Below are 113,915 nucleotides of genomic sequence, written 5' to 3' on the forward strand. Positions count from 1 at the left end.
CAGCGAACGCGGCGTGCCGCTCGAATTTCACGCGTGGGCGCCGGACACGCCAATGAAGATCGGTCATCACAAGATCGCCGAGCCCACTTCCGGACGCGTGGTGGTTCCCGATCTGCTGTTCGTGCCGTGCGTGGGCTTCGACGCCGACGGTTTCCGGCTCGGCTACGGTGGCGGCTACTACGATCGCACGCTGGGCGCATGGCCGGGGCCGAAGAAGCCGGTCACGGTCGGCATCGCCTATGAAGCGTGCCGCACGAACGCATTGCAACGCGAGGCCCACGATATCCCGCTCGATCTGATCGTGACGGAAGCCGGTCTCTATCCACAACCACAACCGGCGGATTAAGCATTTGAGGAGCGCGGTGCGAGGCGCCCCCTTCACCCACTGCCAAGGCCGAACCCCGTTATAAAGACGCTGCCGCCCGCGAGGCCGTGTCGTACAGCCCCGACGCATTGCGCATCAACTGTGCTGCCTCACCAATCTGCTCGTTGGTCAGGCCGCTTTCCTTCAGCGTCGAAATCAGGCAGCTCTCGCGCACTTCACGGTATTTCAGACAGAGCTCACGGCCTGCATCGGTCGCCGAGAAGAACACTTCCTTGCCGGTCTTTTCGCTTTTTACATACCCTCTAGCTACGAGCTTCTTCAACGCGTAAGTGGCGACGTGCGTGTCTTCAATGTTCAGCACGAAGCAGATGTCCGCCAGCTTCTTGCGGCGCTCGCGATGGCTGACGTGGTGCAGCAGCGAGACTTCGATCGCGGTCATGTCCTTTTCGCCGGCCGCCGACATGCAGCGCACCATCCATCGGTTGAATGCATTGCCCGCCATGATGAGTGCGTACTCCAACTCGGACAGCTCCGCGCTGGTGTCAGACACGAGATGTTCCGAGGAAACGATCTTGGTGGGGTGGCGCGACATGGTGAAGATTCTCGAGATACCGAATGGGAAGGTGTCGGGAGTGTACGACGAGCCGCCCATTCCAGGAGCCTGGCGAAAACGCTTATTGAGAAATTGTTGATATTTTATTGATAATGTACGCTCCAGACATCGCGGACCCTATGCCGATCAATATCCATAGGGTCCGATATGCTCGACATTTCCGACTCGACCTGGGCCATTAAGCGATGAGCCAACCAAGAATCTTTCCGCTCGGCGACGCCGCGCTCGTGTGCGAGGCGCCGCCGCCTGCCACGCTGGATTGCCAGCGGCGCGTGTGGGCCGCCGCCGAGGCCGCGCGAGACTGGCCGCACGTGCTGGAGGTCGTGCCGGGCATGAACAATCTGACGCTGGTATTCGATTCGCTCGAAGCCGACCGCGAAGCGCTGACGGGCCTTCTGCAGGCGGCCTGGAACGCGGTGAGCGATGCGCCGGCGGCCGGCCGTCAAGTCGACATTCCGGTGCAATACGGCGGCGAGTTCGGCCCCGACCTGCAAACGGTCGCCAATCACACGGGGCTGAGCGTGCGGGAGGTCGTGCAACGCCACGCGGAGGGCGAATACGTGGTGTTCTTCCTCGGTTTTCAGCCGGGTTTCGCCTATATGGGTGGGCTCGACAAGGCGCTGCACACACCGCGCCGTTCGTCGCCACGGCTGGAAGTGCCGGCCGGTTCGGTCGGAATCGGCGGCGAGCAGACCGGTATTTATCCGGCAACCTCGCCCGGCGGCTGGCAGTTGATCGGCCGCACCGAGCTGCCGCTGTTCGATCCGGGTCGCCGTCCGCCCACGCTGTTGCAGCCGGGCGACCGGGTGCGCTTTACCGTCGCGGGGATACAGGCATGATCGATGTGATTCGCGCGGGTCTTCTGACCACGATTCAGGATCTCGGCCGGCACGGCTACCGGCACCTCGGCGTCGCGATGGGTGGCGCGCTCGACCGTCTGTCGCTCGAAGTCGGCAACCGGCTGGTCGGCAACCGGCCCGATGCGGCCGGCCTGGAAATCACCTTCGGCCCGACCGTGCTGCGCTTTCTGCGCGCTACCCGCGTGGCCATCACCGGCACCGAATTCGGCGCGACGCTCGACGGCAAGCCGGTCTATTCGTGGTGGAGCCTGCCGGTGCAAGCCGGCCAGGAACTGGTGCTGAACGCGGCCAAACGCGGCATGCGAGGTTATGTGTGCGTCGCGGGCGGCATCGACGTGTTGCCGATGCTCGGCTCGCGCAGCACCGATCTCGCCGGCCATTTCGGCGGACTCGGCGGCCGGGCATTGCGCGACGGCGATCGTCTGCCGGTCGGCGCGCCGCCGCAACGCGGCCACCTCGGCTTTACCCCCGAAGCGCCGGAGTTCGGCGTAAAGGCGCCCGCCTGGTGCAAGTTCGTGCTGGTTCAGGAACCGCTGCGGCGCGGCCGGCATCCGTCCGGCGTGCCATGGGCTGTGCCCATCCGCGTGCTGCAAGGTCCCGAATACGACAGCTTCACTGAAGAGGCGCACGAATCGTTCTGGTCCGATGAATGGCTGGTCACACCGAACAGCAATCGCATGGGCTACCGTCTCGCCGGTGCGGAACTGAAGCGCACCCGGAAAAACGATCTGCTCTCGCATGCGGTTTTGCCCGGCACGATTCAGGTCCCGCCGAACGGCCAGCCGATCGTGCTGATGAGCGATGCGCAGACCACCGGCGGCTATCCGAAGATCGGCGTCGTGATCCAGGCCGATCTATGGAAGCTCGCGCAGGTTCGCCTGAACGCCGCCATCCGTTTCATCCCGACCACGCCCTATGAGGCGCGCCAGGCCTTACTGGAAGAACGCACGTATTTGCGGCAGATCGACGCCGCGATTGCCATGCACGAAGAACGTTGCGCGCGCCAGCCGGCGGTCGCAGCGCTGTAACGATGAGCGCCCCCAAACTGGGCGCTTCGCCCCGACCCCGAGGGGACAATTCCCCAAGGCGACTTCCTGCGGGGCGAAAAACCGGGCGCGGCCCGGCGTTTTCTTGAGAGTAGAGGAACACCATGGAAATCGATTTGAACGCCGATCTCGGCGAAGGCTGCGGCTCCGACGAGGCGCTGCTCGACCTCGTCAGTTCGGCCAACATTGCGTGCGGCTGGCACGCGGGCGGTGCCAACGCCATGCGCGACTGCGTGCGCTGGGCGGTGCAAAAAGGCGTCTCGATCGGCGCGCATCCGAGCTTTAACGATCCTGAGAACTTTGGCCGCAAGGAAATGGATCTGCCGGTCAACGACATCTACGCGGGCGTGCTGTATCAGCTCGGCGCACTGTCGGCGATCGCGCAGGCCGAGGGCGGCCGCATCGCGCACGTCAAGCCGCACGGCGCGCTGTACAACCAGGCCGCGCGCGACGCGAAGATCGCCGATGCGATCGTCTCGGCGGTTCACGATTTCGACCCGTCGTTGGCGGTGTTCGCGCTCGCCAATAGCGGACTCGTGACGGCCGCCCGGGCAGCCGGCCTGACTGCCGTCGAAGAAGTATTCGCCGACCGCGGCTATCGCGCCGACGGCTCGCTGGTGCCGCGCAAGGAGCCGGGCGCGCTGCTCGACGACGAAGAAGTGGTGCTGGCGCGCACGCTCGCCATGGTGCGCGAGCGCCGCGTGCAGGCCGTCGACGGACACTGGGTGCCGCTCAACGCGCAAACCATCTGCCTGCACGGCGACGGCCCGCACGCGCTGGCGTTCGCACGGCGCATCCGCAGCGCGCTGGAGGACGCCGGCATTGACGTTCACGCGGCCGGCGCCGCGAGCGTCTGAGCCGCGCGCCGATCGACGCGAACCAGACAGCGCGATTCAACCGTTGCCACACCCCGAACGCCCCGCTCCACGCGGGGCGTTTGCCAGGTGCAGAGCGCGTTGCAGGTTCCGCAGTGGAACAGCAAATGAGCGGCAGAGAAGCCGTGAGCAAGCAGCAGAGGTGCAGAGCAGGTGCAGGTGTAGTCGAAGCAACGCGGCCATCAAGAGCCGTGGCAGCAAGACGGCGCGCAGTCCCCTGGCGCCGGCCCACGTTGGCCGCCACAAGCGGCGAGGTTGAAACCCTGTTTGGAGATCCAGATGCAGACAACAGTCAGTCTATGGCCGCTCATTGGCGTGGCCGTCATCATCGCCGGCTTTTTACTACGGTTCAATCCGATGCTGATCGTGGCGGTTGCCGCGATCATCACCGGTCTGGCCGCGCACTTCCCGCCTGAAAAAATCCTCGCCGAAATCGGCACGGGCTTCATCAAGACCCGCAATATCCCGCTGATCATTCTGCTGCCGCTCGCCGTGATCGGCCTGCTGGAACGGCATGGCCTGCGCGAGCGCGCGCAGGCGTGGATCGGCGGCATCAAGGCCGCGACCGCGGGGCGCTTGCTGATCGTCTATCTGCTGGTGCGCGAGCTGACCGCCGCTGTCGGCCTGACCGGTCTCGGCGGCCATCCGCAGATGGTGCGTCCGCTGATCGCGCCGATGGCCGAGGGTGCGACCGAAACGCGCTTCGGCAAGATCAGCGACGCGGTCCGCTACAAGCTGCGCGCCTTCTCGGCTGCGACCGACAACGTCGGTCTGTTCTTCGGTGAAGACATCTTCGTCGCGTTCGGCGCAATCGTGCTGATGACGACCTTCCTGAAAGAAGCCGGCATCATCGTCGAACCGATTCACGTGGCCGTCTGGGGCATCCCGACCGCGATCTGCGCGTTCATCATTCACGGCTTCCGCCTCTATCTGCTCGACCGCAGGCTCGAGCGCGAACTGCGCGGCAATGCCGCAGCGAACACCGCCTCCGCTTCGCCGACGCAACCCGCCGCAGGAGACAAAGCATGACGTTCACGATTACCTATCTGTTCTGGCTGCTCGGCGTCGTGCTGCTCGTCATAGGCGGCATGATCGTCACGGACAAGGAACACCCGCGCCGTTTCACCGCCGGTGGTTTCTGGATTCTTTACGCGCTGATCTTTCTGATCGGCGACAAGCTGCCGCCCTCGGTGGTCGGCACGCTGGTGATCGTGATGGCGCTGATGGCGGGCTTTGGCGGCGTGACCGCGGCCAGGCCGAAAGTGTTGTCGCTCGAAACGCGCAAGGCCAGCGCCGCGCGTCTGGGCAACAAGCTGTTCGTACCCGCGCTGACGATTCCGGTCGTCACCGTGATCATTACCTTGTCGGCCAGCCATCTGATCTTTGGCGGCATGCCGCTGATCGAGAAGGCTAACGTGACGCTGATCGGCTTCGGCATCGGCTGCGTGATCGCACTTGCGATTGCCTGCGTGATGACGCGCGATACCGTCGGCCAGTCGATGAAAGAGGCGCGCCGCCTGGTCGACGCGTTGTCATGGGCCGCAGTGCTGCCGCAGATGCTCGGCATGCTCGGCCTCGTGTTCTCGGACGCCGGTGTCGGCAAGGCGGTCGCTCACGTGACCACGGCCTACATCAGCCTCGACTACCGCTTTATCGCGGTGGCCGTGTACTGCATCGGCATGGCGCTCTTCACGATGGTGATGGGCAACGGCTTCGCCGCGTTCCCGGTGATGACGGGCGGCGTCGGTGTGCCGATTCTGGTCGGCGTGTTTCACGGCAACCCGGCGGTGATGGTCGCGATCGGCATGTTCTCGGGCTACTGCGGCACGCTGATGACGCCGATGGCCGCAAACTTCAACATGGTGCCGGCCGCGCTGCTGGAACTCCCGGATAAGAACGCAGTGATCAAGGTGCAGGTGCCTACCGCGCTGACCTTGCTGGTCGTGAATATTTTCCTGCTGAATTTCCTGATGTTCTTGTAGGAATCTTGACTCACCGCTTCGGCAAACATGGACGAACAACGCGTTCGAATGTGTGCGCTGAAGCGGCGACGCTCGCCCGCGCAAAAACGATGGACAGCACTAAGACACGTGATTCGCCAGTACCGAGAGGCTGCGCGGATCGCTCCGCCCACCGTGTGACCCGAAAGTCTGCTGCAGGGCCGCGGCGACCCGTTCGAGCACGTCGTCCCAGTCACCTTGCTGCGGCTGGGTGAAAATTCGCACGCTCGAATACCAGGGACTGTCCTCACGATCGCGCAACCAGCGCCAGCAACCCGCAAAGCGATTGAGCAGCCAGACCGGCTTGCCCATTGCCGCGGCCAGATGCGCGACCGACGTATCGACCGAAATCACGAGGTCAAGGTTATCGATCAGCGCAGCCGTGTCCGAAAAGTCGTCGACCTCGTCCATCCAGTTTGTCAGACACGCCTCCATGACTGGGTCGGGACACTTCTCGGGGTCGTCAGTCTTTTGCAGACTGATCCAGCGTATATGTGGCATGGCCAGTAGCGACGCCATCTGCGCAGGCTTCATGCTGCGCACCCGATCCTCGGTAAAGCCTGAATGCCCTCCGGCCCACACCACGCCAACGCGCAGCAGATCAGGGTTCGGTAACGCGGCCAACCGGGCATGCCACCAGGCAGCACGCCCCGAGTCGGCATACAGATAGGTGAAGGCCGGAATGTTGTGCAGTCGCGTGCCGAACGCCATTGGCAACGACATCAGAGGGCAATACCAGTCCCACTCGTCGAAGGCGGGCTCGACGTTGTCGAGCACCACGACACCCGGCCAGCGCTGACCGAACGACTGCTCGTACAGACGCTTCAAGGGCTGCGGACAGATGTAGCCAACCTGCGAAAAATGTTCGAGTGCCAATGGCAAATAGCGCACGAACTGCAGGCTGTCGCCAAAGCCCTGCTCATGGAACACCAGCAGACGCGGGCCGCAAGCCGGCGTTCTGTTCGCGCGACTGACATCGCCTGGATGTTCGCCGCTCCATTGCGGCAGCGGCACGTACGGGCGTTCCGGCACGGGGCGCCCTTGCCCATCGACCATATTGGCCCAGCGGTCTTCGAAATAAGGCCAGGCTTCTTCGTATTTGCCCGCGGCCAGCAGCACGGTGCCAAGACTGGCGCGAGCGCCGAGAGAAGTCGGATTGAGTGCGATGGCGCGCCGGAGATGCTGCTCGGCATCGCCCAGTGCACCGAGATTCCTGACGACGACGCCCAGGCTCGCATGTGCCAACAGATGGTCCGGTTCGAGTTCGAGCACGCGGCGATAAGCGCGCGCCGCGTCTTCAAAGTGTCCTTGCATCTGCAGCACCAACGCCAGAAAGTAATTGAGCGATGGCAAGCCGGGTTGGAGCGCAAGGCCGCGTTCGGCTGTTTGTCTGGCACTGGCGAGGGCACCCAATCTGATCTGAATCAGGCACAACAGGTTGTACGAGGCCGGATCCGGTTGAACTTCGATTGCGCGCTCGATCCAGCTTTGGGCCGACTCCATCTGCTTCGACTCGAACGCCAACACGCCGTATGCCTGCAGGGCTCCGACATGCCGCGGATCTCGCGCAAGAATTCGGTCAAAGAGTCGCTGAGCTTCGTCAATATGACCTGCTCGACGGGCTTCGTCGGCCGCCTGGTACAAAGTTGCAGTGTCGGCCGGCGACAAGGGGAAGGGAGTTAGCATGATGGTGGCCCGGTGCACGTTGCGCGGTCATGCCGGAGATCACGGCAGTTGACGTCGAATCAGCGACTTCTCACCTGCATGAAAACTGCATGCCGCGCAGGACGCAAAGAGGGCTCAAGTCGTATCGGGGCGACAATTGTCGGTACCGCGTGGCGACCGGTCTCTAGGACCACTCCGAAACACGCGAGGTGAAAAGAGCAGAGTGGCATTGGCGTGAAGTTCGCGAATCATGCTGGCGGTTCAGCCCGGAGCGAAATGAAATAGCCGATTTAAGATGCGTCCGATCGTCAGCAAAAGTGCAGCAACATAAGCTGGTGGATGGTCCCCCATCCACACGCGCCGGCGCGCGTTGCCAGCGCTTTCCAGCAGGTCCCTCATGGAACATCAACCCCACTCTGACACCGCCCGCACGGGCACGCTGCCCCACGCTTATCTCACGTCGCTGATCGACGCCGCGCTCGAAGCACACCAGGCCGGCCGGCTCGATGCCGCCGAGCCTTTCTACCGCGAAGCCCTCGCGCTTGACCCCGCGCATGTCAAAGCGCTGCATTACTTCGGCGTGCTGCAATATCAGCGCGGCAACCATGGTTTCGCCGCCGAGTTGATGAGTGAAGCCCTCAAACTCGATCGCACGGATCCCGCCTGCTGGAGCAACCGCGGCCTCGTCGCAGCCGCCCTCGGCCATCTCGGCGAAGCCATGACCTGCTATGACCAGGCATTGCAGTTGCAGCCGGACTTCGCCGACGCGCGCAACAACTTCGGCGTCGCGCTGCAAGCGCAAGGTTCGCTCGACATAGCGATCGAGCAATACAGACTCGCCTTGACAGCGGATTCGTCGCTGGTCGACGCGCATCTGAACCTCGGCACGGCACTGAGCAAGCTCGGCCGCTATGGCGAAGCGCTGGTCTGCTATCAAAACGCGCTCTCGCTCGATCCGCAATCGGCGGAAGCACACTTCAACGCGGGCAATGCGCACAACGCGGGAGGCGATCACGCCGCGGCCATCGCGAGTTTCGAGCGCGCGGCGGCACTACGCGGCAACTACGCCGAGGCGCACATCAATCTCGGAAGCGTAATGGGCAAGCTCGGCGACTACGCCGCTGCAGAATCGCAATATCGGCGTGCGGTCGCTCTCAAGCCGAATCCCACGAATCTGGTTTGCCTCGGCGGGGCGCTCGGCGCGCAGGGCCACCTCGACGAAGAGGAAGGCATCTACCGCCGCGCGCTGGAACTCGATCCAAACTATGCGGATGCGCATCAGAACCTCGCGTGGCTGTTGCTTAAGCGCGGCGATTACAAGCAAGGTTGGGCGGAGTTTGCGAAACGCTGGCGCAAAAGCGACTATGAGGCGATCGCCGTACCGGGCGTCGCCGAGTGGCATGGCGAGCCGCTCGACGGATGCCGTCTGCTGCTGGTCGGCGAACAGGGCTTTGGCGATCACTTCCAGTTTTTGCGCTATGCGCGTGTGCTCGAGCAACTCGGCGCGACCGTCGATATTTGCGTGCGCGAGCCGCTGCTGCCGCTGGTTGAACGCATTCCGGGTGTACACCGCGCGTTCAGCAGCAAGCCTGGCGGCCAGTACGATTTCTGGCTGCCAATGATGAGCGTGCCATCGTGCGTCGGCACCGAACTGTCCACCATTCCCGCGAACGTGCCCTATCTATTCGCCGACAAAACGAAAATCGAGGCATGGCGCAGGAGGGTGGACGCAGCGGACAAATCGAAACGCAAGGTGGGGCTAGTGTGGGCCGGCAGCCCGACGTTCGGCAACGATCGCTATCGATCGATGGCGCTCTCCGATCTGAGCGCGCTAGGCGAACTTGAGGGCGTGGCGTGGTTTCCGCTGCAAAAAGGTCCCGCGCACGATCAGCTGGCCGATGCGTCCGAAACGTTCCGCAACCACGATTTCACCGCTGATCTGCACAACTTCGACGACACCGCGGCACTCGTCATGAATCTCGATCTGGTGATTGCCGTGGACACCGGCGTGGCGCACCTGGCCGCCGCGCTGGGCAAGCCGGTGTGGGTGCTGCTGCCCGCCAACTCGGACTGGCGCTGGCTCGAAGAGCGCGCCGACTCACCGTGGTATCCGGCGATGAAATTGTTCCGGCAGACGACGTTGGGCGACTGGACGCCGGTGGTCAAGCGCGTGTCGGAAGAATTGCGCGGCGGCAATCTATAAAACCTACGCTGCGCCGATTTCAGGCGTTTCTGCGCAGCGCCTTCTCAATCCGGTCGTGCGCGGACGGAACGCCGCAGCGCCGCGCCTTAAGGACGACGACGCTGCTGCGCCAGCATGTAGGCGCGCAACAACTTGTTGATGCGCGTCTGATATCCCGCTCCCTGTTCCTTGAACCAGTTCAGCACGTCCGCATCCAGGCGCATCGTCACAGCCTGTTTCGGCGGAACGTGCAGCTCAGCCCGGTCAAAAAAGTCGTCGCCCAGTTCAGGCACGTCGCTCGTGTCGATCTGCGCGTCGTCTGTCTTTGCAAGTCGCTTCCAGTCGGTTCCCGATGTTTTACCCATAATTTCGCCTCTGCTCGTTTCCAGCCATTGCCACGGTGTCTCAATTCCAGACGCTGTGCTTGTAGCGTTTGACTTCGTGTTTGGTCGCCTTGCGGGCCGAAATGATACGGATCACATCCGCACTCCGTTCGACATACACCACTACGCCTACGATGGCAGCAATCCAGCCCAGTGCGATCCAGCGATCCTCGCCATAATCTTCCCGCTGGTCTATCGCCGTCAGCACGGGATGATCAAACACGTCGATCGCATCTATGAAGTCGATGCCATGCTTATGGATGTTGATCTGATTCTTGATTTCGTCCCATTCAAACCGCACACAGCACCTGTATTGACGTCTGTACATACATCATAGCACGTGTAAGTTGCTATGGCCGCGTGCGCCGCGAGCAGTTTGCAGCGCACGTCAGTATCGGACTGGTTGTCGAAATACCGGTTCCTATTCTGGCCAGACGGCCTATCCCGGTTAGGGCTGTAATTGGCCGTTACGCATGTCTCGCGCAAGGCCGGGGCGAATTTCACCCCGCATCCACCACGAACCCGTGCTGGCGCAAAAGCTGCAACACGCCCTTGCGGCCACCCAGATGCAACGCGCCGATTGCGACGAACACCGGCTTGTTCGGCCCGGCGATCAGCAGCATTCGCGCGACGAAGCGCCGGTTGCGCTCGTACACGATACGGTTGTCGATCGAATCGGAAATCCGCTTGTCACGCGCCAGCTTTTCGGACTTCGCCGCCTGCCACGCTGCAATCGCGTCGGCATCCCCCACTCGCCAAAGCCGATGCAACGTCTTCACGTCGTCGACGTTTTCCGCGGGCGTCTGCACCAGGTCCTGCGCGAGCATTTCGCGCTGCTGCGCGAGCGTGAGTCCGGTGAACGCTCGCATTTGCTGCGGCAAGGTCTCGAGGCCGATGATCTTGCCGCGCGTCCGTATGTACACGTTCTGCAATTGCGCTTCCGTGCCGTACTCGGTTTGCAAGCCGGCACTCAACGAATCGTAGGTTTCGACCACGAGGGACGCGAGCCAGGGCCGCATCTTCTTGATTTCATCCTGCGCCGCGGGATTGCCGCGCAGGCGCAAGGCGAGCTTGCGCCACAACGGGTCGGGCAGCAGACCCGGTAGACAGTCGCCCCGGCATACGCCGTACTTCGACACGTCGTCTTGCGAAACCAGCAGTTCGTCAGGTGAGAGTTCGAGCGCCAGCGTCGGCGAGGCTGCCAGTGCGCCGAGAATCGGCGCGCGGAACGGTTGCCCGGGCGGATAGTCGGCGGAGTCGCCGACGTGCAACGTGCCGAGCACGTAGATAGTCGTGGTGCCGCGTGTCGCGACATAGAACGGCATGCGCGCCGGCTGCGCGCGCACCGGACCGCTTGCCGTGGTGCCAGGCGTAGCGGGCGGCGGATTGAAGCCCGGCAAGGTGGCGCGCGGCGGCGCCGGCAAGCTGGGCACCGGCATGGCCGGCCGCCCTGCCTGAGCGGGCGCATTGGCGGCGGCCCCGGCGGCATGCGCGACGCCAATCGGCCCCACGCTCAGGTAAAAAACGGAACACACGCCGAGGAGCGCGGCACCGGTCAGTGCAAACGCTCCCCAGCGCCGCGCGAAAGCAGCGTGGCGGCCACCATCACGCGAGCGGCGCGCAAGACGACGCGCCGCCACTGCATCAGGCATCCATCTCCCCCACCTCCTCGGCACGGTGACACGACACCTGACGGCCATCCACTTCACGCAACTTCGGCTCTTCGCTGCGGCAACGGTCGATCGCATACGGGCAGCGCTGATGGAACGTGCAGCCCGACGGCGGATTCAGCGGCGACGGCATTTCGCCTTGCAGCTTGATCTTGATGGTGCGATCCGCTTCGAAGATCGAAGGCGTGGCCGACATCAGCGCACGCGTGTAAGGATGACGCGGATTCGAAAAAATCCGCTTCTTGTCGCCAAGCTCCGCCACCCCGCCGAAGTACATCACCATCACATCGTCGGCGATGTGCTCCACCACCGACAGGTTGTGCGAGATGAACACGTAGCTGGTCTTGAACTGCGCCTGCAGATCCATGAACAGATTGAGAATCTGCGCCTGGATCGACACGTCGAGCGCGGACACCGGTTCATCGGCGACCACGATCTGCGGATCGAGGATCATCGCGCGCGCAATCGCCACGCGCTGGCGCTGACCGCCCGAGAACATATGCGGGTAGCGCTTCGCGTGCTCCGGACGCAGGCCGACCGTGCGCATCATCTGCGCGATCCGTTCGGCGCGTTCGGTCGTGCTCAGTTGCGTGTTGATCGCGAGCGGTTCGCTGAGCGTCTGCTCGACCGTCTTGCGCGGATTGAGCGAGGCAAACGGATTCTGGAACACCATCTGCACGCGCCGCCGCAGCGCGGCGATCTTCGCGTGATCGGCGCCGGCCACGTCCTCACCGTCGATCAGCAGGCGGCCCGCGCTGGGCGCTTCGATCATGGTCAGTTGACGCGCGAGGGTGGATTTTCCGCAACCGGATTCACCCACCACCGCGAGAGTCCTGCCGCGTTCGAGCGCAAACGACACGCCGTTCAACGCCTTGACCGTGCCCTGGCTGAACATGCCGCGCTTCACCGTGTAGTAGCGCGCAAGCCTGTCGGCAACCAGCACGTGATCGCCCGCATGGTCCGACTGGCGCCGCGGTTCGAATACTGCGTTCATCGTGCGCCTCCATGGGTGTGAACGTTGGCGTCGCCGCTCAGGTTCAGGGGTTTGATGCAGCGCACGCGCGCCACTTCGGCATGACCCTGCATCGGCGCCAGTGCGGGGCGCGCCTTCATGCAATCGTCGACCACATACTTGCAGCGCGGTGCGAACAGACATCCTTTGGGACGGTCGTCGCGCCCCGGCACCATGCCCGGCAACGCAGCGAGCCGCACCGCGCCGACATTGTGCTCGGGAATCGCCGCCAGCAAAGCTTCCGTGTACGGATGATGCGGCGCGGCGAAAATGTCCGGCACGCGATTCGTTTCGATCACTTCGCCAGCGTACATGACCGCGACACGCTGCGCGACCTCGGACACCACCGCCAGATCGTGCGAGATCAGCACGAGCGCCATGCCGCGTTCCTTCTGCAGCCTGATCAGCAGCTCCATGATCTGCGCCTGGATCGTCACGTCGAGCGCGGTGGTCGGTTCGTCGGCGATCAGCAGCTTCGGGTTGCAGGCAATCGCCATCGCGATCATCACGCGCTGGTTCATGCCGCCCGACATCTGGTGCGGGAACGACGTAATGCGGCTCTTCGCGTCAGGAATGCCGACCTGGTCGAGCAACTCCAGCGCGCGTTTGTCCAGCGCGCTACCGCGCAGGCCTTCGTGCAGCTTCAGCACTTCCTTGATCTGGTAGCCGACCGTGTAGCTCGGATTCAGACTGGTGAGCGCGTCCTGGAACACCATCGCGATGTCTTTGCCGATGATTTTGCGGCGTTCCTTCGCCGACGCCTTCAGCAGACTCTTGCCGTTGAAGGTGATTTCGTCGGCGGTGACCTTGCCCGGCGCGTCAATCAGGCCCATCAGCGCCATCATCGTCACGCTCTTGCCCGAACCCGATTCGCCGACCACGCCGACCACTTCGCCCGGCGCGACATCGAGGTTGATCCGGTCGACGGCGGGCAGCCCGTTGAAATTCACCGCCAGATTGCGGATGGTCAATAAGTTATCCATGTCAGGCCATCCGTTTCAGTTTGGGATCGAGTGCGTCGCGCAGCCCGTCGCCGAGCAGATTGATCGCGAGCACCGAGATCAGGATGGAAAGACCCGGCATCGTGACGATCCACCAGGCGCTGTCGATATAGTCGCGTGCCGAGGCCAGCATCGCGCCCCACTCCGCCGACGGCGGTTGCACGCCGAGACCGAGGAAGCCGAGCGCCGCGGCATCGAGAATCGCCGACGAAAAGCCCAGCGTCGCCTGCACGATCAACGGTGCGGTGCAGTTCGGCAGCACTTGCGAGAACATCAGGCGCAGCGTGCCGGCGCCCGCAACCCGCGAAGCCGTCACATACTCTTTCTGCAATTCGCCTTGCGCCGACGCACGCGTCAAACGCACATAACCCGGCAGCGCGACGATTGCGATGGCCAGCATGGTGTTGACGAGACCCGGACCGATGATCGCAACCACCGCAACGGCCAGCAGCAGCGACGGCAATGCGAGCAGCACGTCCATGATGCGCATGATCGGCGTATCGGCCCATTTCTCGAAGAACGCCGCGATCAGACCGAGCACGATGCCCGGAATCAGCGCGAGCACCACCGAGACGAAGCCGATCCAGAACGACAGCCGTGCGCCGTACATCAGACGCGAGAGGATGTCGCGGCCCGCTTCGTCGGTGCCGAGGATGAACTTCCAGTTGCCGCCGTCGAGCCAGGCGGGCGGGATCTTCACGGAGTCGCGATACTGCTCGATCGGGCTATGCGGCGCGATCAACGGCGCGAAGATCGCGATGAAGATCAGCACCAGCACGACGATGCCGGCGCCGACCGCGCCACGATTACGCGAGAAATTCGCCCAGAATTCGCGGGCGGCGATGGCGCGGCCACTAGGTGGCGTGACCGCTGTGGGGACTGTATTTTGAATGTCTGCCATTTTCGGTTCACCTCGTATGGCGAATGCGCGGATTCAGCACGCCGTACAACAGATCGACGACGAGGTTCACAACGATCACCAGCGTGGCGATCATCAGGATACCGCCCTGCACCACCGGATAGTCGCGCCGGCCGATCGCGTCGATCAGCCACTTGCCGATACCCGGCCACGAAAACAGCGTCTCCGTCAGCACCGCGCCCGCGAGCAGCGTGCCGACCTGCAAACCGATCACGGTCACCACCGGAATCAGCGCATTACGCAATGCATGCACGACGATCACGCGGCCAGGCGACAAGCCCTTGGCACGCGCAGTGCGGATGTAATCCTCGCGCAGCACTTCGAGCATCGATGAACGCGTCATCCGCGCGACCACCGCCAGCGGAATCGTGCCGAGCACGATGGCCGGCAGGATCAGATGGCTCAGCGCGGATTTGAACGCGCCTTCGTCGGTGGACATCATCGCGTCGATCAGCATGAATCCGGTCACGTGCGGAATATCGTATTCGACCGCGATGCGGCCCGACACCGGCGTCCAGCCGAGCTTCACGGAAAACACCATGATGAGGATCAAGCCCCACCAGAAAATCGGCATCGAGTAGCCCGTGAGAGCCGTGCCCATCACGCCGTGATCGACCACTGTGCCGCGCCTGAGCGCCGCGAACACACCCGCGGGCAGGCCGACGATCAACGCGAACAGCATCGCGCACATCGACAGTTCGACGGTAGCGGGAAAACGTGCGAGGAATTCGCCCATCACGCTGGTATTGGTGATGATCGAGGTGCCGAGGTCGCCGTGCATGGCGCGACCGATGTAGTGAACGTATTGCATCGGCAAGGACTCGTCGAGCCCGAGCCGGTGCATCGCGGCGGCGTGCATGGCGGGATCGACGCCGCGCTCGCCCATCATCACTTCGATGGGGTCGCCCGGTATCAGGTGAATCAGCGCAAACGCGAGGATCGTGATGCCGATGAAGGTCGGTATCACCATGCCGATGCGGCGCAAAACAAAGCGGAACATGGTTTGTCCCTATGGTCTTGATGAAGAAAAAACGCAACCGGCGACGAGGGCTTGTGACCCCGGCCGCCGGACCATTTCGACCAGTTTTCTAACCGTGCGAAAAGCTACTGCGTAAGCTTGACTGGTTGACTATTATTTGACGCTGACGCCGTCGAAGCGCGCATAACCGAGCGGCTCGATACGCATATCGACCACCTTCTTGCTGACAGGCTGGTACACGGTCGAGTGAGCGATCGGCGAGAACGGCAGTTGCTGCGCGAAGATCTGCTGCGCCTGCATGTAGGCCGTCGTGCGCGCGCCCTGATCGGCCGACTCGCGGCCCTTCTGGACCAGATCCTCGAACGGCTTGTAGCACCACTTCGAGAAGTTGTTGCCGTTCACCGCTTCGCAACCGAGCAGCGTGCCGAGCCAGTTGTCCGGATCGCCGTTGTCGCCGGTCCAGCCGATCAGCATCGTGTCGTCTTCACCTGCGTGCGCGCGCTTGATGTACTCGCCCCATTCATACGTGACGATCTTCGCCTTCACGCCGATCTTGGCCCAGTCGGCCTGGATCATTTCCGCCATCAGACGGGCGTTCGGGTTGTACGCGCGTTGCACCGGCATCGCCCACAGCGTGATGTCGAAGCCGTTCGGATAACCGGCCTTGGCCAGCAGCGCCTTCGCCTTGTCCGTATCGTACGCGGCGCTCTTCAGGTTCTTGTCGTACGACCATTGGGTCGGCGGCATCGGGTTCGTCGCGGCCTGGCCTGCACCTTGATACACCGACTCGATGATCGCCTTCTTGTTGATCGCCATGTCGAGCGCCTGACGCACTTCGAGCTTGTCGACCGGCTTGTGCGACACGTTGTACGCGAGATAGCCGAGGTTGAAGCCCGGCTGCGACGGCATCGCGATGTTCGCTTCAGCCTTCAGCGGCGCGATGTCGGCCGGACGCGGATAGCTCATCACCTGGCATTCGTCGCGCTTGATCTTCTGCACGCGCACGCCGGCGTCCGGCGTGATCGAGAAGATCAGCTTCGAGATCTTCACTTCGTTCGGCTTCCAGTAATCCGGATTGCCGTCGAAGCGGATCGTCGCGTCTTTCGTGTAGCTGCGGAAGATGAACGGGCCCGTGCCGACCGGGTACTGGTTGATGTCGGCAGCCTTGCCCGCCTTCAGCAGCTGGTCCGCGTATTCACCCGAGAGGATCGACGCGTATTCCATCGCCAGATTCTGGATGAACGGCGCGTTGACTTCCTTCAGCGTGAACTTGACCGTGTACGGGTCGACCTTTTCGACGCTGGTAATCAGCTTATCGAGGCCCATGTCCGTGAAATACGGGAACTGGACCGGGTACGCCTTACGGAACGGCTGGTTCGTGTCCAGCATGCGCTGGAACGTGAACACGACGTCGTCCGCGTTGAATTCGCGGGTCGGCTTGAAGAACGAGGTGGTCTGGAACTTCACGCCGTGGCGCAGATGGAACGTATAGGTCTTGCCGTCCGCCGAGACATCCCATTTTTCTGCCAGGCCCGGCTCGACTTTCGTGCCGCCGCGTTCGAATTCGACGAGGCGGTTATAAACGGTGAACGTGTTGGCTGTGAAATCGACGCCAGTGGTGTACTGGGCCGGATCGAAACCCGCAGGGCTGCCTTCTGAGCAGTATACGAGTGTTTTGTTCGGAATCTCGGCATGCGCGCTCGTAGCGCCCAGCATCGATGCCGCTGCAGCTGCGACGAGCGTCGTAACACGCGCGGCGCGCAACAGGTTGTTTTGCTTCATGTTTCCTCCAGGTTCGGGGCCGGCTTCCGCCGGCGTAGCGCGATCTTACTTGAGCTTGGCTCACACCAACAAGCGGAGGAAAATACCCCTGTTGACGATCGGAAACCAATCAGGCATAAGGACGGCCGCTCGCCGGCGCCGGCCGGAGCGTGCGGCTGTCGCAAGGCGGGCCCAGCGGGAGACGGCCCGCTTGCTCTTATTTCAGACCGACGTTCATGAATTGCGTCGGGCCGAACGGGTCGATCTTGAAGCCCGTGACGTTCTTGCTGATGGGCTGATACACCGTGGAATGGGCGATTGGCGTGAACGGCACCTGGTCCTTGAAGATTTCCTGGGCTTCCGTATAAGCCTTGGTGCGCTCGGCAAGATCGGTCGTGCCGCGACCCTTGCGGATCAGATCGTCGTAAGGCTTGTAGCACCATTTGGAAAAATTACTGCCGTTCACCGCGTCGCAGCCGAGCAATACGCCCAACCAGTTATCCGGGTCGCCATAGTCGCCGGTCCAGCCGATCAGCATTGCCTCATGCTCGCCCGAATGACCGCGGCGAATATATTCACCCCATTCGTAAGTCGCGATCTTCACCTTGACGCCGATCTTCGCCCAATCCGCCTGCAGCATTTCCGCCATCAGACGCGCGTTCGGGTTGTAAGGCCGCTGAACCGGCATGGCCCACAGCGTCAGATCGAAGCCGTCGGGGTAGCCCGCCTCCTTGAGGAGCGCTTTCGCTTTGTCGACGTCGTACGGGGCGTCCTTCAGATTCTTGTCGTAGCCCCATTGCGTCGGCGGCATCGGATTGGTCGCCGCCTGGCCGGCGCCCTGATACACCGATTCGATAATCGCTTTCTTGTTGATCGACATATCGAGCGCGCGGCGCACCATCAGATTGTCGAGCGGCTTCTTGGTGTTGTTGTACGCGATATAACCGAGATTGAAACCGACCTGACTCGGAACGGCGAGAGATGCATCGGCTTTAACCGCTGGAATATCGCCGGGCCGCGGATACGACATCACCTGACACTCGCCGCGCTTCAATTTTTGCAGCCGCACGGCCGGGTCGACGGTAATCGCGAATATCAGCTTGCTGACTCTGACGACGCCCGGTTTCCAGTAATCGGGATTGCCGTCAAACCGAATTGAATCGTCCTTCGTATAGCTGCGGAAAATGAATGGACCGGTACCGACCGGATATAGATTCATATCGGACGCTTTACCTGCTTTCAGTAACTGATCGGCGTATTCAGCCGACAAAATCGATGCGAACGGCATTGCGATCTGCTGCAAAAACGGCGCATCGACTTCCTTCAGCGTGAAACGCACCGTATACGGATCGAGCTTCTCGACCTTGGTGATGTTCTTCGCGAGGCCAAGGTCGGTGAAATACGGAAACGGCACGGCGTAGGCTTTGCGGAACGGCTGTTCCGGATCGAGCATCCGCTGATAAGTAAACACGACGTCGTCGGCGTTGAATTCACGAGTGGGCTTGAAAAACGAGGTGGTCTGAAACTTCACGCCGTGCCGCAGATGGAAAGTGTAGGTCAGGCCGTCCTGCGACACGTCCCATTTCTCGGCAAGGCCAGGCTCGATATCGGTACTGCCGTGCGCGAACTCGATCAGCCGGTTATAGACCGTGTACGAGCCGGCGGTGAATTCCACGCTGGTGGTGAACTGGGCGGTGTCGAAACCCGCCGGACTGCCCTCGGAGCAGAACACGAGGGTCTTGTCGGGCAGGCTCGCCGCGTCGGCTGCTGCGGGCGCGAGGCCGGCAGCCAGCACCGTACAGGCGCTCAGGACTGGCAGGCAGGTATGGCGAACTGCAAACAGCAATCGGGATACTGTCATCACGTTCTCCGCACAGCAGCCAAGTCAGCTGCGCTTCGATCATAGACAGCGCAAAAATCGGGTTCAATGAGGACTTACGCGCCGCAGTAAAGACTGGATGGTGAAAATTGCTGCACTGCAGCGTAGCCAGTCTGACACATTGAATTCCCGGGCTGCCCAAACACCCGATTCCCGGCGAAAAAAAACCGCGCGGCTGGATAAGCCGCGCGGTTTTGTGCAAAGGCTAGTCCGCGCTTAAGCGCCCAGCCGTTCACAGATCGCCTTGGTCGCCGCGGCGCCGTTGAGCGTGTAGAAGTGCAGGCCCGGCACCTTCGCGTCGATGAGACGCCCGCACAGGTCCGTCACCACATCCAGCCCGAACGCGCGAATCGACTCGCGATCGTCGCCGAAGCTTTCCAGACGGCGCGCGATCCAGCGCGGCACTTCTGCGCCGCACATCTCCGAAAAACGCATCAGCTGCGAGAAGTTCGTGATCGGCATGATGCCCGGCACGATCGGCACGTCCACGCCGAGCTTCCTCGCGTCGTCGACAAAACGGAAGTACGCGTCGGCGTTGAAGAAGTACTGCGTGATCGCCGAATTGGCGCCAGCCTTCACCTTGTTGGCGAAGTTTTCCAGATCGTGACGCGGCGAGCGCGACTGCGGGTGGTACTCCGGATAGCCGGCCACCTCGACCCAGAACCAGTCGCCGAATTCGGCGCGGATAAAGCTCACCAGTTCCGACGCGTAACGCAGTTCGCCGACTTCGCCCATGCCGGACGGCAGATCGCCGCGCAGCGCGACGATATGGCGGATGCCATGCGCGCGGTACTCGTTGAGGATCGCGCGCAGGCTCTCTTTCGACGAGCCGATGCACGATACGTGGGGCGCCGCTTCGAGTCCTTCCTTCGCCATCTCGACGACGGTGTTGAGCGTGCCCTGTTGCGTCGAGCCGCCGGCGCCGAACGTGACGGACACGAACTTGGGCTTGAGCGAGGCGAGTTGCGCGCGGGTGGCGCGCAGCTTGTCGACGCCTTCCTGCGTTTTCGGCGGGAAGAATTCGAATGAAAGTTCGATCGGGTTCATGGTTCAGTAGGTCAACCGATACTGCGGTTGCCGAAAATAAGCGCGGACAGCAGCCACGAGACGATGCTGTACAGAATCGAGCCGAAGAACGCCGACCAGAAACCCGACACTTCGAATCCCTTCAGCAGCGACGCGCACAGCCAGAAGCACAGCGCATTGACCACCAGAATGAAGAGTCCGAGCGTGACGATCGTGACGGGCAGCGTCAACAGGATCAGCACCGGGCGCAGGATCGTATTGATCAACCCGAGCACCACCGCGACGATCAGGGCGGTGCCGAAACTGCGGATATGAATCGACGGCACGAGGTAGGTGATGATCAGAAGCGCAAGCGCGTTGATCAGCCAGGTCAGCAGCACGGTCATGTAGAGCTCCTTTGGCAGGATGTCCGTTTGAACGGAAACGGGCGGGCATGGTGAACGAAGCGGCGCCTTGCGCGCCGCTTCGTCGTCAAACTGTCATGCTTTAAAACCACCCGCGCACTTGATGCTACTTGGAAGCGGTTGCTTAGTAGCGGTAGTGGTTCGGCTTGAACGGACCATTCTTGTCGACGCTGATATAGCTCGCCTGATAGTCCGACAACACCGTCAGTTCCGCGCCGATACGACCCAGATGCAGGCGCGCGACCTTTTCGTCAAGATGCTTCGGCAGCACGTAGACCTTGTTTTCGTACTTGTCGCCGTGAACGAACAACTCGATCTGCGCGATCGTCTGGTTCGTGAACGATGCCGACATCACGAACGACGGATGGCCCGTTGCGCAACCCAGATTCACCAGACGCCCTTCGGCCAGCAGGATGACGCGCTTGCCGTCCGGGAAAATGATGTGGTCGACTTGCGGCTTGATGTTTTCCCACTGGTACTTGCGCGTCGATGCAACGTCGATTTCCGAATCGAAGTGACCGATATTGCAGACAATCGCGTTGTTGCGCATGGCCGCCATATGATCGTGGCCGATCACGTGGAAGTTGCCCGTTGCCGTCACGAAGATATCGGCCTTGTCCGCGGCGTATTCCATCGTCACGACGCGATAACCTTCCATTGCTGCCTGCAACGCGCAGATCGGATCGATTTCCGTGACCCACACCGTTGCGCCCAGACCGCGCAGCGATTGCGCGCAGCCCTTGCCCACATCACCGTAACCCGCCACGACCGCGATCTTGCCCGCGATCATCACGTCGGTTGCGCGCTTGATACCGTCGACCAGCGATTCACGGCAGCCATACAGGTTGTCGAATTTCGACTTGGTGACCGAGTCGTTCACGTTGATGGCCGGGAACGGCAGACGCCCTTCCTTTTCCATCTGGTACAGGCGGTGCACGCCCGTGGTGGTTTCTTCGGTCACGCCCTTGATGTGCGCGAGACGCGTGGAGTACCACACCGGATCCGCATCCAGATGACGGGCGATCGACTTGTACAGCGCCACTTCTTCTTCGTTCTCCGGCTTCGAGATCACCGAACGGTCTTTCTCGGCCTTCGAGCCGAGGATCAGCAGCAACGTGGCGTCGCCGCCGTCGTCGAGGATCATGTTGGCGAATTCGCCATTCGGCCATTCGAAAATGCGGTGCGAGAATTCCCAGTATTCGTCGAGCGATTCGCCCTTGAACGCGAACACCGGCACGCCGCCTTCCGCAATCGCGGCGGCAGCATGATCCTGCGTCGAGAAGATATTGCACGATGCCCAGCGAACGTCCGCGCCGAGTGCCGTCAAGGTTTCGATCAGCACGCCGGTTTGAATCGTCATGTGCAGCGAACCCGCGACACGCGCGCCCTTCAGCGGCTGCGAGCTCTTGTATTCCTCACGCGTCTGCATGAGGCCGGGCATTTCGGTTTCCGCGATATTCAGTTCCTTGCGGCCCCAGGCTGCAAGCGACATATCGGCGACGAGAAAATCTTGCTTTGAATCGAGAACTGCGGCGTTCATCACGCCCTCCTTTCTAAAAAATTGACTAGAAATTTGACGTGAGCGCGGTTCGATGCGGGGGATGAGAAAGCGCTATGCGCATCCTGGCCCTCCGATTGAAGCCTCCGAGCCTGGCGGGCGGCCGGCGAATATGCTGATTCGCGGTACCCGTCGCAACGCTCCTCGAAGACGAATGGCGATTGTAGCAAATCGAGATGGCTTCCGGGCGTGGATCGGGTCAGCGGAGTTAGCGCTTTTTTCTGTTTGGTGTTTGACCCCGGGCGGTGGTGAGCCGGCGCGGCGCGCATTGGCGCTTTCCCGGCAGGTCGAGCAAGGGCGCCGTGCGCGTTAGCCCTGCTGTCGGCCAGCTTCGGCGTTCGGGATTTGCGCCCTGTGGTCCGGGAGGGCAATTGCGGCCGGCTCGGCAGCGACGCCTGCCGCGCGCAACTGCGCGATACCCGTGCGCGCGGTGTCGAGGAACTGCCGCGAAAACCGGAATGCGTCGGCGGTATCGGCGGGATCCGGCGTCTGCATCCCAAGCGCGATGCGAAAATAGCGTTCGGCGTGAATGCCGGCGTGGTAATGCATACGCACGCGCTTCGCATCGCCGAGGCGCCGGTTGCCGAAAATCTCGCGCAGGGCCCAAGAAAACGCGCCATCTTCGCCGCCGATGCGGCGGAACGCGTCGTCCATAGGAAAGCCGCCGAGCGCCGCATACACGGCGCGGCGGATGATCAGGCTGCTAGGCACCGTATTGCTTAGCGTCGCGGCATGCCTGTCAAAATCGGCGTGACAAAGGATGTCGGCCGGAAAATCCGCGTATTCGACGTCGAGCCGCACGGACACTTCACTCGGGTTCTGCATGAAAAACGCGCTCGCGGCGGCCAACGCACCGGGCAGGTATTCGTCGTCGGCGTCGAGGAAGGCAAGCAGACCGTGAGCCGCATGCATCGCGCCCCAGTTGCGCGCCCGCGCCGGTCCACCGTTGTACGGCATCTGCAACAGGCACACGCGCGGGTCGAGATGTCCGTAGTGGGCGACCACGTCGATGGAGGTATCGGTCGAGCCGTCGTCCACCACGATGATCTGCGCAGCTTCCGGCTGGATCAGGCAGCTTTGGAGCGCGCGGGCGAGCGTCGCCGCGCCGTTGTAGCAGGGAATGATGATCGAGATGGGCGTCATGAATTGAAACTGGCGCTGCGTGCCGACAGAAGAGAACCGCCGATGGTATCCCGCTTCCGGCAACGTCCATCCTGGAAAAACGATGCGCGCGACCGCGCCCAGCAACGCGCTGCGCACGAACGGCGCCGATCTGAAGCGCGTCATCAGATTGCATCGCAATATAAATGCAATGACTTACAATCAGCCAGATCATTCCAAATTGGAATTCTGGAGCCTGAGATCGTGGAACTACGTGCGCTGCGGTATTTCGTCGAAGTGGTTCGTCAACAGAGCTTCACCGTCGCCGCCGAGCAGATGTTCGTCACGCAGCCGACCATCAGCAAGATGGTCAAGTCGCTGGAAGACGAAATCGGCTCGCCGCTACTGTTACGCGACGGACGTCAGATGGTGCTGACCGACGCCGGCCGGATCGTCTACCAGCGCGGTCAGGACGTCCTGGCCGCGCATGCGCAGTTGCAGGCCGAGCTGAACGACCTCGACACGCTCGGCCGCGGCGAGTTGACCATCGGCATTCCGCCGATGGGTGGCTCGCTGTTCACGCCGGCCATCGCCGCCTTCCGCCAGCGCTACCCGAAAATCGAACTGAAGCTGTTCGAGCAGGGTTCACGCGCGATCGAGACCGCGCTGATCCATGGCGAGCTGGAGTTAGGCGGCGTGCTGCAACCGGTCGACCCGGAAAACATCGAAGTGCTGCCGATGACGCGGCAATTGCTGTGGCTGGTCGCGCGCACCGGCTCGCGCTGGGACGATCTGCACGAAGTGCCGCTCGTCGAACTCGCCAACGAGCCGTTCGTGTTCTACGGCGAGAGCCTCGCGCTCAACGACGTCGTGCTGAATGCGTGCCGCACCGCCGGCTTTGCGCCGACCATCGTCGGACGCAGTGGACACTGGGATTTCATGGCGGCGCTGGTACTGGCCGGCGTCGGTATCGCTCTGTTGCCCGCGCCGTACTGCAGGCGGCTCGACGCGGCGCAGTTCACCTGCCGTCCCGTGGTGGAGCCGGAGATTCCGTGGGAGATGGCGATCGGCTGGCGTCGCAACGGCTATCTGTCGCACGCGGCGCGCGCGTGGCTGGCGGTGGCGCGTGAGACGCTGCCGGGCCAGGCCGGCGACGATTTCATGCCAGGACCGGGCATCGGCATGAGCGGCATTACGGCTGCGTGACAAACTCGATGCGGCGGTTGGCAAAGCGGCCGCCGGCCGTATCGTTGCTTGCAACCGGACGGACGTCGCCATAGCCTTGCGCGACCAGCGAATCCTCCGGAACCCCCGTCTTGACGAGATACGCGCGGACCGCTTCGGCGCGCTTCTTCGACAGTTGCAGATTGGCTCGTGCGCCGCCGACATTGTCCGAATAGCCGGCTACTTCGAGCTTGGCCGTCTTGCCATTGCGCGCGCAGGCGTTCAGCACTTGCGCCGACTGGTTCAGATCTTCCATTGCCGAGGCCGGCACGCGAGCGCTGGCGCTGGTGAAGTTGATCACCTGAAGGTTCAGCACCTTCACCACGTCAGCTGTCGCACACGAACTGTCCGGTGTGAGCAGTCCCTTGATCGCGCCGCGGAAATTCTCGGTTGCATTGGCGACCGCCTGTTCGACGCTGAACGAACCAATCTGATACGACGCGCCGAACAGCGACTTCAGTTTGTCGAGCCAGCCGAGCTTCGCGTTGGCCGCGCTGCCGCTCAGTTCGATGTGCGCGCCGTCCACTTTCACTTCCGCGCCCGGCAATGCCATCAGCGGCAGCAGGCCGTCCAGATGCGCGAGCCAGCCGGCCGGCCTGGTGTCCTGATCGACCGTGACGTTCGCGACGAAACGGTCAGCACCGAAACGCTTTGTCAGCGCGTCGATCAGCTGGCTTTTTTCGGCTTCGCTGTCGACCGTCGCGGTGAGCGTCGGCTTGCCGGCTGTGTCGACCGTGAAGCTGAGCTGGCTGTCCCTGGTCGGCGCGGGCGCCGCGGCAGGTTGCTGCGCTTCGTTGGCGGCGCTGGCTGCTACGGCGCTGGCGGCAGGCGCCGAAGCAGCGGCATCGCTGGCCGGCGCTGCGGCAGCCGAGGCGTCAGCCGGTGCGGACGCGGGCCGCACAGTCGCCTCGGCTTCCGCGCTGCTGCGCTCGCTGATTTGCTCGTCGCGTTGCTCGCTATGGCAACCACGCAGGAACAGGAAGGCCAGCACCGCGGCGATTGCCGCAAGCAGCCACCACAGCCACCTGCGCGAACGGGGCTCTTCGCGCACCACCGCATCCGCAGGCACGCGGATGCTCGACAGGGTTTCGGCCACCGGCTTGGCGGCCGGCGTCGGATGATCGATGTTCGCCGAGACCGCCTTCAGCTGCGACAGAATATTGCCGGTGAACGCGCCGAGTCCACCGAGGCCAAGGCCTGCCAGCAGACGGTCGTTCAGGTGCGGCGCAATGGCCGGCAGTTGATCGCCCAGCAGCGTGGGCAGTTGGCCGACGTTGCCCTGACCATCGAGAAAATGACGTTTCAGCAAGCCCAGCAGCGTAGCGCCGACGATACCCGTCATGGCGTGTGCCGCATGCGCCGGCACGCCAGTCTGGCTGGCGACTTCGTCGCTGAGCGTGTCGACGCGGCGATCGAGCACGCGCTCGAGCAACTGACGGCCCACGCCTTCCAGCTGGCTCACCCCCGTGGTGGTACCGAGCAGCTGCGGCAACTGTTCGGCGATGTGCCCGTTCACCTCTGGCGAGAGGATCATGGCGAACAGCGAACGCGCGCCGTCGAGCGTCGCGCCTTTCTGCATCAGGCCGGCGGCAAGCGCCGGGCCGGTTGCTCCAAGCACCTTCTGGGTCGAGTCCGGTGACAACCCGAAACGGGCCGCCAGTTGTCGCACGACGCCGTCCGTCATCGCTGACTGAATCAGCTGAATCACATTGATACTCATCGCTTCGCTTCCTTGAATTCCCGAACGCGCCACCTGACGCGCTCCTTTTCGCGGCGCGATTATAGGTTTGGGGAAATCTCATAAACGAAGCGGCACAATTTATGACGAATTAACCGACGTTTGCCTAAATATTCTTATATTTGCGAGCCAAATTAGGGAAATTGACGTGCCGCCTGCCCGTACGAAGCAGCCCTCAAGCCGCGATGCCAGTGATGCCCGTCGACGCCATCGCCGGCCCCGTTTGCCCTTCGCGCCGGCTTGCCGCGATCAGGGCCGCCGCGCGCTCGCCGATCATCACCGTCGGCGAATTCGTGTTGCCGCCGATCAGCGTCGGCATCACGGAGGCATCGACGATCCGCAACCCCGTCACGCCGCGCACCCGCAACTGCGGATCGACCACCGATTGCGCATCGCCGCCCATCCGGCACGTTGCCACCGGGTGATAGATCGTGTCGGCATGCTCGGCGATTGTCCGGCGCAACTCCGCCTCGGTCTGGTCGACGTGCGTGTACAGCTCCTTGCCGCCATACAGCGCCAGCGAAGGCGCGTCGAGAATACGCCGTGCCATCTGCGCGCCCTCCACCAGCAGGTCGAGATCGCGCGAGTCGCTGAAAAACCGCGGATCGATCACGGGCGCCGTGCGAGCATCGGCGCTTGCCAGCGTCACCGTGCCGCGGCTATGCGGCCGCAGCACGCACACGTGCAGCGAATAACCGTGACCCCAGTGCATATGGCGGTTATGGTCGTCGACGATCGCCGCGCAGAAATGCAGTTGCAGGTCCGGCCGTTCGAGCGTCGGCCGGCTCTTCAGGAAGCCGCCCGCTTCGGCGACATTGCTCGACAGCATGCCCGTTCCATGCCGCAGGAAGGTCACGAACTGCGGCAGCATGCGCGCAATGCCGCGAATCGAAAAACCGGTCGGCTCGATCGACGACACCCGTTTGTTGATCGTGAAGTCGACGTGGTCGATCAGGTTCTGGCCGACCTCGGGCGCATCGTGCAGCACCGGAATGCCGAGCGACTGCAGATGCGCCGCCGGGCCGATACCCGAGCACATCAGCAGTTGAGGCGAATTGAACGCGCCCGCCGCCAGCACCACCTCGGCACGCGCTTCCAGCGTTTCGGTACGACCGCCACGCACGATTTCGACGCCGGTCGCGCGCTTGCCGTCGAACGTCACGCGCAGCACCGTCGCATCGGCGATCGTATGCAGATTGGGGCGCTCGCGGTCGTAGATATAGGCGCGCGCGACGCTGCAGCGCCGTCCGTCGCGCTGCGTCACCTGGTAGAAGCCAATGCCTTCCTGGTCCGCGCCGTTGAAGTCGTTGTTCGGTTTGTAGCCGGCTTCGGTCGCGGCCTGCACGAAACGCTTCGAAAACGGATTGCGATAGCGCAGATCGGACACCGTCAGCGGACCGTCCGCGCCGTGCCATGCGTCGGCGCCGCGCTCGTTGCCTTCGGCGCGCCGGAAATACGGCAGCACCTCGGCCCACGACCAGCCTTCGCAGCCGAGCTGCGCCCATTCGTCATAGTCGAGCGGATGGCCGCGCGTGTAGATCATCGCGTTGATCGCGCTCGACCCACCGAAGCCCCGCCCGCGCGGCTGATAGCCCTGGCGTCCGCCGAGCCCCGGCTGGGGCGTCGTCAGATAGCCGTAGTTGGTCTTGAGTTTGTGCGGCACGACGGCCGCCACGCCCACCGGCATGTTCACGAACAGATTGCGGTCCGTGTGCGGACCGGCTTCGATCAGGGCAATCGTCGCGTCGGGGCAGCTATCCGCCAGACGGCTCGCGAGCGAGCAGCCGCCCGAGCCCGCACCGACGATGATGTAGTCGTATTGCATCCGCTCCTCCAATTAGGTCGCTTTGCCTGCCGACCTTTGCTTGCCGACCTTGTCTCGTGCACACTTGTCTACGTGTGTTTTACCGGCATTGTAGGGAGCGTTCCGGCGCGACGGCGAGTTCGTGTCAGAGCGATCCCTCTAAACGAAAACCCTCCCGCGACCCTATGATGAAAGACGCGCATGCGCCCGCCAGGCCGCCGCGTACGTCATTCAAACACGGCGCCCGGTGCGTCGTCCTCTGAGCGTGCGGCACGACACGCCACGATAAAACAGCACACCGCCGATCGGCGGCGGCGCGCATCCGGTGAACGGAGACAGCAGATGGAACGGCACAGTTTCGGCCACACCCACGACGTGACAAATCAGGCGCCGCCGCTCGCGGACTACAACCTGTTTTCGAGCGACGTGGCGTTGACCGCCGCCCTCGAGCGCGACGGGGCCGCGTGGCATCGCGAGGCGCTGCAGCGGCATGGCGCGGCGCTCACCACGCCGGAAACCCTCGCGCTTGCCGAACTGGCGAACCGCCACACGCCCGAACTGGTCACGCACAGCCCGCGCGGCGAACGCATCGACGCACTCGAGTTTCACCCTGCGTGGCATACGCTGCTCTCGCTGTTGCGCCGCGAAGGCCTGCACGCGATGCCGTTTTCGGATCCGCAGCGCGGCGCGATGGTCGCGCGTTGCGCCGGCTACTTCCTGCACGCGCAACTCGAATCCGGCTCCCTCTGCCCGCTGACGATGACCTTCGCGAGCATCCCGGTGCTGCAACGCGAACCCGCGTTGTTCGACACGCTGCGCGACAAGCTCTACACCCGTGAACACGATCCACGCGACGTGCCGCTCACGCAGAAAACCTCGGCGATGATCGGCATGGGTATGACCGAGAAGCAAGGCGGCTCGGACGTGCGCAGCAACCAGACCCGCGCCTATGCCACGTCCGGCAGCGGCCGTGGGGCGGAATACCGGCTCGTCGGCCACAAATGGTTTTTCTCCGCGCCGCAATGCGACGCGCATCTGGTGCTCGCCCGCACCGACGATCACGAAGGCCTGTCGTGTTTCTACGTGCCGCGTTTCGCGCCGGACGGCAGCAAGAACGCCGTGCAGATCCAGCGCCTGAAGGACAAGCTCGGCAACCGCTCGAACGCCAGCAGCGAAGTCGAATTCTTCGACGCGTTCGGCATCATGATCGGCGACGAAGGCCGCGGCGTGCCGACCATCATCGAAATGGCGAACTACACGCGGCTCGATTGCGTGATCGGCAGCGCGGCCCTGATGCGTGCGGCGCTGGTGCAGGCGATTCACCACGCACGGCATCGCGACGCCTTCGGCCGCCATCTGGCCGATCAGCCGCTGATGCGCAATGTCCTCGCCGACCTGGCGCTGGAATCGGAAGCCGCGACGGTGCTGTTCATGCGACTCGCGCGTGCGTTCGAAGCGTCGGCCGATCCGTCGTCGGCCGCACCCGCCGAACGCGCCTGGCGCCGGATCGTCACCCCGGCGGCGAAGTTCTGGGTCTGCAAGCGCACGCTCGAATTCACCGGCGAGGCGATGGAAGTCTGGGGCGGCAACGGTTACGTCGAGACCGGTCCGATGGCGCGCTTCTATCGTGAAGCGCCCGTCAATTCGATCTGGGAAGGGTCGGGCAACGTGATGTGCCTCGACGTGCTGCGCGCCATGGAGCGCGAACCCGAAGCGGCGCAGGCCCTGTTCGCAGCATGGCAAGCCGACGCCCAAGGGCATCCGGCTTTGAGCGCCGCACTCGGCAAACTTGCCGCCACGCTCAACGAACCCGCCGAGCATCGCGAAGCTTCCGCGCGACGGATCGCGCAGCACATCGTGCTGATCGCGCAAGCCAGCTTGCTGGTGAAGCACGCGCCGCCGGAAGTCGCCGAGGCCTTCATCGCGACGCGTCTCGCCGACAGCTGCGGCGAAAGCGGCCGCGTGTACGGCACGCTGCCGGCGTCGTTCGATCACGCGGCGATCATCGAGCGGGCGTTTCCCGCATGAAGCGACGTGAACGGATCGACAAAGATTCAGCGTTTCCGGTTCGAAGCGGATGAGCCAGTCCGCGCTTGTTCAAAGCCTTTCACAAGACCGTCGCACGACAGGACAACACACCAATAAGCGCGGCTCGACGCGCACGCTATCCATCAGGGAGTGGACACACATGAAGAACGATTTGCCGGAAGTCGTCGCGCTCGAAGCACTGTTGCGCGACCAACGCCATGCGTATTTGCGCGCGCCGTATCCGTCGTGGGAAGCCCGCGCCGGACACCTGAACGCGCTGCGCAAAGTCATGCTCGACAACCGCGACGCCCTCGCCGACGCGATGAACGCCGACTTCGGCAATCGCGCGAAACAGGAAATCCTGCTCGCCGAATTCCTGCTCATCAAGGAAGAGATCGATGCCGCGCTCAGGCACGGCAAACGCTGGATGAGAGCGCAACGCCGCAGCACCAGCAAATGGCTGATGCCGGCACGTGCGAAAGTCGTGCCGCAGCCGCTCGGCGTGGTCGGCATTATCGTGCCGTGGAATTATCCCGTGCTGCTCGCCGCCGGTCCGCTGATCAGCGCGCTCACGGCCGGCAATCGCGCCATCATCAAGATGTCGGAGCTGACGCCGCGCACCTCGGCGCTATTCGAGCAACTGATCGGCCAGACCTTCGCGCGCGACCACGTCGCCGTGGTGAACGGCGATGCCGCGTTGGCCGCCGCGTTCAGCGCGCAACCGTTCGACCATCTGCTGTTTACCGGCTCGACCAAGGTCGGCCATGAAGTGATGCGCGCCGCCGCCGAACATCTGACGCCAGTCACGCTGGAGCTGGGCGGCAAGTCGCCGGCCATCATCGGTCAGCATGCGCGCTTCGACAACGCGGTGGATAACCTCGTCGCCGGCAAGACGCTCAACGCGGGCCAGACCTGCGTCGCGCCGGACTACGTGCTGGTGCCGCGCGGCAAGGAGCAGGCCTTCATCGAACGGGCGCGCGCGCGGATGGCGAAGACATATCCCGACTTCGCGCACAACCTCGACTACACCTCGATCATCTCGGAGCGGCACTTCGCACGGCTGCAACGTCTCGCCGACGAAGCGCAGGCCGCCGGCGCGCAACTGCACACGCTCACCGACAGTACGCCGGACGTCGCAAGCCGCCGCTTCCCGCTGATCGCGGTCACGAATGCGCCGGATGAAAGCGCGCTGATGCAGGAGGAAATTTTCGGCCCGCTGCTGCCGATCGTCCCCTATGACACGCTCGACGATGCGATCGCGTGGATCAACACGCGTCCGCGCCCGCTCGCGCTGTATCTCTACGCCGACGACAGCGCGACCATCGAACGCGTCACGCGCGACACCATCGCGGGCGGCATGGCGATCAACGAAACGCTGATGCATCTGGCGTGCGAAAGCCTGCCGTTCGGCGGCGTCGGCGCAAGCGGGATGGGCGCGTATCACGGTTACGAAGGCTTCGTCACCTTCTCGAAAATGAAGCCGGTGCTGACGCAGGCGCGCCTGAACGCGCGCGGATGGATCTCGCCGCCGTATGGCAAGCGGGTGAATGCGCTGCTGAAGCTGATGATGCGGTTTTGACGCGGCGGGCATCCGTGGGTGGGCAGCTGGGACAGAACGGCGTACTGCGACGACGGCCGCGGGGTAGGCGGCCACAACGAACGCATTCACTCAGCGCCTGGGTGCCCCACCGGAAGCGTCCGCAATGTCCGTGGCGACCACATCCGTGACGTCCTGCGCGGCGGCCATGCCGCCTGCGGGCTCGACCTCGGCGCCGCTTTCCAGCCGATGCAGCCACGCAAGCAATTCCGCCACCGCCTGATAGAGCTGCGGCGGAATCCGCGTATCGAGGTCGACCTGCATCAGCAGCGAGACCATTTCCGGCGCCTCGTGCACATACAGGCCGGCTTCCTTGGCGCGCTGCACGATCATCTCGGCCAGCATGCCGTAGCCTTTGGCGATCACGCGTGGCGCGGGATCGCTGCCCTGTGCCTCATAGACGAGCGCGGCCGCGCTGCGGCGATGTTTGCGGCTCATCACATATCCCAATCGAAATCGTCGACCGGCGCCGCGCCGGGGCGAGTCACGCGCGCCGTGCCACGCCCCGCCGGCGCTTTATCAGTCGCCGAGGCCGCTGAGGCCGCCGACGCCGAGCGCGCATACGCCGACGCCGCTGCCTGCCCGGCCGCCGCAGCGCCTGCAGCGCTCATCGCGCCAGCCGGCATGCCGCCGCCGATCTCGCGAATGGTCAGTCCATTCAGTTCGATGCCCGCTGCCGCAAGCCGCTGACGAAAACTCTCACCCTGCGTCGCCAGCCGCGCCGCACCGGCCGGACTCGCCTGCACGCGCGCGACCAGCCGCGTGCCGGTCAGCGTCAGGTCCGCATCGACGGTGCCGAGCGTGGGCAGCGACAGCGTCAACCGCGTGCGCCACGGCTGATCGTCCCCGCTCGCCGTGCCGCCGCCGCTGCGATCCCACTCGTCGCCTTCCTGTTCGATGGTCCAGTCGAGCTTGGCACCCGGCCATGCTTCGCCGCTCCAGCGAAACTGCCCGGTGGCGAGCAGATCGAGTTGCTGCCGCACCAATGGAACGGTCGCCGGATGAACCGCGGCCACCATCGATTGAGCGTTTTGCGACGACCCGTCGTCGGCCAGTGACGCCGCTGCGCTGTGCACGCTCGAGTGAGCCGGCTGGCCATTCAGGTCGGATAGCGAACTCGCCAGCACCTCGCCGGCCACGAAGCGCGCGGCCTGCACAGTCTGGATCGACGGCATCGCGCGGGCAGTCGCGTTACCTTCCGGCGCGCCGTTGGCTGGGCCGTTGGGCGTCGCGCTCATGCCTGGCCGGCCTGTCGCATTGGCAGAAGAGGCGGGATCGGCGTCGCTCGCCCAGTCGAGCGGCAATTGTGCGGCGGCGGCCACCAGCTTGTTTTGCGCCTCGCCGGCCAGGGCGTCGGGCGGGCGCTGGCCGGCCAGCCATTGCGCAAGATGGGATTCGTAGAACAAGCCGCTTTCGCCGACCGTCTGTTCGAGCGCCGCCGCAAGCGCCGCGACCGGCACCTGGGCCGCCGCCACATTGGCGGTGGCCGTCGTCGAAGCAGTATTGGGATTCGCGGATGAGGCCACAGGCGTGGCAGTCACATCGAAAAGCGACAAGCCGCTCGCGTCGACGTCGAGGGCCGGCGCCGCCGGCCAGATCGGCGTCTGGCCGAGCACCGCCGGGGTTGCCTCGCCGCCGGAGTTCACGATCGCATTGAGCGTGAGCGCAACGGCGGACAGCGCAGTTTGCGCAGAGGCCGGCGGTGCCGGGGGCGGCGTAACGGGGGTGGTGTTGAGAATCTCGGTATCGACGCCCGCCGCGCCGGTCTGCGAGGCGGTCGCACTACCCGGCGCGAGATTGAGCAGACTGTCGACCCGGTTCGCAAGCAGCGAAGTGACGACCGCGTCGATTCCGTTCATACCGATTCCTTGGTCACATTGGCAGCCACGCGCTCAAATGCAGTCAGGCGGGCTCAAGCAGCGCCCTGCTCAGGGGCAAACTCAGCGCGCCCCGTACAGCTCCTTGAGCACGCGGGTCGGCCGTCCGGCGAACAGCGCCGACAGATTGGCCATGCGTGGATTCGCCAGATCGCGGATCGCGGCGTCGTCGGCCAGGATCTGACGAATCAGCGCATATTTGCGCAGGCGCTCCGCGTCGTCCAGTCTGACGCCGGCTTCCGCGTCTTTCAACGCGTCCACCAGATTCCGATATTCCTCCTGCAAGTGGACCAGATCGTTCCACAGGGCGCGCCGGGCAGCTGTCAGCATGCGGCGGGAAATCGCTGCAATCGCCTCGTAGCGGGCGAAATATTCTGCGTTCGATGTCATCTCATGCTTTCCGCGGCCGGCTGGGCTGCCATCCGCGCGATCTCCGGGGCAATCCCGATCCATGCCTCTTCGAGCGTCGCCAGCAGGCCATCGACCTCGACCAGCATCGCCTCGCTCTGTTTTATGTTGGCTTCGAGCAGCCGGCGCGACATATAGGTATATAGCGCGTCCAACCGCTCTGCAATCTCGCCGCCCACCTCAAGGTTCAGCGACAGTTGCAGCCCGCTTTCGACGATCTGGATCGCCTTGCCGATCGCCTCACCACGAGCCGGCACATTGCCTTGCTGCACATGCATGCGTGCTTGCGCAATCGCTTGCCGTGCCCCCTGATACAACATCACGATCAGACGATGCGGACTCGCGCCCATCACCCCTGTCTCGACGCCGACGCGCGCGTACGCATTGGCTCCAGAGTGTCCTGGGGAAAACATCGGCGCTCCTCCTCTCATCTACAGCGGTTGGTCGTGGCCCCCGTCCGTGCACGCTGCCGCACATGGATTTCTGCCTGTACCTGGTTATCGGATAGGCAGCGAGAAAGCTTTAGGCCACTGTAAGGGGGAATAAGGGGCGGTATCGCGCTGAGCGCCGCAAGGCCGCCTGCCGCGAAGCGCCTCGAGGCGCGCCGGGCGGACCGTCCTGCCGTGCAACTACGCAGCATTGCAGCTGGGCGCATGCGTTCGGGCGGGCGGAACAGCCCTGCCGCCCGAGTCGCGTTTACACCGACTACACCGACATCTGCATGATGTCGTTATAGGCCGACACCAGTTTGTTGCGCACCTGCAGGCCGAACTGGAAGCCGACGTTGGCCTTCTGCATATCGACCATCACGTCGTTCAGCGAGACGTTGGACGCGCCGAGTTCGAACGCCTGCGATTCGCCGATCGCCTTGGTCTGATCGCCGCTGATCTTGTCCAGCGAAGCCTTCAGCGCCGAGGCGAAACCGCTGGCCGTCGCCGCGCCGGACTGGTCGGCCACCGAGGTGTTGCTGCCGGCCGCTTGCGCCGCCATCGACTGCATCTGTTGCAGCGCCGACGAGAGCGCGTTCACGGGCAAAGTCATGTTCTCTCCAGGGAATGACGACCGGCATGCCAGAAACCGTACCGATCTGGACGAAAGCATAGCAGTGGGTCATCCGGGAAAGCCCCGAAACTAGGGGGAAAACCCGGCTCTATTCAAGCAATCGGGTTGAGCCGCGCTGCGGATAATTTCAATGGTGAAAGTCTCTGTCCGCACGCCCGCCGACCCTCGGCGCGCCCAAGCGGCAGAACGCAAAGGCATCCCGGAGATACCCGACGCATGGATTCGTCAGCCAACTCTTTGATCAACCCCGACGCCCGCATGGGCCTCGCCGGCGCGCAGCCGGGCGCCGGCGCTGCCGGCACCGGCCAGGCCGGCGGCGGCGCGGACCTCGGCGGCCTGGGGAGCAACCTGGGCGGCAATTTCGGCCAGCGTCTGTCTGGGCTCGCGCAAATGCGCGGCAACCCGCGTGCGCCGTTGATTTTCGCGGTCGCGCTGCTGGTCGCCATCGTCGCGGGTCTGTTCCTGTGGTCGCGCGCACCGGACTACAAGGTGCTCTACAGCAACCTGTCGGACCGCGACGGCGGCGCCATCATCACTGCGCTGCAGGCGGCCAACATCCCCTACAAGTTCTCCGACGCCGGCGGCGCGATCCTCGTGCCGGCCGAGCAGGTGCATGAAATGCGTCTGCGTCTGGCTTCGCAAGGCCTGCCCAAGAGCGGCTCGGTCGGCTTCGAGCTGATGGACAACCAGAAGTTCGGCATCAGCCAGTTCGCCGAGCAGATCAATTACCAGCGCGCGCTGGAAGGCGAACTGGAGCGCACGGTCGAGTCGATTTCGTCGGTGAAGTCGGCACGCGTGCATCTGGCCATTCCGAAGCCTTCGGTGTTCGTGCGCGACAAGGAAGCGCCGTCTGCTTCCGTGCTGGTCAACCTTTACCCGGGCCGCGCGCTCGACGAAGGCCAGGTGCTGGCGATCACCCATATGGTGTCCTCGGCGGTGCCGGATATGCCGGTGAAGGGCGTGACCATCCTCGACCAGGACGGCAACCTGCTGACGCAGCCGTCCACCGGCAGCGGTCTGGACGCCTCGCAACTCAAGTACCGCCAGCAGATCGAGCGCAACACCCAGCAACGCATCGACGCGATCCTGTCGCCCCTGTTCGGCTCCGGCAACGCGCATTCGCAGGTCAGTGCGGATATCGACTTCTCGCGCAGCGAGCAGACCTCGGAAAACTACGGCCCGAACGGCACCCCGCAGCAGGCGGCGATCCGCAGCCAGCAAACGAGCACCGCCACCGAGATGTCGCAAGCAGCGGCCTCGGGCGTGCCGGGTGCGTTGTCGAACCAGCCGCCGCAGCCCGCTTCCGCGCCGATCACGGCGAGCAACGGCGCGAGCGGCGTGACCACGACACCGGTCAGCGACCGCAAGGATTCGACCACCAACTACGAACTCGACAAGACCGTGCGGCATCTGGAGCGGCCGATGGGCGGTATCAAGCGTCTCTCGGTGGCGGTGGTGGTCAACTATCTGCGCGTGGTCGACGCCAAGGGCCACGCGACGATGCAACCCGTCACAGCCGACAAGCTCGCGCAGGTCGATCAGCTGGTGAAGGACGCGATGGGCTTCGACGCGGCGCGCGGCGACTCGGTCAACGTGGTCAACAGCGCGTTCACCGCCGACGTCGACCCGGACGCCGACCTGCCGTGGTGGCGCACGCCGGACATGATCGCGCTCGCCAAACAGCTCGCGACCTACCTCGGCATCGCCGCAGTGGCCCTGTTCCTCTACTTCGTGATGGTGAAACCGGCGCTGCGCCGCGCGTTCCCGCCGCCGGAGCCGGTCGTCGCCGCAGCGCTGCCGTCGCCGGACGAGCCGGTCCTGCTGGACGGCATTCCCGCCGCCGAGCGCGCCAGTGCGGCAGCCGTCGCCGAACTGGAAAGCGACAGCGAACTGCTCGCGCTGGAAAACTCGAAACACAAATACGAACGGAATCTGGAATTCGCGCGCAACATCGCGCGCCAGGATCCGAAGATCGTTGCAACCGTCGTGAAAAACTGGGTGACCGATGAGCGCTGAAGGCGTAATGAAGAGCGCGCTCCTGCTGATGTCGATCGGCGAGGAAGAAGCCGCGCAGGTGTTCAAATTCCTCGGGCCGCGTGAGGTCCAGAAGATCGGCGTGGCAATGGCCGCGCTGAAGAACATCACGCGCGAGCAGATCGACGAGGTTCTGCAGGAGTTCGTGCGCGAGGCCGAGAAGCACACCGCCCTTTCGCTCGATTCGAGCGACTACATCCGTTCGGTGCTGACCAAGGCGCTCGGCGACGACAAGGCCGGCGCGATCATCGACCGGATTCTGCAGGGCAGCGATACCAGCGGTATCGAAGGCCTCAAGTGGATGGATTCCGCGGCGGTGGCCGAGCTCATCAAGAACGAGCACCCGCAGATCATCGCGACCATCCTCGTTCACCTGGACCGCGATCAGGCGTCGGAAATCGTCGCCTGCTTCACCGAGCGTCTGCGCAACGACGTGCTGCTGCGGATCGCCACGCTCGACGGCATCCAGCCGGCCGCGCTGCGCGAACTCGACGACGTGCTGACGGGCCTCCTGTCCGGCAGCGACAACCTCAAGCGCAGCCCGATGGGCGGCATCCGCACGGCGGCCGAAATTCTCAACTTCATGTCGAGCAACCATGAAGAAGGCGTCATCGAGAACGTTCGCCAATACGACGCGGAACTCGCACAGAAGATCATTGACCAGATGTTCGTGTTCGAGAACCTGCTCGATCTGGAAGACCGCGCGATCCAGCTGTTGCTGAAGGAAGTCGAGTCCGAGGCGTTGATCATCTCGCTGAAGGGCGCGCCGCCCGCGCTGCGCCAGAAGTTCCTGTCGAACATGTCGCAACGCGCGGCCGAACTGCTCGCCGAAGACCTCGATGCGCGCGGCCCGGTCCGCGTCTCCGAAGTCGAGACGCAGCAGCGCCGCATCCTGCAGATCGTGCGCAATCTGGCGGAAAGCGGCCAGATCGTTCTAGGCGGCAAGGCGGAAGATGCGTATGTCTGATCAGAACTCCGCGGCGAAGGAGAGCCTCTCGGCCTACCAGCGCTGGGAGATGGCCTCGTTCGATCCGGTGCCGCCCGCACCGCCCGAGGCCGAAGTCGACGACGGCGCGTTCGAAGCCGAACTCGAACGTCTGCGCGACGCCGCGCATGCGCAGGGCGTTGCGACGGGTCACGTGGCCGGACAGGCGCTCGGTTATCAGGCCGGTTACGAGCAAGGTCACGCCCAGGGTTTCGCGCAGGGCCAGAGCGAAGCGCGTGAAGAAGCGGCACGCCTTGCCGCGCTGGCCGAAACCTTCAAGGCGGCGCTCGACGGCACGCAAGGCGCGATCGCCGAGACGCTGGTCGCGTTGGCGCTGGACATCGCCCAACAGGTGGTGCGCCAGCACGTGCAGCACGATCCGACCGCGCTGATTGCCGCCGCCCGCGAGGTGCTGGCCACCGAACCGGCGCTGATCGGTGCGCCTGCGCTGATCGTCAGCCCCGCCGATCTGCCGGTCGTCGAAGCCTATCTGATGGAAGAACTGCAAACGCGCGGCTGGACCGTGCGTACCGATCCGTCGGTCGAGCGCGGCGGCTGCCGCGCGCAAGCCGGCACCGGCGAGGTCGACGCCGGCATCGACACGCGCTGGGAGCGCGTCGCCGCCGCACTCGGCAAGGTGAGCACATGGTGAAGCCGACCCTCGAAGAGATCCGCGCCAGCGATCTGACGCCGCTCGAACGCGAGCTGGCGCTGGCGTCGTTCGGCGCCGAGGCGCTGGCGGAAGTGCCGGCTGCGGTGACGCCCGCCGCGGCTGCCGTCGCGGCCATCGACGCCGCGCTGCGCGATCAGGGCACCGGGCATCCGCGCGCCGGGAACCCGGCGAAGGGCGCGGCGAAGGGCGCGGCGGCAAAAGGTGAATCCGCCGCAGCGAGCCGCGAGTCCGCCGCTTCTTCGAAACCCGCTTCACCCCCTCCCGCCCCTGTTCCGTACGATCCCGCGCTCGACAGCAATCCGCACATGCAAGCCTGGCGCGGCCGGCTCGACGCGCTGCGCGCCCGCAACGCAATCGCCAAGCCGATGCGCGCTTGCGGACGTCTGACGCGCGCCGCCGGTCTGGTGCTGGAGGCGGTCGGTCTGCGCCTGTCGGTGGGCGCCGAAGTGATGATCGAACTGCCGTTCGGCAGTTCTCTGCAGATGGCCGAAGCCGAAGTCGTCGGTTTTTCCGGCGACAAGCTGTTTCTGATGCCGACCACCGAAGTGATCGGCCTTCTTCCAGGCGCCCGCGTGTATCCGCTCGAAAGCGCGCCTATCGCCGATCCGATGGCGGGCGCCAAGCGCCTGCCGGTCGGCTGGGAATTGCTCGGCCGCGTGCTGGACGCGTCCGGCCGTCCGCTCGACGGCCTTGGCCCGCTCGGCGCGCATGCCGATGCGCCGCTGTCCGCGCCGGTCATCAATCCGCTGAACCGCGAGCCGATTCACAAGGTGCTCGACGTCGGCGTGCGCGCGATCAACGCGCTCCTGACCGTCGGCCGCGGCCAGCGCATGGGCCTGTTCGCCGGTTCGGGCGTCGGTAAGTCGGTGCTGCTCGGCACGATGGCGCGCTACACCAGCGCCGAGGTGATCGTGATCGGCCTGATCGGCGAACGCGGCCGCGAAGTGAAGGAATTCATCGAACAGATTCTCGGCGAGGAAGGTCTCGCGCGCTCGGTCGTCGTCGCCGCGCCGGCCGACGTCTCGCCGCTGCTACGGATGCAGGCCGCGTCGTACTCGACCTCGCTCGCCGAATATTTCCGCGACCAGGGCAAGCACGTGCTGCTGCTGATGGATTCGCTGACCCGCTACGCAATGGCGCAGCGCGAAATCGCGCTCGCCGTCGGCGAACCGCCCGCCACCAAGGGGTATCCGCCTTCGGTGTTCGCCAAACTGCCGGCGCTCGTCGAGCGGACCGGCAACGGCCCGGCGGGCGGCGGCTCGATCACCGCGTTCTACACCGTGCTGACCGAAGGCGACGACCAGCAGGATCCGATCGCCGATTCCGCGCGCGCGATTCTCGACGGCCACATCGTACTGTCGCGCTCGCTCGCCGAGGCCGGCCACTATCCGGCGATCGACATCGAAGCGTCGATTAGCCGGGCAATGACCGCGCTGATCGACGATAGACATCTCGAGAAAACGCGTATGTTCAAGCAAATGCTGTCGCGCTATCAGCGCAACCGCGACCTGATCAACGTCGGCGCCTATTCGAGCGGGCGCGACGCGCTGCTGGACCGCGCGATTGCGCTGTATCCGCGGATGGAAGCGTTTTTGCAGCAAGGTTTTCGTGAATGCGCGAACTTTGAGCCGAGTCTCGAAATGCTGGACGCTCTGTTTGCCCAAGGAGGCTGACGATGGCGAAACACTTTCCGATCAAGACACTCATCGGCCTGGCTCAGGACGATGTGGACGCCGCCGCACAACGTCTGGGCCGCGCGCAGCGCGAGCGCAACGACGTGCAGTCGCAGCTTGATTCGCTGGTGCAGTACCGCGACGAATATCACGCGCGTTTCACGGCGACCGCTCAGACTGGCATGCCCGCCGGCAACATGCGCAATTTCCAGGCATTCATCGACACGCTCGACGCCGCCATCGAACAGCAGCGCAACCTGCTGGTGACGGCCAATGCGCGGGTCGAGGCTGCCAAGCCCGATTGGCAACGCCAGAAACAGAAGCTCGGCTCGTATGAAGTGCTGCAGGCGCGGGGCGACGCAGCCGAAGCGAGAACCTTGGCGCGGCGCGATCAGCGCGATTCCGACGAACACGCCGCCCGCATTCTGAGGATGCGCGCCGAGGGCGTCTGACACGCCTCTTCGCCGCCTCGATTGACCGAACACCCCGTTTGACGGATTGACAGGATTCCCTATGTCGCTTCTTTCGCAGATCGGCTCACTGCTCGGCTCCGCCAGCAGCACATCCACTAGCGCGGCCATGGCTGCGGCGGCGAATGCCAAGCCGTTTTCGCAAACCTTGCAGCAGAGCATCGACCAGCAAATCAACGCGGCCGCGCAGAGTGCGAGCCAGCCGCAGGCGTCGTCGTTCTTTTCGGCTGCGTCCGCCGCGTCTTCGGCGGCTTCGGCGTCCTCCGCGCCCTCGGCGGATTCGGCGTCCTCCGCGCCCTCGGCGGATTCGTCGAGCGTGCATGACGCACCGCCGCCGCCCGATGCTTCGACAGACAGCCCGGATGCCGCGAGCAGCAGCACGGACGACAGCAGTTCGACGAGCGCTTCCTCATCCGATTCGTCGTCCGCGTCGTCGTCGGCTTCGTCGGCTTCGTCGGCTTCGTCGGCTTCGTCGGCTTCGTCAGCTTCGTCGTCTTCGGCTTCATCGTCCGCGTCGTCTGGTAATACGCAGCAGGCTTCGACCGGCCAGACCGATGCGCCGCCCGCGAAGTCCGGCAACGCGGCCGCGCAGACCGATGCGGGCACGGCAGCGGCGGCGGCCGCCGCTCAGGCGCAAGCGCAGGCTCAAGCCCAGGCTCAAGCTCAAGCCCTGGCCAACACGAATAGCGCCACCGACCCGGCGACCGCCGATCCCGCCGCGGCACTGACTGACGCCGCGACCACGCTGCCCGGCACGGGCACGGACGCCACGACGGGCACCGCCACGGGCAAAAAGACGGGCGCGACCGATGCGAAGTCGGCGCAGGACGCCTTGCAAGCAGCCTTGGCCGCGCTGGCGGGCCAAGGCGTGGTTCCGGCGCAAGCGCTGGCGAGTGGCGCGGCGGCCAACACCGCGACGGCGGCAAGCGGGTTGGGCACTGACGCGAGCAACGGACTCAACGGAACCGCGGACGGCAAGACGCTTGCGGCCGGTTTGTTCGGTGACGGCAAGGGATCGAGCGCGGGCAAGACCGCGTTGACGGCGGCGGCGATGACGATGGCGGACCCATCGGCGGCGGCGAAGGCTACGGCTGACGCGCTGAGCGCGACGGCGGCCGGTGGTATGCAGGCTGACAATCTGGCGTCCTTCAAGAGTGCGGCCGATGCCGCGACGGCTGCACTGGCAGCCGGCCAGGCTGCGGCGAGCGCCGCGAGTACGACGGCGGCCGTGCAGACGACCGGTAACGCCGGTGCTGCCGAAGTGGCGAATACGTTGTCGCCGCAGGTGGGCACGACGGACTGGGAAGACGCGTTGAGCCAGAAGGTGGTGTTTTTGTCGAATGGGCATTCGCAAAGCGCCGAGCTGACTTTGAATCCGAAGGATCTGGGGCCGCTGCAGGTTGTGTTGCAGGTTGCCGACAACCATGCGCATGCGTTGTTTGTGTCGCAGCACCAGCAGGTGCGGGAGGCTGTCGAGGCGGCGTTACCGAAGCTTCGCGAGGCGATGGAGTCCAATGGGATTGGGCTGGGGAGCGCCAGTGTTAGCGATGGGTTTGCCCGGCAGGGCGGGCAGCAGCAGAGTGCCGACTCGGGGCGCTCAGGGGCGCGCGGGGGCAGCGCGGGGAGTTTTGCCGGCGGCGCTGGGGCGGGTTCTGATTCTGATTCCGGCGTGGCTGGTGTTGCCGTGCGGCGGACTGTGGGGTTGGTGGATACGTTTGCTTGAGCGGGGGTTTTTGCCTGTTCGGCGGTTGTTGTTTTTGTTTGGCTGTTTGGCTGTTTGGCTGTGGTGGTGGGCCTTGCTTGAGCTGGGTGCCTGCTCGGTGCGCTCTTGTCTGCGCGTTCTTGTCTGTATGCCCGCGGCGTCGGCCTTTCCTTGATCTGGATTTGGTGCCTTTCCTTGATTTGCTAGTGGTCTATTAGCGTTCGCCCCTGTGCGGGGCAGGCACCTACTTTCTTTGCCGCCGCAAAGAAAGTAGGCAAAGAAAGCGGCTCACACCGCTAATGCCAAGCGGGCACCGTAGCCTGCAACGGGTAGTGGTGCATCTGGAATCCGTGCTCGCGCCCCTGCGTTCGCGTGTGACAAGGGACTCATCAGTTCCCACTCCGCACTGCGTGCGTCGCGGACGGGTCTGCATGGGAAACCAGCGGCTTCGTTTGAGTGTCGTGGGAGCCATCGGCTTCGCCTCGGCGACGCGCCTCCGTACTCATAAGGGAACCCACACTTCAATTGATTTGTCGGTGTGCCGCAATCACCGCCACGGTCACGCCCCCAACTCCAACTCCAACTCCAACCCCAACCCCAACCCCGATCACGATCACGATTGCGATTGCGATTGCGATTGCGATTGGAACGGCAACAGTAACGGTGGCAGTGGCAGTGGCAGTGGCAGTGGCAGTGGCAATTGTGATGGCGGTGCAATGACGAGTTACTGCACGGTCGCGAAACGCGAGCATCAAAACGTGGTGGGTAGTTTTATGAAGCAGAACGCGAGATCACAAATGCAGGAGCCGAAACGTAGCGGTGGTTTTGTGAAGTACGCTTCGGCGCGCGCAGCGCCGCCGGAAGTATGACGCCCTTGTCACTAGCCTATGCAGGTGCACGAACACAGATTCCAGATGCACCACTACCCGTTGCGAGCTGCGGGACCCGCTTAGCAGGATCGGTGTGGGCCGCTTTCTCTTGCTTACTTCTCTTTGCGGCGGCAAAGAGAAGTGAGTGCCTGCCCCGCACAGGGGCGAACGCTAATAGACCACTAACAATTCAAGGAAAGGCACCAAGGCCAGATCAAGAAAAACCCACCGCCGCAGGCAAACACCCAAACAACCAACAACCGCCGAACAGGCAAAAATCCCAATCCCCCGCCTGAAAGGCAAAAACAAGAGATAGCCCGCAATAACCCTTCTTTTCGACCCATCGCGCCGCAGGCAAATAAACAACAATCACCATCACCAGCACTAAAGGCAAGCAAAGCAAACCTCATGGCAACCACGACCGCAAACCAGCAAGCCGCGCCCGCTTCCCCGGGCCCCTTGAAGCGCATCCTCCTGATCGCCCTCATCGCGATCATCGCCGCAGGCGCCGCCGGCGCGGGTGTGTGGTTCTACATGTCCAAGCGCACCCCGGCCCCGGCGTCGGCGGCAACCGCCAGCGCACCGGCGCCACTCCCCGTGCCGATCTTCTTCCCGCTCGAATCGATGACGGTCAACCTGCAATCGGACGACGGTCAGCAACACTTCCTGCGGATCGGCCTGACGCTCAAGCTCACCGACCCGAAAATCCAGCAGGAACTCACCGACCATATGCCGGAAGTGCGCAGCCGCATCCTCCTCGCACTGTCGAATAAACACCCGGAAGAACTCGCGCCGCTCGAGGGCAAACGCGCGCTGGCGACCGAACTCCAGACGCTGATCGAACAGCCGACCGACAAAGGCGCGGCGCCAATCCACGTCCAGGACGTGCTGTTCACCGAATTCGTCGTGCAGTGATGTTCTCAGTGACGTTCTCAGTGGCGTTACTAAGCGCTGCCATCATTAACCGCTTCGGGACGCACGAGGAATAAGGAATGGGCCACGAAGAGTTCATGTCCCAGGAGGAGGTCGATGCCCTCCTCAAGGGCGTCACCGGTGAGTCCGACTCGGAAACCGAGCAGGCCGACCGTGCGGGCGTACGCCCGTACAACATCGCGACGCAGGAACGCATCGTCCGCGGCCGGATGCCCGGCCTCGAAATCATCAACGACCGCTTCGCGCGTCTGTTGCGCGTCGGCATCTTCAACTTCATGCGGCGCTCGGCGGAAATCTCCGTCGGCCCGGTGAAGGTGCAGAAGTACAGCGAATTCACCCGCAACCTGCCGATCCCGACCAACCTGAACCTGGTCCACGTGAAGCCGTTGCGCGGCACCTCGCTGTTCGTGTTCGATCCGAATCTGGTGTTCTTCGTGGTCGACAACCTGTTCGGCGGCGACGGGCGTTTCCATACCCGCGTCGAGGGTCGCGATTTCACGGCAACCGAGCAGCGCATCATCATGAAGCTGCTCAATCTCACGTTCGAGCACTACGCGGCGTCGTGGAAAAGCGTGCGCCCGCTGCAGTTCGAATTCGTGCGCTCCGAAATGCATACGCAGTTCGCCAACGTGGCGACGCCCAACGAAATCGTCATCGTCACGCAGTTCTCGATCGAGTTCGGCACGACGGGCGGCACGCTGCACATCTGCATGCCGTATTCGATGATCGAGCCGATCCGCGACATTCTCTCGTCGCCGATCCAGGGCGAGGCGCTCGAAGTCGACCGCCGCTGGGTCCGCGTGTTGTCGCAGCAGGTGCAGGCAGCAGAAGTGGAACTGACCGCCGACCTCGCACAGGTGCCGGTCACGTTCGAACAGATCCTGAACATGCGCAAAGGCGATGTTCTGCCGATCAACATCCCCGAACGCATCACGGCGAAAGTCGATGGCGTGCCGGTGATGGAGTGCGGCTACGGAATTTTCAATGGTCAGTACGCGTTGCGGGTCCAGAAAATGATCAGCGCAGCCGACACGATGAAGGATGGTGGATATGAGTGACGTGAACGCAAAGACTGAGGCCGAACTGGCCGCCGGCGAGCCGCAAGTGGCCGCCGACGCAACCAGCGCCGAAGACGAAGCGGCGATGGCCGACTGGGCCAGCGCGCTGGCCGAGCAGAACGACAACACGGAAGTCAGCGCGACCACCGCAGGCGTGTTCCAGCCGCTCTCGAAGGTCGAACCGACCTCGACGCGCAACGACATCGACATGATTCTGGACATCCCCGTCCAGATGACCGTCGAACTCGGCCGCACCAAGATCGCGATCCGCAACCTGCTGCAGCTCGCGCAAGGTTCGGTCGTGGAACTGGACGGCATGGCAGGCGAACCGATGGACGTGCTGGTCAACGGCTGCCTGATCGCTCAAGGCGAAGTGGTGGTCGTGAACGACAAGTTCGGTATCCGTCTGACCGACATCATCACGCCGTCCGAACGTATCCGGAAGCTGAATCGATGAAATGCATCGCCGGTCGTGCCGCGTTGCGCAGGCCATCGCATGCGTCAATTGCGTCACCTGCGTCACTTGCCTCACGCCCTGTTCTCCGTCGCGCCGTGCTTACGCCGACCATCGCGACAACAGCGGCGAGTTCGATGCTGATGTTCGCCCTGACCTCCGTGACGACACTCGCCCCATCAGCCGCCTACGCGGCCGACATGAACGCGGTCAACAACGCCGCGAAAATCGCGTCGGGCGTGGGTGCGGGCACGGCCGTTCCGGCGCTCGGCGTCGGCGCGGTGCTGCAAACCATCGTCGGCCTGCTGGTCGTGATCGGTCTGGTGTTCGCCTGTGCATGGCTTGCGCGCCGCTTCGGCCTGCAGCCCGCCAATCGCGGCGGTCTGGTGAAAACGATCGGCGGCGCCTCGCTCGGCGGCAAGGAGCGGGTCGCGGTGGTGGAGATCGGCGAAACATGGCTCGTGCTCGGCACGGCGCCCGGCAATGTGCGCCTGCTGCACACGATGCCCGCCGGTTCGGTCGCGCTCGATCCGGTCGCAGGCTCGCAACCGGCTACACCAGGCGCATCGGGTACCGCGGCGGCGTTGCCCGGCACCTTCGGTCAACGCTTTCGCGATGCTTTGAAAGGCGAAGTGGGCAAACGTTTCAATGGCCAGGGCAGCGGGGATCGGTAATGCAGTTCAGTCTTCCATCAGCGCAACCCGCGCGTCACGTTCACGCCGCTCGCCTGTCCCGCGCCGCCTCGAAAGTCGTTGCCGTCCTGCGCCGTGTCGCGCCAGTCGCCTTACCGGCGCTGATGCTCGCGCTGCCGACGCTGTCGTTTGCACAAGCCGCCGGCTTGCCGGCCTTCAATACGAGTCCGGGCCCGAACGGCGGCACGACCTATTCGCTGAGCGTGCAGACGATGCTGCTGCTCACGATGCTGTCGTTCCTGCCGGCGATGGTGCTGATGATGACGAGCTTCACGCGCATCATCATCGTGTTGTCGCTGTTGCGCCAGGCGCTCGGCACGACCACCACGCCGCCTAACCAGGTGCTGGTCGGTCTCGCGCTGTTCCTCACGCTGTTCGTGATGTCTCCCGTGCTCGACAAGGCTTATAACGACGGCTACAAACCGTTCTCCGACGGCTCGATGCCGATGGAAACCGCCGTCAACCGCGGCCTCGCACCATTCAAGACATTCATGCTGCGCCAGACCCGCGAAAGCGATCTCGCGCTGTTCGCCCGCATCTCGCACGCCGCGCCGATGCAAGGTCCGGAAGACGTGCCGCTGTCGCTGCTGGTGCCGTCGTTCGTGACGAGCGAACTGAAAACGGGTTTCCAGATCGGCTTCACGATTTTCATCCCGTTCCTCATCATCGACATGGTGGTGGCGAGCGTGCTGATGTCGATGGGGATGATGATGGTGTCGCCCGCCACCATCTCGCTGCCCTTCAAGCTGATGCTGTTCGTGCTGGTCGACGGCTGGCAATTGCTGCTCGGCTCGCTCGCGCAGAGCTTTGTTTAACCGGCTTACTCAGTGGCGTCACTGAGTTACGCCACTCAACCCTTCACGCTTCCGGTACCACGCCATGAATCAGGAATCCGTCATGACGCTCGCGCACCAGGCCATGTATGTCGGCCTGTTGCTTGCCGCGCCGTTGCTGCTGGTCGCGCTGGTGGTCGGTCTGGTGGTGAGCCTGTTCCAGGCCGCCACGCAGATCAACGAAACCACGCTGTCGTTCATTCCAAAGCTGCTCGCGATCGCCGTCACAATGGTGATCGCCGGTCCGTGGATGTTGACGACCATGCTCGACTACCTGCGCCAGACGCTCACCAACATCCCGTCGCTCGTCAACTGAGCGCGGCCCCGGTCCACGCCCGTCGCGTCCCCCCTTCCCCAGCGTCATGTTTTCCGTCACCTACGCCCAACTGAACGCCTGGCTCACGGCGTTCCTGTGGCCGTTCGTGCGGATTCTCGCGCTGGTGGCGACCGCCCCCGTGCTCGGCAACCGTTCGCTGCCGACGCGCGTGAAGATCGGCCTCGCGGCCTTCATCACGATCATCGTCGCCCCCACGCTGGGCGCACTGCCGCAAGTCACGGTGTTTTCCGCCGAAGGCGTGTGGATCATCGTCAACCAGTTCCTGATCGGCATCGCGCTCGGCATGACGATGCAGATCGTGTTTCAGGCGATCAGCGCCACCGGCGATTTTGTCGGTCTGGGCATGGGCCTCGGTTTCGCGACGTTCTTCGACGCGCAGGCGAGCAGTTCGAGCCAGGTGCTGTCGAGCTACATGAGCACGATCGCGATGCTGGTGTTTCTGGTGATCGACGGCCATCTGCAAATGATCAGCGCGCTGCTGACCACGTTTCAGTCCGTGCCGGTGTCGGCGAACATTCTGGGCGCGCCCGGCTGGCGCACGCTGGCGAATTTCGGCAGCACCGTGTTTTCGGCGGGGCTGCTGCTGTCGCTGCCGGTGGTCGTCGCGCTTCTGATCACCAATATCTCGCTCGGCATTCTGAACCGCGCCGCGCCGCAAATCGGCGTATTCCAGATCGGCTTTCCGCTCACGATGCTGATCGGCATGCTGCTCCTGCAGCTGATGATCCCGAACATGATTCCGTTCTTCATGCGCCTGTTCGACGTCGGCCTCGATCAGATGGGACGTGTGGCGGCCGGTTTGAAGTAGAGCGGCTCCGCGGGCCGGCGACGGGTTTCGCGTGAGCCTCCTGCGGATTCCGGAAGAGGCAGAGAGTATGCCCCCACGCATTGCGCGTGCATCGCTCACTTCCCTTGGTCACGCATCGCCCCCCAAAAACGAGGAAGGGCGGAACCGGCTCACACCGGCTTCCGCCCTTCCTTGCTTCAGACTAGTCACCCGCCTAGTTCAGGTACTGGAACAGCGAAACACTTTGAATCTTCACAAACGCCTGCTGCGCCGCCTGCAGCGCATTTTGCGTCATCGTGTACTGGCCGATCGTCTTGGCCATGTCGGTCTGGGTCAGATCCGCGAGATTGCTCGACGTCTGCAATGTGTTGGTCTGCGTGACCGTCTGCAACGCCTGCACTTCCTGCTCGCGGCCACCCACCGCCGCCTGCGCGGTCACGACGTTGTTCATCGTGTTTTCGAGCTGGGTCATGCTGGTGTTCAGCGCGCTCTGGAAACTGGCCGTCGAGGCGCCGCCCGACACCGGCGTTTGCAGCGTGGTGATCAACTGGCTCAGGTTGGCGAACACATCCGTACTGCCTTGCGTGGCAGGGGTCACCGTGAAGCTGTCGCCCGCATTCGGCGCGCCGGTGATGTTCACCGTCTGGCCGCCGAGCGTGATCGCCGAGCCGGCCGTGAAGGGTTGCGACGTACCCGTGGTCGCCGCCCCGGCCGGAGTAGTCTGGGTCACCGTGTAGGTGGTCGCCGACGTGAAGTTGATACTGTACGTATCCGCATTGGCCGGATTGGTCGGGTTCGTCAAACTGACGGTGCTGATCACGCCGGTGCCCGTATTGCCGGTCGTCGCGGCCGGCACCGAACTGGTTCCAATCGCAGCCACGCTGCCGAAGATCGCGATCCCGTTGTCACCGGTCTGGATGGTGTGCGAGGAGGTGATCTGCATGCTGGGCGTGCCGGTATCGCCCGAATAGGTCACGACGCCGGCCGAGTTCGTGGTGTACGGCTGCGCGGTGCTTTGATATCCGCCGAACAGAGCGTTGCCCTGCGGGTCGGTCGAATTGGCGAGCGTCATCAACTGGCTGCGCAAGCTCTGCAATTGCGTCGCGATCGAGCCGCGGTCGCCGTCGTTCAGCGAACCATCGCCGGCGCGCAGCACGAGCGTGTGAATGCTCTGCAACACCGTGTTGACGCTGCCGAGCGTCGAGTCTTCCTGTTGCAGCGAAGCGAGCGCCGCAGTCTGATTGGTCGTGTACTGCGACAGAGTCGTCGCCGTCGAGCTCAACAGCACCGCCTGCGCCGCGCCGAGCGGATTGTCCGACGGCGTGGAGAGACTCACGCCGCTCGAGATCTCTTGATACAACTGCGACAACTGAGCTTGCTGATCGCTCATCGTCGCCACGTTCATATTGAAATACTGCGTACTGGAGATGCGCATGTTCAACGCCTCACTGGAAGATGCCGAGTATCGTCTGGAACAGGGTCTGCGCAGTCTGGATGACCTTGCTGTTCGCCTGATAGAGCTGCTGATACTGAAGCAGGTTGGCTGCTTCTTCGTTGATGTTCACGCCCGAAACCGACTGCTGCGCAGTGGTGATCTGCGTCACCAGCGAGGTCTGTGCCGTGCTCGAGGTCTGAATCTGGTTGGTCTGGTTGCCGACCTGGTTGACGTAGTTCGCATACGCGCCCGTCAGCGTGACCGTGCCGCCGTCCAATGCCTTCGCCGTGGACAGGTTCGACAACGCCAGCGCGTTGCGGCCGTCGTTGTTCGCGCCGGTGTTCGGGCCGATGGTGAAGGTGTCGCCGTTAGCCGGTGCGCCGCTGATCGTCACCGTCACGCCGTTCATACTGCCGGCCGTCGCGTTATTGATCGTCAGCGTCGCGCCGTTGGTCGCCGAGTACGGGATGACGGGCGTCGTGGTGGTGTTGTACGTGGTGGTGGTCGGCGGCGTGCCGGCCGTCACCGTCACGGTCGAGTTCGCCGGGAAGCCGGTCAGGCCGGTGCCGTTGTACGACAGCGTGGTGGTGGCGTTCGGCATCGTGTAGCCGGCCGTCACCGTGCCTTGCGTGATCGTGGCCGTGCCGGTATTGCTCGCCGTTGCGGCGCCGAGTACCGGTGCCGCAGCAGCGATCGCCGACGGATCCGAGGTCGCGGTGTTGAAGCTGTTCAGCGCGCCACGGGTCGGTTCGACGGTGAACGAATCGCCGGCGTTCATCGTGCCGGTGGTCGAGAAATTCAGGCCGTTGATCGGCTGGCTCAGATTGGTTGCCGAGCCCACCACGGCGCCGCTCGAATTGTCGGTCAGCGTGTAGGTGGTGCCGTTATAGGCAAGCGTGTAATCGCCGGTGGTCGGCTGCGCGGCATTCGCGAACGAGACGCTCAGCGATGCGTTGCCGGTGTTCTGCGTATTCGCGTAGACGGTCGGGCTGCCCACCGAGAACAGCGCGCCGCCCTGGGCGCCGGCGAGCGTGATGCCGAGGCTGTTCTGCGCGTTGACCTGCGAAGCGAAGCTCACCGCGATCGCGCCGAGTTGCGCTTCGGCCGGATCGAGCGTCTGGCTGCGGAACGAGAGCAGGCCGCCGAGCGTGCCGCCCGTGACTTTGCTGTCCGGCAGGTCTTGCGGCGCGGCGGCCGGGTTCGCGCCGGCCTGGCCGAGATACTGCACCGACAGTTCGCTGGTGTCGCCCGTCGAAGGCGCCGTGCCCAGGTTGTAGCTGTTGGTGGACGACACGAGCGGCTGGCCGTTGCTCATGAACACGCTGTAGCTGCCGTTGCTGTTCACGACATTCACGCCGATCAGTTGCGACAGGTTCGACACAGCCTGATCGCGCTGATCCATCAGCTGGTTCGGCGGCTGACCTTGCGAACTCGCCGCGGAGATCTGCCCGTTCAGCTGGGCAATCTGCTGCGTGTAGCTATTGATCTGCGAAACCGTGTTGGAGAGCTGTGTGTTGACGCTCTCGCGCAGCGAGTCGTATTGCTGACCCGCGGCATTGATCTGATTCACGAGTGTCTGCGCGCCGCTTACCGCCGTCTGACGAGTGGCCAGACTGGAGGCGTTGTTCGAGACATTCTGCAAACCGGTGAAATAGCTGGTGATCGCGCTCGCAATGCCGGCGGTCGGGCTGCCGATCAGATTGTTCAGCTGCGAGATCATAGTGTTGTACGCCGACAGCGAGCTGCCCGACGACTGTGCGTTGTTCAGCTCAGTGGTCAGGTACTGGCTGTACTGGCGCGTCACGGTGACGGTCGAGACGCCCTGCGGCAGATAGCCGGAACCTGTGTACTGGCCGCCGGTTTCGGCGTAGACCGGCGTTTCGATCGTGTAGCCCGGCGTCGACGCGTTGCTGATGTTCTGGCCGGTCGTCGTGAGTCCCCACTGGGCTGCGTTCAGTCCACTGAGTCCGAGATTGATGAGGTTGCTCGACATGCGTCATCCTGAAGGGCGACACCGACCGCTTGCCGCCGCGTTACTTGAACATCTTGTTTAACGGCCCCCGCGAGGAAAAATTGAGGGCCATTCCGATGCTTGTTCGACGTTTGTTTCAACGTTTGCGAGGCGCGTGCAGCAAGGCTTTTTCGTCGTTCAGCGCACCAGCGAACGGCGCTTCATTTCGAGTTGGGTAATCAGGCGTTGCAGCGTGTTTTCGGCGCTGCCCGGCAGCGTCAGAAAACGGAAGCCGAGTTGATAGCGCTGCGTGCCGTTCGGCAACGCGGTGGAGCGGTGCGAGACCAGTTGCAGATCGAGTGAAAGCCGGCCGAGCGCGCCGAGCGACAGTTCGCAATCGTACAGGCGCGTGCCCATCGGCAATTCGGCCACGCGTTCATCCGCGGTGCGCATGCCAACCCCGCCGAGCGACAGATCGTGCACTTCGAAGCGGAACGTATCGCCTTCGGGCAAACGGCCGCTGCACATGTACGGATCGAGAATCGGCGCATCGACGCGGAAATACTCGCGGCGCTGCACGTAGAACAACACCTCGGGGAAATCGGACTCGAATGCGGGCAGTCCTTCGTAGCGTGTTTCGCGCGGCGTGCCGGTGGAGAACTCGACGCGCACGCCGTCAGGCGACGCGTGGAACTGGCAGCGCGGCGCACTCAATAACCCTCTGTTCTGTTCGGAGAGCGCGCCCCAGTCGAAAGTGAAGGTGCGCCCGCGCACGTCGACTTCGAGCAGGCGCGTGACGAGCTGACCGCCCGCATATTCAACGGTAAGGAAATCGCCTCGATTGACGAGGTTGCGTAACTGAACGCCAATTTCCAGCGGATTGCGACGGCCGAAATCGGGTGCGCTTTCGTCTAGCGTGGCGTGCGACTGGCCGGGTGCGTCGGTCTGACCGTGCGACTGGGTAGTATCCATGGGCTTGCCGGTATGCTTGTTCTTGCGGGCGCGTGCCAAGGCTCCTGCCGGGGCTTTCACGCGGTCTTCATCGAAGCCGCAGCACGCGCATTCAACCGGACATTACAACGCTTTCCGGTATCGGGTCTAACTGATTAGCGGCAGCATTCGGCCAAAATTTAGGGGCCGGTAATGAAATATTTGCCGCAAACGTTAAACGCCGATATTCCAGTCGTGGAATCCGCGTGCGTCGCATACCGGCGGCAATCACGCCGGTTATGCGGGTGGACCGGCCGCCCGTAGGCGGCCGGCCTCGTCCGTCTTGTTATGCACCTGGCCCCGTCGCGTGCATACTTTATTCGAGAAAATCGGACTGCATAAACCGGTCGGCTGTGCAGTCGAGTGCGATCGCACACCGGCATTAACGGCAGGTCAGCCCATTTTCTGCATGATGGACATCAGCTTTTTCGCGTAATGCGGGTCGGTCGCATAACCCGCGCGCTGCATACCGGTGGCAAAGCCATTCACGTCATGCGCGGAATTGATCACCTGCGCATAACGCGGATTGCCCTTGAGCAGGTTCGCGTAGTCGGTCATCGCTTCCTGATACGAGTCGTACGCCCGGAATTTTTCGACGGTGCGCTGCGGCTTGCCGTTCACATATTCGGTCGTAACGGTCGAGACAGTCTTGCCGGTCCAATCCTTGGACGCCTTGATGCCGAACACGTTGTGGCTGGTCGAGCCGTCCGATTTCCTGATCTCGCTCTTGCCCCAGCCCGATTCGAGCGCGGCCTGGCCGATGATGAAGCGCGCCGGAATGCCGGTTGCCGCGCTGGCGGCTTGCGCCGGCTCCGCGAGCTTGTCGACGAAAGCGTCGACCTTCGGCGAGCTGCCGTCGCCTTTGATCGGCGGCGTCAGCGCGCTGTTGGCCGAGTAGCCCTTGCCCATCGCCAGCTGGCCATTGGCCTGCGCGTTGCCGTAAGCCTTGGCGAGCGCGTTCAGCGCCGCGGTCTGGCCTTCGTCGCCGCCGCTGCCGCCACCCAGCGCGTTGGCCATGCCGGCGAGGCCGCCGCTCGCGCCGCCTGCGCCATTCGCGCCGCCCACCTGCATGCCCTGATTGCGCATCATCTGCTTGAGCATCGCGTCAGCGACACCGATGCCCTTCTGCGACAGCTGTTGCGACAATTGCTGATCCATCATCGACGTGAAGGTGGCGCTGTCGTGCGAATCGAACGGACCATCCTGCGGCGTCGCATCGCGCATGCTCTTCAGCATCATCTGCGTAAACACCGCGTCGAACTGCTGCGCGGCCATCTTCATGCCGGCTTGCGGCGACGCCTTGGCCTGCGCGCTCAGCTTGCCGAAACCCTGCACGTCGAGCGCGAAGCGCTGAGTCAGGTCGTTCGCCGCATTGGCGGAATTGGTCGTATCCGAATTCATCTGTTGTCTTCCTTAGATGATTTCCAGGTCGGCGCGCAAAGAGCCCGCCGCTTTCATGGCCTGCAGGATCGACATCAGATCCGCGGGTGTCGCACCCAGTGCGTTGAGCGCCTTCACCACATCGGCGAGGTTGGCGCCGGCGGTCACCATCTTCAGTGCACCGTTGTCCTGCTTCAATTGAATCTGCGACTGCTTGGCCGTCACTGTCTGGCCGTTCGAGAACGGACCCGGCTGACTGACCACCGGCTGCGTATTGATCACCACCGAGAGATTGCCGTGCGCCACCGCGCAGCTTTGCAGCGTGACCATCTGGTTCATCACGATCGAGCCGGTGCGTGCGTTCAGGATCACCTTCGCGGCGGCTTGCGCCGGCTTGACGTCGAGGTTCTGCAATTGCGCCATGAAGGCGACCTGCTGCTCCGGATCGGACGGCGCGCGCAGTTGAATCGTGCGGCCGTCGAGCGCCGTGGCCGTGCCGCTGCCGAACGCATTGTTCACCGCTGCCACGACGCGCTGCGTGGTGTCGTAATCCATTTCGTTGAGGTCGAGCTGCATCGTGCCCGCTTGCGACACCGAGGTCGGCACCGCGCGTTCGACGATCGCGCCGCCGGCGATGCGGCCCGCGGCCAGCGTATTCACCTGCACCTTGCTGCCGTTCGCGCTCGCGCCGGCGCCGCCCACTGCCAGGTTGCCCTGGCTGAGCGCATACACCTGGCCGTCGGCGCCCTTGAGCGGCGTGAGCAGCAGCGTGCCGCCACGCAGGCTCTTGGCGTTGCCGAGCGAGGACACCGTCACGTCGATTGCTTCACCGGGACGCGCGAACGGCGGCAGCACCGCCGTCACCATCACGGCGGCAACGTTCTTCAACTGGACGCTCGACAGCGACGACTGCTGGTTGGTCGAGCCCGCCGCCTGGTTGTTGATCGAGATGCCGAGGTTCGCCAGCATGTTGGCGAGCGTCTGCGTGGTGAACGGCGTCTGCGTGGTCTGGTCGCCCGTGCCGTCGAGACCGACGACGAGGCCGTAGCCGATCAGCGGGTTGTCACGCACGCCCTGGATCTGCACGAGATCCTTCAGACGTTCGGCGTGTGCGGGCGTCGCCATTGGCAAGGCGGCGCAGGCGAGCGCGAGCAGCGCCGCGGCGCGGCCGAGCTGAACGAGTCGCGTGAAGCGGTTGAGGTGGCCGGAGCGAGAGAAGACGGTACGCATGATCACCACGGCGACACGTTGAGGAAGAACCGCTGCAACCAGCCCATGTTTTCGGCTTCGTTGAGATAGCCCTTCGCGGAGTACTCGATCTTCGCGTCGGCTACCTGAGTCGAGTAGACGGCGTTCAGGTTGGAGATCGTGTTCGGGTTCACCACGCCGGAGAAACGCACGAATTCATCGCCCTGGTTGATCAGCATCTGCTTTTCGCCGCTCACCATCAGGTTGCCGTTCGGCAGCACGCCCGTCACCGTCACGGTGATCGTGCCGTTGAAGGTATTCGACGCATTCGCGCCGCCGGTGCCCTGGAACGCGTTGCTGCCGCTCGCAGCCAGGTTGGCCTTGCCGAACAGGCCGCCGAGGAAGCCCGCGGTCGGCACGCTGAAGGCCGTGGTGCCCGAACGATTCGCATTGGCGCCCGACGACTTCGTGGCGTTGACGTTTTCCTGGATCACGATCGTCAGGATGTCGCCCACATTGCGCGGCCGCTGATCTTCGAACAGCGGCCGGCCCGCATAACCCGGGTTGAAGATCGAGCCGGGCGACTGCGCTTGCGGCGGCATCGGCGGCACAGCCGTCATCGGCTGCTGGGTGATCGGCTGCTTCGGCACGAGGCCGCAGCCACCCAGCGCCGCGAGCAGCGTGAGCTGCACGAGCGCCTGCGCGGTGCGCGAATGAACCGGAATACGAGTGAAGTGCGACATCTGGATTACCGCCCGTTAATTCCTGATCCCTCAAACCTGCATCTGGCTGAGGGTCTGCAGCATCTGGTCGGAAGTCGTCACGGCCTTGCTGTTGATTTCGTAAGCGCGCTGCGTCTGGATCATGTTCACCAGTTCCTGCACCACGTTCACGTTCGATGCTTCCACGTAGCCCTGATTGAGCGTACCGGCGCCGTTCAGGCCCGGTTGCGCGACGTTCGGCGCGCCCGACGAAGCCGTTTCCGCGAACAGGTTTTCACCCTTCGCATCCAGACCGGTCGGGTTGATGAAGGTGGCGAGCTGCATCGAGCCGAGCTGCTGGCTGTTGGTCGAACCAGCGACGGTGATCGACACCACACCGTCGCTGCCGATGGTCAACGAGGTCGCGTTGTTCGGAATCGTGATCGCCGGAAGCACCTGATAGCCGCTCGACGTGACGAGCTGGCCCTGCGCGTTGGTCTGGAACGAACCGTCACGCGTGTAGGCGGTCGTGCCGTCGGGCATCTGCACCTGAAAAAAGCCCTGACCGTTGATGGCGACGTCTTTCGAGTTGCCGGTCTGTTGCAGGTTGCCCTGCGTGTAGAGGCGTTCGGTCGCGACCTGTTGCACACCGGTGCCCAGCTGGATGCCGGACGGCAGTTCGGTGTTTTGCGTCGAGTTCGCGCCCGGCTGGCGGACGGTCTGGTACAGCAGATCCTCGAACACCGCGCGCGAGCCCTTGAAGCCGTTGGTGCTGACGTTCGCGAGGTTGTTCGAAATCACGTCCATCTGCGCCTGTTGCGCGTTCATGCCGGTAGCGGCGATGTAGAGCGAGCGATTCACAATTCTTCTCCTATCCCATGCAACACGGTTGCTGTGCCCGGACGAACCCGGAGCAACCCGTTAACTAAAGCTGAGCAGCTGATTGGCAGACTGGTCGTTCTTGTCCGCGTTTTCCAGCAGCTTGGTTTGCATCTGGAACTGGCGGGCGTTGGTGATCATCGCAACCATCGCGCTGACCGGATTCACGTTGCTGCCTTCGAGCGAAGCCGGCGCCAGCGTGACGGTCGGATCGGCGTCGGCGGCATTGCCGTCGGCGGTGCGAAAGAGGCCGTCGTCGCCGCGCGTCATGGTTTGCGGATTCGGATTCACCAGCTTCAGCTGATCGACGGTCACCACCGCGGTCGGCGGATCGCCCGGCGTCAGCGCGGACACCGTGCCGTCCTTGCCGATGGTGATTTCCGCACCCGGCGGCACCGATACCGGGCCGCCGTTGCCGAGCACGGTCTGGTTCATGGCGTTCACCAGTTGGCCGTTCTCGTCGACGTGCAGATTCCCGGCGCGCGTATAAGCCTCGTTGCCGTCGGCGGTTTGCACCGCCAGCCAGCCCGGACCCTGAATCGCCACGTCAAGCGGGTTGCCCGTCTGCTGGATCGGCCCCGGCGTGTAGTCGGCGCCCGGCGTCGACGACAGCACGAAGGTGCGCGTGGTGTCGTCGTTGATCGAACTGCCGTCGCCGAACGCCATCGGCACGGCGCGGAAAGTCGCGAGCTGCGCGCGAAAGCCGGTGGTCGAGGCGTTCGCCAGGTTGTTGGCAACGATAGCCTGCTGTTCGAGCGCTTGCGTGCTGCCCGACATCGCGGTGTAGATCAGCCGATCCATGATGGGTTAGTCCCGGTCGCTTACAGGTTGATCAGGGTCTGGTCGACGGTCTGTTGCGTCTTGATCGTCTGCGCGTTTGCCTGATAGTTGCGCTGCGCGGTGATCAGGTTCACCAGTTCGCTCGTCAGATCGACGTTCGAGTTTTCCACCGCGCCGCCCTGCAGCACGCCGTGGTTGGTCGAGCCCGGCGTGGAGATCTGCGCGACACCCGATTGCGAGGTCTGCTGGAACTCGTTGTTGCCGAGATTCACGAGGCCGTTCTGGTTCGAGAAGTTCGCGAGCACGACCTGGCCGAGCGCCGCAGTCTGCTGGTTCGAGTAGTTGCCGGTCAGCGTGCCGTCGGAGCCGATCGTGAAGCTCGTCAGCGTGCCGGCTGCGTAGCCGTCGGGCTGCAGCGAGTTCACGCCGTCCTTGCCGCCGTACTGCGTCGTGCCGGCGATGTTCAGCGTCAGGTTCTGCGGCGTCGACGAACCGTCGGTGGTCGGAATGCTGAAGTTGAACACATAGGGCGTGGTGGTGGCGGTGCCGCTCGCGTCGGTCGTGCCGAGCAGCGTGCCCGACGAGTTGAAGTTCGCGTGGCCGACCAGGCTGGCCGTACCGGTCGACGTGCCTGCGTACACGTTCCACGTACCGGCCGACGTCTTGGCGAAGTACATGTTGACCGTCTGCGAGCCGCCGAGCGAATCGTAGACCGTCGTGCTGGTCGAGTAGTTGTACGTCGACGAGCTGTTCTGGTTGAACGCGACCGGGGTCGGCGCGATCGCGTAGCTGTCGCCGGTCGCCGGCGTGCCGGTGAACGTGATGCTCTCGCCGTTGCCGAGCGAGATCGCCGTGCCGGCCGTGTAGGTGGCAGACGCGGTCGTCGTGCCGAGCGTGCTGTCGGTCACCGTGTAGGTGGTCGGGCTCGTGAAGTTGACGGTGTAGTTGTCGTTGTTCGTGCCCGACGCGGTGTTCGTGATGGTCGCGCCGGTGGTGGTGAGCGTGCCGCTGTTGGTGGCGCCGGCCGTCACGGCCGGCGTGCCGAGCATCAGCGGGTCCTGCGCGTTCAGGTTCAGACCGGCGACGATCTTGGTGGTGGCTTGCGGCGCGATGTTCGCGGTCGGCACGCTGAGCGGCACGGTTTGCGCGGTGTTGATGACGCCCGCGCTGTTCGCGGCGTAGCCCATCAGTTGCAGGCCTTGCGCGTTGGTGATGTTGCCGTTCTTGTCGAGCTGGAACACGCCGTTGCGCGAGTACACCAGCGAGCCGTTATTCGACAGCTGGAAGAAGCCGTTGCCGTTGATCGCGACGTCGAGCGCCTGGTTCGTGCTCGTGATCGTGCCTTGCGAGAACTGCTGCTGCACTTCGGAAAGCTTGGTGCCGATGCCGACCTGGTTGCCCACCGCGGTCGCCACCGAATTGGCGTACATGTCGGCGAATTGCGCCGCACCGCTCTTGAAGCCAACCGTATTCGCGTTGGCGATGTTGTTGCCGATCACGTCGAGGTCGCTCGACGACGCTGACAAACCACTCAAACCTTGTTGGTAACCCATGACGGTCTCCGTATCTGGAAAGTCGGAACTGACTGAATCTGAATCAGAGGATGGCGGCGACGCTGGTCAGCCCCACGGTCGAGCCGTTCGACAGCACGAGGCCCGGCGTACCGCTGCTCTGCATGACGACGCTTTGCACCGTCGCGCCCGCGAGCGTCGTGGCCGTCGCCTGCTGGCCGTTGATCGTGCCGACCGCGCTGATCGAGTAGGTGCCGTCGGGCAGCGTGTTGCCGGCCGAATCGGTCGGCGTCCAGCCCACCGGAATCGTGCCGGCCGACTGCTTGCCAAGGTCGATCGTGTTGACGATCGTGCCCGCGGAGTTCTTCACGACCACCTGCAGATCGTTCACCGAGTTGGCGAGCTGCACGCCAAACGAGCTGGCCTTGCCGCTCGCGACCGTCACCGAGCTGCCCGGGGCGAGCACGGTCGAACCGATCAACAGCGCGGCTTGCGACTGCTGGCCTGCCGACATCTGCGTGGCGAGCGAGCTGAGCGTCGTGTTCAGCTGGCTGATACCCGAGACCGTGTTGATCTGCGCCAGCTGCGAGGTCATCTGCGAGCTGTCCATCGGATTGGTCGGATCCTGATTCTTCAGCTGCGCGACGAGCAGTTGCAGGAAGGTGTTCTGCAGATCGGTCGCCGAGGTGCCCGAGGTGCTGCCGGTCGAGCTGGTAGAGCTGCTCGCGCTCGAGGCGCTGCTCGTGCCGTTCATGGTATCGAGCAGTGTTTGCGACACGGTCGTGCCGCTGCTGCCGATGGTGGTGTTGGTGGTCAAGGAATTCTCCTCAGGTTCCGATCGTGAGCGTTTTCAACATCAGTGTCTTGGCGGTGTTCAGGGTCTCGACGTTGGCCTGGTACGAGCGCGAGGCCGAGATCATGTTGACCATTTCCTGCACCGGGTCGACGTTGGGCAGCGTGACGTAACCGTCCGAGTTGGCCGCCGGGTTGCCAGGGTCGTAGGCGGTCTTCATCGGCGACGGGTCGTCGACCACGCCGGTGACCTGCACGCCGCCGATCTGCTGACCGGAGCCCGTGCGTGCGCCACCGATCGGGCTGACGGCGAACACCACCTGCTTGGCCTTGTACGGCAGGCCGTCCGGGCCGGTCGTGCTGTCCGCGTTGGCGAGATTCGACGCCGTCACGTTGAGCCGCTGCGACTGCGCCGACATCGCGGAGCCTGCAACACCAAAAATGTTCATCAAAGATGGCATATTTCCTTCCCTCTCCTGTCGATCGGAGTTAGCGCTTTAGCGCTTACTCCGATCCCATGCAACGCTGTCGATCGGAGTTAGCGCTTTAGCGCTTACTCCGGTCCCATGCAACGCAGTTGCACGGTTCGATCCGGCTTCAAGTTAATTCCCGTAGCGCTTTGTTCCTACCCACTGCTGTGTCTTTCCTCGGCACCGGTTATTACGAGCCTGACGTGATCGCCGACAGCATCGTCTTGATCTGGCTCGACAGCACCGTCATGCCCGATTCGAAGTGCAAGGTGTTGTCCGCGAACTGCACCCGTTCCGCATCGATGTCGACCGTGTTGCCGTCGAGCGCGGGTTGCGTCGGAATGCGGTACTGCAAATTGCCGTAGTCGTCAGGCGTACCGCCGGTCGGCGTCAGCGTCGCCTTGCCGGACATGTGGCCCGGCGCGGTCGACACCATCGACATGCCGCTCGTCACCCCTGCGGGCTGCGTCATGGCGAGCGTCGAGTTGTTCGAGGCGCCCGTGCCCGCACCGCCGCCGGTCTTCTTCAGCGCGCCGGCCAGCGACGAAGCGAAGTCGACGTCGCGCGCCTTGTACCCGGGGGTATCGGCGTTGGCGATATTCGACGACAGCAGCTCCTGCCGGTAAGCGCGCACATCGAGCGCCTGGCGGCCAAAGGCGAATTCGGCATCGAGTTTGTCCAGCATAGAAATCTCCGGAGAACGTTCCCGAGGCTTCCCGTTTGTGCCGCGCTGTGCCTCGCGCGAGGATTGCGTCGGCCGGGAAGACCTTTTTGCATGAAGTGCATCTTATGGGCCGAACGCAAGTGGCAATCGGACGAATAACCGGGAAAGGGGGCTTCTATTCAACGTTTGCGCAACGAGGGCGCTCACTAGAATGCAAGGCGTACCGATGCATTCGATGGAGTAACACGATGGACCAACCCACCTTCGATCCGACGCACCGCGCCAGCAGCGCGGCGGCGCATCGCGTGGGTGCGGGCGCGGTGCGTCGTGCTTCGCGCTGTGCGTCCCGTCTCCTGACGCGCCTCATCGTGAACCTGGCGGTATGGGTCGCCGGCGGCATCGTGCTGCTGCCGGCCACGACCCAGGCTCAGCAGGCTCAGGACGCCAGCGGTCCGATCGTGATTCCCGGCCCGGGCGAAAAGAATCCGGCCGCGCTCAACGATCTGGCCGCCCAGATGCAGGCAACGCCCGCGAAGCGCACGGGTTCCGCGGCAACGCTCGCCGCCGCGACCGCACAGTCGCTGACGCCGGGGCCGGTCGCACGCGACGCCGATCGATTCACCCGCGCCGCCAATGCGAGCGGCTCGATCGTCATTCCGGGCGCGGACGAGCCGCCGGCCGCGCCGCAGATGATCCGCACCAGTATCAAACCCGACGCGAACGGGGTCGTGACCATTCCCGCGCCGGGAAGCGCCAATGCGACGGCGGCTGCAACTACGCCGGCGGCCGGAACGGCTCGCGTCAATGTGGCGCCGGCCTCGCGTCAGATCGTGCCGGTCGTGATGACTCCGGCGCCGTCGCTCAATGCCGGGCGGCAAGCTGCCGGCGTGCAGTCCGTCGTCGCCAATGCGCCTGGCGGCGTCGCGGCGAGCACGCCCACAGCCGGCGGCTTCGACAGTCTTGCTTCGCGCGGCGAGCCGCCGCAACTCGGCGCGAACGGCAAACCCGTTGTGGCCACGGCAGCGGCCGCGCCGACGCCCGCACCCATGCCGGCACCGCCTGCCACCATCGCCCGCACGCCGGCGATGCGGCAGGTGGCGCCGGCTGTCGCGCAACAGAATCTGCGGCCCGCAGCAACGGCGCAACCCGTCCCGCTGGCTGGCCAGCAAGACGCCGAGGCGATCCGCAGTGCGGCGCTCGCCTTCCTGCAGCAACAATCGGCGGGCTTGCCCGGCAAGGTCGACATCACGGTCGCGCCGGCGTTTCCGCGCGGGCTCGCGGCCTGCACGATGCTCGAACCCTTCATGCCCAGCGGCGCGCGCCTGTGGGGCCGCATGACCGTCGGCGTGCGCTGCGCCGGCGAACGGCCGTGGACCATCTATCTGCAAGCGCGCATTTCGCTGCGCGCCACCTACTATCTGGCCGCCCGCGCCATGGCGCCGGGCGAAGTGTTCACGGCCGCCGACCTCGTCGCACGCGACGGCGACTTGACCGGTTTGCCGCAAGCGATCGTCACGGACCCGTCGCAGGCGGTCGGCTCGGTGTCGCTCGTGCGGATCGCGGGCGGCATGCCGCTGCGCCGCGACATGCTGAAAAGCGCGTCGGCGGTGTCGATCGGACAGACGGTGCGGGTCGTCGCAGCTGGAGACGGTTTCTCGATTTCCGCCGAAGGCAGCGCGATGAACAACGCGTCGCCAGGCCAGCAGGTGCGAGTGAAGACGGCCAACGGCCAGATCATCTCCGGCATCGTCAAGGATGGTTCGACGGTGGAGATCCAGTTGTGAAGCGGCCCGGCGGCGAACCCGGCCGGCCACTCGCCGGCATGAATCCAGACGCGACAGCCGGCATGGTTGACGCAGAGGATGCCGACCCCGTCGTGGGGCCGGATCGGCTTGAAAGGAAAGGTAAAACCTGGAGCGATTGCGCTAAAGTTTTGATCAGCGGTTGCCGTTATCAGGATCAAATCGTTCAGGAAGCCAATCGTGAAAGTCGATTCCACAACCAATTCGAATCTGCCGACGTTGAAAGACGCCCTGTCCCGCTCGCAGCAAAGCGACGCGGCGACCGCGAACACCAACGCGCAGAGTGCGGGCACGACCTCGCAGACCACCACCGCCAGCGGTTCGGGCGACGCCAGCGTCAACCTGTCGGGTCTGTCGCAGCATTTGCGCAGCCTCGCGGCGTCCGGTTCGGCCGACATCGACACGGCGCACGTCGAGTCGATCAAGGCGGCCATCAAGGACGGCTCGCTGAAGATCGATTCGAGCAAGATCGCCGACGGCGTGCTGAATACCGCGCGCGAACTGTTGCAAAGCAAAACCTCGTCGACCGGCAACTAATCGACGCATCGAAGTACGGTGAATTGCCGGGCGGCATTCGACAAACCCGGCTCGCGAATCACGCGCGAGCCGCTGTGTTCAGCGAGTTGTTGAGATGAAAGACGCCCTGCTTGCCACCCTCATCGAAGAATATTCGGCCGTCGAGGCGTTCGCCTCGATTCTGACGCTCGAGACCAAGGCACTGACCGCCTTGTCGCCGCTGGAACTGCTGCCGCCGATCGTCGAGAAGAAAACCGAACTGATCGGCGTGCTCGCCAGGCTCGAGACCACCCGTGACACGCTGCTCGCGGAAATGGGCTTCCCGTCCGGCTGGCCCGGCATGGAGCTCGCGGCCAGTGCGGATGCGCGGCTGGCCGCGCAATGGGCGCTGCTGCAAAAAGCCGCCGAGCGTGCGCGGCGCTTCAATACGAGTAACGGTGAACTGATCCGCGTGCGGATGGACTACAACCAGCGCGCGCTGACGGCGCTGCAGGTGGCCGTGCCGCAAAAGACCGGTTTCTACGGTCCGGATGGCCGGATTCCCGCGCGTTCCGCAGCCTGAAGATTTCACTGAAACAGCGCGCTCCGCGCGCTAACCCGGCTGAGTAGATTGCATTGAACAAAAGGGCTCGTCTTTGACGAGCCCTTTTCGTTTTCCCGTTCCCGCAACTGGCGTTCACGCCTGCCGCCAGCGCGCGTTGGCCATCTGGCCAGGTAGCGCGAAATCCCCCGCCACGTTGAAATCACGGCTTCCCCCACTGAGCCCATCCACCGTCACGTGCAGCTTTCAAGGCTGCCTCAGGCGAGTCAGGTGGAACGTTACCCACTAGCGAGGTTGTGTAATCGTGTGTATGATACGAGGAGTGCAGTATGAACAGTGCCGAGGTCGTCAAAGTGATTCAAGCGGATGGTTGGCGGTTGGTCCGCACATCGGGCAGCCACCATCATTTCCGGCACGCGGTAAAAGCCGGTCTCGTGACCATCCCGCATCCAAAGAAGGACCTTCCGCCCGGCACACTGAACAGCATCTTGAAACAGGCAGGCCTGAAATGAAGAACCTGATTTTCCCGATCGCGATCGAGCCCGGTGACACACATCAAGCGTTCGGCGTGGTCGTTCCCGACATTCCGGGTTGCCATTCGGCGGGCGATTCGCTGGAAGAAGCCTATGCGAGCGCAAAGGAAGCAATCGAGGCGCATCTGGATACGCTGCTCGACGAAGGGTTGCCGATTCCCGAACGGCTGACGCTAGACGAGCATCGGCGCAATCCGGACTATGCGGGTTTCACGTGGGGGTTCGTCACAACGCGGAATATTCCGGCGTTGAAGAAAGCGGTGCGCATCAATATCTCACTGCCTGAAGCGCTGGTTCACGATATCGACGCTTATGCCCAGGCGCGCGGCATGTCGCGTTCGGCGTTTCTCGCGCTGGCCGCGGAACATGAGATGGCAGACGCGTAAAAGAGAAGAGAAGGTGGACGTTTCGCACTCCGCCGGTCAGCCGTCCATCGCCCCTCAAGTCGCCTCGGCGTTGGCCCAGGCCATTTCGCGCAGACGTGTGCGCAAGCGCGCCACGGCCTGGCTGTGCAACTGGCACACCCGCGATTCGCTGACTTCCATCACCGCGCCGATTTCGCGCAGATTCATGCCGCGTTCGTAGTACAGCGACATCAGCAGCTTCTCGCGTTCCGGCAAGCGGTCGATCGCCTCGACCAGCGCCGAGCGCAGGCTGTCGTCGAGCAGCGCCGACAGCGGGTCCGAATGATCGACGCAATATCGGTCGAGAAACGGTTCGTCGTCCGCGGAACGGTCGAAGTCTTCGTAGTAGATCAACTGGCTGCCGTGCAGATCCTGGAGCATCGACTGGTACTCGTCGAGCGGCATTTGCAGATGCTCGGCAATTTCCGTTTCGCTCGCCGAGCGGCCCAGATTCTGTTCGACCTTGTGCACGGCGGACTCGACTTCGCGCGACGTGCGCCGCAAGCTGCGCGGCAACCAGTCGTTGCTGCGCAACTCGTCGAGCATCGCGCCGCGAATCCGCTGGCTGGCATAAGTCTCGAACTGCGCGCCCTGGTCTTCCTTGTAGCGGCTCGCCGCGTCCAGCAGTCCGATCATGCCGGCCTGGATCAGGTCGTCGAGATCGACGCTTGCCGGCATCTTGGCAACGAGCTGCAAGCCGAGGCGACGCACGAGCGGCGCGTACTTCGTCAGAACGTCGGCTTGGGAAATCTTTCCCTGAGCGTTATACATCGTGCTCCCCTTGTCCTTGTGCCGCCTCTCAGGCGTGCTGCGCGGACGGTTGGTCGGCGTGTTGCGCCGCTGTAACTGTCGCAGGCGCCATCCACGGCGCTTGCGACGACATCGCTGGCCGCATCGGCCAGTACTGCAATTCGGCGGCAAGGTGCCGGAAGTCGCGCGCGGCCGGTGTCGATGGAAACGCATCGACGACACACCGCGACAACTCCAGAGCTCGCGCCATCCGCGCATCGGCGGCAATGCAACCGGCGTCTTCCAGCGCCACCGTCAGGTAGCGTCCGGCCACGCCGGCCAGATTGACAAAGGCGGTATGCGCGTCGTCCACGCTCTGTACATGGTTCACCAGCACGCGGAACTGCGCGGTGGCGTGCGCGTAGTGCAGACGCTTCATGCACGCGTACGCCTCGGTGATCGCTTGCGCGGCCACCCGGGTCACGATCATCAGGTCGTGCGCCTGGATTGCGAGAGGCGACAGGTGGCCGTGCTCGTCGAGTTGCGCGTCGATCAGCACGATGTCGGCGGAACCGCGCAGCAGCACGTCGAATTGCGCGGCCGTGCGGCCCTCGCGGTTGTCGGGCGAAGCAGCCAGCACGGAGAAGCCCAGCGCGTGGCGCGCGGCGGCATCGTCGAGCGTCATCTCGCCGCGCATCACCGCCGCAAAATTGCCTGCGCCGCGCACGCCGCCGAGCATCGCGCTCACCGATTTCTCGCCGAGGCACTCGTCGATCACCAGCACGTCCTTGCCCTGCTGCGCGAGCGCCGCAGCGAGGTTCACGACCGTCGTGGTACAGCCGACGCTGGCCGAGCCGCCTGTCACCGCAATCACGCGCGAGCCGCTACGGGCCAACAGCCGCCGCAGTCCTTCTGCCTGATCGGAGATGAACTTATCCAAAGCGGACCTCGTGCAGGTCGGCCGTTGAACGCGCCGACAGCGCGGACAGCAACGCTGGAATGTCGTCGTCGTGCGGCACGAACGGGGAGTTGTCGCGCGGAATGCAGAACGTGCTCTTGATCAGGAATTTCTTCGTTGCGACGTACAGGTTTTCCGGCACCTTCTGACCGGTCGACACGTAGTGCACGGGCAACTTGTAGCGGATCACCGTATCGAGCACGCCGCCCAGATTGGTGGCTTCGTCGAGCTTGGTCAGGATGCAGCCGGCGAGCGGCTGTTGATCCGGCGCGCGCTGATAGGCCTGCACGACTTCGTTCAGCGTATCGCCGTGGCTCGTCGCGTTGAGCAGCAGCAGACGTTGCACCGGCTGACCGGCGCGGCACAGCATCGCGATCTGGTCGGAGACCAGACGATCGCGCTGGCTCATGCCGATCGTGTCGATCAGCACGATGTGCTTGTTGCGCAATTCGGAGAGCGCGAGTTGCAGATCGCCGCCGTCTTTCACCGCGTGAACGGACACGCCGAGAATCTTGCCGAAGATGCGCAGTTGTTCGTGGCCGCCGATCCGGTAGCTGTCGGTGGTGAGGAGCGCCACCTTGCTGGCGCCGAAGCGCATCACGCAGCGCGCGGCAAGCTTGGCGGTCGTCGTGGTCTTGCCGACGCCCGTCGGGCCCATCAGCGCGAACACGCCGCCGCGCTCCATCAGCGCGTCTTCGTCTTCCATCACCGGCAGATTCGATTCGAGCACCGAACGCACCCACTCCATGCCGCCATCCATGTTGTCGACGTCCTCGGGCAGGTTGTCGACCATCATCTGCACGAGTTGCGCAGAAAAGCCGGCGGCGAACAGGTGCTTGGTGAGCGCGGCGCGCGCCGGGCTGCGGCGCTGGCGATCGCCCCACAGCAGGCCGGCGAAGTGCTCTTCCATCATCCCGCGCATCGACGACAGCTCGCTCATGACGGTGTCGTTGACGACCTGCTCCATCCGCGCCTTGATCGCTTCGGCGACCGAAGCGGGCGTGCGGGTGTCGTCGCCGGCAGGCAGCGACGGTGCCACTTTCTGAGCTGTGCGGCGCGCGGCGAGTTGCGCGGCTTCGCGAGCCCACTCGGGCGTATCGGTGACTTGCGGCGCGGCCGGTCGGGCAGCGGCCTGTTGCGAGGCCTGTGAGGTTTCTTGAGCGGCGGGTTCCACGGCGGCGCCGAGGCCCTTGGCCATGGCGGCAGCGGGTGTCATCGCTGCGGGGCGCGCGCTGTACGCGCCCTGCTGCTGCTGCTGTTCGGCGGCAATCCGGCGAGCATGGTCGATCAGCCACGGATTCGATTCGGCCATCGTGCGCGGCGCCTGAGCTTCAGCGTCGAACGCGGCCGGCACGCCGGCGGCTTTGAGCAGATCGGCGCGGATGTCTTCGGTGAGACGCGTCGCGGCAGCGCGGGCGCTGGGCTGCCCTGTGCTGCCCGATTGCGGCAGCGATGCTGCAGCGGGCGCGGCCAGCGCTGCTCTGGGCGCGTTCGGCAGCGTGGCTTTCGGCGCGGCAGGGACGGTGGCGGACTTCGCGGCTGAGCCTGAAGCAGCGTTGGCGGTCTGAACCGTGCTAACCGTGTTCGGCGCCATGTTCTCCGCGCCCGCTTCCGGGCTTGCGCCGAACACCGACGAGAACACATCGGGCATGCCGCTCGCATACGGATTCGCTTGCATCATCGGATTGGCGCGCGGTGCGGCGAGTGCGGGTTGTTGTCCGGCCATGGCATTCATCGGCGAGGCCAGCGATGCGCCTGCGCTGCCGCGCGGCGCTTTCGGCGTGATGGCGGCGAGCTCGCTGTCGGCCAGGGCGACGATTTCGACGCTGCCGTCGTTCATCGTGCGATTGGACAAAACGACGGCATCCGGGCCCAAGGCTTCGCGCACGAGACGCAGAGCATCGCGACTGGTAGCACCGACAAATTTACGAATGTTCAAGCTGGACCCCCGATGAGGTATACGCACTAACGGACCGGCAACATACCGCTTCCCATTGAGATCATTATTGCGAAACCCGTCGAGTGACGATCGATGGATAAAGACCGTTAAAGGTGGGCAATTCGGGCGATGGAAACGCGCCGCAAGTCACGTGCTGGGCGGTTTTAAACGGGCTCGCCGCACTCGCCGGGCGGGGCTTCCGCGGACGGAGCATGACGCTGGCCAGCCGCTTGCGGCGCGAAAAGTTAGGCGCCGAAATGAAAACCGGCGCTCGAAGAGCGCCGGCGGAAACCATCGGTCTGGAACGGCTGCGGCTAGCCGCGAGGTTTAACCATGCGGGGTTCAGCCGTGCGCCCCGATCAGATTCACCACCTTGATATTGCGCGTATCCGGCACTTCCGCATAAGACAGCACCTTCAGCTGCGGCAGGCTGCGGCGCAGGAAGCGCGCGAGCATCGGCCGCAATGCGTGCTGCACCAGCAGCACCGGCGACAGCCCAAGGTTCTGCTGACGCGTCATCGCCTTCTGCGTTTCGTTCAGCAATGTATGCGCGAGGCCCGGTTCGAGGCCCGGATTGGCGCCCGTGGAAAGCGCCTGCGACAACACCCGCTCCAGATTCGAATCGAGGCCCATCACCTGCATGTCGCCCACGCCCGGGAACCACTGCTGCGTAATCGCACGGCCCAGCGCGAGGCGCACGGCGGCGGTGAGATCGTGCGCGTCGGTAACCTTCGGCGCGTGTTCGGACAGCGCTTCGAGAATCGTGCGCAAGTCGCGGATCGGCACGCCTTCTTCCAGCAGGTTTTGCAGCACCTTCTGCAGCGTGGTGAGCGGCAGCGACTTCGGCACCAGATCGTCGACCAGCGACGGCGTGTCCTTCTGCATCCGCTCCAACAGCGCCTGCACTTCGCGGCGGCCGAGCAGTTCGGACGCATGCGTGACCACGAGGTGGTTCAGATGCGTCGCCACCACCGTGCTCGAATCGACCACCGTGTAGCCGTACACCTGCGCCTGCTCGCGCAGATTCGTATCGATCCAGATGGCCGGCAGACCGAACGCCGGATCTTGCGTCGGCGTGCCCGGCAGCGCGGCGGACACCTGCCCCGGGTTGATCGCCAGCCATTGCCCCGGATACGCTTCGCCGACGCCCACCTCGACACCCTTCAACGCGATCCGGTAACCGTTCGGCCGCAATTCGAGGTTGTCGCGGATATGGATCACCGGCGGCAGGAAGCCGATTTCCTGCGCGAACTTCTTGCGGATGCTCTTGATCCGTTTGAGCAGTTCGCCGTCCGAGTTCTTGTCGACGAGCGGAATCAGCCGGTAGCCGACCTCGAGGCCGAGCGTGTCGATCATCGTCACGTCGTCCCAGCTGGCTTCGGTGTTCTCGACCGGCGCGAGCGTAGCCGGGGCGACGTCGACCAGTGTCGCGCTGTTCTTGCGAGCTTCGCTGCGCTTTTTCATCGTGCGGCCGAGCTGGATCAGGCCGCCGCCGAGAATCAGGAACGCGAAGTGCGGCATGCCGGGAATCAGGCCCATCAGCACCAGAATGCAGCCCGTGATCATCAGCACGCGCGGGTTGGTGAAGAGCTGCCCGGTCAGTTGCGTACCGATGTCTTCGTTGGTCGCGACGCGCGAGACGATCACACCGGCCGCCGTCGAAATCACGAGCGACGGGATCTGTGCGACGAGGCCGTCACCGATCGTCAGCAGCGTGTAGGTCTTGCCCGCGGACGCGAAGTCCATGCCGTGCTGCACCATCCCGACAATCAGTCCGCCGACGATGTTGATCACCATGATCAGCAGGCCGGCGATCGCGTCGCCGCGCACGAACTTGCTGGCGCCGTCCATCGACCCGTAGAACTCGGCTTCCTGGGAGACTTCCAGACGGCGCTTGCGAGCCTGATCTTCGTTGATGAGGCCGGCGTTCAGATCGGCGTCGATCGCCATCTGCTTGCCGGGCATCGCATCGAGCGTGAAGCGCGCGGAAACTTCCGCGATCCGCCCCGCGCCCTTGGTGATCACCATGAAGTTGATCACCATCAAAATGACAAAGACGACGATACCGACCGCGAAGTTGCCGCCCACGAGGAAGTGGCCGAACGACTCGATCACCTGGCCGGCCGCGTCGGGGCCGGTATGGCCCTCGAGCAGCACGACGCGGGTGGAGGCCACGTTCAGCGACAGGCGCAGCAAGGTCGAGAACAGCAGCACGCTCGGGAAGGCGGCGAAGTCGAGCGGCTTCATCGTGTACATGCTGACGAGCAGCACCATCACGGAAAGCGCGATGTTGAAAGTGAACAGCAGATCCAGCAAAAACGGCGGCAACGGCAGAATCATCATGCCGAGGATCATGCAGATCAGCACCGGCCCGGCGAGGGCGCGCAAATTGGTGCCGCTCAAGGCATCTGGCCGTCGGGACAGGAATCCGGCGCGAGCGTTCATGCGGAGGCTCCTGGAGCGTCGTCGTTATCTGGGTTATTGGCAGAATTAAGCACGTCGGCGGCCTCCTGCTCGGCGTCATCGTCCGATACGCCGCCCTTGTCGAGATCCGCCGGCACGTCGAACTCGGTCGGTGCGACCGGCGCGACGCCGCCTTCGGTATTGAAACGCCGCAACTGATACACCCACGCGAGCACCTCGGCGACCGCGCCATAGAGCGGGCCGGGAATCTCACGGTTCAGATCGACGTTGTGATACAGCGCACGCGCGAGCGGCGGCGCTTCGAGCAGCGGCACGTTGTTTTCGGCGGCGATTTCGCGAATTCGCGCGGCCACCAGGTTCACGCCCTTGGCGACCACCTTCGGTGCGCGCATCTCGCCGTCGGTGTACTGCAGCGCGACCGCGAAGTGCGTCGGGTTGGTCACCACCACGTCGGCCTTCGGCACCTGGGTCATCATGCGACGGCGAGCGATGGCGCGCTGCTGCTGGCGAATCCGGCCTTTCACGTGCGGATCGCCTTCGCTTTCGCGGTGTTCGCGCTTCACTTCTTCCTTCGTCATGCGCAGTTTCTTGTGGAACTGCCAGAGTTGATACGGCACATCCAGCGCGGCCACCACAAACATGCCCGCCACCGTCATGCCGCAGCACACCGCGATCAGATGCATAGTGTTGGCGAGCGCCAGTTGTAGCGGCTGGGTCGCCAGCGCGAGAATTTCCTCGCGGCGATTCCAGATCGCCGTGCCGCCGATGCAGCCCACCACCAGCGTCTTCGCGAGCGACAGGCCGAGCTGAACCGGTCCGTTGATCGAGAATATCTTGCCGAGCCCTTCGATCGGATTCAGCCGGTTGAACTTGGGCTCGAGGCCTTTCGAAGACAACTGCCAGCCGCCCAGCGCCATCGGCGCGAGCAGGGCGGCGGCGCCGGTGAAGCCCAGAACCGGCAGCAGCGCGTACAGGCCTTCGCGGCTCGCGGCGCCCGCGCCGATCAGCATGCGGCGGGTTTCGAATACGGTGGCGTGGTCGAAGGTGAAGGACGAGCGCAGCATGCCTTGCAGATGCTCGCCGATGCTGCCGGACATGCCCCATACGCCGAAGAATCCCGCGGCCAGTAGCGCAAACGTCGACAGCTCCCGCGAACGCACGATCTGCCCTTCCTCCCGCGCCTTTTGCAGGCGCCGGGGAGTGGCTGATTCGGTTTTTTCGAGGTCGCTATCCTCTGCCACAAACGCTCTCCAGTCGGCTGAGGCACGGCGCCTCTTTCCAGTGAGAGCGATTATTCCCGTTCGACGCAAGCGACGATCGGCGGATAAGGGCGGGGAAAGGGGGGTATTTCGAGCGATGGGGCGGCCGGCAAGCGACGTGGCGAGGCTTACCGGCTGGGCCGGGGTGGTTCCGCCGAGGCGATGGGGCGTGGGCTAGGCGTGTGCCTCGCAACCGGCGGCAAGCCGAACGCATTCGCCAGCGGCTGACGGGCCGGCTGCGGTACGCAATCTCAGCTACGGTCAGCGGACACCCGCGTCGAATCGCGCGGGTGCCCAGCTGGTTCCTACGTGTGCGTCACGAGCCCAGGAAGCCGACGTAAGGCGCTTGAGTGCTGGTCGCGAAGCCGTAGTACATGTAGCGGCCATAAAAGAACGGCAAACCGAGATCGAAGCTGCTGCTGCCGCCGATCTGCCCGGCCAGATCGTTGAACGCATAGTTGCTGGTGTTGCCGAACAGCGTCGACGCGCTCAGGATGCCGATGCTGACGCTCGCTCTCGTGCTGCTCAGCCCCCCCAGCGTGATCGACCGGGTCTGCGCGGACGACGGGCAATAGAACCCGGCGTAATTACTGCCGCATTGCGCAAGCGAGCTGTCGGCGAAGAAGTACGCGTTCGAGCCCGAGTCGAAGAACGCCGTCACCGTCGTGCCGTTGTAGACGCTGCTGTTCATGTTGCCGTAGGCATCGGTGGTGAAGGTCTGCGTGGCCGCCAGCGCGTTGTTCGACTGCGTGCCGATCCCGAACACCAGCGTGCCGGTGGCCGACGATGCACCGGTGTTCGACACCGGCGGCATCTGCACGATCACGCCGTTATTGTCGGCCGTGAAGTTGGCGACGGGATTGGCAACCTGCTGGCTGAGCGGCACCGCGGTGCGGGCGCAGGAGGTGCCGCCCGGACACGAGAAATAATTACTGTAGTTGGCGGCTGTCGACGCGTTCGAGCAGGTTGTGCCGCAGTCGGTGGCTGCCGTGCCGATGCCGAGAATGCCGTTGGCGCCGAGAGCGGTAACCGTGTTTTCCGCCGAGCCGCTGCCGCAACCGGATGACGGCACCGTGCTCGAGTCCTTGTCGCCGATGATCTGTATCGGAATGCCCGCCGAGGCCGTCGTTTCGCCGCCGATCTGTACGATCGCGGTGCGCACCGTGCCCCACGTGTAGCCGTCGGCAAAGGTCGCGCACTCGGCGAGCTGCTGGCCGCTGTTCACGGTAATAGGCGTCAACGCACTGAGCAACGAACTATTCAGCACCGAACTGACCAGGCGCAGCCCGAACGACCCCGTATCGAGCTGAACGTTGTTGATGGTCTGACAGTTGGATGTCGAGCCCGGCGGGCAGACCGTCACGCTAACCGTTGGAATATTGATGACGCCGCTTACACCGCGCCCAACCGTGATCGACACCGTGTTCGCCGCCGTCGCGGCAATCGGTTGCTGGGTCGGACTGGCCGGCAGCGAGCCGCCGTTCAGCACGCTCGACGAACTGCTGCTGGAACTGGAGCTGTCGCCGCCGCCACCGCCGCAGGCGGCCACCACCGACACCAACGCCACAGCCACGACAGCCTGCACCCAGCCCCTGAACTTCCCAGCAATATCACTTTGCATGGTTCGCATCGTTCGTCCTCGCCCTTACTGGATGTCGGAACCGCTGACGCCGGCGGGCAACGCCGGCGGCAACCAGGCCTGACCGCTGAACGCGCCCATGTGTCCGCCGGAACGGACCACGAGGCTGCTCTGGTCGACCGCAACGGGACCACGACCGCCTCCGCGCGCCTCGCGCGCGGCTTTCACGCCGGCGACGTATTGGGAGAAGTAGCTGCCGAGCAGATCGTTCAGATCCGGCATTTGCGGGCCATGCCACGCGATGCCGAAGACCGAGCCGTCCGCGGCGAGGTATTCGCGCACCACCGTGCCGTTGCCGAGCGTCGTCTCACGCACGGTGTAGGACGCCGAAGCCGAGGTGGAAGAGGCCGCGCTCGATGCAGAACGCATCACGCTTTGAGCCGCCGTTGCCGAACTGGTGCCCGGTTGCACGGTGCGGGAAGAAACCGACGCATCCGTAGGGGGTGTCATCGGGACGCCGCCCAGTCCCGCATAAGCGGACTGCACGGCTGACAACGAACAGGGTAATGCAAGCGCCATCACAAACCCGGCGCGGCGTACGCGACTCCACATGACGAGGCTCCTCCCGAGCTGCTGTTGCTCGGCTCGCACCTCGTGCAAGCCGGCCGCATGTATGCAGATCATACGGCACCGCTGCGGTCGCATGCCGGAGGATTGCCTCGCCGTGCCACCGACCGGCGACTGTTTCTCACCGGAAAGCCGTGCCGCTGCTTGAGTCCGTAGTATGCCTGTGGTTTGTGTCGGCAGACAGCAGGCGCACGCCGGAGCGTGGCCTGCCACCCGTACCGATCTGAAGATCTGGGACCTGGAGATCCGGCCTCGCGCCCTTGCGGGCCGCCGCCGGGTCAGAAGCCGAGGCTTGCCAGCAGATCGTCGACCTGCGACTGGTCCTGCACCACGTCCGTCTTGCCTTCCGGATTGATCTGCGGACCGTTCAGCAGATGTTCGGGGCTGCCGGTGGGCGACGTCTCGGCCGCCAACGCCGCTGCATTCGCCGCGAACTGTTCGCGCCGCTCGAGCGCGATATTCTCGACCAGCACGCCGAGCAGTTGCTGCTCGATCAGGTACACGACATCCGTGATCTTCTTGATGACCTGGCCTGTCAGATCCTGAAAGTCCTGCGCCAGCATGATCTCCATCAGCTGCGCGTTGGTCGCGGTGGTCACCTCGGGCACGCCGCGCAGAAAGGTGCGCGTGTCGTTCATCAGCGCACGCACTTCCTCGCGTTCGATCGGCGCCGCGTACCACTGCTCCCAGCGCGCGTCGAGTTCGCCGGCGTCTTTCTGCAGTTGTTCCTGGATCGGCTTGGCGATGTCGATCGATGACAGCACGCGCTCGGCAGCCTGCTCGGTCATGTTCGCGATGTACTTGAGACGATCGCGCGCATCGGGCACGGCTTCCGCCGCACGCTCGACGTGCTTGTCGATCCCGAGTTCCCGCATCGAGTCGCGCAGCGTGCGCGTCAGTTGTCCGATACGGGCGAGGATGCGGTCTGACGCGAGGTCGCCGCTGTCGTTCACCGGTTCGGCGCCTTGCGCGTTGGTCGGCAGAGTCACATCAGCTCCCGGTCTTGGCCATCTTCTCGAGAATCTTGTTGAGCTTCTCGTCGAGCGTCGCGGCCGTGAACGGCTTGACGACATAACCGCTCGCGCCGGCCTGAGCCGCCGCGATGATGTTTTCCTTCTTGGACTCGGCCGTCACCATCAGCACCGGCAGATGCGTCAGATGGGCGTCGGCGCGGATTTCCTTGAGCATGGCCAGACCGTCGAGGTTCGGCATGTTCCAGTCGGAGATCACGAAGTCGTACGCCCCGCTGCGCAAACGCGCGAGGCCGGCTTGACCGTCTTCCGCCTCGTCGACGTTCGAGTAGCCGAGCTCTTTGAGCAGGTTGCGAACGATCCGGCGCATCGTCGGAAAGTCGTCAACCACCAGAATCTTCATTCCCTTATCCATTTCATTCCCTTTGCTTGATCCATGATGCGGCGCACGACCGCCAATTCAATTTACTCCGGCCCCATGCCTGGCGCTCGCCGTCAGGCCCGCATCATACCCGCTGTACGCGATCGCCCATCAACGACAAACGCGCCATCACACGACGGCTCATTTCCGGCAGCGACGCAATTTCGTCGGCGGCGCCGAGCGCAATGGCTTCGCGCGGCATGCCGAACACGATACAGCTCGCTTCGTCCTGCGCAAGGGTATACGCCCCTGCTTTTTTCATGTCCAGCAGGCCAGCGGCGCCGTCGCGCCCCATCCCGGTCAGGATCACGCCGACCGCATTCTTGCCCGCATGCTGCGCCGCTGAACGGAACAGCACGTCGACCGACGGCCGGTGCCGGTTCACCGGCGGTTCGTCCGACAAATGCGCAATGTAGTTCGCGCCGCTGCGCGCCAGCAACAGGTGAGCGTGACCGGGCGCGATATACGCATGTCCCGGCAGCACGCGTTCGCCGTGCTCTGCCTCTTTAACGGTAATCCTGCACAAACCATTAAGGCGTTGTGCAAAAGATTTTGTGAAACCCGGCGGCATATGCTGCGCGATCAACACGGCGGGCGCATCCGGCGGCAGCGGCACGAGCACTTCGCGGATCGCTTCGGTGCCGCCCGTCGACGCGCCGACGATGATCAGCTTCTCGGTACTGAGCAGCGGATTGTTGAAGAGCGGCGCGGCGGCGGGCGCGTGCGCGGCAGGCGTGGCCGCGTGCTGCACCGGCGCGGCCTGGCGCACGCGCGCGCGGGCCGCCGCGCGAATCTTGTCGGCGAGCTTTTCCGCGTAGTCGAGCATGCCGTCGCGAATACCGACCTTCGGCTTGGTGACGAAGTCGACCGCGCCCAGTTCCAACGCGCGCAGCGTGATTTCATTGCCACGCTCGGTCAGCGACGACACCATCACGACCGGCATCGGCCGCAGGCGCATCAGCTTCTCGAGGAAGTCGAGACCGTCCATGCGCGGCATTTCCACGTCGAGCGTCAGCACGTCCGGATTGTGCTGCTTGATGAGATCGCGCGCGACCAGCGGGTCGGGTGCGGTCGCCACGACGGTCATGTCCGATTGGCCGTTGATGATTTCCGTCATCAGGCTGCGGATCAGCGCCGAATCGTCGACGCACAGTACTTTGATCTTTTGCACAGCGCTCACGCCTCCTCTGTAGTTCTGGCGTTGTTTGAATTAATCGGGCGCGGGCTTGCGCCGAACAGTTCGATGCGCGGCTTCGATGCGCCTGCGCCCGCACTGCTGCCGGCCGCGCCGAACAGTTCGACCTTGGGGCGCGTGGCGGCGGGCGTCGAGAACAGCTCGACCCGTTTGCGCGCCGCGGCGAGCCGCTCGGCACGCGCCTCGGCACTTTGCCGCACGAGCGCCTGTTCGCGCTCGGCCACCCCGGCTTCCTGCTGCAGGCGCAATTTCTTCACCATCACCTGGCCGGTGCGCGGCATGAAAGCGACCTTGCGCGGATGGTTGCCCTGCAAATCCTCAGCGACGATGCGGATTTTTTCGAGCGCCAGATAGCGGCGCACGAATTCCGAATTGCGGTCGCCGATGTTCATCGTCGTCATGCCGGCCAGCACCGCGCCGCCGCCGAACACCTTGGCTTCGAAACGCTCGCGCCGGCCGCCGGCCTTGATCAGTTCGTTGATCAGCACTTCCATCGCGTACGCGCCGTAGCGCATCGAATCCGACGCGGGCTGGCCGGCGTCCGCGCCGTCGTCGGGCAGCATGAAGTGATTCATGCCGCCGATGCCGGCCGTGCGATCCTGGATGCAGGCCGCGACACACGAACCGAGCACGGTGACGAGCACCATGTCTTCGTGGGTCGTGTAAAACTCGTTCGGCAGCAACTTCACGCCAGGGCGCTGGAAGTGGTTGTCGAAGTACAGATTGGTGGCGATCGGCAGGCTGCTGCTCATGCGGTCACCCCGCTCGTCGTGGCACTGCCGGCAGGGCTCGCGGCGCCTGCGTCGCGAGTCAGCTCATAGACGGTCTGGCCGCGCAGCTTGAACGCCTGCGTCACATAGGTGAAGTTTTCCGAGTGGCCGGCAAACAGCAAGCCACCCGATTTCATCAGCGGCTCGAAGCGCGAGAGCACCTGCGCCTGCGTCGGCTTGTCGAAATAGATCATCACATTGCGGCAGAAGATCGCGTCGAACTGCGAGCGCAACTGGTAATCGCGGTCAGTCAGATTCAATTGTTCGAAGCGCACCATCGCGCGCACTTCCGGGCGCACCTTGACCATGCCGGCATGCGCGCCGGTGCCCTTCAGGAAGAAGCGCTTGAGCCGCTCGGGCGACAGATGCTTCACCTGGTCGAACTGGTACATGCCGGCTTCGGCTTTCGCCAGCACCTGCGTGTCGATGTCGGTGGCGAGCACGCTGGCCTGACGCGCGCCGCTGTCGCCGAGCGCTTCGATCAGCGTCATCGCGATCGAATACGGTTCCTCACCGGTCGAAGCCGCCGAGCACCACACCGAAACCGGCTGCGCGCGGCGCGGCACGAACTCGGCAAGGATCGGAAAGTGATGGGCCTCGCGGAAGAACGCGGTCAGGTTGGTGGTCAGCGCATTGGTGAACGCTTCCCACTCGGCCGGATCGTTTTCCGCTTCGAGCAGATCGAGGTACTGCTTGAAACTGTCGAGGCCACGGGCACGCAAGCGGCGCGCCAGACGGCTGTACGCCATATCGCGCTTGTGATCCGACAGCGAAATGCCCGCGCTGCGATGAATCAGATCGCGAATGCGAGCGAAATCCGCCGACGTGAATTCGAAGTCCCGTCCCTGCTCGCCGGCTCTAGCCGATTCCGCCCGCTCGGGGCGTGCCGGTTGGGGACGTTGCTGCTGTGCGCGCGTTGCCATCATGAGAGTCCCTGCCTGCAATACGAGCCATCCCGCTTGTCGCCAGGCGGATTGCTTCTGGCGAAAGGAGTTGTGTTCGCGGGGTCGCGCCCGCCCGCGAGTTCTGCCAACACGCAGTCGGCCCGCGACACGCTACTTAAGCGTGCTTCGATGATTCGCCCCTCATGGAGCGAGATGCCGAATGACCGCATGTCTTTGTGCCAATTCCTAAAACGTTTCCCAGTCCGCGTCCGATCCTGCGGTCGCGGCGCCTGCTGCGGCCGGACGTGCTGCGGAGTCGGATGCGGCGCGGGCCGTCTTCGGTTTGAGCGCCGGTTCGACACGCGCGGTATCGGCAACCTGGGTCGCCGAAGCCGGTGCTGCATGCGTTGCCGCGCTTGCCGGCCTGTTTGCCGCGGGGTGCGCAGCGGCGTGTGCGGACGCTTGCGGCGCGGCCTTTGCGGGCTGCGCGTGCTGGTTGCCGCCCCTGCCGCCGCTCTTGCCGCCGTTCGTGCGTACCGCCGCTTGCGGACGCGCTGCAGTCGCGGCGCTGCGCGTCTGGCCGCCGGCTACTTTCCAGCCGTTCACCACCGCTTGCAACTGGCGCGTCTGATCTTCGAGCGACGCCGCCGCAGCCGCTGCCTGCTCGACCAGCGCGGCGTTCTGCTGCGTGACTTCGTCCATCTGCACGACCGCGCGATTCACCTGTTCGATGCCGCCCGACTGCTCTTCGGAAGCCGCGCTGATTTCGCCCATGATGTCGGTCACGCGGCGCACCGCCTGCACGATCTCGTCCATCGTGGTGCCCGCCCGGCCGACCAGCTCCGATCCGCTTTGCACCTTGTCGACCGAGTCGCCGATCAGTTCCTTGATTTCCTTCGCGGCGCTCGCGCTGCGCTGCGCGAGACTGCGCACTTCGCCTGCAACCACGGCGAAACCGCGACCCTGTTCGCCTGCCCGCGCGGCTTCGACTGCCGCGTTCAGCGCGAGAATGTTGGTCTGGAATGCAATGCCTTCGATCACGCCGATGATGTCCACGACCTTGTTCGAACTGGTCGCGATGCCCTGCATCGTCGTGACGACCTGGCTCACCACGTCGCCGCCGCGCGTCGCGATATCGGACGCATTGACGGCCAGCTGGCTCGCCTGGCGCGCGTTCTCGGCGTTCTGGCGCACGGTGCCGGTCAGTTGCTCCATGCTCGAGGCGGTTTCCTGCAGCGACGCGGCCTGCTGTTCGGTGCGTTGCGAAAGATCGGTGTTGCCCATGGCGATTTCGCGCGCGCCGGTGTCGATCGATTCGGTGCTGCTGTGAACCGCCGTCACCATCGTTGCCAGGCTTTCCTGCATGCGCTTGATGCCGGCGAACAGGCGGCCGATTTCGTTGCGGCTGAACACGTTGATCTGCTCGGACAGATCACCCGAGGCGATCCGTTCGAAGCACGCCGTCGCATCGTTCAGCGGCTGCACGATCAGGCTGCGCAGCGCGAAGCGGATGCCCACGACCAGCAGCAGTGCGATCGCGGTGACGCCGATGATCAGCGTGGTCATCAGCGAGATGTTCGATTGCGCGCTGGCCTGCTGATCCACGGCAAGCTGCTGCAGCGTCTTGATGACGGAGGACGCAACGTTGTCGTACGCCAGGAACATCGGCGGGATCTTGGTATCGGCGATCGCGTGATAGGCCGCCGGATCGTTCGCGCGCAACGCGGCGAACTCCGGTTCGACGCCGTCTCGCGTCAAGGTCGCGCGGCGCGCCGTCAGATCGTCGATCAGCGCCTGGTCAACGCCGCTCTTCGGTGCGTTGAGAAACGCCTGCCAGTTCTCGCTTGACTTGCTGAACAGGACCTGGGCACGATCGAGCGCCGTCTTCGCCTGCTCGGTATCGCCGGCGGCGCTCAACGCGGTGACGCGGTCCAGCGTCAAGCGCGCACGCAACAGGTACGCCGACGCATCGTCGAGCGAGTGAATGGCGACCAGATCGCCGCGTGCGATCCGGTCGAGCGATTGGCTCGCGCCGTTCAGCGCGGTTAGGCCAAGGGCGCCGACCACGATGGTCAGCGCCACCAGAATGATCCCCACCATCGTCAGCGATGTGCGAATCGACCACCTGCTCAGCATCTTGATGCTCCCTGTTTCGATCTGTCTTTCGTACTGGCGCGTAGCGATGCTTACGCGCCGAGCGTTTCGATCAACGCCATTTCACGGCTGGTCATCAGCTTCTCGATGTCCATCAGGATCAGCATGCGACCGTCGACGGTGCCGAGACCCGTCAGGTACTCGGTCGTCAGCGTCGCGCCGAATTCCGGCGCCGGCATGATCTGGTCGGTGGCGAGCGTCAGCACGTCGGACACGCCGTCCACCACCATCCCGACCACGCGATGCGCGACGTTCAGAATGATCACGACAGTCTGGTGGTCGTACTCGACACGGCCCAGATGGAACTTGATGCGCATGTCCACGATCGGCACGATGATGCCGCGCAGATTGATCACGCCTTTGATGAACTCAGGCGCATTGGCGATCCGCGTCACGTTGTCGTAGCCGCGGATTTCCTGCACCTTGAGAATGTCGATGCCGTACTCTTCGGCGCCGAGCGTGAAGACGAGGAATTCCTGACCGCCGGCGTCCGCCTGCTGCGAGTCGCGGCGGCCATTCGTACCGCTCGCGTTCGCGACGCTCGAATTGATGGATTGGACTTCTGCCACGTTAGCCCCCAAACGGTTGGGATGAAATAAGTTGAGTGAGTGTTGCTAAAACTGCGTGCCTGACCGATGCCATCACGGATGTCAGGCGAGGCTCATCGCGCCGTGTGCATGGCGCGATTCACGATTCAGCGCCGCCACATCCACAATCAGCGCAACACTGCCGTCGCCGAGAATGGTTGCGGCGGAAATGCCGTGCACCTTGCGGTAATTCGTTTCCAGATTCTTCACGACCACCTGCTGCTGCCCCACCAGTTCGTCGATCAGCATCGCAAAGCGGCGCCCTTCGGTTTGCATGATGGTGACGATGCCTTGCGTCGGCTCCTGCTTGGCGTCGTCGACGTTGAACACTTCGTGCAACGCGACGAGCGGCAGATATTCACCGCGCACGCGCACCACGCGTTCGCCGTTGGCCACCGTGTAGATGTCCTCGGCGAGCGGTTGCAGCGACTCCATCACGAAGTTCAGCGGCAGAATGAAGATCTCGTTGCCGACCTTGACCGACATACCGTCGAGAATCGCCAGCGTGAGCGGCAAGACGATGCGCGTGGTGCTGCCCTTGCCGGCATGCGAGGTGATCTCAACGTGACCGCCCATCGACTGGATGTTGCGTTTCACCACGTCCATGCCGACGCCGCGGCCCGAGACGTCCGTGACCTGCTCCGCCGTCGAGAAGCCCGGCAGGAAAATCAGGTTCCAGACTTCTTCGTCGGTCATCGTCTCGCTGACCTGCATGCCCTGCTTCGCGGCCTTCGCGAGAATCTTGTCGCGGCGCAAACCGGCGCCGTCGTCGCTCACCTCGATGACGATGTTGCCGCCGTGATGCGCGGCCGACAGCACCAGCTGACCGGTCGAATCCTTACCCGCCGCACGCCGCGCTTCCACGGTTTCGATGCCGTGGTCGAGACTGTTGCGCACGAGGTGAGTCAACGGATCGATGATCCGTTCGATCAGGCTCTTGTCGAGTTCGGTCGCCTGACCGAACGTGACAAGCTCCACTTCCTTGCCGAGTTTCGCCGCCAGATCGCGCACCAGACGCGGGAAGCGGCTGAACACGTAGTCCATCGGCATCATGCGGATCGACATCACCGCTTCCTGCAGATCGCGCGCATTGCGCTCGAGCTGCGCCATGCCGTTGAAGAGCCGGTCGTGCAGCGCCGGATCGAACGTGCTGGTGGTTTCGGCCAACATCGCCTGGGTGATCACCAGTTCGCCAACCAGGTTGATCAGCTGATCGACCTTTTCGACGCCGACGCGAATCGAGCTGCCTTCCGCGCCGCCTGCTGCCGCGGCCGGACGCGCCGCGGCTTTGCGATCCTGTTCGGCGGTCGCCGGCGTGCTTACCGCCCCGCTTGCTGCGCCGTTTGGCGCACCGCCTGGTGCACCGTTTCCGGCCGATGCGCTGCTCGCTGCCGCAGGCGCGGCCGCGGCAGGCGCCGGCGTTTTTGCCGGCGACGCCGGCGTGTCGAACAGTCCATGCGTGGCGGCGGCTTGGGCGGGTGCAGCGGTGTGAGCCGCCGGTGCTGACGACGCTGCCTGCTCCGCCTCAACTGCGTGTGCCGTTTGTGCTGCATGCGCCGGGGTCGAATCGGCAGCGTCCGGCGTTCCAGGTTCGCCTTGCTGCGTCTCGTCCGCCGGTGCGGTGCCGCGGCCGATCGAGATCTGACTTTCGTCGATCACGAAGCAGCACACGGCGATGATGTCGTCGGAGGTCACATCGGTCTGGAGCCACAGCGTCAGATCGCCGCCGCTCTTGACCCGCCCGACAATGTTGCCCAAGTTGCCGAGCTCTTCGGCCAGCAGTTCCTGGTCCTTCTCACCAACGCCCCGTAGCGTAATTTTCAGATGGGGGCCGGCTGCATCGCCGGCGCCCTCGGCTTGTCCGGTCTGTGCCGGTTCGCCGTCAGTCCATTCACCCGCCGCCTGCACCGCCTGTTCGACGACGTGCTCGGGCGGGGTGCCACCTTGAGCCGCGGGTTGTGCTTCTACCGGTGCTTCTACTGGTATTGCTGCCGCCGGCGCGGTCGGGGCCGGCGCTGCGGCCGGTTCGGCGCCGAGGCGGCTTTCCGCATGCAACTGTTCGAGCTTCGCGCAAATCGCCTTGGCGACGGCGCCATCCGGCTCGGCGCTCGCGCGGTAATCCGTGAGCTGGCCCGACAACACGTCCTTGGTTTCGAGGAACGTGTCGATCATGTCCTTGCGCAGCACGAGTTCGTTATTGCGCGCGCGGTCGAGCAGCGATTCGAGAATGTGGGTCGTTTCCGTCAGCGCGGTAAAACCGAACGTCGCCGCGCCACCCTTGATCGAATGCGCCGCGCGGAAAATCGCCGCGAGGTCTTCGGGGTCCGGATGCGCGATATCCAGATTGAGCAGCAACTGCTCCATCTGCGCGAGCAGTTCGTCCGCTTCGTCGAAGAACGTCTGATAGAACTGAGTGATGTCGAGTGTCATGCCTGGGTCACCGCGAGAGTTCCTGTCTAGGCTTGGGCTGCCGTGCCGCCGCGTCGAAAGCTTCTATAACTTGTGTAAAGGTGGCGCTTATGAGGCGCTCATGTGTTGTCCGAATCGGCCAGTGCCGCGACCAGTTCGGTCAACATGTCGGGGTCGAGCGGCTTTTCGATCCAGCCGGTCGCCCCCGCCGCCCGAGCCGCCGCCTTGAACGGCTCGCCCGATTCCGTCGTGAGGACGAGGATGGGCGTCGCCTGATAAGCCGGATTGCCGCGCAGTTCCGTGATCAGATCGAGGCCGGTTTTGCCCGGCATGTGCTGGTCCGTCAGCACGAGGTCGAACGACATGGCGAGCGCGTTTTCGAGCCCTTCATTGCCGTCCGCCGCGAGCGTCACTTCATAGCCGGCCGTCGTCAGCGTGGCGGCGAGGATTTGCCGCATCGATGCCGAATCGTCGATTGCCAGGATGTGCCTGATCATGAAAACCTCGCTGCACTTACGCTTGGGATCGACCTGCCGTCCGCGCCACCCGGGCGCATGGACCGGCCAGCCGATCGCTGTCTGTTACTGGGCAGCCGGCGCTACCGCCGGCACCTTCGGTGCAACCGTCACCGGTTGCGCAAGTCTTTGCAGCAGCGGCTTGGAGCCGGCTGCGTCGTCCGACAAGGTGGTCGTGGTGGAGTCGTCATGGTCAAGCGCCTCCTCCGACTTCCTGTTCAGCACGATGATGCTGATGCGACGGTTTTCCGGGTCCATCGGGTCCGCCTTGTTCAGGTTCTGCGTCGACGCGAGACCGAGCACGCGCATCACCTTCGCTTCGTCCATGCCGCCGGCGATCAGCTCGCGGCGCGACGCATTGGCGCGATCCGCGGACAATTCCCAGTTGCTGTAGCCCTTCTCGCCGCCCGCGTATTGCACGGCGTCGGTGTGCCCTTGCACGATGATGCGGTTCGGCACGTCGTTCAGCGTGTGGCCGATTTCGCGCAGGATGTCGCGCATGTACGGTTCCACCACGTCTTTCGCGGTCGCGAACATCGGCCGTTTCTGCGAGTCGACGATTTCGATGCGCAAGCCGGTCAGCGTCGAATCGATGCGGATCTGCTGCTTGAACTGGCGCAGCACCGGATTCGCTTCGATCGCGGCCATCAGCTTGACCTGCAGATCGTGGAGGCGGACCTGTTCGCGACGTTCCAACTCGCCCTGCAACTGTTTGACCGAGTCGTCGTTGCTATGGGAGACCGTGCGCTCGGCGCGATTGTTGCTGCCGTCGGTCGAGCGCGTCACGCCCTGTGCGTCGGTCGAAATGTCGCGGCCGCCGCCCTTCAGAATGCTCGAGTCCTCGGCGCTGCGATCGCCGCCCCACAACGTGATCTTCAACGGCTGGTTGAAGTAATCGGCGATGCCCTTCAACTGCACGGTGGAAGCCGAGCTCAGCAGCCACATCAGCAGGAAGAACGCCATCATCGCGGTCATGAAGTCCGCATACGCGAGCTTCCACGCGCCGCCGTGATGACCGGCCTTCTTCGGCGCGGAGCGCTTGACGACAATGGCGCGGTCTTTGTCCTTGCTCATCGAATCGGTTCCCGGCGCCCGTTACTTGGCTTTGACGCGGCGCACGTGCTCTTCCAGCTCGGCGAACGACGGGCGTTCGGTCGAGAAGAGCACTTTGCGGCCAAATTCGACGGCAATCGCCGGCGCATAGCCATTCAGGCTGGCGAGAATCGTGACCTTGATGCACTGGAACATCTTGGTCGACTCGGTCACGCGCTGTTCGGCGACGCTCGCGAGCGGGCCGATCAACCCGTACGAAAGCAGAATCCCGAGGAAGGTGCCGACCAGCGCCTGGGCGATCATCTCGCCGAGCACGGCCGGCGGCTTGTCGGCGGAGGCCATGGTGTGCACCACGCCCATCACCGCGGCCACGATACCGAACGCCGGCATGGCGTCGCCGACCTTGTTCAGGGCGTGCGCGGGCGCCTCGCCTTCCTGGTGATGCGTTTCGATCTCCTCGTCCATCAGGCTTTCGATCTCGAACGCGTTCATGTTGCCGCCCACCATCAGACGCAGGTAGTCGGTCAGGAATTCGATGATGTGGTGGTCGGCGAGGATCTTCGGATACTGCGTGAAGATCGGGCTCTTCGACGGATCGTCGATGTCGGCTTCCAGCGTCAGCGTGCCTTCCTTGCGCGCCTTGGCGAGCAGGACGTAAAGGAGCGCCATCAGCTCCATATAGACGTCCTTGTTGTACTTTGCGCCCTTGAATAGGGTTGGAATGACGCGCAGCGTCGCCTTGATCGTCTTCATCCCGTTACCGAGAATGAACGCACCGACGCCGGCGCCGACGATCATCAGCACTTCAACGGGTTGCAGCAGCGCGCCAAGATGGCCGCCTTCCAGCGCGTAACCGCCGAAAACGGACAAAAGCGTCACGAGTGTTCCCACGAAAATCAGCACTGCCGAGCCCTCACAAAGAAGCGACGGTGACCGTCGTTAATCTGGTTTACGGCAACGAAGCAGAAAACTTTGGTGGAAAAGCGGCTCGTCGCTCCGGTGTAAACCAGAGGCGGGTTAAACCGGGTGGGTATGGCCCGGTCCCGGGACATCGTGCTGGAAGGCCCGCCGAATGGGGTCGTGGGCGTGCATAACGGCGTGGGCAACGGTGCAGCGCGGGTTGGGAGCCAGGGGCCGGCGCCGCGCTGCGGCTCAAATTTCGAGCGCGACGAGGCTTTCGCGGGCCCGGGCGTCGGCAAATTTCTTTGTCTTACCTGCACGCGACGGCGGCTGGCACAGCCCACAGACGAAGGCGTGCTGCGGGTCGTGGGCATGCGCGACAAAATGTCCGCTGCACCGGCAGCAGGCGGTCATTTGCAGCATCCCGGAGTCGAAGAAGCGCACCAGCGTCCAGGCGCGCGTGAGACTGAGCACGGGCTCGTCGTCGTGCAACTGGACATGTTCCAGATAAAGGCGGTAGCTCTTCACGATCGACTGGATCGTCAAACAGCCGCCGTGATCGGCCATGAAACGGTAGATGTTGTAGAACAGCGACGAGTGAAAGTTCGGCTGCCAGGTCATGAACCAGTCAGTCGAAAACGGCAACATGCCCTTGGGCGGGGACACCCCTTTCAATTCCTTGTACAGCTTGATCAGCCGGTCGCGCGACAGGCTGGTTTCCGCTTCCAGCAATTGCAGACGCGCACCGAGTTCGATTAGCTCGATGGCGAGGGTGATTTCCCTGACTTCCTGCACAACGCTTTTATATGCCATCCGCTTCTATTTCCCCCGTCCTGATCGCTTTGTTTGAGCAAAAAGCCGCCATCAGCTAAGTTGCTCGACTGGCTGGCTGGCCATCAGGATCGCGGAATGCGCCTGAGCCACGGCGCTGGACTTGCCTTTGTCCGCCAGGGCGGACAGCACGGCATGGTCATCGAAACGGAAACGGCACAGCACCTGATTGGATGCCGCCAGCTTCACGGTCTGTGCCAAAGACAGATTGGCGAGCACGTCGGCCAACTGGTCCGAAATCCCCATGCGAAACATGCCCATCGGCTTGTCTTCGCGCAGCAGACGCTGGGCGAGCAGGAGATAAGACAGGTTGACTTCTCTGATCTCATTGAGCATTTCGCTTGTCGCGCTCATGATTCCCCCGGGGTGTATCTGGCTGGTCAGGCCGTTACGGAAACGTTTGCTCGAACGCGCGCACTTAAACCGCACGAATCGGCTCGTTTCTGGTCTTGCGAGCATTGTGTCGAAAGGGGGAGCGGACGAAAATCGGACAGACACCCTGCCTGCTTGACAGATTAATCCGTCATTCGTGTAGGAATTTTTCCTACAAACCAAGGGTCGGAAAGAATACTGGTATTGACGAGGGGCCGCGCAGCTTGGGGCTCGTGATGCGTTTTGGCTAATTCCTCGGCAGAAATGTGAACCAAATGGTGAGTTCTGAATGACTCACAATCCGCACCTTGCAGCGGTGAGGAAGAATTATAAGACGTTTTCACTTCAGCGCAACGAGGCTGGTGTAGGGCAACGTTCAATCTGTGGGATCGTCCTTTGCACCTGCTCCCTCAGCGTCTGGACGCCCATCCCGTCGTGCCTGCCGGCTATCTGGACGGCCTCCTGGCGACCTGTTACGCATCATGTTTCGCGCTGTAACAACATTAAGCGTTTGAAAAATAACTCGAATTAGCGCAGCCGATCCCGATAATGACGCTAAGGGATAACCCGATGCAGGTTCGGAATACCCTCGGGCGGCGGCTTACCGCGCCCAACCGTCCGTCAGGCATTCGCTCCTCGCTCGACCCGAGCGCCGTTGTGCGATGCCGTCTTGAACAGGAGAAACGCATGCGAATCGCACAAATTGCGCCGTTGTACGAAGCTGTCCCGCCGAAACTCTATGGCGGCACCGAACGCGTCGTCTCGTATCTGACCGAAGCCCTGGTCGACCTGGGCCACGACGTCACGCTGTTTGCGAGCGGCGACTCCGTCACCTCAGCGAACCTCGACGCGTGCTGGCCGCGTGCGCTGCGCCTCGACCCGACAATTCGCGATGCGTTGGCTCCGCACATCCTGATGATGGAAAAGGTGCGTAAGGTCGCGCATGAATTCGACGTGCTGCACTTTCATCTCGACTACATGCCGTTCCCGCTCTTCACCACCATGGACACGCCGTTCGTGACCACGCTTCACGGCCGTCTGGATTTGCCGGAGCTGCAACCGGTGTTCGACGCGTTCTCGAATGTGCCGGTGGTGTCGATCTCCGATTCGCAGCGCGTGCCGCTGCCCCAGGCCAACTGGCTGAACACGATTTACCACGGTCTGCCCGAGCAACTGCTCACGCCGCAGACGCACAAGAAGCCGGAATATCTGGCGTTCCTCGGCCGTATCTGTCCGGAGAAGCGCGTCGATACAGCTATCAAGATCGCTGCACAAAGCGGTTTGCCGCTGAAGATCGCCGCCAAGGTGGACAAGGTCGACCAGGAATACTTCAAGACGGAAATCGAGCCGCTGCTCTCCATGGCGCATGTGGAGTTCGTCGGCGAGATCAACGAGGCGCAGAAGCCCGAGTTCCTGTCGGGTGCCAAAGCGCTGCTGTTTCCGATCGACTGGTCGGAGCCGTTCGGTCTCGTGATGATCGAATCGATGGCGTGCGGCACGCCGGTGATCGCCTTCAACCGCGGTTCGGTGCCGGAAGTGATCGACCACGGCGTGACCGGCTACATTGTCGAGGACGTTCAAGGCGCGGTAGCCGCCCTGCAGCGTCTGGACGAACTGTCGCGCACTGAGATTCGCGCACAGTTCGAGCGCCGCTTCAGCTCGAAAACAATGGCTCGGAATTACGTTGACGGCTATTCGGCTCTGATCGAAGCAACGCGCCGCCCGATGTTGCGCCGGGTTGCGGTGGGCTGAGCGGCGTGCTTAAACGGCGTGCTCAGCGGCTGAGGTTTTTATGCGCTCAGCCGCTTAAACCGTGCTTCTGCCGTGCTCTGCCGTTTAAGCCGTTTTCCGATTCGCACGGCAATCACAAGTAAATTTGCCTGGTGAATCGTTTGCGCGAGCGGTTGACTAGAGTTAACCCGCTTCTACTACGGAAAAGCCGCCCCTCAGGGGCGGCTTTTTTAATGCCGCCGTGGATGCGCTTCCATCCCGGATAAGCGCTACGCGAATAAACAACCCGGCACCGATCAACCTTCAGTTGGCTTTCGCCCGGACCGCAGGGTATTCACGCCGCGCCAATCAGAAAACGTTCGCGATTCTTGCCGACAATCCACTTTGGCGGTTTGCCGCGCCCGCTCCAGGTATTGCCCGATTTCGGATCCTGGTACTTGGCCGGCAGCGGTGCCTTCTTCGGCGGGCGTCCACGCTTGGCGGCAACCGCAAAACCGAGGTCTTGCGCGGTCAGACCGTATTCAGCGATCTTTTGGCGGATGTCGGCGACAACATTGTCGATTTCAGTACGCCGGGCTTCGTCTGCCTGTGCCTGCAATTTGGCGATCTGCGCCTTGAGGTCTGCATATTGAGACATATCGGTTCTCCCTTTTTCTAGAACTCATTCGATCGCAGACTAGCTGCAATTATAAAAATTCGCAATGGACAATAATACCGATTTAGGAAGAAATCATCTGATAATTATTAAGCGTCGATGAATTGTAAAACGAGATCTTTATCAGGCAATAATAGGTAAAGGCGACTCCACTTTGACAATTCTTGACACCTAATCCAGCTGTCTTTCCCTAGAATTGCGCGTTCAATGGCATGAACCTGCGCTTAGCACTCACGCCACTCCAAGCGCCAAACATTTTAGGATTACCAATCATGCAGTTGTCAAAGCGCCTTGCTGCCGAGCTGTTCGGCACCTTCTGGCTCGTACTCGGGGGCTGCGGCAGCGCCGTCCTCGCCGCGAACTTCGCCGGCCCGGTCCATGGTCTGGGCATCGGCTTCGTGGGCGTCTCGCTCGCATTCGGCCTCACTGTCCTGACCATGGCGTATGCGATCGGCCACATCTCCGGCTGTCACCTGAATCCGGCGGTGAGCGTCGGCCTGACCGTCGCCGGCCGCTTTCCGGCTCGCGACCTGCTGCCGTACATCTTCGCGCAAGTGATCGGTGCGGTGCTGGGCGCGCTGGTGCTGTCGCTGATCGCGTCGGGCAAACCGGGTTTCGACCTCGTCGCCAGCGGTTTCGCCAGCAACGGCTACGGTGAGCGCTCGCCTGGCCATTACTCGCTCGCGGCCGCGTTCATTTGCGAAGTGGTGATGACCGGCTTCTTCCTGTTCGTCATCCTCGGCGCGACGGACAAACGCGCGCCGGCCGGTTTCGCGCCGATCGCCATTGGCCTGTGCCTCACGCTCATCCACCTGATCTCGATTCCGGTTACCAACACGTCCGTCAACCCGGCGCGCTCGACCGGCCCGGCGCTGTTCGTCGGCGGCGCAGCGGTGGATCAGCTGTGGATGTTCTGGGTCGCACCGATTATCGGCGCGGTGATCGCAGGCGTGCTGTACCCGCTCGTCGCCGAAAGCCGCCGCGGCAATTCGCAGAAACTGGCCCTCGACTGATTGGCGAGTGCGCCGGGGGTGCGCCGGGAGTCCATATCCCGGCAGTCAAAGCGGGCGCTACGGCGCCCGTTTCGTTTTGTGCGCGCGATGCGGCCGCCCGGTGGCCTGCCAATGGCCCGCTGCTAGAATCGTGCGACTTCCCAAGCTCGCACAGGTGCTACCGATGACCCGTTTCCGCGGATTCCTGCATGGCGTCGCACTCTCCGTCGGCGGTTTGTGTGCTGGCGCACTGACGTTGCCCGCGGCCCATGCGGCGGACAGCAATATCGAGACGCTCGTATTCGTGCGTCACGGCGAGAAACCGGCCAACGGTTATGGCCAGCTCAATTGCCAGGGACTCAACCGCGCGCTTGCATTACCGGCAGTGATCGCCGCCAAGTTCGGCAAGCCGGACGCGATCTACGCGCCCGATCCCGGCCAGCAAAAAGACGACAGCGGCCATCCCTATTACTACGTTCGGCCGCTTGCGACCATCGAACCCACTGCCATCCAGTTCCAGATGCCGGTGCAAACGCCGTACGGCTTCGCCCAGATCGACCAACTCGGCACAGCGCTCGTCAATCCGGCCAATCGCAACAAGCTGATTGTCATTGCATGGGAGCACAAGCTGATCGTGAAGTTGCTGCGCCAGATGATCAGCACGCATGGCGGTCATGCCGCCGATGTCCCGAACTGGCAAAGCGACGACTTCGACAGTATTTATATTGTTCGCCTCGACTGGCAAAACGGCACGGCCCGCGCCACGTTCAAACTTGACCGCCAGGGATTGAACGACCGCGCTGCGGATTGCCCATGCGCGGCGCTGCCGGGAGCGCCTTCCGCGGCTGCGGCGGGTGCTTCCGCTGGCTCGCCTGATTAATTGGGCAATACAGATGTAAGCCGCGATTACCGGCACGGCAATCCAATTACTGCAATGCGTGGCAGAAACTGGATGCCGGCTCGTTCCAAGGAATCGAGATCCCTTATTTGGCGGGCCTCCGAGCGGAAAGCGCGTGCAGCGTGTTGCGTTCGAACGTTCCCTCTACTGCCTTTCGAACGCTGCGATGACGCTTGCAGTCCGTAACATCTCGTCTCAGTAACGCGCGACCGGAATGCGTAGATTGATCCTGTGCGACACACATACGTCGCCTCACAGGAGAACACCATGAAACGCATCGTCACTCACTTGCTGGTTGCTGCCGGACTCGCGGCGGGCGCATGCGGTGTCGCGCAAGCGCATACGGATCTGAGTATCGGCCTGTCGCTCGGCGCACCGGTTTATGCCCAACCTGCACCTGTCTATGCAGCGCCGCAGCCGGTGTACTACGGCAACGGCGGCTGGGACCATCGCTACGACCGCGGCGGCTATTATCGCGACGACCATCGGGATAACCGCGGCTGGGATCGCAACGACCGCCGCTGGGGTCATGATGACCGTGGCGATCGCCGTGACGGATGGCACGGCTGATCGTAGCGTTGGGTAGGGTCGCGTAGAGACGCGAATGGCCGGCCCGCATCCACGAAAGAGGAGGCGGGCCGGTCGGTTTTCAGGACGTCAGCTCGTCGTCGAGCGAGAAAAGTTTGCGCAAGTGCTGTGCGACGCCCGCTTCGAAGTTGTTGCCGATGCGCGGCACGTGCGGTAGACGCGTGATGAGATCAGGATTGGCGTTGTTCATCATGAACGGATGGCCGGCTGTCTCCAGCAGGTCGATATCGTTCATGTTGTCGCCAAAGGCCACACACTGCGAAGCGTCGACGCCGAGGCGCTCGAGCACGATCTGCAAGGCACGCCCCTTCGAGACGTTCGACGTCATCACCTCCAGGCAGTCCGGCAGCGAATAGGTGACGTACAGCGCGTCGCCGAATTCGCGCGCCAGGTTGGCCGAGACTTGCGCGAGATCGGCGGGGTCCCCGATATAGAGGGCCTTGGCGATGTCGACGCCGTCATGATTCGGCAGATCGGTGACCTCGTAGGTGAAGCCCGAATCCTGATGGAATTTGAGCAGGTCGGGTGCATCCCGGTCGATCAACCACGCCTGGTCGGCGAACAGGTTGACGATCACGCGACCGTGCGCGCCGGCGATTTCCGGCTGCACCAACCGCTGCACGATGGCCGGCGGCAGGTCATCGGCGTGGATCACCGTGTTGTCCGGTGCGTGAATGCGAGCGCCGTTCGACGTGATCAGATACGGCTTGATGCCCAGCAGGTCGCGAATGCCCGCGACGTCGCAGTAGTGGCGCCCCGTGGCGATCACGAAGTGCAGCCCATCGCTTTCAAGCTTACGCACGGTGGCGATCGTGAACGGATCCACCTGGTGATCGGCGTTGAGCAGCGTGCCGTCAAGATCCGTGGCAATGACTTTGTACATAGTGTGAGCAGCCCGGCAGCGTCAAAGACCGCATTTTACCGTTGCGCGCCGCATCCGCGAGGTCACACCCGGCGCGCCAGACGATTCTCAACCGCCGATGCGAGCCGCTTCGCGCTGCGCCAATTGCAAACCGCCGTGCGCCGAGTCCGCCAACGGCTCGCGCAAACGGGCTTGATAGATCCGAGGCACGTACTCGCGCAAGGGGGCGCCGAGACCGCCGCACAGCGCAACCGGCAGGGTGGCCGAAGGGTCGAGCGCGGCAATCATCTTGCCCACGTCCACGCCGGCTTCGCCTAGCAAGCGCGCCGCGAACGGATGCGCGCGGTGCGCAATGACAATCGGCGCGAGCCTTGCATAGGCGGTCTGATTGGCTTCGCACAGCCAGACCACCAGACTGTCGCGGTCATGCGCACCGGTGTGGGTGAGCAGCGCCTGCGCCAGATCGTCGTTGGGCCCGCGCCCATCGAGCGCCTGCTGCGCGTGTACGACGCCCCGTAGCCCAAGCCAGGCGCCGCTCGCTTCGTCGCCCGACGGGTAACCGAAGCCGCCGGCGACCCGGCATTCGCCATGGGCGTCAAGCACAGCCGCCTGACTGCCGGTGCCGAGCGCAACAACCACGCCCTGTGCGCCGCCGTGCGCACCCAGCAAGGTGGTGTACACATCGCTTTCCACCGCGAGCCCGGCTACCGCCGGCGCCTGCGCGCGAAACGCGGCCAGCCAGTCACGATTATTGACTCCTGCCAACCCGCAACCGAGTACGCAGCACGCCCAGTCCAGCGGCACGCCGATGCGTGCGAATGCGTCGGCGCAGCCGGCGCCAATGGCCTGCCACGCGCGCTCCACGCCGAGGCCCAAACCCGAGGGCCCGCTTGCCGCCTGAGCCAGTTCACGGCCCTGCGCGTCGGCGAGTACGACCCGCGTACCGCTGCCGCCGCCGTCAACGCCGATCAGAAAGAGATCTTTATTCATCGAATCGAGTGAGTTCAGATGGTGAATAACGCCTAGCGTGGCAGGTCAGTTCCAATCCCGCAATTGGCCGAACGGCCAACTTGCGGCGCACACAGCTTCCGCTATGCTGGCGGACGACATGACAACGCGGGAGCGCGAAAGTGACACAGCGATGCAACTGGGTATCGAGCGAAGCGCTCGCACACTACCACGACACCGAGTGGGGCGTGCCCTCGCGCGACGATCAGCATTTGTTCGAACTGCTTGTGCTGGAAGGTGCGCAGGCGGGTCTGTCATGGTCGACGATTCTCAACAAACGCGCTGGCTATCGTCGCGCCTTCGCCAACTTCGACATCGATAAGGTCGCGCGCTTTACGCCCAAGCATGTCGATGCGCTGGTGCTGGACGAAAGCATTGTGCGCCATCGCGGCAAGATCGAGTCGGCCATTACCAACGCGCGCGCCGTGCAGCAGATTCAGGCCGAACACGGCTCGCTCGCCAACTTCGTATGGTCGTTCGTCGATCAGACGCCGATCCAGAACGATTGGGCGTCGTATAAACACGCGCCTGCATCGACCGAAATCTCGGATGCGCTCAGCAAAGGGCTAAAGCGCTACGGCTGCAAGTTCGTCGGCTCGACGATCTGCTACGCGTTTATGCAGGCAGTCGGCATGGTGAACGACCACGAGGCGAGTTGCATGTGCCGCGCGCGATGCGCGGCGCTTGGCAAGAAGGGTCGCAATCGCAAAGCCGGCTGAGGCGGCAGCGGCTATCGGCAGTTGCCAGCGCCTGGCGCAGCGCGTCTGAAGCACCGCTCGCTTCGCAAGCGGCCATCGGCTATCCGGTAAAGCCCTGTCTACGCTTTTCAAGCGGGCAGCCGCCATAGAGGAGGTAATGAGCGCTGGTCGCCACGATGGCGAGCGGCGTCGCCAGACCGGCATAGGCGGCATAAAGGGCAATCGAGCCAAATCCGGGAATTGAAGGCTTTTCGCCGTGCTAGTCCGGGTTTCGCCAATCGACGCACGTCCGATACTGGCATTCATGCGCTCGAACAACGCATAACCGCTGCGTAACGCATGGGAGACGACAATGAAAACCCTGAACTTCCTGACCCATCAGGAGATTTTCGATCAGGCCGTGGACCATCTGCTCGGCCAGAGGCGCGCCGCCTTACTGCCGCGCGGCGGCGGTGCCTACCGCGGCGGCTGCCCGGTCGGCAGCTTCATCAAGCCTTGCGATTACATGACCGCGATGGAAGGCGTTCCGGTGCGCTACATCAGCAAAACGCCCGTCGAAGTACCCGCCTATATGCATGCCGGCGTATCCGCGCTTAAAAAGGCGCTCCTGCGCGCCCGCCTCAATGTGTACGACCCGGCCACCGTCGCTTTGCTCAGCTGCCTGCAAAACGTGCACGACGTGTTCGGCACGTGGGAATGGCATGAGCGTCTGAGCTCGATTGCCCGGCAATTCGACTTATCCGCCGAGCGCCTGAAGAGCGCTGCGTAACGAGTTTCAGGGCAGCGGCAAAAAACCAACGCAAAACCGACACGCCAAAAGCAAAACGGCGATGTGGCTTCTTTCGAAGCTACACCGCCGTTCGGCGTGCAATGCGCGAAATGCAGCGCGGAAAAGCGTGCTTAGTGCAGCTTTTTCGGCAGCATCTGGCTGCGCAGGCGCTTGTGCAGGCGCTTCACAGCAGCAGCCTTCTTGCGCTTACGTGCCGTGGTCGGCTTTTCGTACGATTGACGCTCACGCAGTTCAGCGATCAGGCCATTCTTTTCGATTGCGCGACGAAAGCGGCGAATCGCCACTTCGAACGGCTCGTTTTCTTTCAGAAGAATCGTCGTCATGTAATTCCTAACTCAATCACTTGATAGGGGTAAATTGCGTGGCGGATACCGCTCACGCGCCGGCCCTCCGGTCGTTCCGATTCATGGCCAGTAACAGGCAAACGCGGGAAAAATCCCGGCCAAACCACGAATGAAACGAGAGGCATAACGGCCACGGAGGCCGGAAAAGAGAGGTGGGGAGTTCACCGCGGAACGCGGACAGACGTAATGCAAATGCCGCGTCTGCTGCCGTTTCGCCAACCTTTCATCAATGAAAAACATTGACGAAACAGGCAAAGATCTCAATTCACTCCCGATGATATCAGGAAACTCCCCATCCTACCAGGGGTTTAGCGATCGCGCCAGGTCCCGTGCGCGATCAGGCACTCGCCTCGTCCAGTTCGCGAATATCGGCGCCGGTCAGCATCAGATGGACAGCGGCGGCGAGGTTTCTGAGCTGGTCGACCGAGGTTGCACTGGCAATTGGGGCCGTTACACTCGGGCGGGCAATCAGCCATGCCAGCGCGATCGTGGCGGGCGTGCTGCCGTGCCGGGCGGCGACCCGATCGAGCGCATCCAGAATCCGCAGACCGCGTTCGTTCAGGTACTTCTCGACCCGGCTGCCGCGCGCCTTGTTGGCCAGATCAGCCTGCGAACGGTATTTTCCTGACAGAAAGCCGCTGGCAAGGCTCCAGTACACCACGACGCTGAGTTGATTGGCGAGCGCCACCGGCTCGGTGTCGCGCTCATACTCCGCGCGGTCGTACAGGTTGTACTCCGGCTGCAACAACTGGTACTCGGGCAGCCCGTGCTGGCGGGACACGGCGAGCGCTTCCTCGACGCGCGCGCCACTGTAGTTCGACGCGCCGATCACCCGCACCTTGCCCGACTCGATCAGCCTCTGATACGCGCCGAGGGTTTCGGCCAAAGGCGTTTCGGTGTCGTCGTCGTGAGAAAAATAGACGTCGATGTAATCGGTCTGCAGGCGCCGCAGCGAATCCTCCACCGCCGCCCGAATGTTCGCCGCCGACAGGCCCTTGCGCTGCGGGTGCTTGGAAACCTTGGTGGCGAGCACGATCCTGTCGCGCTTGCCGCTCTGCCTGAACCACTTGCCGATGATGGTTTCCGATTCGCCACCCTCGTTACCGGGCGCCCACGCGGAATAGACGTCGGCGGTATCGATGAAGTTGAGCCCCGCATCGACAAATGCATCCAGGATCGAAAAGGAGGTCGCTTCATCGGCAGTCCAGCCAAATACATTGCCGCCGAACATAAGCGGCGCGACCTCTAATTCGGAACGTCCAATCCGGCGCTTTTGCATGATTTCTCCTGGGTTTGCCACAAGGAAAAAGGAGAATACGCCGTCTTTTCAATACCTGCAGTGGACCGCCCGAACAAGGCTGCAAGCGGCTCGCAGACAAGCGGCAGCCCAACCGGCCGGAAAAACAATTGGGTCGCTATTGCACAAAGTTCCTCAAGTTTTTTTTAGTCGCGCCGTCAACCTTCACTGAGGCGGCCAGCAATGAACGAGTGCTTTCCGCCGATGCCAACGTGGCGTATTGGGCTCAAGGCTTATTTAGGAGATTTTCCATGCTCGGAATCAATAGCAACATCAACTCGCTGGTTGCACAGCAAAACCTTAATGGCTCGCAAAGCGCCCTTTCGCAAGCCATCACCCGCCTGTCGTCGGGCAAGCGCATCAACAGCGCGGCTGACGATGCAGCAGGTCTGGCAATCTCGACGCGTATGCAAACGCAGATCAACGGCCTGAACCAAGGCGTGTCGAATGCGAATGACGGCGTGTCGATGATCCAAACCGCATCGAGCGCACTGTCGTCGCTGACCTCCAGCCTGCAACGTATCCGTCAGCTGGCCGTGCAAGCATCGACCGGTTCGCTGTCGTCGAGCGACCAAGCAGCTCTGCAGAAGGAAGTCGCAGCGCAGATCTCGGAAGTGAACCGTATCGCGTCGCAAACGACGTACAACGGCACGAACATTCTGGACGGCTCGGCAGGTAACGTGACGTTCCAGGTCGGCGCGAACGTTGGCCAGACCATCAGCCTGAACCTGAGCCAGTCGATGTCGGCTGCGCAAATCGGCGGCGGTCTGGTGCAAACGGGCGCAACGGTCGGCACGGTTGCTATCAGCACCGATTCGACCGGCACGTACACCAGCACGGGCGCGACGATCACGTCGGTCAACGTGCTGTCGGACGGCAAGGGCGGCTACACCTTCACCGACCAGAACAACCAGGCTATCTCGTCGGGCGCGGTTGCCAACATCTTCTCGGCTGGCGCGACGACGGGTACGGGCGTGGCAATCACCAACCTGACGCTGAACACCACGCTGGCCACGGCGATGGGCGCAACCGCCTCGGGTGTTGCAACCGCAGCGGTCGCCCAGATCAACGCGATCAACAGCCCGCCGACGGTTTCGAACCTCGACATCAGCACGGTCACCGGCGCGAACGAAGCAATGGTCTCCATCGACAACGCACTGCAGACCGTCAACAACCTGCAGGCTTCGCTGGGTGCCGCGCAAAACCGCTTCACCGCGATCGCAACGGCGCAGCAAGCTGAGTCGACCGACCTGTCGTCGGCACAATCGCAAATCACGGACGCCAACTTCGCACAAGAAACGGCGAACCTGAGCAAGGCGCAAGTGCTGCAACAAGCGGGTATCTCGGTGTTGGCGCAAGCTAACTCGAACCCGCAGCAAGTTCTGAAGCTCCTGCAATAAGAGCTGACGCAGTAACGGTGATGCGCCGCGCGCGAGTGCGGCGCATCACCGGGTTTCAAACAACGGGAGGCATGCCTCCCGCTGTGCATTCCGCTCACGAAGTGATGTAGCATCGCGCACCACCCAATACAGATTTCCAGACGCCCGGAGCCTCTGCATGTCCTCGATCTCAACCACGTCTACTGCTGCGTCGACCGCCGCCGCCAACTCGGCGGTGCAGTCGGCCGCTCAATCGATCATCAGCGGTTCGACCGGCAATTCGTCGCTGGACGTGTCGACGCTCGTTACGGCACTCGTAAATGCGAAGACCGCAGGACAAACCTCGGCTCTGACGGCACAACAAACCACGGACAACACCACCCTGTCCGCATACGGCGCACTGAGTTCGGCGTTGAGCGCGCTGCAGTCGGGCATCACGAACCTCGCCAACGGCACGACGCTGTCGACTTTCTCGGCAACCGCGAGCGGCAGCGGCCTGACGGCGACGGCAGGTGCGGGGGCCGTGGCCGGCAGCTATTCAGTCGCGGTAACGCAGATCGCCAGCTCGCAGGCATTGTCCTCCGCGGCCTTTGGCGCCACGACGCAACTGGGCACCGGCACGCTGACGGTTTCCCTCGGCGGCAAGTCGATGGACATCAGCGTCGACAGCACCAACAACACGCTCTCCGGCATCGCTTCCGCGATCAACGCCAGCAGCAGCAACCCCGGCGTCACGGCGACCATCGTGACCGGCACGGACGGCGCCCACCTCGTGTTGCGCGCGGCGAACACGGGTGCTGCCAACGTCATTAACGTCTCGACCAGCAACATCACCTCCGACACCGGCCTGTCGAGCCTCGGCGTAACCTCGACCGCCAGCACCACCGGCGGCCAGTCGTCGATCACGTCGGCGAATTCGAGCAGCGCCTGGACGCAAAGCGCGGCCGCGCAGGACGCGGAATTCACGGTCGGCGGGATCGCGGCCAGCAGTTCGAGCAACTCCGTGACGAGCGCCATCGCCGGTGTCACGATGAACCTGACGTCGGCGTCCGCAGGCACCACGCAGACACTGAACATTGCAGCCGACACCTCGTCGCAGAGCACCGCGATCAACAACTTCGTCAGCCTTTACAACACCGTCGTCACGACGATGGCTACGCTCACGTCGTTCAGCGCCGGGGCGTCGTCACAAGGCCCGCTGCTGGGCGACTCGACACTGCAGACGATCAAGAACACGCTGGCCACGATCGTGGGCGGTTCGGTGGGCTCGGGCAGCACCGGCACCACGCTGGCATCGATCGGCATCACGTTGAAGGACGATCCGGCGGACGGCACGATGGTGGTCGACAACACGAAGCTGAGCACCGCGCTGACCGCCGATCCGGCAACGGTTGCCTCGGTCTTCAACTCGACCAACGGCATCGCCGAACAGTTGAACAGCAGCATCACCACCTTCACGCAGACCGGCGGCATCATCGATACGCGCAACACCGCGCTGAACGCCGACCTGAAGAGCATCACCACGCAGCAAACAGCGCTCGCCGACTACACCGCGCAATTGACGAGCCAGTATCAGGCGCAGTTCACCGCCCTGAACACGCTGATGGCGACGATGAACAACAATTCGCAGTACCTGACCGCCCTGTTCGGCGGCACCAACAGCGCCGGCGCACTGGCGACCAACAAGGGCTAAGCCATGAACCCGATCGAGATGAACCAGACGGAGTTGGTTGAACGCCTGCTGTCGATCACACGGGAAATCGAACAGGCGGCCTCGCTCGCCGACTGGCCGGAAGCGGCTCGCCTGACCGAAGCGCGCTCGCCGCTCCTGATGTCGCTGTCGGCGGATCAGGACCCGGCCGCGCTGCAGATGATCCGCCGGATCCAGGCCATCGACGAAGCACTGCTCGCCGATGCGAAAACCACCCAGGACGAACTGCACACCGAGTTCGAAGCCGCGATCGGGCGTACCAGGGCCGCCGGCCAGTATCAGCGGATCGCCCGGCTGTAAGCGGGCTAAAGGTCCGGCGACCGAACCGGCCGAACCGCAGGATCGCGCCGCAACACTGAACTGCAGTACCAGACAATAAGAACTACGCGCCGAAGTGAGGGCGCGCTCGTTCCCTCAGCCCGCCTCGTGCGGGCTTTTTTCTTGTCTTCCGGATTGCCGCGGCCCGCTCCATACGGCAAACAGGCGGCTTTTTCACCGTCATCTCCTCGCATCGGAAAGCCTCGCCTGGTCGCACAATTTCCTTCATAGACCATTCTGCGCTGACACCATGACTCTCCTGTACGAGCAGCCGACTGCTGAACCCTTGACGCCCGAACAACAGCTCGAGCACGACATCGCGCTCGTTCTGGAAACGGCGCTGGAGCAGCATCACAAGGGCGAATTCGACGACGCCGAAGCGCTGTACCGGGCGATTCTCGATGCGCGGCCGAACCACGCCGACGTGCTTTACAACCTCGCCGTGCTGCAGGTTCAGGTCGGCCGCCCAGCAGACGGGGTGCCACTTTTCGAGCAGAGCCTGGGGCTCCAGCCGCAAAACGGCCAATATTGGACCGGCTACATCAACGCCTTGATCGACGCCGGCGAAACCGCCGCGGCGTGGCTTGCGCTCGAGATGGGCCAGAAGCAGGGGCTGAAAGGCCCGGCCGTGGACGGCCTGATCGTGCGGATGGCAAATCCCGACCATGTCATTCAAACTTTCCCGGTCGTGCCCCAACAGGCTGCGGCAGAAGCGACCTCGCCTTCAGCCGAAACGAGCGCGCCGCCCGCGGCGGAAAACGTCCGGACGACGACGATTGCATCGGGCCGGCGGGTCAGCCAGCCGGAAACCCTCCGTTACACCACGCTCTATAACAAAGGCAATATCGCCGAGGCGCTCAAGCTCGCCCGGTCCCTCACCCAACGTTTCCCCGCCGATGGCAACACCTGGCGCTGGCTGGGCATCGCCCTGCACCGCCTCGGCCGCTATGACGATGCCATCGCCCCGCTGCGCAGAGCTTCGGAACTCATTCCCGAGGAACTCGAAGGCCGCACCGTGCTGGCGGACACGCTGCGCCTGAAAGGGTTGCAGGCGGAAGCCGAACGGGAGTGCCGCGCAATTCTCGCGATCAGCCCGGATTACGCCGAGGCGCAGCGCATCTTCGGCATGACGCTGGTTCATCAGGGTCGAGTGCCTGAAGGTCTGGCGGCCGCGCGGCGCGCCATCGAACTTGCGCCCGGCAACTCCGCCATGCACAGCACGCTCGGGGTTCTGCTGCTCGACGTCGGTTTCGTGGCCGACGCGGAGCAGGCTTTCCGCGCCGCACTGGAAAAGGATCCCAAAGACCCCATCGCGGCCAACAACTTTCTGTTCACGCTGTCGCACAACCCCGAGGTCGACCCCGATACGCTGTTCGCCGAGCACACCCGTTTCGCGCGCCGCCATGAGGATCCGGTGCGCGCGCAATGGCCGCGTCACGTGAACAAACGTTCGCCCGAGCGCAAGCTGAAGATCGGCCTCGTTTCCGGCGACCTGTTTCGCCACGCGGTTGCGTCATACCTCCTGCCGATCATGGAGCATCTGGCCAAAGATCCGACGCTGTCCCTGCATGTGTACAACAACCACATTGCCGAAGACAGCTACACGCAGATGCTGCGCAACTGCGCGGACGAATGGCAACAGATCACCGGTATGCCGGACGCCCAACTGGCCAACAAGATCCGCGACGAGCGCATCGATATCCTGTTCGACCTGTCCGGCCATACCGGCCGCAACCGTCTGCTGACGTTCGCGCGTAAGCCCGCGCCGATTCAGGTTACCTGGATGGGTTACCCGGGCACCACGGGCCTGAGCGCCATGGACTACTACCTGGTCGACAAGCACGGCGTGCCGTTCGGGCCGGCCGAGCAGATGTTCACCGAAAAGGTTGTCCACCTGCCGTCGAGCGCGACCTTCCTGCCCGAGAAAAGCGCGCCGCCGGTCAATATTCTGCCGGCCATGCATAACGGCTACGTCACATTCGGCAGCTTCAACCGCCTGAATAAACTGCGCCCCGACGTGATCGCCCTGTGGGCCGAACTGCTGCGCGCACTACCGACCGCCAGAATGTTGCTGGGCGCGATTGCGACCAGCGAAGACGAACAGTTGCTGACCGACTGGTTCGCCAGCGAAGGCATCGAGCGCGAGCGTCTGATGTTCCGGCGCCGTTCGAGCATTCCGGTCTATCTGCAACAGCACTTCCACGTCGACATCTGTCTCGACACCTTTCCGTACACCGGCTCGACCACGGTGCTGAACTCCTTGTGGATGGGGGTGCCGACGCTGACGATCGCCGGCAATACGCTCGCGAGCCGGGCCGGCACCACCTGGATGTCGCATGTCGGACTGGACGATTTCGTCGTGGAGAAAAAAGAAGCGTTCGTCGCACGAGGCGTGGCATTGGCCTCGGACATTCCCGCGCTCGCGGCCATCAGATCGGGCTTGCGCGAACGCTGTGCCGCTTCGGCGGCGTTCCGCCCCGAAGTCGTAGCCGCAGGGGTATCCCGCGCGCTGCGGATCATGTGGCGACGCTGGTGCGCGGGCGAGCCGGCTGCCGCATTCGAAGTGTCGATGGAAGACGTGGCTGGCGCCGCGATTGAAACGCCCATCGAGTCCGACACAGGGGAAGCCAAGTGAACGCAGCCTTGCCGTTTCGCGCTATCGAGCCGCAGATCGACGAACGCATTTACGTCACGCAGCCGCATCTGGCACCGCTCGAAGAGTTCATCCCCTATCTCCAGCAGATCTGGGACAGCAAGGTGCTGACCAACGGCGGCCCGTTTCACCAACAGTTCGAAGAAGCGCTGTGCAAGTATCTCGGCGTGCGGCACCTCGCGCTCTTCACCAACGGCACGCTGGCGCTGCTCACCGCGCTACAGGCTCTGCGCGTGACCGGCGAAGTGATCACGACGCCCTATTCGTTCGTCGCGACCGCGCACTCGCTGGTGTGGAACGGCATCAAGCCGGTGTTCGTGGACGTCGACCCGAATACGCTCAATCTCGACCCGGCGAAGATCGAAGCGGCGATTACCCCGCAAACCACGGCGATCATGCCGGTTCATTGCTACGGCAAACCGTGCGATGTCGACGCGATCGAGAAAATCGCCGACAACTACAACCTCAAAGTGATCTACGACGCCGCGCATGCGTTCGGCGTGCAGACCGATGCCGGCAGCGTGCTCGAACACGGCGACCTGGCCGTGTTGAGCTTTCACGCCACCAAGGTGTTCAACACCTTCGAAGGCGGCGCGATCATCTGCCAGGACGCCAAGACCAAGCAGCGTATCGATCATCTGAAGAACTTCGGTTTCGTGGATGAAGTCACCGTGGTCGCGTCCGGCATCAACGGCAAGATGAGCGAAATCAACGCCGCGTTCGGACTGCTGCAGCTTCAATATATCGACGATGCTCTCGCTCGCCGCGCGCAGATCGACGCGATCTATCGCGAACGCCTGCGCGACATTCGTGGTATTCGCTGCCTGCCGAAAGCGGGCGAAAAGGTCGCGAATCACTCGTACTTCCCGATCCTCGTCGGCCCCGAATTCCCGATCAGCCGCGACGCGCTCTACCAGAAGTTCCGCGACCACAACATCTACGCGCGCCGCTATTTCTACCCGCTCATTTCGGATTTCCCGATCTATCGCGGCCTGCCGTCCGCGAGTCGCGACAATCTGCCGGTTGCGCACGCCGCCGCGCAACAGGTGCTGTGCCTGCCGATTTTCCCGGCACTGACGGACGGCATGCTCGAGCGCATCATCGGACTCATCGCGGATTGCTGATCATGACGGCCCCTGTTCGATCCGACCGGCTGCACGCACGCATTCTCGATATCGCCGGGTTCCTGCCGGACCAGGTGCTGACGAACGAGGAGCTCGCAGCGCTCTATCCGGAGTGGCCGGCCGACAAGATTCTGGCCAAGACCGGCATCGAACGACGCCATATTGCGGCAACCGGGCAAACAGCGGCGGATCTCGCTTACGAAGCGGCCCGCAACCTTTTCGCGCAAGGCGCCGTGAGCGCGCAGGAGGTCGATTTCGTCATCCTGTGCACGCAGGCGCCCGACTACGTGCTGCCGACTTCGGCCTGCCTCCTGCAGGACCGCCTGGGCATTGCGACTCACGCCGGCGCACTCGACGTGAACCTCGGCTGCTCCGGCTACGTGTACGGCCTCTCGCTTGCACAGGGTCTGGTCGAAACCGGCGCCGCGCGCTGCGTGCTGCTGCTGACCGCCGACACGTACTCGAAATACGTGCACCCGCTCGACAAGAGCGTTCGCACCTTGTTCGGCGACGGCGCAACCGCGACCGCGATCACCGCTTCAAGCGATGGCAGCGCCTCGATCGGCCCCTTCGTGTTCGGCACGGATGGCCGCGGCGCGCAGAACCTGATCGTCAAGGCGGGGCTGTTTCGCGAGCCGAAGAGCGCGGCAAGCGCGCTCGAAAAAGAGGACGCGTCGGGCAACGTGCGCACCGACGAACATCTGTACATGAACGGCGCCGAAGTCATGGCGTTCTCGCTCGCCGAAGTGCCGAAAGCCGCGACGTCGCTGCTGGAAAAGGCCGGCATGGACCGCGAGGAAATCGACTTCTTCGTGCTGCACCAGGCGAACCGTTTCATGCTCGAAGCGCTGCGCAAGAAGATGAAAGTACCGGAAGCGAAGTTTCCGATCCTGATGGCGCAATGCGGCAACACCGTCTCCTCGACGGTCCCGCTCGCCTTGAAGCAGATGAAGGACGACGGCCTGCTCATGCACGGCAGTCGATTGATGTTGTTGGGCTTTGGCGTCGGCTACTCATGGGCCGGCTGCATCGTGAATTACTAGCAGGAGTGAACATGGAACAGTTTTACGAAGGAATGGCAGAAATCTTCGAGATCGACGTGAGCCAGATTACGCCGGAACTCGATCTGCAGGAGCACAACTGGGACTCGCTCGCCGTCGTGTCGACGATCGCGCTGGTCGACGACTGCTTCAACGTGATGCTGAGCGGCCAGGCACTGAACAACTGCAACACCATCGCCGACATCGAAGCGCTGATCAGCACGGCGAAGAAAGCGGCCTAAGGAGTTGAGCATGAGTTCGCCGGACTTCATCGCAGGACGCGAGCTACGCACGCACGGCGCCCGCATTGCAGGCGTGGTGTCGTGCGTGCCGTCGAAACAGGTGGATAACGACTACTTCGCCGAGAGGTTCGATCCGTCCGCCATCCGCGATGTGGTCAAGATGATCGGCGTCAACCGGCGCCGCTGGGCGGACGCGCAGACAAGCGCCGGCGATCTGTGCCGCAAGGCCGGTGAGACGCTGCTCGCGGGACTCGGCTGGCAGGCGGATTCGATCGACGCGCTGATCTTCGTCTCGCAAACGCCGGATTACCGCTTGCCGGGCACGTCGTTCGTGCTGCAGGCAGCGCTCGGTCTGCCGACCTCGTGCCTCGCGTTCGACATCAACCTCGGCTGCTCCGGCTATCCGCAGGCACTGTGGCTCGGCATGAACCTGATTCAGACCGGCGCGGCAAAGCGCGTGCTGCTGGCGGTGGGCGATACGATCAGCAAGATGATCGACCCGAACGACCGCGCCACCACGCTGCTGTTCGGCGACGCGGGCACGATGACGGCGCTCGAAGCCTCGCCGGGCGATGCGGCGGCGCACTTCATCATCGGCGCGGACGGCAAGGGCGTACGCAATCTGATCGTGCCTTCTGGCGGTTTCAAGTCGTACGACGCCGCCGCTGACGAACGCATGGCCGACAAGCTGCCGGACTGCCTCTTCATGGACGGCGGAGAGATTTTCAATTTCACGCTGAATGCGGTGCCGAAGCTGGTCACCCGCACGCTCGAAATCGCCGGCCGTGACAAGGACACCTACGACGCGTTCCTGTTTCACCAGGCCAACCTGTTCATGCTCAAGCATCTGGCCAAAAAAGCCGGCCTGCCGGCCGAACGTGTGCCGACCAATATCGGCGAGTACGGCAACACAAGCTGCGCGTCGATTCCGCTGCTGATGACCACCGAACTGAAAGACCGCCTGAAGGAAGAGACGCTGCAACTGGGCATGTTCGGCTTCGGCGTCGGGTATTCGTGGGCATCGGCGGCGCTGGCGGTCGGACCGCTCAACATCGTGGACACGATCGAGCCATGACACTCTTTGCTGACAACTGCCTCGCCGGCGGCCTCTATCTCGTGACCGGCGCGTCGTCGGGTATCGGTCAGGCGAGCGCGAAACTGATCGCCAGCCTGGGCGGCCGCGTAATCGCCGCAGGACGGGACGAAACGCGCCTTCAGGCAACCCTCGCCGGGCTTCACGGCAGTGGCCACGCCGTCGCCGCCGCATCGCTCGCCGATGCCGATCAAACCGCCGAATGGGTGAGCCATCTCGCCGAGACGCACGGCACGCTCACCGGCGTGTTTCATGCGGCCGGTGTCGAGTTGGTCCGTCCTGCGAAGCTCACCAAACAGGAACAACTGAACCAGGTGTTCGGCAGTAGTCTGTATGCGGGTTTCGGGATCGCCCGCGCGGCCAGCAAAAAAAATGTGATCGCCGACGGCGGGTCGCTCGTCTTCATGTCGTCGGTGGCCGGTTCGACGGGCCAGGCGGGCATGACCGCGTACTCCGCCGCCAAGGCCGCCATCGACGGACTGGTCCGCTCGCTCGCCTGCGAGATGGCGCCACGCAAGATTCGCGTCAACTCGATCGCGGCCGGCGCGGTCCACACCGCCATGCATGACCGGTTGACGAGCGGCACCCCCGACGAAGCGTTGGCCGCTTACGAAAAGAGCCACCTGCTGGGCTTCGGCGAGGCCGACGACGTCGCGCAATCCGGGCTGTTCCTGTTGAGCGATGCGAGCCGCTGGATAACCGGAACGACGCTCGTCGTCGACGGCGGGTACAAGGTTCGATGATGGCGCAGCGACTGATCGTGGCCGGCTGCGGCGCCTTCGCACGCGAGCTGATCAACTGGGCGGAAGACGCGGCCGATGCGGGTCGCGGCGCACGCATCGGCGGTTTCCTCGACGCCAATCCAGCGGCGCTGGAAGGTTACCCGTATCAGCTCGAATGGCGCGGCGACATCGACGACTATCGCCCGCGGGATGACGAAGCCGTGCTCGTCGCGATCGGCGATCCGGCGGCCAAACGCGCGGTGGTGGCGCGTCTGCGCGAACGCGGCGCGGTGTTCGCGACCCTCGTGCATCCCACCGCGGTCATTGCGCGCTCGGCCGTGCTCGGCGAAGGCGTGGTGGTGTGTCCTCAGGCGGTGGTGTCGGCCGACGCCCATGTCGGCGACTTCGTCGCGATCAACGTGCTGTCGAGCGTCGGCCACGACGTCAACCTCGGCGCCTACTCGACGCTCAGCTCACACGTCGATCTGACCGGCTACGTGCAAACCGGCGAAGGCGTGTTCTTCGGCAGCGGCGCGAAAATCCTGCCCAAGCTGAAGATCGGTGCGCGCGCGAAAATCGGCGCCGGCGCGATCGTGATGCGCTCCGTGGCCGAAGAGGCCGTGATCTACACCGCGCCCGCGAGGAAGCTCTGAGATGAGCCTCGACCGGACGCTGTTCGAGCAGTACTGGCACCTCGCCTGTCATCGCCGCGAGCTCGCCGGCGACGGCGACTTCATCAAATTCGACGGCGTCTCCGGCGAGATCGTGCTGTTCAACGACAACGGCGAGATCGTCGCCTTCGACAACACCTGTCCGCATCGCGGCGCCCGCATCTACACGGACGCGCACGGCAACCGGCCGGCCACATGCGGCTACCACGGCTGGACCTATAAGAACGGCACGATCATCGTGCCGGAGAAGGAACGCTTCAAGTCGTGCGACATCGGCCGCGCGCGCTTCAACACCTTCCAGGTCGAGTGGTGCGGCGATTTCGTGTTCTTCGCGATCAAGCCGCGAACAGGCCTGTACGAGCAACTGGGCAAAACCGCCGAGATTCTCGAGAACATCTCGTTCAACGTCGACCGGCGCCTCGATCTGAACCGTTACGAGTACGAGTGCTATTGGCCGCTCGCCGTCGAAAACGCGCTCGAGCCCTATCACATCGCGGCAGTGCACATGGAAACGCTCGCCACGCTGCAACTGGGCGACGGCGAGAACGTGTTCGACGGCGTGAATTCGATCTGGTACGCGCCGCTCGGCAATGCGCGCCTCGGCAACCAGCTGGCTCGATTGCGCAAACTGTTCAACATCGACTACCAGTACGAGGGATATATGAGCATCTATCTCTTCCCGTTCACCATGATTTCTTCGACGTACGGGTACTCGTATTCGCTGCAAAACTTTTTCCCGGCTCCGCAAGGCGCGAGCCGCACGCGTTTCACCAGCCGTTTGTACGCGTCGAACACGTTGAATGAAAACGCCGCGCGCGTGCTCGACTCGTTTTTCGAATCGACTGTGCGGATGAACCGACAGGTGTTCGACGAAGACCACGAAGTCTGCAAGCTGCTTCCTAAGGAAAGCTGGTCGATCCACGCGCTCCGCTTCCCGTCCGATGCGGAGGTGAAGATCGACCATTTCAGACAATCGTGCCGGGCCGTCGGCGAAACGAGCCTGACCGCACTGCATCAGATTCAGACGTCGATCGACGAAGCCGCCTCGCTGTGCGCGAGCGGCGCCGCAGATTGAAGCCAACACCCCAGCGAGAGTTTCACTATGGCGACGCCATCAAAATTCGACAACGACACCTTTCCGCTAACGCGCGAACACATGGACGGCTTCGTCCGACGCACTGCCGATCGGCTCGCCGAACACACCGGCAAGCTGCTCGAAGTCGGCCCGCAAGATCGCTCGCTGGTGCGCCAGTGTTTCACGAACTTTAGCGTCGATACGTTCGACGTGGTCGACACGTACAAACCGACGATCGTGGGCGACATCACCAAGGTCAACGCGGCGATTCCGGAAAGTGCATACGACGTGGTCGTGTGCATGGACGTGATCGAACACACGCTGAATCCGTTCGACACGGTCAAGGAAATCCGTCGCATCCTGAAACACGAAGGCTATCTGATGATTTCCGCGCCGCTCAATTGGCGCATTCATGGGCCGTCGCCGGATTGCTGGCGCATTACCGAGCACGGCTGGAACGTTCTGCTGCGCGACTTCGATATTGTCGAGATCGACATTCTGGAATCGCCGGAACGCGAGTTGTTCCCATTGAAATACAACGTGCTCGCGAAGTGCAACAAGTTCAAGAACACGCAAGACAATGAACTGACGTTCCGTTTCATCTAGTTATCGACATGAAAAATACTTTGGCATCCGTTGAGGCGGTCGTCGATCACATCGCCTCGGAGACGTTCAGTCCGGACGTATTCAAAGAGACCGGCGTATTCGTGATGCGCAACGCAATTCCGGCACCGGTGGTTCAGGCGTGGCAGCAGGAATGGCGAACGTTTTACGACGCGCAGTTGGCCGAAGGCCGGGACGTCAACAAGGCGAATCCGGTAGCGCTCAAGGAACAATTGCCGCCGAAGCTGGCCTCGATGTACAAAGAGCCGGTATTTGCAGAGACATTCAAGCAGATATTCGGCGACCACGTCGCGCTGTACAACCACCGCTTCGTGATTAAGGACAAGTTCAGTTCGAACAAGGTGTTTCTGCATCAGGACAGCTGCTATCACCTCGGCAATCTGAACAAGTGCAGCATGTTCGTGCCGCTCAGCATCGTGAACGCGGACAACGGCGGTATGACGTTCTACGCGGGCTCGCATAAGCTGGGCGTGCTCGGCGACGCGGGCGAGATCAATCCGGACAGCTTCGATTTCAAATGGCCGAAAATCACGCCGGAGCTGAATCCGGGGGACTTTGTCATTATGAACAGTGCGCTGTGGCACGAGTCCGGCCCGAATGTGTCGGGCATCGACCGGATCATGGCCGACACGATCGTGCAGCCCGCCGACGATCCGACCGGAAAGGATCTGCTGTGCGGCGAATGGCAAACGGATATCTTCTATTCGCCGACCAACTATATCCGCTACTTCGTGAACTCACGCGTGCTGAAGCTCATCAAGTACGAGAAGGAGCGCGCGGCCACCGCCGCGTGAGGACGGATCTGCTGCGCGTCGAACACGCTCGGCGTGTAGCAATTCCGGATGTTGAATGAGGCGGCAAGACCCGGCGGCTTATTACCTTTATTGGCTTCGTCGGCCGATGCCTGAGCGAACGGCGGCGACAACCACACCGGAGCCGCTTATAACGCTGCCGATCAAAGCGCGTATTTACGACCCTTTCCCGCACCTCGCTTATAGGCATGTCTTATAGGCGAACCCATTCCTTTGCTCGACGCAGATAAAAAAATAAATAGCGTTTGCATTTTCGAATTCAATCGAACTGGTCACAGACGCGGATTGGTCCGCCCGGCAGCCACGCGCAGTCTGGGAAATATGCAAAACAGATCAGACCACGCGATTAAATCGCGCCAGGTCTTTCGAACCCGCGGGAATGCAGCCATTCCCCCAGCCGATTCTTGCCATGGCGTTGAGAATTTTCCCCTCGATTCATCGGAAACCGCATCGCTGGATATGCGATCGCCAATTACCGGCATTGGGTCGCCGTTCAAAAAAGCAACAGAATCGGCTGCAATAATCACCGCATCCCATTAGACTGGCGCTCGCTTTAGATTCGATCCACCGCATTTGATGAGGCTTTCATGATTCGCACGATGCAGCGGTACTGTTTGGCTTTGACCGTTGGGATTCTTTCAGCTTGCACCGTTACGCCGCGTCACGACGCGGGCGAATCGTCGGCTAGTGCTTCGACGAGCGCTGCGCTTGCATCATGGAACGACACCGCGACCAAACGCTCGATCGTCGATTTCGTCACGCTGGTCACGACGCCGGAGTCGAAGGATTTCATCGCCCGCGCTGACCGGATCGCCGTGTTCGACAACGACGGCACGTTGTGGCCGGAGCAACCCGCCTCGGTGCAGCTGGTGTTCGCGCTGCAACAGGTGAAGACGGTGGCCGGGCGGCATCCGGAATGGAAACGGCAGGAACCGTTCCGCTCGATTCTGAAAGGCAATCTTAAGAGTATCGCGGCGAGCGGCGACGCCGGCTCGATGAGGCTCGTCGCGGCGGCGCATGCCGGCATGACCGGCGATCAATTTGCCGCGCTTGTGCACGAATGGTTCGACTCCGCGACCGACCCGCGCTTCAATCGTCCATACGCCGACCTGGCCTATCAGCCGATGCTCGAGTTACTCGCCTATCTGCGCGCCAACGGGTTCAGAACCTACCTGGTGACGGGCAGCGATGTCGAGTTCGTCCGTGACATCGCGCAGCGCGTGTACGGCATTCCGCCCGAGCAGGTGATCGGCAGCACCGTCAAATACAAGTACAGCCAGACGAACGGCGCGGTGTCGTTGAGCCGGCTTGCGCAGGTCGACACGCTCGTCGACGGCGCGGCTAAACCGCTCGCCATCGACCGCGTGATCGGCAGGCGTCCAGTGATCGCGTTCGGCAACGCCGACGGCGATGTGCCGATGCTCGAATGGACCTCGACCGGCGACGGCCCACGCCTCTCGGCGCTGCTGCATCACACCGATGCAGAACGGGAGTATGCGTACGACCGCACGACGAAAAGCGGCAAGCTCGACAAGGGTTTGGACGAGGCCGGCGCGAAAGGCTGGCTCGTCGTCGATATGAAGGATGACTGGAAGACGGTGTTCAAGCCGGATAGCACGGCAACCGCCACAGCTGCGGCCGCCGCGCCCTCCAATTAAAGCGAAAGCGGCAATCAGGAAGGCCACGCCTGCTGCCGCTTTTCGCGCGGTCTTCCCCCCTTCATCATTCAGCTAACGGCTCAGCGTGATCGCCAGATAAGTCGCGTAGAGCACGCCGCACACCAGCAGCGCCCACACCGGCACGCCGCGCTCGCGCACGTTGATTCGCAGCCACGCGGCGGCGGCGAGCGTGATCACAATGCCGGTCACCACTTCGATGCGCGGCGTCCACGGCGTCAGCAGAATTCCGATCGCGGGCAGCAGCGTGCCCTGAAACACCATCGCGCCGGTGATGTTGCCGAACGCCAGCGTGTCCTTGCCACGGCGAATCCACAGGATGCTGTTGACCTTCTCCGGCAACTCGGTGGCAATCGGAATGATCAGCAGCGACAGCAGCAGCGGCGAGACGCCGAGCACCTGCGACACGCCCCGCACACCATGGATGAAGCCTTCCGCGCCCCACACCAGCAGCGCGACGGCCAGCACCAGTTGCGCCGCGATGGTCGCGAGATTGGTGGGCAAGCCGAGACGCGACAGCAGCATCCTGCCCGGCGCTTCGGTGCCATGACCGGCGTCGACCAGTTTGTTCGATGCGCGGAACGTCATCACCACATAGGTGATGTACACGCCGACCAGCGCCGCGCTGATCAGCGCCCGCACGAACATCTGGTCATGCGGCACGTACATCGCGGCGGCCGCCAGCACGAACGCACACAGGAAGTAGTTCAGATCGCGCGTGAAACCCGTGCGTTCCGGCGTCACCCGGCCGGCGACGCCGCGCGAACCGAGAATCGCGAGCGTCATCAGGAAGGTGGAGAGGGTGGAGAGCATGAGCGGCGCGCCGAGAATCGCGCCGACGCCGATCTCCTGGTTGACCGCGCTATCGGCCGTGCCACCGGCAATCGCGAGCAGCGGAACGAGGGTTTCGGGCAAGGCGGTACCGACCGCCGCGAACAGCGAACCTGTCACGCCCTCGGAGATTTTCAGGCGCTCGCCGAGGTGTTCGAGTGCGTTGGTGAAGAGCTCGGCCGCCACCAGAATGACGACCAGCATGAGCGCGAGTTCAAACAGGAGACCGGTCATGTGCGGCTCCCGGCAAATCCAGAGGGGAAACGGCACGACGGACGGTCAAGCGGGAACACTGGCAGGGCACAACGATGTTTCACAGGGCAACTCCGCGGTCGGACGTAGATGACGAACCCATGACGCACCGCGACCCGTCCGACCAGAACGAAGTAGTGCGCCAATGGTCTCGCCAAACCGACCCGGTCGAACGCGCCATGACCCGCAGGCCAAGTATGTTGACGCGCTCTCCTTCA

General features: G+C 63.5%; 110 protein-coding genes and 2 riboswitches (2 of these 112 cut by a window edge). Of the genes, 49 read left to right on the top strand and 61 right to left on the bottom strand.

Annotation, left to right across the window (positions count from 1 at the left end; all coding sequences use genetic code 11):
• On the top strand, positions 1-346 hold the 3' portion of the coding sequence (locus DSC91_RS24740) for a 5-formyltetrahydrofolate cyclo-ligase (RefSeq protein ID WP_229758154.1). The gene continues 203 nt to the left of window position 1, outside the view; the window shows 346 of its 549 coding nt (coding positions 204-549); its start codon lies beyond the left edge, outside the window; its stop codon occupies positions 344-346.
• A gap of 58 nt (positions 347-404) precedes the next feature.
• On the opposite strand, the gene DSC91_RS24745 is transcribed toward DSC91_RS24740, so the two are convergent.
• Positions 405-917, bottom strand: coding sequence for a winged helix DNA-binding protein (locus DSC91_RS24745; protein ID WP_115783482.1), 513 nt, complete (start codon positions 915-917; stop codon positions 405-407).
• Positions 918-1,123: 206 nt separating this feature from the next.
• Here DSC91_RS24745 and pxpB point away from each other — a divergent pair, with 206 nt between their 5' ends.
• The 5 genes from pxpB (at position 1,124) to DSC91_RS24770 (ending at position 5,701) form a co-directional block, all read left to right on the top strand.
• Positions 1,124-1,777: a 5-oxoprolinase subunit PxpB gene (pxpB, locus tag DSC91_RS24750; protein WP_115781278.1), complete on the top strand. Its 654-nt coding sequence runs from the start codon at positions 1,124-1,126 to the stop codon at positions 1,775-1,777.
• Positions 1,774-2,826 (top strand): 5-oxoprolinase subunit C family protein, encoded by a 1,053-nt coding sequence (locus DSC91_RS24755; protein ID WP_115781279.1) that lies wholly within the window; start codon positions 1,774-1,776, stop codon positions 2,824-2,826. The genes pxpB and DSC91_RS24755 overlap by 4 nt, the downstream gene beginning before the upstream one ends.
• Positions 2,827-2,948: 122 nt before the next feature.
• Complete coding sequence (pxpA, locus tag DSC91_RS24760) at positions 2,949-3,701, top strand: 5-oxoprolinase subunit PxpA (RefSeq protein ID WP_115781280.1); 753 nt, start codon at positions 2,949-2,951, stop codon at positions 3,699-3,701.
• Between the two features lie 297 nt (positions 3,702-3,998).
• Positions 3,999-4,748 carry a DUF969 domain-containing protein gene (locus tag DSC91_RS24765; protein WP_115781281.1) on the top strand — a complete coding sequence of 250 codons (750 nt, stop codon included), beginning with the start codon at positions 3,999-4,001 and terminating at the stop codon, positions 4,746-4,748.
• On the top strand, positions 4,745-5,701 hold the full coding sequence (locus DSC91_RS24770) for a DUF979 domain-containing protein (RefSeq protein ID WP_115781282.1): 957 nt from the start codon (positions 4,745-4,747) through the stop codon (positions 5,699-5,701). Before DSC91_RS24765 ends, DSC91_RS24770 begins: the two co-directional genes overlap by 4 nt.
• A gap of 99 nt (positions 5,702-5,800) precedes the next feature.
• On the opposite strand, the gene DSC91_RS24775 is transcribed toward DSC91_RS24770, so the two are convergent.
• Positions 5,801-7,405 carry a tetratricopeptide repeat protein gene (locus DSC91_RS24775; RefSeq protein ID WP_115781283.1) on the bottom strand — a complete coding sequence of 535 codons (1,605 nt, stop codon included), beginning with the start codon at positions 7,403-7,405 and terminating at the stop codon, positions 5,801-5,803.
• Positions 7,406-7,781: 376 nt separating this feature from the next.
• On the opposite strand from DSC91_RS24775, the gene DSC91_RS24780 reads away from it, so the two are divergent.
• Positions 7,782-9,587 (top strand): tetratricopeptide repeat protein, encoded by a 1,806-nt coding sequence (locus DSC91_RS24780; RefSeq protein WP_115781284.1) that lies wholly within the window; start codon positions 7,782-7,784, stop codon positions 9,585-9,587.
• An 86-nt stretch (positions 9,588-9,673) separates the two neighbouring features.
• Here DSC91_RS24780 and DSC91_RS24785 read toward each other — a convergent pair whose 3' ends face one another.
• The 13 genes from DSC91_RS24785 to DSC91_RS24845 form a co-directional block, all read right to left on the bottom strand.
• Positions 9,674-9,931: a BrnA antitoxin family protein gene (locus DSC91_RS24785; protein WP_115781285.1), complete on the bottom strand. Its 258-nt coding sequence runs from the start codon at positions 9,929-9,931 to the stop codon at positions 9,674-9,676.
• A gap of 40 nt (positions 9,932-9,971) precedes the next feature.
• Positions 9,972-10,277 (bottom strand): BrnT family toxin, encoded by a 306-nt coding sequence (locus tag DSC91_RS24790; protein ID WP_208645770.1) that lies wholly within the window; start codon positions 10,275-10,277, stop codon positions 9,972-9,974.
• A 172-nt stretch (positions 10,278-10,449) separates the two neighbouring features.
• A complete protein-coding gene (locus DSC91_RS24795) occupies positions 10,450-11,601 on the bottom strand; it encodes a TraB/GumN family protein (RefSeq protein ID WP_115781287.1) in 1,152 nt (383 codons plus the stop codon).
• Positions 11,594-12,613: a peptide ABC transporter ATP-binding protein gene (locus tag DSC91_RS24800; RefSeq protein ID WP_115781288.1), complete on the bottom strand. Its 1,020-nt coding sequence runs from the start codon at positions 12,611-12,613 to the stop codon at positions 11,594-11,596. The genes DSC91_RS24795 and DSC91_RS24800 overlap by 8 nt, the downstream gene beginning before the upstream one ends.
• Complete coding sequence (locus tag DSC91_RS24805) at positions 12,610-13,614, bottom strand: ABC transporter ATP-binding protein (RefSeq protein WP_115781289.1); 1,005 nt, start codon at positions 13,612-13,614, stop codon at positions 12,610-12,612. The genes DSC91_RS24800 and DSC91_RS24805 overlap by 4 nt, the downstream gene beginning before the upstream one ends.
• Position 13,615: 1 nt before the next feature.
• Positions 13,616-14,533 (bottom strand): ABC transporter permease subunit, encoded by a 918-nt coding sequence (locus tag DSC91_RS24810; protein ID WP_115781290.1) that lies wholly within the window; start codon positions 14,531-14,533, stop codon positions 13,616-13,618.
• A 7-nt stretch (positions 14,534-14,540) separates the two neighbouring features.
• Positions 14,541-15,551, bottom strand: a complete 1,011-nt coding sequence (locus DSC91_RS24815; RefSeq protein ID WP_115781291.1) for an ABC transporter permease subunit — start codon at positions 15,549-15,551, stop codon at positions 14,541-14,543.
• A 132-nt stretch (positions 15,552-15,683) separates the two neighbouring features.
• A complete protein-coding gene (locus tag DSC91_RS24820) occupies positions 15,684-17,312 on the bottom strand; it encodes an ABC transporter substrate-binding protein (RefSeq protein WP_115781292.1) in 1,629 nt (542 codons plus the stop codon).
• Positions 17,313-17,508: 196 nt separating this feature from the next.
• Positions 17,509-19,152, bottom strand: coding sequence for an ABC transporter substrate-binding protein (locus DSC91_RS24825; protein ID WP_115781293.1), 1,644 nt, complete (start codon positions 19,150-19,152; stop codon positions 17,509-17,511).
• Between the two features lie 234 nt (positions 19,153-19,386).
• The gene (metF, locus tag DSC91_RS24830; protein ID WP_115781294.1) at positions 19,387-20,217 is read right to left on the bottom strand and encodes a methylenetetrahydrofolate reductase [NAD(P)H]; all 831 of its coding nucleotides are present in this window, start codon (positions 20,215-20,217) and stop codon (positions 19,387-19,389) included.
• An 11-nt stretch (positions 20,218-20,228) separates the two neighbouring features.
• Positions 20,229-20,582, bottom strand: a complete 354-nt coding sequence (locus DSC91_RS24835) for a phage holin family protein (RefSeq protein WP_028198543.1) — start codon at positions 20,580-20,582, stop codon at positions 20,229-20,231.
• 142 nt (positions 20,583-20,724) lie between these two features.
• A complete protein-coding gene (gene ahcY, locus DSC91_RS24840; RefSeq protein ID WP_115781295.1) occupies positions 20,725-22,140 on the bottom strand; it encodes an adenosylhomocysteinase in 1,416 nt (471 codons plus the stop codon).
• Between the two features lie 33 nt (positions 22,141-22,173).
• Positions 22,174-22,310, bottom strand: a riboswitch (S-adenosyl-L-homocysteine riboswitch).
• 157 nt (positions 22,311-22,467) lie between these two features.
• Entirely contained in the window at positions 22,468-23,301 is an 834-nt protein-coding gene (locus DSC91_RS24845; protein ID WP_115783484.1) for a glycosyltransferase family 2 protein, read from the bottom strand.
• A 222-nt stretch (positions 23,302-23,523) separates the two neighbouring features.
• On the opposite strand from DSC91_RS24845, the gene DSC91_RS24850 reads away from it, so the two are divergent.
• Positions 23,524-24,465, top strand: a complete 942-nt coding sequence (locus DSC91_RS24850; protein WP_115781296.1) for a LysR family transcriptional regulator — start codon at positions 23,524-23,526, stop codon at positions 24,463-24,465.
• Here DSC91_RS24850 and DSC91_RS24855 read toward each other — a convergent pair.
• Positions 24,452-26,203: an OmpA family protein gene (locus DSC91_RS24855; protein WP_115783486.1), complete on the bottom strand. Its 1,752-nt coding sequence runs from the start codon at positions 26,201-26,203 to the stop codon at positions 24,452-24,454. The genes DSC91_RS24850 and DSC91_RS24855 overlap by 14 nt on opposite strands.
• Before the next feature lie 193 nt (positions 26,204-26,396).
• On the bottom strand, positions 26,397-28,046 hold the full coding sequence (locus DSC91_RS24860; RefSeq protein WP_115781297.1) for a GMC family oxidoreductase: 1,650 nt from the start codon (positions 28,044-28,046) through the stop codon (positions 26,397-26,399).
• Positions 28,047-28,367: 321 nt separating this feature from the next.
• Here DSC91_RS24860 and DSC91_RS24865 point away from each other — a divergent pair, with 321 nt between their 5' ends.
• Positions 28,368-30,053, top strand: coding sequence for an isovaleryl-CoA dehydrogenase (locus DSC91_RS24865; RefSeq protein WP_115781298.1), 1,686 nt, complete (start codon positions 28,368-28,370; stop codon positions 30,051-30,053).
• Positions 30,054-30,213: 160 nt separating this feature from the next.
• Complete coding sequence (locus DSC91_RS24870) at positions 30,214-31,632, top strand: coniferyl aldehyde dehydrogenase (RefSeq protein ID WP_115781299.1); 1,419 nt, start codon at positions 30,214-30,216, stop codon at positions 31,630-31,632.
• A 90-nt stretch (positions 31,633-31,722) separates the two neighbouring features.
• Here DSC91_RS24870 and DSC91_RS24875 read toward each other — a convergent pair whose 3' ends face one another.
• The 5 genes from DSC91_RS24875 to fliE all read right to left on the bottom strand — a co-directional run bounded on the left by DSC91_RS24875 (position 31,723) and on the right by fliE (position 34,976).
• On the bottom strand, positions 31,723-32,088 hold the full coding sequence (locus tag DSC91_RS24875) for an EscU/YscU/HrcU family type III secretion system export apparatus switch protein (RefSeq protein WP_115781300.1): 366 nt from the start codon (positions 32,086-32,088) through the stop codon (positions 31,723-31,725).
• A complete protein-coding gene (gene fliK / locus DSC91_RS24880) occupies positions 32,088-33,509 on the bottom strand; it encodes a flagellar hook-length control protein FliK (RefSeq protein WP_115781301.1) in 1,422 nt (473 codons plus the stop codon). Before fliK ends, DSC91_RS24875 begins: the two co-directional genes overlap by 1 nt.
• A gap of 81 nt (positions 33,510-33,590) precedes the next feature.
• Positions 33,591-33,917, bottom strand: coding sequence for a flagellar protein FliT (locus tag DSC91_RS24885; protein WP_093640916.1), 327 nt, complete (start codon positions 33,915-33,917; stop codon positions 33,591-33,593).
• Entirely contained in the window at positions 33,914-34,348 is a 435-nt protein-coding gene (fliS, locus tag DSC91_RS24890) for a flagellar export chaperone FliS (protein ID WP_028198532.1), read from the bottom strand. The genes DSC91_RS24885 and fliS overlap by 4 nt, the downstream gene beginning before the upstream one ends.
• 292 nt (positions 34,349-34,640) lie before the next feature.
• A complete protein-coding gene (gene fliE / locus DSC91_RS24895) occupies positions 34,641-34,976 on the bottom strand; it encodes a flagellar hook-basal body complex protein FliE (RefSeq protein ID WP_115781302.1) in 336 nt (111 codons plus the stop codon).
• A 237-nt stretch (positions 34,977-35,213) separates the two neighbouring features.
• Here fliE and fliF point away from each other — a divergent pair, with 237 nt between their 5' ends.
• From fliF to DSC91_RS37610, 7 genes are all read left to right on the top strand, one after another.
• The gene (gene fliF, locus DSC91_RS24900) at positions 35,214-37,013 is read left to right on the top strand and encodes a flagellar basal-body MS-ring/collar protein FliF (RefSeq protein ID WP_115781303.1); all 1,800 of its coding nucleotides are present in this window, start codon (positions 35,214-35,216) and stop codon (positions 37,011-37,013) included.
• A complete protein-coding gene (gene fliG, locus DSC91_RS24905; RefSeq protein ID WP_054040817.1) occupies positions 37,003-37,998 on the top strand; it encodes a flagellar motor switch protein FliG in 996 nt (331 codons plus the stop codon). Before fliF ends, fliG begins: the two co-directional genes overlap by 11 nt.
• A complete protein-coding gene (gene fliH / locus DSC91_RS24910) occupies positions 37,985-38,668 on the top strand; it encodes a flagellar assembly protein FliH (protein WP_175171946.1) in 684 nt (227 codons plus the stop codon). Before fliG ends, fliH begins: the two co-directional genes overlap by 14 nt.
• Positions 38,662-40,362, top strand: coding sequence for a flagellar protein export ATPase FliI (gene fliI, locus DSC91_RS24915; RefSeq protein ID WP_115781305.1), 1,701 nt, complete (start codon positions 38,662-38,664; stop codon positions 40,360-40,362). Before fliH ends, fliI begins: the two co-directional genes overlap by 7 nt.
• Before the next feature lie 2 nt (positions 40,363-40,364).
• Positions 40,365-40,814 carry a flagellar export protein FliJ gene (gene fliJ / locus DSC91_RS24920; RefSeq protein ID WP_115781306.1) on the top strand — a complete coding sequence of 150 codons (450 nt, stop codon included), beginning with the start codon at positions 40,365-40,367 and terminating at the stop codon, positions 40,812-40,814.
• A 61-nt stretch (positions 40,815-40,875) separates the two neighbouring features.
• Positions 40,876-42,555, top strand: a complete 1,680-nt coding sequence (locus tag DSC91_RS24925; RefSeq protein WP_115781307.1) for a flagellar hook-length control protein FliK — start codon at positions 40,876-40,878, stop codon at positions 42,553-42,555.
• A gap of 410 nt (positions 42,556-42,965) precedes the next feature.
• On the top strand, positions 42,966-43,403 hold the full coding sequence (locus DSC91_RS37610; protein WP_162831422.1) for a hypothetical protein: 438 nt from the start codon (positions 42,966-42,968) through the stop codon (positions 43,401-43,403).
• 214 nt (positions 43,404-43,617) lie between these two features.
• Here DSC91_RS37610 and DSC91_RS37615 read toward each other — a convergent pair whose 3' ends face one another.
• On the bottom strand, positions 43,618-43,797 hold the full coding sequence (locus tag DSC91_RS37615; protein WP_162831457.1) for a hypothetical protein: 180 nt from the start codon (positions 43,795-43,797) through the stop codon (positions 43,618-43,620).
• A 14-nt stretch (positions 43,798-43,811) separates the two neighbouring features.
• Between DSC91_RS37615 and fliL the strand changes: the two genes are divergently transcribed.
• The 7 genes from fliL to fliR all read left to right on the top strand — a co-directional run bounded on the left by fliL (position 43,812) and on the right by fliR (position 48,518).
• Entirely contained in the window at positions 43,812-44,318 is a 507-nt protein-coding gene (fliL, locus tag DSC91_RS24935) for a flagellar basal body-associated protein FliL (protein WP_115781309.1), read from the top strand.
• 77 nt (positions 44,319-44,395) lie between these two features.
• Complete coding sequence (fliM, locus tag DSC91_RS24940; RefSeq protein WP_115781310.1) at positions 44,396-45,394, top strand: flagellar motor switch protein FliM; 999 nt, start codon at positions 44,396-44,398, stop codon at positions 45,392-45,394.
• On the top strand, positions 45,387-45,851 hold the full coding sequence (gene fliN / locus DSC91_RS24945; protein WP_115781311.1) for a flagellar motor switch protein FliN: 465 nt from the start codon (positions 45,387-45,389) through the stop codon (positions 45,849-45,851). The genes fliM and fliN overlap by 8 nt, the downstream gene beginning before the upstream one ends.
• Positions 45,852-45,985: 134 nt before the next feature.
• Positions 45,986-46,522, top strand: a complete 537-nt coding sequence (fliO, locus tag DSC91_RS24950; protein WP_115783488.1) for a flagellar biosynthetic protein FliO — start codon at positions 45,986-45,988, stop codon at positions 46,520-46,522.
• Positions 46,522-47,355: a flagellar type III secretion system pore protein FliP gene (gene fliP / locus DSC91_RS24955; protein WP_115781312.1), complete on the top strand. Its 834-nt coding sequence runs from the start codon at positions 46,522-46,524 to the stop codon at positions 47,353-47,355. The genes fliO and fliP overlap by 1 nt, the downstream gene beginning before the upstream one ends.
• Before the next feature lie 64 nt (positions 47,356-47,419).
• Positions 47,420-47,689, top strand: a complete 270-nt coding sequence (gene fliQ, locus DSC91_RS24960) for a flagellar biosynthesis protein FliQ (protein ID WP_093640874.1) — start codon at positions 47,420-47,422, stop codon at positions 47,687-47,689.
• A gap of 46 nt (positions 47,690-47,735) precedes the next feature.
• Positions 47,736-48,518 carry a flagellar biosynthetic protein FliR gene (gene fliR, locus DSC91_RS24965; RefSeq protein WP_115781313.1) on the top strand — a complete coding sequence of 261 codons (783 nt, stop codon included), beginning with the start codon at positions 47,736-47,738 and terminating at the stop codon, positions 48,516-48,518.
• A 193-nt stretch (positions 48,519-48,711) separates the two neighbouring features.
• Here fliR and flgL read toward each other — a convergent pair whose 3' ends face one another.
• From flgL to flgB, 12 genes are all read right to left on the bottom strand, one after another.
• Entirely contained in the window at positions 48,712-49,932 is a 1,221-nt protein-coding gene (flgL, locus tag DSC91_RS24970) for a flagellar hook-associated protein FlgL (protein WP_115781314.1), read from the bottom strand.
• A 10-nt stretch (positions 49,933-49,942) separates the two neighbouring features.
• A complete protein-coding gene (flgK, locus tag DSC91_RS24975; RefSeq protein ID WP_115781315.1) occupies positions 49,943-51,925 on the bottom strand; it encodes a flagellar hook-associated protein FlgK in 1,983 nt (660 codons plus the stop codon).
• Positions 51,926-52,081: 156 nt separating this feature from the next.
• Positions 52,082-52,855: a flagellar brake protein gene (locus DSC91_RS24980; protein ID WP_115783490.1), complete on the bottom strand. Its 774-nt coding sequence runs from the start codon at positions 52,853-52,855 to the stop codon at positions 52,082-52,084.
• Between the two features lie 411 nt (positions 52,856-53,266).
• On the bottom strand, positions 53,267-54,274 hold the full coding sequence (gene flgJ, locus DSC91_RS24985; RefSeq protein WP_115781316.1) for a flagellar assembly peptidoglycan hydrolase FlgJ: 1,008 nt from the start codon (positions 54,272-54,274) through the stop codon (positions 53,267-53,269).
• A 12-nt stretch (positions 54,275-54,286) separates the two neighbouring features.
• Positions 54,287-55,483, bottom strand: coding sequence for a flagellar basal body P-ring protein FlgI (locus tag DSC91_RS24990; protein ID WP_175171944.1), 1,197 nt, complete (start codon positions 55,481-55,483; stop codon positions 54,287-54,289).
• Between the two features lie 2 nt (positions 55,484-55,485).
• Positions 55,486-56,184: a flagellar basal body L-ring protein FlgH gene (gene flgH, locus DSC91_RS24995; RefSeq protein ID WP_115781317.1), complete on the bottom strand. Its 699-nt coding sequence runs from the start codon at positions 56,182-56,184 to the stop codon at positions 55,486-55,488.
• A gap of 30 nt (positions 56,185-56,214) precedes the next feature.
• Entirely contained in the window at positions 56,215-57,003 is a 789-nt protein-coding gene (gene flgG / locus DSC91_RS25000) for a flagellar basal-body rod protein FlgG (RefSeq protein ID WP_115781318.1), read from the bottom strand.
• A gap of 60 nt (positions 57,004-57,063) precedes the next feature.
• Positions 57,064-57,822 (bottom strand): flagellar basal-body rod protein FlgF, encoded by a 759-nt coding sequence (gene flgF, locus DSC91_RS25005; protein ID WP_115781319.1) that lies wholly within the window; start codon positions 57,820-57,822, stop codon positions 57,064-57,066.
• A gap of 20 nt (positions 57,823-57,842) precedes the next feature.
• Positions 57,843-59,354, bottom strand: a complete 1,512-nt coding sequence (locus DSC91_RS25010; RefSeq protein ID WP_115781320.1) for a flagellar hook protein FlgE — start codon at positions 59,352-59,354, stop codon at positions 57,843-57,845.
• 43 nt (positions 59,355-59,397) lie between these two features.
• The gene (locus tag DSC91_RS25015; protein WP_115781321.1) at positions 59,398-60,129 is read right to left on the bottom strand and encodes a flagellar hook assembly protein FlgD; all 732 of its coding nucleotides are present in this window, start codon (positions 60,127-60,129) and stop codon (positions 59,398-59,400) included.
• 10 nt (positions 60,130-60,139) lie between these two features.
• Positions 60,140-60,565: a flagellar basal body rod protein FlgC gene (gene flgC / locus DSC91_RS25020; RefSeq protein ID WP_115781322.1), complete on the bottom strand. Its 426-nt coding sequence runs from the start codon at positions 60,563-60,565 to the stop codon at positions 60,140-60,142.
• A gap of 199 nt (positions 60,566-60,764) precedes the next feature.
• On the bottom strand, positions 60,765-61,259 hold the full coding sequence (gene flgB, locus DSC91_RS25025; protein ID WP_115781323.1) for a flagellar basal body rod protein FlgB: 495 nt from the start codon (positions 61,257-61,259) through the stop codon (positions 60,765-60,767).
• A gap of 227 nt (positions 61,260-61,486) precedes the next feature.
• On the opposite strand from flgB, the gene flgA reads away from it, so the two are divergent.
• From flgA to DSC91_RS25050, 5 genes are all read left to right on the top strand, one after another.
• Positions 61,487-63,022, top strand: coding sequence for a flagellar basal body P-ring formation chaperone FlgA (gene flgA, locus DSC91_RS25030; protein WP_115781324.1), 1,536 nt, complete (start codon positions 61,487-61,489; stop codon positions 63,020-63,022).
• Between the two features lie 198 nt (positions 63,023-63,220).
• Positions 63,221-63,577, top strand: coding sequence for a flagellar biosynthesis anti-sigma factor FlgM (gene flgM, locus DSC91_RS25035; protein ID WP_115781325.1), 357 nt, complete (start codon positions 63,221-63,223; stop codon positions 63,575-63,577).
• Between the two features lie 94 nt (positions 63,578-63,671).
• Entirely contained in the window at positions 63,672-64,118 is a 447-nt protein-coding gene (locus DSC91_RS25040) for a flagella synthesis protein FlgN (protein ID WP_115781326.1), read from the top strand.
• Positions 64,119-64,426: 308 nt separating this feature from the next.
• Positions 64,427-64,609: a type II toxin-antitoxin system HicA family toxin gene (locus tag DSC91_RS25045; protein WP_115781327.1), complete on the top strand. Its 183-nt coding sequence runs from the start codon at positions 64,427-64,429 to the stop codon at positions 64,607-64,609.
• Positions 64,606-65,016 carry a type II toxin-antitoxin system HicB family antitoxin gene (locus DSC91_RS25050; RefSeq protein WP_115781328.1) on the top strand — a complete coding sequence of 137 codons (411 nt, stop codon included), beginning with the start codon at positions 64,606-64,608 and terminating at the stop codon, positions 65,014-65,016. The genes DSC91_RS25045 and DSC91_RS25050 overlap by 4 nt, the downstream gene beginning before the upstream one ends.
• Positions 65,017-65,070: 54 nt before the next feature.
• On the opposite strand, the gene DSC91_RS25055 is transcribed toward DSC91_RS25050, so the two are convergent.
• From DSC91_RS25055 to flhD, 20 genes are all read right to left on the bottom strand, one after another.
• On the bottom strand, positions 65,071-65,805 hold the full coding sequence (locus DSC91_RS25055) for an RNA polymerase sigma factor FliA (protein ID WP_115781329.1): 735 nt from the start codon (positions 65,803-65,805) through the stop codon (positions 65,071-65,073).
• A 28-nt stretch (positions 65,806-65,833) separates the two neighbouring features.
• Positions 65,834-66,703: a nucleotide-binding protein gene (locus DSC91_RS25060; RefSeq protein WP_115781330.1), complete on the bottom strand. Its 870-nt coding sequence runs from the start codon at positions 66,701-66,703 to the stop codon at positions 65,834-65,836.
• Positions 66,696-68,660 (bottom strand): flagellar biosynthesis GTPase FlhF, encoded by a 1,965-nt coding sequence (gene flhF / locus DSC91_RS25065; protein ID WP_115781331.1) that lies wholly within the window; start codon positions 68,658-68,660, stop codon positions 66,696-66,698. The genes DSC91_RS25060 and flhF overlap by 8 nt, the downstream gene beginning before the upstream one ends.
• 342 nt (positions 68,661-69,002) lie before the next feature.
• A complete protein-coding gene (flhA, locus tag DSC91_RS25070) occupies positions 69,003-71,105 on the bottom strand; it encodes a flagellar biosynthesis protein FlhA (protein WP_115781332.1) in 2,103 nt (700 codons plus the stop codon).
• Positions 71,102-72,325: a flagellar biosynthesis protein FlhB gene (flhB, locus tag DSC91_RS25075; protein WP_115781333.1), complete on the bottom strand. Its 1,224-nt coding sequence runs from the start codon at positions 72,323-72,325 to the stop codon at positions 71,102-71,104. The genes flhA and flhB overlap by 4 nt, the downstream gene beginning before the upstream one ends.
• 334 nt (positions 72,326-72,659) lie before the next feature.
• Positions 72,660-73,973, bottom strand: coding sequence for a DUF3443 domain-containing protein (locus tag DSC91_RS25080; RefSeq protein WP_115781334.1), 1,314 nt, complete (start codon positions 73,971-73,973; stop codon positions 72,660-72,662).
• Between the two features lie 15 nt (positions 73,974-73,988).
• On the bottom strand, positions 73,989-74,534 hold the full coding sequence (locus DSC91_RS25085; RefSeq protein WP_115781335.1) for a DUF2844 domain-containing protein: 546 nt from the start codon (positions 74,532-74,534) through the stop codon (positions 73,989-73,991).
• Positions 74,535-74,827: 293 nt separating this feature from the next.
• Positions 74,828-75,538, bottom strand: a complete 711-nt coding sequence (cheZ, locus tag DSC91_RS25090) for a protein phosphatase CheZ (protein ID WP_115781336.1) — start codon at positions 75,536-75,538, stop codon at positions 74,828-74,830.
• A gap of 1 nt (position 75,539) precedes the next feature.
• Positions 75,540-75,935: a chemotaxis response regulator CheY gene (gene cheY / locus DSC91_RS25095; protein ID WP_115781337.1), complete on the bottom strand. Its 396-nt coding sequence runs from the start codon at positions 75,933-75,935 to the stop codon at positions 75,540-75,542.
• A 91-nt stretch (positions 75,936-76,026) separates the two neighbouring features.
• Positions 76,027-77,112 (bottom strand): protein-glutamate methylesterase/protein-glutamine glutaminase, encoded by a 1,086-nt coding sequence (locus tag DSC91_RS25100; protein ID WP_162831530.1) that lies wholly within the window; start codon positions 77,110-77,112, stop codon positions 76,027-76,029.
• Positions 77,113-77,117: 5 nt separating this feature from the next.
• Complete coding sequence (gene cheD / locus DSC91_RS25105) at positions 77,118-77,888, bottom strand: chemoreceptor glutamine deamidase CheD (protein ID WP_115781339.1); 771 nt, start codon at positions 77,886-77,888, stop codon at positions 77,118-77,120.
• Complete coding sequence (locus DSC91_RS25110; RefSeq protein WP_115781340.1) at positions 77,885-78,832, bottom strand: CheR family methyltransferase; 948 nt, start codon at positions 78,830-78,832, stop codon at positions 77,885-77,887. The genes cheD and DSC91_RS25110 overlap by 4 nt, the downstream gene beginning before the upstream one ends.
• 204 nt (positions 78,833-79,036) lie before the next feature.
• On the bottom strand, positions 79,037-80,926 hold the full coding sequence (locus tag DSC91_RS25115) for a methyl-accepting chemotaxis protein (RefSeq protein WP_115781341.1): 1,890 nt from the start codon (positions 80,924-80,926) through the stop codon (positions 79,037-79,039).
• A 50-nt stretch (positions 80,927-80,976) separates the two neighbouring features.
• A complete protein-coding gene (locus tag DSC91_RS25120) occupies positions 80,977-81,513 on the bottom strand; it encodes a chemotaxis protein CheW (RefSeq protein ID WP_115781342.1) in 537 nt (178 codons plus the stop codon).
• A gap of 81 nt (positions 81,514-81,594) precedes the next feature.
• Positions 81,595-83,961, bottom strand: coding sequence for a chemotaxis protein CheW (locus DSC91_RS25125; RefSeq protein WP_115781343.1), 2,367 nt, complete (start codon positions 83,959-83,961; stop codon positions 81,595-81,597).
• Between the two features lie 98 nt (positions 83,962-84,059).
• Positions 84,060-84,437, bottom strand: a complete 378-nt coding sequence (locus DSC91_RS25130) for a response regulator (protein ID WP_115781344.1) — start codon at positions 84,435-84,437, stop codon at positions 84,060-84,062.
• 84 nt (positions 84,438-84,521) lie between these two features.
• On the bottom strand, positions 84,522-85,529 hold the full coding sequence (gene motB / locus DSC91_RS25135; protein ID WP_115781345.1) for a flagellar motor protein MotB: 1,008 nt from the start codon (positions 85,527-85,529) through the stop codon (positions 84,522-84,524).
• A 21-nt stretch (positions 85,530-85,550) separates the two neighbouring features.
• Positions 85,551-86,411 carry a flagellar motor stator protein MotA gene (gene motA, locus DSC91_RS25140; RefSeq protein WP_006050895.1) on the bottom strand — a complete coding sequence of 287 codons (861 nt, stop codon included), beginning with the start codon at positions 86,409-86,411 and terminating at the stop codon, positions 85,551-85,553.
• A gap of 249 nt (positions 86,412-86,660) precedes the next feature.
• The gene (gene flhC, locus DSC91_RS25145; protein WP_115781346.1) at positions 86,661-87,221 is read right to left on the bottom strand and encodes a flagellar transcriptional regulator FlhC; all 561 of its coding nucleotides are present in this window, start codon (positions 87,219-87,221) and stop codon (positions 86,661-86,663) included.
• A gap of 51 nt (positions 87,222-87,272) precedes the next feature.
• Positions 87,273-87,593 carry a flagellar transcriptional regulator FlhD gene (gene flhD, locus DSC91_RS25150; protein ID WP_093640793.1) on the bottom strand — a complete coding sequence of 107 codons (321 nt, stop codon included), beginning with the start codon at positions 87,591-87,593 and terminating at the stop codon, positions 87,273-87,275.
• Between the two features lie 705 nt (positions 87,594-88,298).
• Here flhD and DSC91_RS25155 point away from each other — a divergent pair.
• Positions 88,299-89,363, top strand: a complete 1,065-nt coding sequence (locus tag DSC91_RS25155; RefSeq protein WP_115781348.1) for a glycosyltransferase family 4 protein — start codon at positions 88,299-88,301, stop codon at positions 89,361-89,363.
• Between the two features lie 313 nt (positions 89,364-89,676).
• On the opposite strand, the gene DSC91_RS25160 is transcribed toward DSC91_RS25155, so the two are convergent.
• Complete coding sequence (locus DSC91_RS25160) at positions 89,677-89,979, bottom strand: H-NS histone family protein (RefSeq protein ID WP_115781349.1); 303 nt, start codon at positions 89,977-89,979, stop codon at positions 89,677-89,679.
• Positions 89,980-90,269: 290 nt separating this feature from the next.
• Here DSC91_RS25160 and aqpZ point away from each other — a divergent pair, with 290 nt between their 5' ends.
• From aqpZ to DSC91_RS25175, 3 genes are all read left to right on the top strand, one after another.
• Entirely contained in the window at positions 90,270-91,010 is a 741-nt protein-coding gene (aqpZ, locus tag DSC91_RS25165) for an aquaporin Z (RefSeq protein WP_115781350.1), read from the top strand.
• Positions 91,011-91,173: 163 nt separating this feature from the next.
• Entirely contained in the window at positions 91,174-91,869 is a 696-nt protein-coding gene (locus DSC91_RS25170; RefSeq protein WP_115781351.1) for a histidine phosphatase family protein, read from the top strand.
• Positions 91,870-92,154: 285 nt separating this feature from the next.
• Positions 92,155-92,457, top strand: a complete 303-nt coding sequence (locus tag DSC91_RS25175; protein ID WP_115781352.1) for a PXPV repeat protein — start codon at positions 92,155-92,157, stop codon at positions 92,455-92,457.
• A 79-nt stretch (positions 92,458-92,536) separates the two neighbouring features.
• Here DSC91_RS25175 and DSC91_RS25180 read toward each other — a convergent pair whose 3' ends face one another.
• Complete coding sequence (locus DSC91_RS25180) at positions 92,537-93,358, bottom strand: Cof-type HAD-IIB family hydrolase (protein WP_115781353.1); 822 nt, start codon at positions 93,356-93,358, stop codon at positions 92,537-92,539.
• A gap of 87 nt (positions 93,359-93,445) precedes the next feature.
• Positions 93,446-94,327, bottom strand: a complete 882-nt coding sequence (locus DSC91_RS25185; RefSeq protein ID WP_115781354.1) for a glucosamine kinase nucleotide-binding domain-containing protein — start codon at positions 94,325-94,327, stop codon at positions 93,446-93,448.
• Between the two features lie 140 nt (positions 94,328-94,467).
• Between DSC91_RS25185 and DSC91_RS25190 the strand changes: the two genes are divergently transcribed.
• Both DSC91_RS25190 and DSC91_RS25195 read left to right on the top strand, forming a co-directional pair.
• Complete coding sequence (locus DSC91_RS25190) at positions 94,468-95,064, top strand: DNA-3-methyladenine glycosylase I (RefSeq protein ID WP_115781355.1); 597 nt, start codon at positions 94,468-94,470, stop codon at positions 95,062-95,064.
• Positions 95,065-95,395: 331 nt separating this feature from the next.
• Entirely contained in the window at positions 95,396-95,812 is a 417-nt protein-coding gene (locus tag DSC91_RS25195; RefSeq protein WP_115781356.1) for a hypothetical protein, read from the top strand.
• Positions 95,813-95,943: 131 nt separating this feature from the next.
• Here DSC91_RS25195 and rpsU read toward each other — a convergent pair whose 3' ends face one another.
• Together rpsU and DSC91_RS25205 are read right to left on the bottom strand one after the other, a co-directional pair.
• Entirely contained in the window at positions 95,944-96,156 is a 213-nt protein-coding gene (gene rpsU, locus DSC91_RS25200; protein ID WP_006050883.1) for a 30S ribosomal protein S21, read from the bottom strand.
• A gap of 358 nt (positions 96,157-96,514) precedes the next feature.
• Positions 96,515-97,456 carry an aldo/keto reductase gene (locus DSC91_RS25205; RefSeq protein ID WP_115781357.1) on the bottom strand — a complete coding sequence of 314 codons (942 nt, stop codon included), beginning with the start codon at positions 97,454-97,456 and terminating at the stop codon, positions 96,515-96,517.
• A gap of 269 nt (positions 97,457-97,725) precedes the next feature.
• On the opposite strand from DSC91_RS25205, the gene DSC91_RS25210 reads away from it, so the two are divergent.
• From DSC91_RS25210 to DSC91_RS25275, 14 genes are all read left to right on the top strand, one after another.
• Positions 97,726-98,874 carry a flagellin gene (locus tag DSC91_RS25210; RefSeq protein ID WP_115781358.1) on the top strand — a complete coding sequence of 383 codons (1,149 nt, stop codon included), beginning with the start codon at positions 97,726-97,728 and terminating at the stop codon, positions 98,872-98,874.
• 157 nt (positions 98,875-99,031) lie between these two features.
• Positions 99,032-100,546 carry a flagellar filament capping protein FliD gene (gene fliD, locus DSC91_RS25215; protein ID WP_115781359.1) on the top strand — a complete coding sequence of 505 codons (1,515 nt, stop codon included), beginning with the start codon at positions 99,032-99,034 and terminating at the stop codon, positions 100,544-100,546.
• A gap of 3 nt (positions 100,547-100,549) precedes the next feature.
• Positions 100,550-100,864: a flagellar protein FliT gene (locus DSC91_RS25220; protein ID WP_115781360.1), complete on the top strand. Its 315-nt coding sequence runs from the start codon at positions 100,550-100,552 to the stop codon at positions 100,862-100,864.
• A gap of 268 nt (positions 100,865-101,132) precedes the next feature.
• Entirely contained in the window at positions 101,133-103,517 is a 2,385-nt protein-coding gene (locus DSC91_RS25225) for a tetratricopeptide repeat protein (RefSeq protein ID WP_115781361.1), read from the top strand.
• The gene (gene vioA, locus DSC91_RS25230) at positions 103,514-104,659 is read left to right on the top strand and encodes a dTDP-4-amino-4,6-dideoxy-D-glucose aminotransferase VioA (protein ID WP_115781362.1); all 1,146 of its coding nucleotides are present in this window, start codon (positions 103,514-103,516) and stop codon (positions 104,657-104,659) included. The genes DSC91_RS25225 and vioA overlap by 4 nt, the downstream gene beginning before the upstream one ends.
• 2 nt (positions 104,660-104,661) lie before the next feature.
• Positions 104,662-105,702 carry a ketoacyl-ACP synthase III gene (locus tag DSC91_RS25235; protein ID WP_115781363.1) on the top strand — a complete coding sequence of 347 codons (1,041 nt, stop codon included), beginning with the start codon at positions 104,662-104,664 and terminating at the stop codon, positions 105,700-105,702.
• 11 nt (positions 105,703-105,713) lie between these two features.
• Positions 105,714-105,941 (top strand): acyl carrier protein, encoded by a 228-nt coding sequence (locus tag DSC91_RS25240; protein ID WP_115781364.1) that lies wholly within the window; start codon positions 105,714-105,716, stop codon positions 105,939-105,941.
• 10 nt (positions 105,942-105,951) lie between these two features.
• A complete protein-coding gene (locus DSC91_RS25245; RefSeq protein ID WP_115781365.1) occupies positions 105,952-107,016 on the top strand; it encodes a ketoacyl-ACP synthase III in 1,065 nt (354 codons plus the stop codon).
• Complete coding sequence (locus tag DSC91_RS25250) at positions 107,013-107,777, top strand: SDR family NAD(P)-dependent oxidoreductase (RefSeq protein WP_115781366.1); 765 nt, start codon at positions 107,013-107,015, stop codon at positions 107,775-107,777. The genes DSC91_RS25245 and DSC91_RS25250 overlap by 4 nt, the downstream gene beginning before the upstream one ends.
• The gene (locus tag DSC91_RS25255) at positions 107,777-108,409 is read left to right on the top strand and encodes an acetyltransferase (RefSeq protein ID WP_115783494.1); all 633 of its coding nucleotides are present in this window, start codon (positions 107,777-107,779) and stop codon (positions 108,407-108,409) included. Before DSC91_RS25250 ends, DSC91_RS25255 begins: the two co-directional genes overlap by 1 nt.
• A 1-nt stretch (position 108,410) precedes the next feature.
• Complete coding sequence (locus DSC91_RS25260) at positions 108,411-109,502, top strand: aromatic ring-hydroxylating oxygenase subunit alpha (RefSeq protein WP_115781367.1); 1,092 nt, start codon at positions 108,411-108,413, stop codon at positions 109,500-109,502.
• A gap of 27 nt (positions 109,503-109,529) precedes the next feature.
• On the top strand, positions 109,530-110,108 hold the full coding sequence (locus DSC91_RS25265) for a class I SAM-dependent methyltransferase (protein WP_115781368.1): 579 nt from the start codon (positions 109,530-109,532) through the stop codon (positions 110,106-110,108).
• 8 nt (positions 110,109-110,116) lie between these two features.
• The gene (locus DSC91_RS25270) at positions 110,117-110,920 is read left to right on the top strand and encodes a phytanoyl-CoA dioxygenase family protein (protein ID WP_115781369.1); all 804 of its coding nucleotides are present in this window, start codon (positions 110,117-110,119) and stop codon (positions 110,918-110,920) included.
• Between the two features lie 632 nt (positions 110,921-111,552).
• A complete protein-coding gene (locus DSC91_RS25275) occupies positions 111,553-112,596 on the top strand; it encodes an HAD family hydrolase (RefSeq protein WP_244218034.1) in 1,044 nt (347 codons plus the stop codon).
• A 72-nt stretch (positions 112,597-112,668) separates the two neighbouring features.
• Here the strand turns inward: DSC91_RS25275 and DSC91_RS25280 are convergent, their stop codons facing one another.
• Entirely contained in the window at positions 112,669-113,679 is a 1,011-nt protein-coding gene (locus tag DSC91_RS25280) for a sodium:calcium antiporter (protein ID WP_115781371.1), read from the bottom strand.
• 100 nt (positions 113,680-113,779) lie between these two features.
• Positions 113,780-113,915: riboswitch (yybP-ykoY riboswitch) on the bottom strand; it runs 36 nt beyond the window's last position.

Source organism: Paraburkholderia caffeinilytica, from assembly GCF_003368325.1.
Classification (GTDB): domain Bacteria; phylum Pseudomonadota; class Gammaproteobacteria; order Burkholderiales; family Burkholderiaceae; genus Paraburkholderia; species Paraburkholderia caffeinilytica.

Bases quoted from the DNA above. Each gene is read 5' to 3' on its own strand.
- aqpZ (WP_115781350.1), top strand. From the start codon at position 90,270: ATGCAGTTGTCAAAGCGCCTTGCTGCCGAGCTGTTCGGCACCTTCTGG.
- DSC91_RS24800 (WP_115781288.1), bottom strand. From the start codon at position 12,613: ATGAACGCAGTATTCGAACCGCGGCGCCAGTCGGACCATGCGGGCGAT.
- fliP (WP_115781312.1), top strand. From the start codon at position 46,522: ATGCAGTTCAGTCTTCCATCAGCGCAACCCGCGCGTCACGTTCACGCC.
- DSC91_RS25205 (WP_115781357.1), bottom strand. From the start codon at position 97,456: ATGCAAAAGCGCCGGATTGGACGTTCCGAATTAGAGGTCGCGCCGCTT.
- DSC91_RS24990 (WP_175171944.1), bottom strand. From the start codon at position 55,483: ATGCGTACCGTCTTCTCTCGCTCCGGCCACCTCAACCGCTTCACGCGA.
- DSC91_RS24855 (WP_115783486.1), bottom strand. From the start codon at position 26,203: ATGAGTATCAATGTGATTCAGCTGATTCAGTCAGCGATGACGGACGGC.
- flgF (WP_115781319.1), bottom strand. From the start codon at position 57,822: ATGGATCGGCTGATCTACACCGCGATGTCGGGCAGCACGCAAGCGCTC.
- DSC91_RS25155 (WP_115781348.1), top strand. From the start codon at position 88,299: ATGCGAATCGCACAAATTGCGCCGTTGTACGAAGCTGTCCCGCCGAAA.
- DSC91_RS24785 (WP_115781285.1), bottom strand. From the start codon at position 9,931: ATGGGTAAAACATCGGGAACCGACTGGAAGCGACTTGCAAAGACAGAC.
- DSC91_RS24790 (WP_208645770.1), bottom strand. From the start codon at position 10,277: ATGTACAGACGTCAATACAGGTGCTGTGTGCGGTTTGAATGGGACGAA.
- DSC91_RS24755 (WP_115781279.1), top strand. From the start codon at position 1,774: ATGATCGATGTGATTCGCGCGGGTCTTCTGACCACGATTCAGGATCTC.
- DSC91_RS25265 (WP_115781368.1), top strand. From the start codon at position 109,530: ATGGCGACGCCATCAAAATTCGACAACGACACCTTTCCGCTAACGCGC.
- DSC91_RS24805 (WP_115781289.1), bottom strand. From the start codon at position 13,614: ATGGATAACTTATTGACCATCCGCAATCTGGCGGTGAATTTCAACGGG.
- flgB (WP_115781323.1), bottom strand. From the start codon at position 61,259: ATGCTGGACAAACTCGATGCCGAATTCGCCTTTGGCCGCCAGGCGCTC.
- DSC91_RS25250 (WP_115781366.1), top strand. From the start codon at position 107,013: ATGACACTCTTTGCTGACAACTGCCTCGCCGGCGGCCTCTATCTCGTG.
- fliJ (WP_115781306.1), top strand. From the start codon at position 40,365: ATGGCGAAACACTTTCCGATCAAGACACTCATCGGCCTGGCTCAGGAC.
- DSC91_RS25055 (WP_115781329.1), bottom strand. From the start codon at position 65,805: ATGTATAACGCTCAGGGAAAGATTTCCCAAGCCGACGTTCTGACGAAG.
- DSC91_RS25110 (WP_115781340.1), bottom strand. From the start codon at position 78,832: ATGATGGCAACGCGCGCACAGCAGCAACGTCCCCAACCGGCACGCCCC.
- DSC91_RS25130 (WP_115781344.1), bottom strand. From the start codon at position 84,437: ATGATCAGGCACATCCTGGCAATCGACGATTCGGCATCGATGCGGCAA.
- fliH (WP_175171946.1), top strand. From the start codon at position 37,985: ATGCGTATGTCTGATCAGAACTCCGCGGCGAAGGAGAGCCTCTCGGCC.
- DSC91_RS25180 (WP_115781353.1), bottom strand. From the start codon at position 93,358: ATGTACAAAGTCATTGCCACGGATCTTGACGGCACGCTGCTCAACGCC.
- DSC91_RS25010 (WP_115781320.1), bottom strand. From the start codon at position 59,354: ATGGGTTACCAACAAGGTTTGAGTGGTTTGTCAGCGTCGTCGAGCGAC.
- DSC91_RS24845 (WP_115783484.1), bottom strand. From the start codon at position 23,301: ATGACGCCCATCTCGATCATCATTCCCTGCTACAACGGCGCGGCGACG.
- fliM (WP_115781310.1), top strand. From the start codon at position 44,396: ATGGGCCACGAAGAGTTCATGTCCCAGGAGGAGGTCGATGCCCTCCTC.
- DSC91_RS24980 (WP_115783490.1), bottom strand. From the start codon at position 52,855: ATGGATACTACCCAGTCGCACGGTCAGACCGACGCACCCGGCCAGTCG.
- fliO (WP_115783488.1), top strand. From the start codon at position 45,986: ATGCTGATGTTCGCCCTGACCTCCGTGACGACACTCGCCCCATCAGCC.
- DSC91_RS24925 (WP_115781307.1), top strand. From the start codon at position 40,876: ATGTCGCTTCTTTCGCAGATCGGCTCACTGCTCGGCTCCGCCAGCAGC.
- DSC91_RS25260 (WP_115781367.1), top strand. From the start codon at position 108,411: ATGAGCCTCGACCGGACGCTGTTCGAGCAGTACTGGCACCTCGCCTGT.
- fliE (WP_115781302.1), bottom strand. From the start codon at position 34,976: ATGACTTTGCCCGTGAACGCGCTCTCGTCGGCGCTGCAACAGATGCAG.
- DSC91_RS24810 (WP_115781290.1), bottom strand. From the start codon at position 14,533: ATGGCAGACATTCAAAATACAGTCCCCACAGCGGTCACGCCACCTAGT.
- DSC91_RS24780 (WP_115781284.1), top strand. From the start codon at position 7,782: ATGGAACATCAACCCCACTCTGACACCGCCCGCACGGGCACGCTGCCC.
- fliI (WP_115781305.1), top strand. From the start codon at position 38,662: ATGGTGAAGCCGACCCTCGAAGAGATCCGCGCCAGCGATCTGACGCCG.
- fliK (WP_115781301.1), bottom strand. From the start codon at position 33,509: ATGAACGGAATCGACGCGGTCGTCACTTCGCTGCTTGCGAACCGGGTC.
- fliG (WP_054040817.1), top strand. From the start codon at position 37,003: ATGAGCGCTGAAGGCGTAATGAAGAGCGCGCTCCTGCTGATGTCGATC.
- fliL (WP_115781309.1), top strand. From the start codon at position 43,812: ATGGCAACCACGACCGCAAACCAGCAAGCCGCGCCCGCTTCCCCGGGC.
- fliD (WP_115781359.1), top strand. From the start codon at position 99,032: ATGTCCTCGATCTCAACCACGTCTACTGCTGCGTCGACCGCCGCCGCC.
- DSC91_RS25245 (WP_115781365.1), top strand. From the start codon at position 105,952: ATGAGTTCGCCGGACTTCATCGCAGGACGCGAGCTACGCACGCACGGC.
- fliS (WP_028198532.1), bottom strand. From the start codon at position 34,348: ATGTTTTCCCCAGGACACTCTGGAGCCAATGCGTACGCGCGCGTCGGC.
- DSC91_RS25220 (WP_115781360.1), top strand. From the start codon at position 100,550: ATGAACCCGATCGAGATGAACCAGACGGAGTTGGTTGAACGCCTGCTG.
- DSC91_RS25040 (WP_115781326.1), top strand. From the start codon at position 63,672: ATGAAAGACGCCCTGCTTGCCACCCTCATCGAAGAATATTCGGCCGTC.
- DSC91_RS24835 (WP_028198543.1), bottom strand. From the start codon at position 20,582: ATGACCGTGCTGCTGACCTGGCTGATCAACGCGCTTGCGCTTCTGATC.
- DSC91_RS24875 (WP_115781300.1), bottom strand. From the start codon at position 32,088: ATGAGCCGCAAACATCGCCGCAGCGCGGCCGCGCTCGTCTATGAGGCA.
- DSC91_RS25080 (WP_115781334.1), bottom strand. From the start codon at position 73,973: ATGCGAACCATGCAAAGTGATATTGCTGGGAAGTTCAGGGGCTGGGTG.
- DSC91_RS24815 (WP_115781291.1), bottom strand. From the start codon at position 15,551: ATGTTCCGCTTTGTTTTGCGCCGCATCGGCATGGTGATACCGACCTTC.
- flgH (WP_115781317.1), bottom strand. From the start codon at position 56,184: ATGTCGCACTTCACTCGTATTCCGGTTCATTCGCGCACCGCGCAGGCG.
- flhD (WP_093640793.1), bottom strand. From the start codon at position 87,593: ATGAGCGCGACAAGCGAAATGCTCAATGAGATCAGAGAAGTCAACCTG.
- DSC91_RS25255 (WP_115783494.1), top strand. From the start codon at position 107,777: ATGGCGCAGCGACTGATCGTGGCCGGCTGCGGCGCCTTCGCACGCGAG.
- DSC91_RS37610 (WP_162831422.1), top strand. From the start codon at position 42,966: ATGGGAAACCAGCGGCTTCGTTTGAGTGTCGTGGGAGCCATCGGCTTC.
- DSC91_RS24870 (WP_115781299.1), top strand. From the start codon at position 30,214: ATGAAGAACGATTTGCCGGAAGTCGTCGCGCTCGAAGCACTGTTGCGC.
- DSC91_RS25160 (WP_115781349.1), bottom strand. From the start codon at position 89,979: ATGTCTCAATATGCAGACCTCAAGGCGCAGATCGCCAAATTGCAGGCA.
- DSC91_RS25045 (WP_115781327.1), top strand. From the start codon at position 64,427: ATGAACAGTGCCGAGGTCGTCAAAGTGATTCAAGCGGATGGTTGGCGG.
- pxpB (WP_115781278.1), top strand. From the start codon at position 1,124: ATGAGCCAACCAAGAATCTTTCCGCTCGGCGACGCCGCGCTCGTGTGC.
- flgA (WP_115781324.1), top strand. From the start codon at position 61,487: ATGGACCAACCCACCTTCGATCCGACGCACCGCGCCAGCAGCGCGGCG.
- DSC91_RS24765 (WP_115781281.1), top strand. From the start codon at position 3,999: ATGCAGACAACAGTCAGTCTATGGCCGCTCATTGGCGTGGCCGTCATC.
- DSC91_RS25050 (WP_115781328.1), top strand. From the start codon at position 64,606: ATGAAGAACCTGATTTTCCCGATCGCGATCGAGCCCGGTGACACACAT.
- flgC (WP_115781322.1), bottom strand. From the start codon at position 60,565: ATGCCATCTTTGATGAACATTTTTGGTGTTGCAGGCTCCGCGATGTCG.
- fliF (WP_115781303.1), top strand. From the start codon at position 35,214: ATGGATTCGTCAGCCAACTCTTTGATCAACCCCGACGCCCGCATGGGC.
- DSC91_RS25115 (WP_115781341.1), bottom strand. From the start codon at position 80,926: ATGCTGAGCAGGTGGTCGATTCGCACATCGCTGACGATGGTGGGGATC.
- DSC91_RS24860 (WP_115781297.1), bottom strand. From the start codon at position 28,046: ATGCAATACGACTACATCATCGTCGGTGCGGGCTCGGGCGGCTGCTCG.
- flgL (WP_115781314.1), bottom strand. From the start codon at position 49,932: ATGCGCATCTCCAGTACGCAGTATTTCAATATGAACGTGGCGACGATG.
- ahcY (WP_115781295.1), bottom strand. From the start codon at position 22,140: ATGAACGCCGCAGTTCTCGATTCAAAGCAAGATTTTCTCGTCGCCGAT.
- rpsU (WP_006050883.1), bottom strand. From the start codon at position 96,156: ATGACGACGATTCTTCTGAAAGAAAACGAGCCGTTCGAAGTGGCGATT.
- cheY (WP_115781337.1), bottom strand. From the start codon at position 75,935: ATGGATAAGGGAATGAAGATTCTGGTGGTTGACGACTTTCCGACGATG.
- DSC91_RS25195 (WP_115781356.1), top strand. From the start codon at position 95,396: ATGAAAACCCTGAACTTCCTGACCCATCAGGAGATTTTCGATCAGGCC.
- DSC91_RS25125 (WP_115781343.1), bottom strand. From the start codon at position 83,961: ATGACACTCGACATCACTCAGTTCTATCAGACGTTCTTCGACGAAGCG.
- DSC91_RS24795 (WP_115781287.1), bottom strand. From the start codon at position 11,601: ATGCCTGATGCAGTGGCGGCGCGTCGTCTTGCGCGCCGCTCGCGTGAT.
- DSC91_RS25185 (WP_115781354.1), bottom strand. From the start codon at position 94,327: ATGAATAAAGATCTCTTTCTGATCGGCGTTGACGGCGGCGGCAGCGGT.
- metF (WP_115781294.1), bottom strand. From the start codon at position 20,217: ATGAACCCGATCGAACTTTCATTCGAATTCTTCCCGCCGAAAACGCAG.
- cheD (WP_115781339.1), bottom strand. From the start codon at position 77,888: ATGAGCAGCAGCCTGCCGATCGCCACCAATCTGTACTTCGACAACCAC.
- flhA (WP_115781332.1), bottom strand. From the start codon at position 71,105: ATGAACGCTCGCGCCGGATTCCTGTCCCGACGGCCAGATGCCTTGAGC.
- fliR (WP_115781313.1), top strand. From the start codon at position 47,736: ATGTTTTCCGTCACCTACGCCCAACTGAACGCCTGGCTCACGGCGTTC.
- flgK (WP_115781315.1), bottom strand. From the start codon at position 51,925: ATGTCGAGCAACCTCATCAATCTCGGACTCAGTGGACTGAACGCAGCC.
- DSC91_RS25235 (WP_115781363.1), top strand. From the start codon at position 104,662: ATGACGGCCCCTGTTCGATCCGACCGGCTGCACGCACGCATTCTCGAT.
- DSC91_RS24885 (WP_093640916.1), bottom strand. From the start codon at position 33,917: ATGACATCGAACGCAGAATATTTCGCCCGCTACGAGGCGATTGCAGCG.
- DSC91_RS25280 (WP_115781371.1), bottom strand. From the start codon at position 113,679: ATGACCGGTCTCCTGTTTGAACTCGCGCTCATGCTGGTCGTCATTCTG.
- pxpA (WP_115781280.1), top strand. From the start codon at position 2,949: ATGGAAATCGATTTGAACGCCGATCTCGGCGAAGGCTGCGGCTCCGAC.
- DSC91_RS24745 (WP_115783482.1), bottom strand. From the start codon at position 917: ATGTCGCGCCACCCCACCAAGATCGTTTCCTCGGAACATCTCGTGTCT.
- DSC91_RS25085 (WP_115781335.1), bottom strand. From the start codon at position 74,534: ATGTGGAGTCGCGTACGCCGCGCCGGGTTTGTGATGGCGCTTGCATTA.
- DSC91_RS24865 (WP_115781298.1), top strand. From the start codon at position 28,368: ATGGAACGGCACAGTTTCGGCCACACCCACGACGTGACAAATCAGGCG.
- DSC91_RS24770 (WP_115781282.1), top strand. From the start codon at position 4,745: ATGACGTTCACGATTACCTATCTGTTCTGGCTGCTCGGCGTCGTGCTG.
- fliN (WP_115781311.1), top strand. From the start codon at position 45,387: ATGAGTGACGTGAACGCAAAGACTGAGGCCGAACTGGCCGCCGGCGAG.
- motB (WP_115781345.1), bottom strand. From the start codon at position 85,529: ATGAGCAAGGACAAAGACCGCGCCATTGTCGTCAAGCGCTCCGCGCCG.
- DSC91_RS24775 (WP_115781283.1), bottom strand. From the start codon at position 7,405: ATGCTAACTCCCTTCCCCTTGTCGCCGGCCGACACTGCAACTTTGTAC.
- DSC91_RS25225 (WP_115781361.1), top strand. From the start codon at position 101,133: ATGACTCTCCTGTACGAGCAGCCGACTGCTGAACCCTTGACGCCCGAA.
- DSC91_RS25170 (WP_115781351.1), top strand. From the start codon at position 91,174: ATGACCCGTTTCCGCGGATTCCTGCATGGCGTCGCACTCTCCGTCGGC.
- DSC91_RS25240 (WP_115781364.1), top strand. From the start codon at position 105,714: ATGGAACAGTTTTACGAAGGAATGGCAGAAATCTTCGAGATCGACGTG.
- DSC91_RS24825 (WP_115781293.1), bottom strand. From the start codon at position 19,152: ATGACAGTATCCCGATTGCTGTTTGCAGTTCGCCATACCTGCCTGCCA.
- DSC91_RS25175 (WP_115781352.1), top strand. From the start codon at position 92,155: ATGAAACGCATCGTCACTCACTTGCTGGTTGCTGCCGGACTCGCGGCG.
- flgJ (WP_115781316.1), bottom strand. From the start codon at position 54,274: ATGAATTCGGATACGACCAATTCCGCCAATGCGGCGAACGACCTGACT.
- DSC91_RS25270 (WP_115781369.1), top strand. From the start codon at position 110,117: ATGAAAAATACTTTGGCATCCGTTGAGGCGGTCGTCGATCACATCGCC.
- DSC91_RS24820 (WP_115781292.1), bottom strand. From the start codon at position 17,312: ATGAAGCAAAACAACCTGTTGCGCGCCGCGCGTGTTACGACGCTCGTC.
- flhC (WP_115781346.1), bottom strand. From the start codon at position 87,221: ATGGCATATAAAAGCGTTGTGCAGGAAGTCAGGGAAATCACCCTCGCC.
- fliQ (WP_093640874.1), top strand. From the start codon at position 47,420: ATGAATCAGGAATCCGTCATGACGCTCGCGCACCAGGCCATGTATGTC.
- DSC91_RS25210 (WP_115781358.1), top strand. From the start codon at position 97,726: ATGCTCGGAATCAATAGCAACATCAACTCGCTGGTTGCACAGCAAAAC.